General features: G+C 73.8%; 104 protein-coding genes and 1 tRNA gene (1 of these 105 only partly in view). 49 read left to right on the forward strand and 56 right to left on the reverse strand.

Going from position 1 to position 112,242, the window contains the following annotated elements; genetic code table 11:
* Both AB0O19_RS03940 and sbnA read right to left on the reverse strand, forming a co-directional pair.
* Positions 1-2,462, reverse strand: a 2,462-nt coding sequence (locus AB0O19_RS03940) for an AMP-binding protein (protein ID WP_363617631.1), incomplete at its 3' end; no start/stop codon positions are given.
* A 103-nt stretch (positions 2,463-2,565) separates the two neighbouring features.
* Complete coding sequence (sbnA, locus tag AB0O19_RS03945) at positions 2,566-3,603, reverse strand: 2,3-diaminopropionate biosynthesis protein SbnA (protein ID WP_363617633.1); 1,038 nt, start codon at positions 3,601-3,603, stop codon at positions 2,566-2,568.
* A 221-nt stretch (positions 3,604-3,824) separates the two neighbouring features.
* Between sbnA and AB0O19_RS03950 the strand changes: the two genes are divergently transcribed.
* Positions 3,825-10,994: an amino acid adenylation domain-containing protein gene (locus tag AB0O19_RS03950; RefSeq protein ID WP_363617635.1), complete on the forward strand. Its 7,170-nt coding sequence runs from the start codon at positions 3,825-3,827 to the stop codon at positions 10,992-10,994.
* Positions 10,995-11,108: 114 nt separating this feature from the next.
* On the opposite strand, the gene AB0O19_RS03955 is transcribed toward AB0O19_RS03950, so the two are convergent.
* The 13 genes from AB0O19_RS03955 to AB0O19_RS04015 all read right to left on the reverse strand — a co-directional run bounded on the left by AB0O19_RS03955 (position 11,109) and on the right by AB0O19_RS04015 (position 23,975).
* Complete coding sequence (locus AB0O19_RS03955) at positions 11,109-11,867, reverse strand: AfsR/SARP family transcriptional regulator (RefSeq protein WP_363582478.1); 759 nt, start codon at positions 11,865-11,867, stop codon at positions 11,109-11,111.
* A gap of 136 nt (positions 11,868-12,003) precedes the next feature.
* Complete coding sequence (locus tag AB0O19_RS03960; protein ID WP_107453059.1) at positions 12,004-12,294, reverse strand: helix-turn-helix transcriptional regulator; 291 nt, start codon at positions 12,292-12,294, stop codon at positions 12,004-12,006.
* 258 nt (positions 12,295-12,552) lie between these two features.
* On the reverse strand, positions 12,553-14,778 hold the full coding sequence (locus AB0O19_RS03965; protein WP_363617637.1) for an MMPL family transporter: 2,226 nt from the start codon (positions 14,776-14,778) through the stop codon (positions 12,553-12,555).
* 154 nt (positions 14,779-14,932) lie between these two features.
* Complete coding sequence (locus AB0O19_RS03970) at positions 14,933-15,508, reverse strand: 4'-phosphopantetheinyl transferase superfamily protein (RefSeq protein WP_363582474.1); 576 nt, start codon at positions 15,506-15,508, stop codon at positions 14,933-14,935.
* Positions 15,509-15,711: 203 nt separating this feature from the next.
* Positions 15,712-16,872 (reverse strand): acyl-CoA dehydrogenase family protein, encoded by a 1,161-nt coding sequence (locus AB0O19_RS03975; protein ID WP_363582472.1) that lies wholly within the window; start codon positions 16,870-16,872, stop codon positions 15,712-15,714.
* A complete protein-coding gene (locus AB0O19_RS03980) occupies positions 16,869-17,588 on the reverse strand; it encodes a hypothetical protein (RefSeq protein WP_363617639.1) in 720 nt (239 codons plus the stop codon). The genes AB0O19_RS03975 and AB0O19_RS03980 overlap by 4 nt, the downstream gene beginning before the upstream one ends.
* The gene (locus tag AB0O19_RS03985; RefSeq protein ID WP_363617641.1) at positions 17,585-18,484 is read right to left on the reverse strand and encodes a hypothetical protein; all 900 of its coding nucleotides are present in this window, start codon (positions 18,482-18,484) and stop codon (positions 17,585-17,587) included. The genes AB0O19_RS03980 and AB0O19_RS03985 overlap by 4 nt, the downstream gene beginning before the upstream one ends.
* Positions 18,485-18,486: 2 nt before the next feature.
* On the reverse strand, positions 18,487-18,759 hold the full coding sequence (locus AB0O19_RS03990) for an acyl carrier protein (protein ID WP_063348736.1): 273 nt from the start codon (positions 18,757-18,759) through the stop codon (positions 18,487-18,489).
* A gap of 47 nt (positions 18,760-18,806) precedes the next feature.
* On the reverse strand, positions 18,807-20,093 hold the full coding sequence (locus AB0O19_RS03995; protein ID WP_363617643.1) for a type III PLP-dependent enzyme: 1,287 nt from the start codon (positions 20,091-20,093) through the stop codon (positions 18,807-18,809).
* A gap of 2 nt (positions 20,094-20,095) precedes the next feature.
* Complete coding sequence (locus tag AB0O19_RS04000; RefSeq protein WP_363582464.1) at positions 20,096-21,508, reverse strand: hypothetical protein; 1,413 nt, start codon at positions 21,506-21,508, stop codon at positions 20,096-20,098.
* 121 nt (positions 21,509-21,629) lie between these two features.
* Entirely contained in the window at positions 21,630-22,562 is a 933-nt protein-coding gene (locus tag AB0O19_RS04005) for a 3-oxoacyl-[acyl-carrier-protein] synthase III C-terminal domain-containing protein (RefSeq protein WP_363617645.1), read from the reverse strand.
* A 193-nt stretch (positions 22,563-22,755) separates the two neighbouring features.
* Positions 22,756-23,334 carry a TrmH family RNA methyltransferase gene (locus AB0O19_RS04010; RefSeq protein WP_363582460.1) on the reverse strand — a complete coding sequence of 193 codons (579 nt, stop codon included), beginning with the start codon at positions 23,332-23,334 and terminating at the stop codon, positions 22,756-22,758.
* Entirely contained in the window at positions 23,331-23,975 is a 645-nt protein-coding gene (locus tag AB0O19_RS04015; RefSeq protein WP_063348741.1) for a methyltransferase, read from the reverse strand. The genes AB0O19_RS04010 and AB0O19_RS04015 overlap by 4 nt, the downstream gene beginning before the upstream one ends.
* 240 nt (positions 23,976-24,215) lie before the next feature.
* Between AB0O19_RS04015 and AB0O19_RS04020 the strand changes: the two genes are divergently transcribed.
* On the forward strand, positions 24,216-24,413 hold the full coding sequence (locus tag AB0O19_RS04020) for a hypothetical protein (RefSeq protein WP_363582458.1): 198 nt from the start codon (positions 24,216-24,218) through the stop codon (positions 24,411-24,413).
* Positions 24,414-24,462: 49 nt separating this feature from the next.
* On the opposite strand, the gene AB0O19_RS04025 is transcribed toward AB0O19_RS04020, so the two are convergent.
* Together AB0O19_RS04025 and AB0O19_RS04030 are read right to left on the reverse strand one after the other, a co-directional pair.
* Positions 24,463-27,012, reverse strand: coding sequence for a lysylphosphatidylglycerol synthase transmembrane domain-containing protein (locus AB0O19_RS04025; RefSeq protein WP_363617647.1), 2,550 nt, complete (start codon positions 27,010-27,012; stop codon positions 24,463-24,465).
* 82 nt (positions 27,013-27,094) lie between these two features.
* Entirely contained in the window at positions 27,095-27,856 is a 762-nt protein-coding gene (locus AB0O19_RS04030) for an SDR family oxidoreductase (RefSeq protein WP_063348744.1), read from the reverse strand.
* Positions 27,857-28,070: 214 nt separating this feature from the next.
* Between AB0O19_RS04030 and AB0O19_RS04035 the strand changes: the two genes are divergently transcribed.
* The 3 genes from AB0O19_RS04035 (at position 28,071) to AB0O19_RS04045 (ending at position 29,933) form a co-directional block, all read left to right on the forward strand.
* Positions 28,071-28,337 (forward strand): UBP-type zinc finger domain-containing protein, encoded by a 267-nt coding sequence (locus AB0O19_RS04035; RefSeq protein WP_363582452.1) that lies wholly within the window; start codon positions 28,071-28,073, stop codon positions 28,335-28,337.
* Positions 28,338-28,507: 170 nt separating this feature from the next.
* Positions 28,508-28,780 carry a hypothetical protein gene (locus AB0O19_RS04040; RefSeq protein WP_363617649.1) on the forward strand — a complete coding sequence of 91 codons (273 nt, stop codon included), beginning with the start codon at positions 28,508-28,510 and terminating at the stop codon, positions 28,778-28,780.
* Between the two features lie 175 nt (positions 28,781-28,955).
* Entirely contained in the window at positions 28,956-29,933 is a 978-nt protein-coding gene (locus AB0O19_RS04045) for a sigma-70 family RNA polymerase sigma factor (RefSeq protein WP_363617651.1), read from the forward strand.
* Here the strand turns inward: AB0O19_RS04045 and AB0O19_RS04050 are convergent.
* On the reverse strand, positions 29,930-30,178 hold the full coding sequence (locus AB0O19_RS04050) for an STAS domain-containing protein (protein WP_363617653.1): 249 nt from the start codon (positions 30,176-30,178) through the stop codon (positions 29,930-29,932). The genes AB0O19_RS04045 and AB0O19_RS04050 overlap by 4 nt on opposite strands.
* Before the next feature lie 190 nt (positions 30,179-30,368).
* On the opposite strand from AB0O19_RS04050, the gene AB0O19_RS04055 reads away from it, so the two are divergent.
* On the forward strand, positions 30,369-30,806 hold the full coding sequence (locus tag AB0O19_RS04055) for an SRPBCC domain-containing protein (protein WP_363617655.1): 438 nt from the start codon (positions 30,369-30,371) through the stop codon (positions 30,804-30,806).
* A gap of 69 nt (positions 30,807-30,875) precedes the next feature.
* Positions 30,876-31,367, forward strand: a complete 492-nt coding sequence (locus AB0O19_RS04060; protein ID WP_363617657.1) for an NUDIX hydrolase — start codon at positions 30,876-30,878, stop codon at positions 31,365-31,367.
* 62 nt (positions 31,368-31,429) lie between these two features.
* Here AB0O19_RS04060 and AB0O19_RS04065 read toward each other — a convergent pair whose 3' ends face one another.
* The 3 genes from AB0O19_RS04065 to AB0O19_RS04075 form a co-directional block, all read right to left on the reverse strand.
* Positions 31,430-32,179, reverse strand: a complete 750-nt coding sequence (locus AB0O19_RS04065) for a Clp protease N-terminal domain-containing protein (protein ID WP_363617659.1) — start codon at positions 32,177-32,179, stop codon at positions 31,430-31,432.
* Positions 32,180-32,375: 196 nt separating this feature from the next.
* Positions 32,376-33,116 carry a tyrosine-protein phosphatase gene (locus AB0O19_RS04070; RefSeq protein ID WP_363617661.1) on the reverse strand — a complete coding sequence of 247 codons (741 nt, stop codon included), beginning with the start codon at positions 33,114-33,116 and terminating at the stop codon, positions 32,376-32,378.
* A 174-nt stretch (positions 33,117-33,290) separates the two neighbouring features.
* Entirely contained in the window at positions 33,291-34,013 is a 723-nt protein-coding gene (locus tag AB0O19_RS04075; RefSeq protein ID WP_363617663.1) for a VC0807 family protein, read from the reverse strand.
* A 196-nt stretch (positions 34,014-34,209) separates the two neighbouring features.
* Here AB0O19_RS04075 and AB0O19_RS04080 point away from each other — a divergent pair, with 196 nt between their 5' ends.
* From AB0O19_RS04080 to AB0O19_RS04090, 3 genes are all read left to right on the forward strand, one after another.
* Positions 34,210-35,100 (forward strand): RNA polymerase sigma factor, encoded by an 891-nt coding sequence (locus tag AB0O19_RS04080; RefSeq protein ID WP_363617665.1) that lies wholly within the window; start codon positions 34,210-34,212, stop codon positions 35,098-35,100.
* Entirely contained in the window at positions 35,097-36,221 is a 1,125-nt protein-coding gene (locus tag AB0O19_RS04085; protein ID WP_363617667.1) for a hypothetical protein, read from the forward strand. Before AB0O19_RS04080 ends, AB0O19_RS04085 begins: the two co-directional genes overlap by 4 nt.
* A 408-nt stretch (positions 36,222-36,629) precedes the next feature.
* Positions 36,630-38,243, forward strand: coding sequence for a protein kinase (locus tag AB0O19_RS04090; protein ID WP_363617668.1), 1,614 nt, complete (start codon positions 36,630-36,632; stop codon positions 38,241-38,243).
* Between the two features lie 40 nt (positions 38,244-38,283).
* Here the strand turns inward: AB0O19_RS04090 and AB0O19_RS04095 are convergent, their stop codons facing one another.
* From AB0O19_RS04095 to AB0O19_RS04130, 8 genes are all read right to left on the reverse strand, one after another.
* Positions 38,284-38,910, reverse strand: a complete 627-nt coding sequence (locus AB0O19_RS04095; protein WP_363617669.1) for a glyoxalase — start codon at positions 38,908-38,910, stop codon at positions 38,284-38,286.
* Entirely contained in the window at positions 38,907-39,344 is a 438-nt protein-coding gene (locus AB0O19_RS04100; RefSeq protein WP_363617670.1) for an AraC family transcriptional regulator, read from the reverse strand. The genes AB0O19_RS04095 and AB0O19_RS04100 overlap by 4 nt, the downstream gene beginning before the upstream one ends.
* Before the next feature lie 97 nt (positions 39,345-39,441).
* Complete coding sequence (locus tag AB0O19_RS04105) at positions 39,442-39,852, reverse strand: VOC family protein (protein ID WP_363582426.1); 411 nt, start codon at positions 39,850-39,852, stop codon at positions 39,442-39,444.
* 85 nt (positions 39,853-39,937) lie between these two features.
* A complete protein-coding gene (locus AB0O19_RS04110) occupies positions 39,938-40,471 on the reverse strand; it encodes a potassium channel family protein (RefSeq protein WP_363617672.1) in 534 nt (177 codons plus the stop codon).
* A gap of 115 nt (positions 40,472-40,586) precedes the next feature.
* The gene (locus tag AB0O19_RS04115) at positions 40,587-41,969 is read right to left on the reverse strand and encodes a hypothetical protein (RefSeq protein WP_363617674.1); all 1,383 of its coding nucleotides are present in this window, start codon (positions 41,967-41,969) and stop codon (positions 40,587-40,589) included.
* A gap of 151 nt (positions 41,970-42,120) precedes the next feature.
* Positions 42,121-42,417 carry a Sec-independent protein translocase subunit TatA gene (tatA, locus tag AB0O19_RS04120; protein WP_063348755.1) on the reverse strand — a complete coding sequence of 99 codons (297 nt, stop codon included), beginning with the start codon at positions 42,415-42,417 and terminating at the stop codon, positions 42,121-42,123.
* A gap of 301 nt (positions 42,418-42,718) precedes the next feature.
* Positions 42,719-43,288, reverse strand: a complete 570-nt coding sequence (locus AB0O19_RS04125; RefSeq protein ID WP_363582420.1) for an isoprenylcysteine carboxylmethyltransferase family protein — start codon at positions 43,286-43,288, stop codon at positions 42,719-42,721.
* A gap of 515 nt (positions 43,289-43,803) precedes the next feature.
* On the reverse strand, positions 43,804-45,348 hold the full coding sequence (locus tag AB0O19_RS04130; protein ID WP_363617676.1) for an MFS transporter: 1,545 nt from the start codon (positions 45,346-45,348) through the stop codon (positions 43,804-43,806).
* 123 nt (positions 45,349-45,471) lie between these two features.
* Between AB0O19_RS04130 and AB0O19_RS04135 the strand changes: the two genes are divergently transcribed.
* Positions 45,472-46,083 (forward strand): TetR/AcrR family transcriptional regulator, encoded by a 612-nt coding sequence (locus AB0O19_RS04135; RefSeq protein WP_363617678.1) that lies wholly within the window; start codon positions 45,472-45,474, stop codon positions 46,081-46,083.
* Between the two features lie 64 nt (positions 46,084-46,147).
* Here AB0O19_RS04135 and AB0O19_RS04140 read toward each other — a convergent pair whose 3' ends face one another.
* Entirely contained in the window at positions 46,148-46,465 is a 318-nt protein-coding gene (locus tag AB0O19_RS04140; RefSeq protein ID WP_363582412.1) for a cupin, read from the reverse strand.
* 144 nt (positions 46,466-46,609) lie between these two features.
* On the opposite strand from AB0O19_RS04140, the gene AB0O19_RS04145 reads away from it, so the two are divergent.
* Positions 46,610-46,876, forward strand: a complete 267-nt coding sequence (locus AB0O19_RS04145; RefSeq protein WP_063348761.1) for a hypothetical protein — start codon at positions 46,610-46,612, stop codon at positions 46,874-46,876.
* A gap of 88 nt (positions 46,877-46,964) precedes the next feature.
* On the opposite strand, the gene AB0O19_RS04150 is transcribed toward AB0O19_RS04145, so the two are convergent.
* A complete protein-coding gene (locus AB0O19_RS04150; RefSeq protein ID WP_363617680.1) occupies positions 46,965-48,122 on the reverse strand; it encodes an acyl-CoA dehydrogenase family protein in 1,158 nt (385 codons plus the stop codon).
* 209 nt (positions 48,123-48,331) lie between these two features.
* Between AB0O19_RS04150 and AB0O19_RS04155 the strand changes: the two genes are divergently transcribed.
* Positions 48,332-49,585, forward strand: a complete 1,254-nt coding sequence (locus AB0O19_RS04155; protein WP_363617682.1) for a TetR family transcriptional regulator — start codon at positions 48,332-48,334, stop codon at positions 49,583-49,585.
* Positions 49,586-49,638: 53 nt separating this feature from the next.
* Here the strand turns inward: AB0O19_RS04155 and AB0O19_RS04160 are convergent, their stop codons facing one another.
* On the reverse strand, positions 49,639-49,959 hold the full coding sequence (locus AB0O19_RS04160; protein ID WP_363617684.1) for a hypothetical protein: 321 nt from the start codon (positions 49,957-49,959) through the stop codon (positions 49,639-49,641).
* 100 nt (positions 49,960-50,059) lie between these two features.
* On the opposite strand from AB0O19_RS04160, the gene AB0O19_RS04165 reads away from it, so the two are divergent.
* From AB0O19_RS04165 to AB0O19_RS04205, 9 genes are all read left to right on the forward strand, one after another.
* Complete coding sequence (locus AB0O19_RS04165; protein WP_363617686.1) at positions 50,060-50,221, forward strand: hypothetical protein; 162 nt, start codon at positions 50,060-50,062, stop codon at positions 50,219-50,221.
* 81 nt (positions 50,222-50,302) lie between these two features.
* The gene (locus AB0O19_RS04170; RefSeq protein ID WP_363617688.1) at positions 50,303-52,240 is read left to right on the forward strand and encodes an ATP-binding protein; all 1,938 of its coding nucleotides are present in this window, start codon (positions 50,303-50,305) and stop codon (positions 52,238-52,240) included.
* A 61-nt stretch (positions 52,241-52,301) separates the two neighbouring features.
* Entirely contained in the window at positions 52,302-54,659 is a 2,358-nt protein-coding gene (locus AB0O19_RS04175) for a hypothetical protein (RefSeq protein WP_363617690.1), read from the forward strand.
* 195 nt (positions 54,660-54,854) lie between these two features.
* Complete coding sequence (locus AB0O19_RS04180; RefSeq protein ID WP_363617692.1) at positions 54,855-55,508, forward strand: VTT domain-containing protein; 654 nt, start codon at positions 54,855-54,857, stop codon at positions 55,506-55,508.
* Positions 55,509-55,717: 209 nt separating this feature from the next.
* Positions 55,718-57,493, forward strand: a complete 1,776-nt coding sequence (locus AB0O19_RS04185; protein ID WP_363617694.1) for a threonine/serine exporter family protein — start codon at positions 55,718-55,720, stop codon at positions 57,491-57,493.
* Between the two features lie 78 nt (positions 57,494-57,571).
* Positions 57,572-58,654 carry a hypothetical protein gene (locus AB0O19_RS04190; protein WP_363617696.1) on the forward strand — a complete coding sequence of 361 codons (1,083 nt, stop codon included), beginning with the start codon at positions 57,572-57,574 and terminating at the stop codon, positions 58,652-58,654.
* A gap of 238 nt (positions 58,655-58,892) precedes the next feature.
* Complete coding sequence (locus tag AB0O19_RS04195; protein ID WP_363617698.1) at positions 58,893-60,164, forward strand: C40 family peptidase; 1,272 nt, start codon at positions 58,893-58,895, stop codon at positions 60,162-60,164.
* Between the two features lie 115 nt (positions 60,165-60,279).
* Positions 60,280-60,801, forward strand: a complete 522-nt coding sequence (locus tag AB0O19_RS04200; RefSeq protein ID WP_363617700.1) for a GNAT family N-acetyltransferase — start codon at positions 60,280-60,282, stop codon at positions 60,799-60,801.
* A 40-nt stretch (positions 60,802-60,841) separates the two neighbouring features.
* Positions 60,842-62,122 carry a GNAT family N-acetyltransferase gene (locus AB0O19_RS04205; protein ID WP_363617702.1) on the forward strand — a complete coding sequence of 427 codons (1,281 nt, stop codon included), beginning with the start codon at positions 60,842-60,844 and terminating at the stop codon, positions 62,120-62,122.
* Positions 62,123-62,197: 75 nt separating this feature from the next.
* Here the strand turns inward: AB0O19_RS04205 and AB0O19_RS04210 are convergent, their stop codons facing one another.
* Complete coding sequence (locus AB0O19_RS04210) at positions 62,198-62,974, reverse strand: TetR family transcriptional regulator (RefSeq protein WP_363582390.1); 777 nt, start codon at positions 62,972-62,974, stop codon at positions 62,198-62,200.
* Positions 62,975-63,168: 194 nt separating this feature from the next.
* On the opposite strand from AB0O19_RS04210, the gene AB0O19_RS04215 reads away from it, so the two are divergent.
* Complete coding sequence (locus AB0O19_RS04215; protein WP_363617704.1) at positions 63,169-63,741, forward strand: GNAT family N-acetyltransferase; 573 nt, start codon at positions 63,169-63,171, stop codon at positions 63,739-63,741.
* Here AB0O19_RS04215 and AB0O19_RS04220 read toward each other — a convergent pair.
* Both AB0O19_RS04220 and AB0O19_RS04225 read right to left on the reverse strand, forming a co-directional pair.
* Positions 63,726-64,205: a macro domain-containing protein gene (locus tag AB0O19_RS04220; RefSeq protein ID WP_363617705.1), complete on the reverse strand. Its 480-nt coding sequence runs from the start codon at positions 64,203-64,205 to the stop codon at positions 63,726-63,728. The two genes, AB0O19_RS04215 and AB0O19_RS04220, sit on opposite strands and share 16 nt — an antisense overlap.
* Before the next feature lie 10 nt (positions 64,206-64,215).
* Complete coding sequence (locus tag AB0O19_RS04225; RefSeq protein ID WP_363617707.1) at positions 64,216-65,475, reverse strand: MFS transporter; 1,260 nt, start codon at positions 65,473-65,475, stop codon at positions 64,216-64,218.
* A gap of 112 nt (positions 65,476-65,587) precedes the next feature.
* On the opposite strand from AB0O19_RS04225, the gene AB0O19_RS04230 reads away from it, so the two are divergent.
* Positions 65,588-66,550 carry a LysR family transcriptional regulator gene (locus AB0O19_RS04230; protein WP_363617709.1) on the forward strand — a complete coding sequence of 321 codons (963 nt, stop codon included), beginning with the start codon at positions 65,588-65,590 and terminating at the stop codon, positions 66,548-66,550.
* 141 nt (positions 66,551-66,691) lie between these two features.
* On the opposite strand, the gene AB0O19_RS04235 is transcribed toward AB0O19_RS04230, so the two are convergent.
* Positions 66,692-67,300, reverse strand: a complete 609-nt coding sequence (locus tag AB0O19_RS04235) for a YceI family protein (RefSeq protein WP_363582380.1) — start codon at positions 67,298-67,300, stop codon at positions 66,692-66,694.
* A gap of 182 nt (positions 67,301-67,482) precedes the next feature.
* On the opposite strand from AB0O19_RS04235, the gene AB0O19_RS04240 reads away from it, so the two are divergent.
* The 7 genes from AB0O19_RS04240 (at position 67,483) to AB0O19_RS04270 (ending at position 74,678) form a co-directional block, all read left to right on the forward strand.
* Complete coding sequence (locus AB0O19_RS04240; protein ID WP_363617711.1) at positions 67,483-70,710, forward strand: SNF2-related protein; 3,228 nt, start codon at positions 67,483-67,485, stop codon at positions 70,708-70,710.
* The gene (locus tag AB0O19_RS04245) at positions 70,707-70,988 is read left to right on the forward strand and encodes a hypothetical protein (protein ID WP_363617713.1); all 282 of its coding nucleotides are present in this window, start codon (positions 70,707-70,709) and stop codon (positions 70,986-70,988) included. The genes AB0O19_RS04240 and AB0O19_RS04245 overlap by 4 nt, the downstream gene beginning before the upstream one ends.
* Positions 70,989-71,031: 43 nt before the next feature.
* Complete coding sequence (locus AB0O19_RS04250; RefSeq protein WP_363617715.1) at positions 71,032-71,925, forward strand: RNA polymerase sigma-70 factor; 894 nt, start codon at positions 71,032-71,034, stop codon at positions 71,923-71,925.
* Positions 71,926-71,959: 34 nt separating this feature from the next.
* Entirely contained in the window at positions 71,960-73,075 is a 1,116-nt protein-coding gene (locus AB0O19_RS04255) for a MerR family transcriptional regulator (protein WP_363617717.1), read from the forward strand.
* A gap of 69 nt (positions 73,076-73,144) precedes the next feature.
* Entirely contained in the window at positions 73,145-73,609 is a 465-nt protein-coding gene (locus AB0O19_RS04260) for a helix-turn-helix transcriptional regulator (protein ID WP_363617719.1), read from the forward strand.
* Positions 73,610-73,611: 2 nt separating this feature from the next.
* Positions 73,612-74,205, forward strand: coding sequence for a hypothetical protein (locus tag AB0O19_RS04265; protein ID WP_363617721.1), 594 nt, complete (start codon positions 73,612-73,614; stop codon positions 74,203-74,205).
* Positions 74,206-74,327: 122 nt separating this feature from the next.
* Positions 74,328-74,678 carry a DUF2516 family protein gene (locus tag AB0O19_RS04270; RefSeq protein WP_063348783.1) on the forward strand — a complete coding sequence of 117 codons (351 nt, stop codon included), beginning with the start codon at positions 74,328-74,330 and terminating at the stop codon, positions 74,676-74,678.
* Positions 74,679-74,767: 89 nt separating this feature from the next.
* On the opposite strand, the gene AB0O19_RS04275 is transcribed toward AB0O19_RS04270, so the two are convergent.
* Both AB0O19_RS04275 and AB0O19_RS04280 read right to left on the reverse strand, forming a co-directional pair.
* A complete protein-coding gene (locus AB0O19_RS04275; RefSeq protein ID WP_363617723.1) occupies positions 74,768-76,264 on the reverse strand; it encodes a SpoIIE family protein phosphatase in 1,497 nt (498 codons plus the stop codon).
* A 454-nt stretch (positions 76,265-76,718) separates the two neighbouring features.
* A complete protein-coding gene (locus tag AB0O19_RS04280; protein ID WP_063348785.1) occupies positions 76,719-77,549 on the reverse strand; it encodes a hypothetical protein in 831 nt (276 codons plus the stop codon).
* A gap of 215 nt (positions 77,550-77,764) precedes the next feature.
* Here AB0O19_RS04280 and mshA point away from each other — a divergent pair, with 215 nt between their 5' ends.
* On the forward strand, positions 77,765-79,138 hold the full coding sequence (gene mshA, locus AB0O19_RS04285) for a D-inositol-3-phosphate glycosyltransferase (protein WP_363582362.1): 1,374 nt from the start codon (positions 77,765-77,767) through the stop codon (positions 79,136-79,138).
* Positions 79,139-79,258: 120 nt separating this feature from the next.
* Positions 79,259-79,771 (forward strand): YbjN domain-containing protein, encoded by a 513-nt coding sequence (locus AB0O19_RS04290; protein ID WP_363617725.1) that lies wholly within the window; start codon positions 79,259-79,261, stop codon positions 79,769-79,771.
* Between the two features lie 22 nt (positions 79,772-79,793).
* On the opposite strand, the gene AB0O19_RS04295 is transcribed toward AB0O19_RS04290, so the two are convergent.
* The gene (locus AB0O19_RS04295; protein WP_363617727.1) at positions 79,794-81,167 is read right to left on the reverse strand and encodes an MFS transporter; all 1,374 of its coding nucleotides are present in this window, start codon (positions 81,165-81,167) and stop codon (positions 79,794-79,796) included.
* Between the two features lie 149 nt (positions 81,168-81,316).
* Between AB0O19_RS04295 and AB0O19_RS04300 the strand changes: the two genes are divergently transcribed.
* Together AB0O19_RS04300 and AB0O19_RS04305 are read left to right on the forward strand one after the other, a co-directional pair.
* Positions 81,317-82,075 (forward strand): phosphoglyceromutase, encoded by a 759-nt coding sequence (locus AB0O19_RS04300; protein WP_063348789.1) that lies wholly within the window; start codon positions 81,317-81,319, stop codon positions 82,073-82,075.
* A gap of 282 nt (positions 82,076-82,357) precedes the next feature.
* Entirely contained in the window at positions 82,358-82,948 is a 591-nt protein-coding gene (locus AB0O19_RS04305; protein ID WP_063348790.1) for a lytic polysaccharide monooxygenase, read from the forward strand.
* Between the two features lie 114 nt (positions 82,949-83,062).
* On the opposite strand, the gene AB0O19_RS04310 is transcribed toward AB0O19_RS04305, so the two are convergent.
* Positions 83,063-83,242 (reverse strand): hypothetical protein, encoded by a 180-nt coding sequence (locus AB0O19_RS04310; protein ID WP_063348791.1) that lies wholly within the window; start codon positions 83,240-83,242, stop codon positions 83,063-83,065.
* 277 nt (positions 83,243-83,519) lie between these two features.
* Positions 83,520-84,200, reverse strand: coding sequence for a phosphate signaling complex protein PhoU (gene phoU, locus AB0O19_RS04315; protein ID WP_350878362.1), 681 nt, complete (start codon positions 84,198-84,200; stop codon positions 83,520-83,522).
* Positions 84,201-84,507: 307 nt separating this feature from the next.
* Here phoU and AB0O19_RS04320 point away from each other — a divergent pair, with 307 nt between their 5' ends.
* Positions 84,508-85,929: an ATP-binding protein gene (locus AB0O19_RS04320; RefSeq protein WP_363617730.1), complete on the forward strand. Its 1,422-nt coding sequence runs from the start codon at positions 84,508-84,510 to the stop codon at positions 85,927-85,929.
* A gap of 2 nt (positions 85,930-85,931) precedes the next feature.
* Positions 85,932-86,627, forward strand: coding sequence for a response regulator transcription factor (locus tag AB0O19_RS04325; protein ID WP_030061050.1), 696 nt, complete (start codon positions 85,932-85,934; stop codon positions 86,625-86,627).
* Between the two features lie 109 nt (positions 86,628-86,736).
* On the opposite strand, the gene AB0O19_RS04330 is transcribed toward AB0O19_RS04325, so the two are convergent.
* The gene (locus AB0O19_RS04330) at positions 86,737-87,405 is read right to left on the reverse strand and encodes a DUF461 domain-containing protein (protein WP_363617732.1); all 669 of its coding nucleotides are present in this window, start codon (positions 87,403-87,405) and stop codon (positions 86,737-86,739) included.
* 428 nt (positions 87,406-87,833) lie between these two features.
* On the opposite strand from AB0O19_RS04330, the gene AB0O19_RS04335 reads away from it, so the two are divergent.
* From AB0O19_RS04335 to AB0O19_RS04365, 7 genes are all read left to right on the forward strand, one after another.
* Positions 87,834-88,316: a CarD family transcriptional regulator gene (locus AB0O19_RS04335; protein ID WP_030244332.1), complete on the forward strand. Its 483-nt coding sequence runs from the start codon at positions 87,834-87,836 to the stop codon at positions 88,314-88,316.
* A 276-nt stretch (positions 88,317-88,592) separates the two neighbouring features.
* A complete protein-coding gene (gene ispD / locus AB0O19_RS04340) occupies positions 88,593-89,348 on the forward strand; it encodes a 2-C-methyl-D-erythritol 4-phosphate cytidylyltransferase (protein ID WP_363582488.1) in 756 nt (251 codons plus the stop codon).
* A complete protein-coding gene (gene ispF / locus AB0O19_RS04345; protein WP_363617734.1) occupies positions 89,338-89,859 on the forward strand; it encodes a 2-C-methyl-D-erythritol 2,4-cyclodiphosphate synthase in 522 nt (173 codons plus the stop codon). The genes ispD and ispF overlap by 11 nt, the downstream gene beginning before the upstream one ends.
* Before the next feature lie 146 nt (positions 89,860-90,005).
* The gene (locus AB0O19_RS04350) at positions 90,006-90,398 is read left to right on the forward strand and encodes a PPOX class F420-dependent oxidoreductase (RefSeq protein WP_063348796.1); all 393 of its coding nucleotides are present in this window, start codon (positions 90,006-90,008) and stop codon (positions 90,396-90,398) included.
* A 94-nt stretch (positions 90,399-90,492) separates the two neighbouring features.
* On the forward strand, positions 90,493-91,902 hold the full coding sequence (gene cysS / locus AB0O19_RS04355; RefSeq protein ID WP_363582347.1) for a cysteine--tRNA ligase: 1,410 nt from the start codon (positions 90,493-90,495) through the stop codon (positions 91,900-91,902).
* Positions 91,903-92,037: 135 nt separating this feature from the next.
* Entirely contained in the window at positions 92,038-93,030 is a 993-nt protein-coding gene (rlmB, locus tag AB0O19_RS04360) for a 23S rRNA (guanosine(2251)-2'-O)-methyltransferase RlmB (protein ID WP_350878370.1), read from the forward strand.
* 252 nt (positions 93,031-93,282) lie between these two features.
* Entirely contained in the window at positions 93,283-94,881 is a 1,599-nt protein-coding gene (locus AB0O19_RS04365) for a DoxX family membrane protein (RefSeq protein WP_363617736.1), read from the forward strand.
* Between the two features lie 112 nt (positions 94,882-94,993).
* Here AB0O19_RS04365 and AB0O19_RS04370 read toward each other — a convergent pair whose 3' ends face one another.
* From AB0O19_RS04370 to ugpC, 3 genes are all read right to left on the reverse strand, one after another.
* Positions 94,994-95,785 carry a nucleotidyltransferase family protein gene (locus tag AB0O19_RS04370; protein ID WP_363617738.1) on the reverse strand — a complete coding sequence of 264 codons (792 nt, stop codon included), beginning with the start codon at positions 95,783-95,785 and terminating at the stop codon, positions 94,994-94,996.
* Positions 95,786-95,893: 108 nt separating this feature from the next.
* Positions 95,894-96,343, reverse strand: a complete 450-nt coding sequence (locus AB0O19_RS04375) for a hypothetical protein (RefSeq protein WP_363582339.1) — start codon at positions 96,341-96,343, stop codon at positions 95,894-95,896.
* A gap of 195 nt (positions 96,344-96,538) precedes the next feature.
* Entirely contained in the window at positions 96,539-97,630 is a 1,092-nt protein-coding gene (gene ugpC / locus AB0O19_RS04380; protein ID WP_363582337.1) for a sn-glycerol-3-phosphate ABC transporter ATP-binding protein UgpC, read from the reverse strand.
* Between the two features lie 283 nt (positions 97,631-97,913).
* Here ugpC and AB0O19_RS04385 point away from each other — a divergent pair.
* Positions 97,914-97,987: transfer RNA gene (locus AB0O19_RS04385), tRNA-Thr, on the forward strand.
* Positions 97,988-98,033: 46 nt separating this feature from the next.
* Here the strand turns inward: AB0O19_RS04385 and AB0O19_RS04390 are convergent.
* Positions 98,034-98,471, reverse strand: coding sequence for a tyrosine-type recombinase/integrase (locus AB0O19_RS04390; protein ID WP_363617740.1), 438 nt, complete (start codon positions 98,469-98,471; stop codon positions 98,034-98,036).
* Positions 98,472-98,882: 411 nt separating this feature from the next.
* Here AB0O19_RS04390 and AB0O19_RS04395 point away from each other — a divergent pair, with 411 nt between their 5' ends.
* Positions 98,883-99,962 (forward strand): DUF3631 domain-containing protein, encoded by a 1,080-nt coding sequence (locus AB0O19_RS04395; RefSeq protein WP_363618035.1) that lies wholly within the window; start codon positions 98,883-98,885, stop codon positions 99,960-99,962.
* Positions 99,963-100,316: 354 nt separating this feature from the next.
* Here AB0O19_RS04395 and AB0O19_RS04400 read toward each other — a convergent pair whose 3' ends face one another.
* The 6 genes from AB0O19_RS04400 to AB0O19_RS04425 all read right to left on the reverse strand — a co-directional run bounded on the left by AB0O19_RS04400 (position 100,317) and on the right by AB0O19_RS04425 (position 104,184).
* Complete coding sequence (locus tag AB0O19_RS04400) at positions 100,317-100,670, reverse strand: hypothetical protein (RefSeq protein ID WP_363617742.1); 354 nt, start codon at positions 100,668-100,670, stop codon at positions 100,317-100,319.
* Positions 100,671-100,685: 15 nt separating this feature from the next.
* The gene (locus tag AB0O19_RS04405) at positions 100,686-101,273 is read right to left on the reverse strand and encodes a class IV adenylate cyclase (protein ID WP_363617744.1); all 588 of its coding nucleotides are present in this window, start codon (positions 101,271-101,273) and stop codon (positions 100,686-100,688) included.
* 28 nt (positions 101,274-101,301) lie between these two features.
* Positions 101,302-101,949, reverse strand: coding sequence for an SAM-dependent methyltransferase (locus AB0O19_RS04410; RefSeq protein ID WP_363617746.1), 648 nt, complete (start codon positions 101,947-101,949; stop codon positions 101,302-101,304).
* Positions 101,867-102,508 carry a hypothetical protein gene (locus AB0O19_RS04415; protein ID WP_363617748.1) on the reverse strand — a complete coding sequence of 214 codons (642 nt, stop codon included), beginning with the start codon at positions 102,506-102,508 and terminating at the stop codon, positions 101,867-101,869. The genes AB0O19_RS04410 and AB0O19_RS04415 overlap by 83 nt, the downstream gene beginning before the upstream one ends.
* Positions 102,501-103,403, reverse strand: coding sequence for a radical SAM protein (locus AB0O19_RS04420; protein WP_363617749.1), 903 nt, complete (start codon positions 103,401-103,403; stop codon positions 102,501-102,503). The genes AB0O19_RS04415 and AB0O19_RS04420 overlap by 8 nt, the downstream gene beginning before the upstream one ends.
* Before the next feature lie 85 nt (positions 103,404-103,488).
* Entirely contained in the window at positions 103,489-104,184 is a 696-nt protein-coding gene (locus AB0O19_RS04425) for a haloacid dehalogenase-like hydrolase (RefSeq protein ID WP_363617751.1), read from the reverse strand.
* A 96-nt stretch (positions 104,185-104,280) separates the two neighbouring features.
* Between AB0O19_RS04425 and AB0O19_RS04430 the strand changes: the two genes are divergently transcribed.
* Positions 104,281-105,054: an XRE family transcriptional regulator gene (locus AB0O19_RS04430; RefSeq protein WP_363617753.1), complete on the forward strand. Its 774-nt coding sequence runs from the start codon at positions 104,281-104,283 to the stop codon at positions 105,052-105,054.
* On the forward strand, positions 105,041-105,508 hold the full coding sequence (locus AB0O19_RS04435; protein ID WP_363617755.1) for an NUDIX domain-containing protein: 468 nt from the start codon (positions 105,041-105,043) through the stop codon (positions 105,506-105,508). Before AB0O19_RS04430 ends, AB0O19_RS04435 begins: the two co-directional genes overlap by 14 nt.
* Here the strand turns inward: AB0O19_RS04435 and AB0O19_RS04440 are convergent.
* Both AB0O19_RS04440 and AB0O19_RS04445 read right to left on the reverse strand, forming a co-directional pair.
* Complete coding sequence (locus AB0O19_RS04440) at positions 105,496-106,059, reverse strand: HD domain-containing protein (RefSeq protein WP_363617757.1); 564 nt, start codon at positions 106,057-106,059, stop codon at positions 105,496-105,498. The genes AB0O19_RS04435 and AB0O19_RS04440 overlap by 13 nt on opposite strands.
* A 729-nt stretch (positions 106,060-106,788) precedes the next feature.
* Positions 106,789-107,202 (reverse strand): CU044_2847 family protein, encoded by a 414-nt coding sequence (locus AB0O19_RS04445; protein ID WP_363617758.1) that lies wholly within the window; start codon positions 107,200-107,202, stop codon positions 106,789-106,791.
* A 124-nt stretch (positions 107,203-107,326) separates the two neighbouring features.
* Between AB0O19_RS04445 and AB0O19_RS04450 the strand changes: the two genes are divergently transcribed.
* On the forward strand, positions 107,327-108,550 hold the full coding sequence (locus AB0O19_RS04450) for a hypothetical protein (protein ID WP_363617760.1): 1,224 nt from the start codon (positions 107,327-107,329) through the stop codon (positions 108,548-108,550).
* On the opposite strand, the gene AB0O19_RS04455 is transcribed toward AB0O19_RS04450, so the two are convergent.
* On the reverse strand, positions 108,540-109,133 hold the full coding sequence (locus tag AB0O19_RS04455) for an NUDIX hydrolase (RefSeq protein ID WP_363582190.1): 594 nt from the start codon (positions 109,131-109,133) through the stop codon (positions 108,540-108,542). The two genes, AB0O19_RS04450 and AB0O19_RS04455, sit on opposite strands and share 11 nt — an antisense overlap.
* Positions 109,134-109,176: 43 nt before the next feature.
* A protein-coding gene (locus AB0O19_RS04460; RefSeq protein ID WP_363617762.1) for a trypsin-like peptidase domain-containing protein crosses the window boundary here: on the reverse strand, positions 109,177-112,242 show its 3' portion. It continues 69 nt past the right edge of the window; 3,066 of the gene's 3,135 nt are visible here — the last part of the coding sequence; its start codon lies beyond the right edge, outside the window — the gene reads right to left on this strand; it ends in the stop codon at positions 109,177-109,179.

The following is a 112,242-nucleotide window of genomic DNA, read 5'->3' on the forward strand; positions in this document are numbered from 1 at the left end:
CGGCCGACTCCGGCGCCGCCGATGTAGAGCTCGCCGGGGACGCCGACGGGGACGGGCTGGAGTTCGTCGCTGAGGACGTAGAGGCGGGTGTTGCGCACGGCGGTGCCGATGGGGACGCGGGCGGTGAGGGTGTCGCCGGCGCGGATGACGGCGTGGGTGACGTCGTCGCTGCATTCGGTGGGGCCGTAGGCGTTCATCATCGGGACGTGCGGGTGGCGGGCGTGCCAGCGGTGGCAGAGGTCGGCGGGGAGGGCCTCGCCGGTGACCATCAGCCAGCGCAGGTGGGGGAGTTCGGGGGCGGTGCCGTCGAGGTCCCAGGCGTCCAGGGCGGCACGCAGCAGGGAGGGGACGACCTCCAGGACGGCGATCTTCTCGTCCCGGGTCATGGCGAACAGGGCGGCCGGGTCGGCGGCCATGTCGGTGCCGGAGACCCGGACGGTGCCGCCGACGATGAGCGGGGCGAGCATCTGCCAGACGGAGACGTCGAAGGTGAGCGGCGCGTTCTGGACGACGCCTTCCCCGGCGGCCAGGTCGAGGTCGCCGACCTTGGCCCAGAGGTGGTTCATCATGCCGGAGCGCTGGACCATCGCGCCCTTGGGCTTGCCGGTGGAGCCGGAGGTGAACATCACGTACGCCAGGTCCAACTCACCTCCGACAGAGGTGAGTTCGGCGCCGCTGCTGGAGTCGGACGGGTCGGTCAGCGGCAGGGCGGTGGTCGCCCCGGCGGTGAGCTCGGCGGCCTGTGCCTCGTACCCGGCGCCGACCAGCAGGTGGCGGGCGCCGCCGTCCTCCAGCAGCCCGGTGTTGCGGGCGGCCGGGGCGGCCGGGTCGAGCGGCAGGTAGGCACCGCCGGCGGCCTGGACGGCCAGCACGCCGGTGACGAAGGGGACGCCGGGCTCGGCGAACATCGCGACCACCGAACCGGTGCCGACCCCGGCGGCGGTCAGCCGGGCGGCCAGGCCCGCCGCGCGGGCGACCAGTTCGCGGTAGTCGATCCGCTCGGTGCCGTCGGCCACGGCCACCGCGTCGGGCGTACCGGCCGCGACGGCGCGGACCCGCTCGACCAGGCCCTGGTCGGCGGCGGTGGCCGGATCCCAGGCGCCGAGCAGCCCGAGCGGTTCGCCGGTCGCGCCCAGGCCCACCTGGCCGAGCGGACGGTCCGCGGGCATGGTGGCGAGGGCGCCGAGGAAGGTCTCGAACCGGGCGAGGTGGGTGGCGAGTTCGGCCGGCTCGTACAGCTCGGGGTTGCCGTCGAGGTGGATCTCGACGGTGCCGTCGTCCGCGTTCAGGACCGTCATGATGAGGTCCTTGACGATGCCGGTGGACAGGTTGACCACGACCCCGCGGCAGTCGCCGAAGGCCAGCTCGGGGTCCTGGTTGAGCACGTTGATGAACGGGCCGAAGGCGCGCTGGTCGTCGATCCGCAGGCCGATGTCGCGGCGGACCCTGTCCCCGCGGTAGCGCTGGTGCTTCAGCGTGCCGGCGACCTCGACCCAGGCCGCGCGCAGCAGTTCGGTGCGGGTCATCTCCGGGCGCACCCGGACGGCCAGCGGCAGGTAGTTGGCGAGCATGCCGGGGATCTCGCGGCTGACCGCGCCGACCCGGCCGGTGACCGGCAGGGTGAGCAGCGGCGCCGGGACCCCGGTGACGCGCTGGGTGTAGGCGGCCATCGCGGCGACCATCAGGACCGGCATGGTGACCTTGCCGTCCTGGGCGAGGGCGTGCAGCGCGGCCGTGGTCGCGGGGGAGAGCCGGGCGGTCTCGCGCAGCGCGACCCGGCCGGGGGCCGGCTCCTGCTCGGAGAGCGAGACCAGCTCGGGCACCGCGCCGTGCCGGTCGGAGGTGAGGCGGTCCGTCCAGTAGGCGCGGTCCTTCTCGACCATCGACGAGTCGAGGTACTTGCGCTCGGCGTCCAGCAGCCGGTGGAAGGCCGGCATGGCGTCGGCGTCCAGCTCGGCCGGGCCCTCGCCGGCGGCCAGCCGGGTGTAGGCGCTGGACAGCTTGGGGTAGAGCAGCGAGCGGCTGAAGCCGTCCGCGAGGATGTGGTGCATGCACAGGTAGAGCAGGTGGTGCTCCGGGGCCAGCTTGATCAGCGCGCCGCGGAACAGCGGGAAGTCGGTGACCTTCATCGGGTCGGCGTGGTCGGCCCGCATCCACCGCTCGGCGACCGCCGACGGCTCCGCCTCGCCGCTGAAGTCCAGCGTCTTGAGCGGGAGCTGGGCGAGCGGGCGGATGATCTGGCCGGGGGCGCCGTCCTCCTCGACGAACTGCACCCGCAGTCCCTCGGCCTCGTGGCCGAGGCGTTGCAGCGCCCGTCCGAGCAACTCGGCGTCGAGCGGTCCGCGCAGATCGATGTAGTCCGCCATGTTGTAGGCCAGCGGCCCGGCGGCGAACTGCTCGTCGAACCAGATCTCGGCCTGTGCCGCGGTGAGCGGAAGGACAGCGTTCCGGTTTGTCGTCACTGCTTTGCTCTCCGTCATTCTCAGCCTCAGCCCCGCCTTGAAAACTCTCGACCCTCTGACCCCGCAGGCCCCGGCCCCGCAGGCCCCGACCCCACCGGTCCGGTCAGCCGGACACCGTCTGGAGCCCGGCGGCGACGCCCGCCCCGAGGCCCCGGTGCTCGACCCCGGGCAGCAGGCCCTCCTGGCCGACCGACCCGCGCACCCACTCGTCGTGGTAGACGGTGTCCATGTAGCGCTCGCCCAGGTCCGGTGAGATGGTCACGGCGGTCACCCGCTCGCGCACGCCGCCCGCGCCGTCGCCGTAGTGCTCGTTCAGCCAGCGCAGCGCGCCGCTGACGGCCGTCCCGGTGGAGCCGCCGAACAGGAAGCCGCCGCGCATCAGTTCGCGGCAGGTCCGGACGGTGTCGGTCTCCTCGACGTGGACCGCCCGCTCCACCAGCGACTCGTCCAGCAGCGCGGGCCGCACGCTGGTGCCCAGGCCCGGGATGTGCCGGGTGGCCGGCGGGGCGCCGAAGGTGACCGAGCCGACGCTGTCGACCGGGACGACCCGCACCGAGGGGCGCCGCTCGCGGAAGTACCGGGCGCAGCCCATCAGCGTCCCGGTCGTGCCCGCGCCGATGAACAGCACGTTCAGGTCCGGGAACTGGCGGGCGATGGCCGGCGCGGTGGTCCGGTAGTGCGCCATCCAGTTGCCCGGGCTCAGGTACTGGTTGAGCCAGACCCGCTTCTCGTCGGCGGCGAGCAGCGCCTTGACGTGGCGGATCCGCGCACCGAGGAAGCCCTCGGTCTCGTGCGGCTCGGTGATCAGGTGCACCTCGGCGCCGTACGACTCCATGGTGCGGCGGGTGACCTCGTTGCAACGAGAGTCGGTGACGCAGATGAACTTGTAGCCGCGGCTGGCGGCGAGCACGCTCAGGGCGACGCCCATGTTCCCGGACGAGGATTCCACCAGGGTCGAGCCGGGGCCGAGGACGCCCGCCGCCTCGGCCTGCGCGACCATTTCCCGGGCCGCTTTCAGCTTGATGGACCCGGCGAAGTTGAACCCTTCGACTTTCAGGAAGAGACGGTGCCCGAAGAACGGCTGCAGATTCACGAAGAGGTCGCTGACCTCGAATTCGTGCGACGCGGAAATGACCGGCACTGGAGACTCCTGGCCTTCGGTAACGAATTAGCCTCGGCGGCAAGCCTCCCGCCGGGCGCTGACGAGGGGCTGACGGACTGCTGACGGGGTCGGCGACCAGGGTTTCGGACCCGCCCGGAGGCGCGCGTCAGCCGTCCGTCAGTTGCCGGTCAGTTGCTCGTCAGCGCCATCGGAAAGCGTTTGTTATTCCGCACTTGCAGGCCTTCCACGAGGAGCCCGGTTTGAATCGGCCGTCCGCCATCAGTGAAGTCCTTCCGCTCTCGCCGCTGCAACAGGGACTGCTCTTTCTCTCGGAGTACGACCGTGAGGGGACGGACGTCTACACCATTCAGCTGGTCCTCGACCTGGACGAGCTGACCGACGCCGATGCCGCCGCGCTGCGCACCGCGGCGGGCCTGCTCCTGGAACGGCACCCCAACCTGAAGGCCTGCTTCCGGCACCGCAAGAACGGCGAGGCGATCCAGGTGATCCCCACGTCGGTCGAACTGCCGTGGCGCGAGGTCGCGGTGGCGGCCGGCGCGGCCGGGCCGGAGGCGGAGTTCGACCGGCTCGCCGAGGAGGACCGGCTGCGCCGCTTCGACCTCGCCCGCCCGCCGCTCCAGCGGCTCACCCTGGCCCGCGCCGAGGGCGGGCGCTGCCGGCTGGTCTGGACCGTCCACCACATCCTGGTGGACGGCTGGTCGATGGTCTCGCTGATCGGCGAACTCGCCGCGCTCGCCGAGGAGCTGAAGGCCGGCGGCGCCCCCGCCAGGCAGCCGCAGGCCGGCGCGGCCCGCTACCAGGCGCACCTGGCCTGGCTGGGCGCGCAGGACAAGGAGGCCGCCCGGCAGGCCTGGACCGCCGCCCTGGCCGGGGTCGTCGACCCGACCCGGCTGGTGCCGGCCGGCCGCGACCGGGCCGCCGGTGCGGCCGCGCTGCCGCAGGCCGTCCCGCTGGAGCTGACCCCCGAGGTCTCCGCCGCGCTGACCGGCTTCGCCCGCTCGCGCGGCCTGACCGTCAACGCGGTGGTGCAGGGCTGCTGGGCGCTGCTGCTGTCCCGGCTGACCGGCCAGGACACCGTGCTGTTCGGCGCGGTCACCTCCGGCCGGCCGGCCGAGGTCCCGGACGTCGAGCGGATGGTGGGCCTGTTCGCCAACACGCTCCCGGTCCGGGTGGACGTCGACCCGGCCCGCACCCCGGCCGAGCTCTTCGCCGACGTGCAGCGGTCGCAGACCGCGCTGCTGGCGCACGAGCACCTGACCCTGGCGGAGGTCCAGCAGCTCACCGCCGTGCGCGGTGAACTCTTCGACACCGCCCTGATGTTCCAGAACTACCCGATGGGCGGCCTGCCGCTGGCCACCGGCACCGGCCCCCGGGTGACCGGCGCCGACGTCCGCTCCGCCACCCACTTCCCGGTCACCCTCACGGTCTTCCCCGGCACCCCGTTCGGCCTGGCCGTCAACCACGTGCCCGCGCTGGTCACCCGGGCCGAGGCCGAACTGGTCGGGCGGCGCTTCGCCCGGCTGCTGGCCGCCGCCGTCGCCCGGCCCGACGAGCCGTGCGGCCGGCTGGACGTCCTGGACGAGGCCGAACGCGCCGAGATCACCGAGGCCCGCAACGCCACCGGGGCGCCGCTGCCCGGCGACTGGCTGGCCCCGCTGCTGGCCGCCCGGGCCGCCCGCACTCCGGACGCGCCCGCCGTGCGCTGCGGCGAGGAGCGCCTGACCTACCGCGAACTGCACGCCCGCGCCGACGCGCTGGCGCACGCCCTGCACGCCGCCGGGGCCGGCCCGGAGCAGGTGGTGGCGATCGCGCTGGACCGCTCCTGCGACCTGGTGGTGGCCGCCCTGGCCGTCCTCAAGTCCGGCGCGGCCTACCTGCCGCTGGACCCGGACTACCCGGCCGACCGGCTGCGCTACATGCTCGCCGACGCCGCCCCGGTGGTCACCCTCACCCACCGCCGGGTGCGCGAACTCCTCGCCGCCGAAGCCGCCGTAGCCGCCGAAGGCGAGATGAGCACCGGCGAGCTGTGGGTGCTGGACGGCCCGGACGCCGCGACCGGTGCGCCCGGGCAGCGCGTACCGGGCACGGCCCCGCGCGCCGACCACCCCGCGTACGTGATCTACACCTCGGGCTCCACCGGCCGCCCCAAGGGCGTCGTGGTGCCGCACCGGGCGCTGGTCAACCTGGTCGAGGACATGGTCGCCCGCTTCGAAGTGACCACCGAGGACCGCTTCCTCGCCGTCACCACCTTCGGCTTCGACATCGCCAACCTGGAGCTGTTCGTCCCGCTCGCCGCCGGCGCCGAACTGCTGGTCGCCGACCGCGAGACGGTCCGCGACCCGGCCGCCCTGGCGGACGCCGTCACCGGCCTGGACGCCACCCTGCTACAGGCCACCCCCAGCCTCTGGCAGTCGCTCGCCGCCGACCACGCCCCCCGGCTGGCCGGCCTGCGCGCCCTGGTCGGTGGAGAGGCGCTGCCCGAGCCGCTGGCCCGCACCCTCACCGCGCACTGCGCGTCCGTGACCAACGTGTACGGCCCGACCGAGACCACCATCTGGTCCACCGCCGCGCCGCTGACCGGCGCCGAGGCCGGGCCGCCGCCGATCGGCGGCCCGATCGCCAACACCCGGGTGTACGTCCTGGACGGCGCGCTGCGCCCCGTCCCCGACGGCACCTTCGGCGACCTCTACCTCGCCGGCACCGGCCTGGCCCGCGGCTACCTGGGCCGCCCCGGCCTGAGCGCCGAGCGCTTCGTCGCCGACCTGTACGGCCCGAGCGGCGAGCGGATGTACCGCACCGGCGACATCGTCCGCTGGGACGCCTCCGGCACCGCCCTGGAGTACGCGGGGCGCAGCGACCACCAGGTGAAGATCCGTGGCTACCGCATCGAGCTCGGCGAGATCGAGTCCGTGCTCGCGGCGCAGCCCGGAGTGACGCGGGCCGTCGTCACGGCCCGCACCGACCGGGCGGGGGACGCCCGCCTGGTCGCCTATGTCGTACCGGCAGGGATCGACCGCGACCGCTTGCGGGAGCGGGCGTCATCGGTGCTGCCCACGCACATGATCCCTGCCGTGTACGTTCCCCTGGACGACCTGCCGCTGACCCCCAACGGCAAGGTCGACCGCAAGGCCCTGCCCGCCCCGCCGGACGAGCGGGCGGGCACCGGACGCGAGCCCGCGGGGGAGCGCGAGGAACTGCTCTGCGCGGTCTTCGCCGAGGCCCTCGGGCTCGACCGGGTCGGCGCCGACGACGACTTCTTCGAACTCGGCGGCCACTCGCTGTCCGCGACCAGGGTCGCCAACCGGCTGCGTGCCGCGCTCGGCGTGGACGTCCCGGTGCGGGCCCTGTTCGACGCCCGGACGGCCGAGGCGCTGGCCCGCGCCCTCGACCCGGACGCGGCGGCGGCCGCCGAGGCGGCGGAGCCGGCCCCCCGGCGCCCCGCGCTGCGCGCCGTCCCGAACCGGCCGTCCTCGGTGCCGCTCTCGTACGCCCAGGAGCGGCTCTGGTTCCTGGACAAGATGGACGGGCCCACCGGCAGCTACAACATCCCGCTGGCGGTCCGCCTCACCGGCCCGCTGGACGCCGTCGCGCTGGCCGCCGCCGTCCGGGACGTGGTGGCCCGGCACGAGAGCCTGCGCACCGTCTTCGCCGAGGCCGACGGGCTGCCCTCGCAGCTGGTGCTCTCCGCCGAGGAGGCGGAGCGGGCCGGCGCCCCGCTGGTCGTCGTGGACCTCTCCGGGGCGGCGCCGGGCGCGCTGGAGGCGGCGCTGGCCGCCGAGGCCGTCCACCCCTTCGAGCTGTCCGCCCAGGTGCCGCTGCGGGCCCGGCTGTTCACCCTCGGCCGGGACAGCCACGCGCTGGCCCTGACGGTGCACCACATCGCCGCCGACGGCTGGTCGCTCGGCCCGCTCGCCCGCGACCTCTCCGACGCCTACCGGGCCCGGCTGGACGGCGCCGGGCCGCGCTGGGAGCCGCTGCCGGTGCAGTACGCCGACCACGCGCTCTGGCAGCGCGAACTGCTCGGCTCCAAGGACGACCCGGACAGCCTGGCCAGTGCCGAACTCGCGCACTGGCGCGAGGCGCTGGCGGGCATCCCGGAGGAGCTGGACCTGCCCACCGACTTCCCCCGCCCGGCCCGCGCAGGGCACCGCGGCGCCGAGGTCGAGTGCACGGTGCCCGCCGAGACCCACGCCCGGCTCGCCGAACTCGCCCGGCGCGGCGGCGCCAGCCTGTTCATGGCCGTCCAGGCGGGCCTGGCCGCACTGCTCACCCGGCTGGGCGCGGGCACCGACATCCCGCTCGGCAGCCCGGTGGCCGGGCGCACCGACGACGCGGTCCGCGACCTGGTCGGCTTCTTCGTCAACACCGTGGTGCTGCGCACCGACACCTCGGGCGACCCGGCGTTCACCGCCCTGCTCGGGCGGGTCCGGGAGACCGACCTGACCGCCTACGGGCACGCCGAACTGCCCTTCGAGCACCTGGTGGAGGAGCTCAACCCGGTCCGCTCGATGGGCCGGCAGCCGCTCTTCCAGGTGATCCTGGCCTTCGAGAACAGTTCCGACCCGCTGCCCGCGATGCCCGGCCTGAGCGCCGAGGTGCTGCCGATCGGCAGCACGACGGCCAAGTTCGACCTGTCCTTCCAGGTGCTGGAGCGGACCGGTCCGGACGGCGCCCCGGCCGGTCTGGACATCCGCCTGGAGTACCGCGAGGACCTGTTCACCGGGGCGACGGCGGCCCGCCTCGCCCGGGCCCTGGCCACCCTGCTCGACTCCGCCGCCCGCACCCCCGACGCGCCGCTCAGCGCCCTCGACCTGCTCACCGCCGAGGAGCGCCGCGTCCTGCTGGAGGAGTGGGCCGGCCCGACCGCCCCGTTCACCCCGGTCACCCTGACCGCCGTGTTCGAGGGCCTGGCGGCCGCCGGCCCGGACCACCCCGCGCTGATCGGCCCGGACGGCGTGCCGGCCGGCCCGGCGACGATGCGGCTGTCCTACGCGGCGCTCAACGAGCGGGCCAACCGGCTCGCCCACCTGCTGCTGGAGCGCGGGGTCGGGCCGGGCGACGTGGTCGCGCTGGCGATGCCGCGCTCCGCGCCGCTGGTGGTCGCGCTGCTGGCGGTGCTCAAGACCGGCGCCGCCTACCTGCCGGTCGACCCGCAGTACCCGGCCGAGCGGATCGCCTACATGCTCGACGACGCGGCGCCCGCCCAGGTGCTGACCGTCGAGGCGGTCGCCGACCGGATCCCGGGGCTGCCCGAGGGCGTCGTCCCGCTGGTCCTGGACTCCCTGCGCACCCGGTCCGACCTGACCGGCCGGCCCGACCGCAACCCCGTCGACGCCGACCGCACCCGGCCGCTCCTCCCGCAGGACGTCGCCTACGTGATCTACACCTCGGGCTCCACCGGCCGCCCCAAGGGCGTCGCGGTGCCGCACCTGGGGGCGGCCAACCTGGCCGCCAACCACCAGGCGCGGATGGGCGCGGGGCCGGACACCCGGGTGCTCCAGTTCGCCTCGTTCAGCTTCGACGCCACCGTCTGGGAGCTCGGCGTCTCGCTGTACTCGGGCGGCACCCTGGTGGTCGCCACCGACGAGAGCCGGGTCTCCGGCGAGGTGCTGGGCGCGCTGCTCGCCGAGCACCAGGTCAACCACGTGGTGCTGCCGCCCACCGTGGTGGCCGGCCTGCCCGAGGACGTGGTGCTGCCCGAGGGCCTGCACCTGCTGGTCGGCGGCGAGGCCTGCTCGGCCGCGCTGGTCGACCGGTTCGCCCCGCTGACCGAGTTCCGCAACGCCTACGGCCCGACCGAGGCCTCGGTCTGCGCCACCTGGAGCGACCCGCTGCGCGCCGGCGGCGGCCGCCCGCCGATCGGCCGCCCGCTGGACAACCACCGGCTGTACGTCCTGGACGACGCCCTCGCGCCCGCGCCGGTCGGCGTCACCGGCGAGCTGTACATCGCCGGCACCGGCCTGGCGCACGGCTACCTGCGCCGCCCGGTCACCACCGCCGAGCGCTTCGTCGCCGACCCGTACGGCCCGGCCGGCACCCGGATGTACCGCACCGGCGACCTGGCCCGCTGGCGGGCCGACGGCACGCTCGACTACGTCGGCCGGGTGGACCACCAGGTGAAGCTGCGCGGCTTCCGGATCGAGCTCGGCGAGATCGAGGCCGCGCTGGTGCGCCACCCCGTGGTCGTGCAGGCCGCGGTGCAGGTCGCGCCCTCGCCCACCGGCGTGCCCCAGCTGACCGGGTACGTGGTGCCGCTGCCCGGCGTCGCCGCCGTCGACGTGCCGGTGCTGCGCGCGTTCGTCGCCGAGTCGCTGCCCGCGCACATGGTGCCCGCGGCGCTGGTGACGCTGCCCGCGTTGCCGCTGACCGCGAACGGCAAGCTCGACACCCGCGCCCTGCCGGCGCCCGGTGCCGCGCCCGCCGCCGCGCAGACCCCGGTGCGGCGCCCGGGCACGCCGGCCGAGGAGGTCATCGCCGGGGTCTTCGGCGAGATCCTCGGCCTCGACCAGGTCGGCGCCGACGGGGACTTCTTCGACCTCGGCGGCGACAGCCTGCGCTCGGTGCAGATCGTCAGCCGGGCCGCGAAGGCCGGGCTCACGCTCTCGCTGGCCGACGTCTTCACCCACAAGACGGTGGCGGCCCTCGCCGCCGCCGCCCGGCCCGCCACCTCGCAGCGGCTCCCCGCGACGGTGCTGGAGCCGGTGCTGCCGATCCGGCCGGGCGGCACCGCCGAGCCGCTGTTCTGCGTGCACGGCGGGGTCGGCTTCGGCCTGCCGTACGCGGAGCTGGCCCCGCACCTCGACCCGGCCCGGCCGGTGTACGCGCTGCAGTCCGACGGTGTCGCCGCGCCCGAGGGGGAGTGGGAACGGCCGCAGGGCGTAAGGGAGCTGGCGGCCACGTACCTGGCGAGGATCCGCCGGGTGCAGCCGCACGGCCCGTACCACCTGCTGGGCTGGTCCTTCGGCGGGCTGGTCGCGCACGAGATGGCGGTGCAGCTCCAGGCGGCGGGCGAGCGGGTGGCCTTCCTGGCGGCGCTGGACGTCTTCCCGGTGCTGCCGGGCGACCACAACCCGACCGACGAGGAGATCCGCGGGGCCTTCCTCGCCCACCACGCCACCGGGACGGGCATCGACGACGGGGAGCTGCGCCGGCTGATGGCGGTGATGCGCCACCACACGGACATCGCCCGGGAGTTCACCCCCGGACGGTTCGACGGCTCGCTGCTGCTGTTCGCCGCCGCCGACGAGGTGCAGGGCGCCCCCGCCGCCGAGCTCGCCGACCGCTGGCGCGCGCACCTGACCGGCGCGCTGACGGTGCACGACGTCGCCTGCGGCCACGAGGAGATGCTCGGCCGGGAGGCGGCCGGCCGGATCGGCGCGGTGGCCGACGCCGCGCTGCGCCGGTCCTGAACGACCGGACGGCCGGGCCCGGAATCCGGGCCCGGCCGTCACGGGGCCGCCGGCGGCGCCCCAGGAGGGGAGCCGTCGGCGTGCCGGGGCGAACTGCCCTCGCCCCGACGGGACTTACAGCGAGGGGTCCTGCATCAGGATCGCCTGGTAGAGGTGGTGGAGACGACGACTCGGTTTGAGCCCCAACTCGTCGTCGAGCCACTTCCGGGTGCGGTGGAAGATGTCGACGGCCTCCGACTGCCGGCCGCACCGGTAGAGGGCGATCATCAACTGCTCGCTGAACCGCTCGCGTTCCGGGTACTGGGCGAGCAACTGCTTCAGCTCGGCCACCACCGCCCCCGCCTCGCCCGCTTGCAGCTGCGCCGAGATGAGGTCCTCCCGCGCGGTCTTGCGCTGCTCGTCCAGACGCAGCGCGACGGCCCGGCACCAGGGCCCGTCGCTCGTGTCGAGCAGGGCCGGTCCGCGCCACATCGCGAGCGACTTGCGGAGCGTGTCCATCGCTTCGTACGGCCGGTCGCTGACCAGCCCCGCGCCTTTCTCCGCCGTCCGCAGGAACCGGTACGCGTCGACCGCGTCCTCCGAGACGTTGAGCATGTAACCGTTGTCAACCGTGCGGATGAGTTCCTGGTCCGGCCCCTCCAGACCAAGTTCCGCCAACGACTTGCGCATGCGTTTGACATTGGCCTGCAAGGCGTTGCGCGCGTTCTTGAGCGGCGCTTCCCCCCACAGCTCGTCGATCAGTTCGTCGAACGCGACCACCTGGCCGGCGTTGAGCGCCAGCATGGTGAGCATCACGCGATTCTTCTTCGCCCGTAGACCTACGGTGCGCTGACCGTCGCCGATCAATAGTGGGCCTAATATGGAGATGTACACCAAATTCCCCGTCCCTAGCGGTGAACTCCAGCCACAAGCCTTTCTCCTGTGACCTCGGCCCGGCCACCGTCAACAGTGGTCGACGTGTTTGGGGTGGCCTGACAAAGGGGAAAAGCCTGGGTATCATTCGCGCTGGTCAAGTATCGGACACGCCTGGGTCGTCCGGCCATGTACCTTCGTACATGAGTTGATGAACCTGCGCCACCAACCCCACCTGAAGCCGCGACTCCACTCCCAGTTTCGCGAGGATGTTGGCGACGTGCGCCTTCACCGTGCGCTCCGTGACGTGCAGTCGGGCGGCGATGCCGCGGTTGGAGTGTCCGGCACCGATCAGGTCGAAGACCTGCCGTTCCCGTCCGGACAGCGTCCCGACCCGGGTGAGCTCGTTGCGCCAGCGCGCCGAGGCGAGGCTGCCGTCACTGTGCATGGCCACCCCCCTGACCGCCCCCTGCTTCCCCGTGGTGCGTCCGGCGGCAGTTGTGCCCCCCCGTCACCGGGAAGGTCGTTCACGTGCCGACGAACGCGCATGCGATTCTACAACTCCCGTAACAAACCACCACGGGACAGTCGGCGTCAAACCCCTTGTCACGACTGGTTGTGGCCGGTGCCTGCACGAAACGCACACGAAAAGGGCCGGGGAAGGGGCTAAGCCCTTCCCCGGCCGTCGAGTTGGACGGGTCCCGTGTTACGGGAGGGTCGTGCGCGCCGCCGAGGCCGCCGCCGCCGCGGCCACGATGGCCGGCATCCGCGGGGTCCGGGTCGTGGTCTGGCGCGCGAGCCGCGAGGGCCAGAAGGTCTTCCAGCCGAGCAGGGTGACCACGGCCGGCAGGACGACGATCCGGATCACCGTCGCGTCGAGCAGCACCGCGCAGGCCATGCCCACCCCCATCTGCTTCATCTCGATGAAGTTCAGCGAGGCCAGCAGGGCGAACACGCAGACCATCACCACCGCGGCGCTGGTCACCACGCCCGCCGTGCGGGTGATGCCCTGCTCGACCGCCTCCTTCACGGAGAGCCCGCCGCGCGCCGCCTCCCGGATCCGGCTGACCACGAAGACGTGGTAGTCCATCGACAGGCCGAGCAGGATCACGAAGAGCATCAGCGGCAGCCAGGCCACCACCCGGCCGGTGGACTCGAAGTGCAGCAGGTCCTCCGCCCAGGTGTGCTGGAAGATCAGCGCGAGCAGGCCGAAGGAGGCCGCCGCGGACAGCAGGTTGAGCACCACGGTGATCAGCGCGAGCATCACCGAGCGGAACGCGACGGTCATCACCAGGAAGGTCAGCACCAGGGCCACCCCGAGCACCCAGGGCATCTTGTGCATGACGTTCGCCCGGTAGTCGACGTCGAACGCGACGTCGCTGCCGCCGACCGCGAACTCGGCGCCCGCGACCGTGCCGAGGGTCTGCGGGGCGAGGTCCTGGCGCAGCCGGGCCAGCGAGGCGCGGGCCTGCGGGGAGCCGCTGTCGAAGTGGGTGCCGATCGCGATGGTGGCGACCGTGCCGTCGGGGGAGGTGCGGACGGTCGGCGCCGGGTTGTGCACGAAGAGGGCGTCCTGCGAGGCGCGTTCGACCAGCGCCTCCACCGCGCTGCCCAGCTCCGCCGTCCGGTCTGCCGGGACCTTCACCGCGACGGTGTGGGTGTCGGCCTGGCTCGGGAAGGAGCCGGTCAGCCGCTCGTTGGCCTGCATCGCCGGGATCGACCGGGGCAGGTCGTCGATCCCGGTGGCCTTGAGCTTCAGGCCGAGGGCGGGCAGCGCGAGGACGAGCAGCGCGCCGACCGAGAGCACCAGCGCGATCACCGGGTGGCGCAGGGCGGGCTTGAGCATGGTCGACCACAGCCGCGGCTTGACCCCGCCCTTCTGGGTGAGCCGCCACACCAGCGGGACCCGCGGCGCGTCCAGGTAGCGGCCGAACCGGGACAGCATGGCCGGCAGCACGGTCAGCGAGGAGGTGATCGCGATGGCGACCACCAGCACCGCGCCGGTGGCCATCGACTCGAAGGCGATGTGCCCGGCGAGGTAGAGCGCCCCCATCGAGATCATGACGACCACGCCGGACACCAGCACCGAGTGCCCGGAGGTGGCGGCCGCGATCTCGATGGCGTCGATGTTGTTGGCGCCCAACGCCCGCTCCTCGCGCTGGCGTTTGAGGTAGAACAGCGAGTAGTCGACCCCGATGGCCATGCCCATCAGCACGATGACGTGCGTCACCGGCCCCGGGTCGGGCACCAGTTGGGAGGCCACCCCCCACAGGCCCAGCCCGGCGAGCACCGAGGACAGGCCGAGGACGACCGGGACGCTCGCGGCGACGATCGCGCCGAAGACGAAGACCATCACGAGCAGCGTCACCGGCAGGCTCAGCACGGTCGCCTTGCCGAGGTCCTTGCTCAGCATCTCGTTGAGCCCGGCCTTGATCGAGCCGGCGCCGACGAGTTCCATCCGCAGCTCGGTGTGCGACGCGTGGGTCCTCGCCACGGTGTCGATGAGCGGCTGCACCCGGTCGGCGGAGGTCTCCGGATCGCCGTCGAGGGTCACCGGGACGAGCAGGGCCGAGCCGTCCGGTGCGGGCACCGGAGCGTCGATCGAGCTGATGCCGGGGAGGGCCTTCAGGTCGCGGGTGGCGTCCGAGGCCGCGGACTGCGCCTGGACGGGGTCGAGCCGGCCGCCGCCCCACGGGGTGATGAGGACGTTCTCCACCGCGCGCTCCTGGAGGCCGCCGCTGCGGGCGATCGCGGCCGCCCGGCCGGACTGGCCGATGGCGAGGTCGGAGGTGGTGGCCTGCCGGGTGCCCGTGACGCCGCCGACCACGAGGGCCGCCACGACGAACGCCACCCAGAGCGCGATCGCCCACCAGGGGTGGACGGCGCTCCACCGAGCGGCCCTGGTGATCACGTTCCTGCCTTCCACGATCACGTTCCCCTCCTCAAAAGAAATGCCCGGATCAAGACACGGGCCTGACTTATGAGTCCGGCCGGTGCGGTGCGGCGTTCGCCTGCATCACTGAATCTAGTGACGCTTCGACGCATGATCACGGGTACAACTTCGACGATTGGAGGGGGAGTTTCTTCTACTTGACAGCCGACCCGAGAGGGCTGCCGCCGGATTCCCCGGGCGGAATTTGATACCACATCCGCCGGGACACGTTAAAGGGCCCGTCGCCGATCAGTGCGACGGACCCCGCGTATTCCTCGGGCAGCGGCAGGTCGGTGACTCTCCACGGCCCGGGCAACGGCCCGGAGCGTGCGTACACGGTGGCTTCCGGTCCGTCGTGGGCGACCGGGATCCCCATGCCCTGGGTGAGTCTGGCGCCCGAGGCCTTCACGCACGCCTCCTTCCTGGTCCACAGCCGGGTGAAGGCGTCGGGCCCGTCCCGGGCGACCAGCTCCCGTTCGTCCGGGGGGAAGAAGCGACCGGCCAGCCGGGCGGTGTCCAGCTCGGCACGGGCCAGCTCGACGTCCACGCCGACCGGCCGTGATGCCAGGGCGAGCAGGGCGATCTCGCCCGAGTGGGACAGGTTGAAGTGCAGGCCCGGCGCGTCCTCGACGGCCGGCTTCCCCCACGGGCCGCGGCTGAAGCGCAGCCCGGCCGGGTGGCGGCCGAGGCGCTCGCCGAGGACGATCCGGGTGGCGGCGTGCGCGAGCACGAAGCGGCGCCGCAGCCCGGGCAGCTGTCCGCTCCGGGCGCGGGCCCGCTCCTGCTCGTCGAGCAGTTCCTCCAGGTGCGGCGGGTACCCGTCCGGGGCGCCCCGGACGGCCTCGCCGCCCGGCCGGTCCGGGTGCTCGCCACCGGTCAGCGGAATCTGCCAGATCTCGACCGTGTCCCGACCGACCGGTTGTTCTGTCCCGTTCAGAACCGGCCCACCTTTCCGGTGTGCAGCCCCTGGAACAGATTCAGCTTCTGGATGTTCCGTGTCCCCTCCATGAACTCCACGCCCCGTGCGTCCCGGGCGAGTTTGTCGAGGAGCGGGTGGTCCAGCCGCGCGCCGGGCCCGAAGAAACCCGGCGCGCGCATCGTGACGTCCTCGGCGAGTTCGCAGGCGCGGGCCTTCGCCGCCGAGGAGAGGTGCCCGGCGGCCGGCCTGCGGTCCACCGCGAGGGCCGCCCGGTAGGTCAACTGGCGGGCCGCGTCGATGCGCTGGCCGAGCGACTCGAACAGCTCGCGCTCCGCGCCGCGCAGTTCCCGGCGGTTCTCGGCGACGTAGTCGTGGGCGGCCCGGGCGATCCCGAGGGCGATCGCGGCCACGCTCGGGCGGAGCTGGTTGAAGACCGAGACGATGCTCCACATCCCCCGCCGGGTCGGCGGCAGGTGGGCGCCGAGCACCCGTTCGGCGGGCACGTGCACCCCGTCGAGGGTGATCCGGGTCAGCTGGACGCCGCGCAGGCCGAGGGTGGGCAGCGGCTCCGCCCGGAAGCCGGGGTCGGCGGTGTCCACCAGGACGGCCAGCACGCCGAGCCGCTCGGTGCCCGCGACCCGCGCGAACACGGCGCCCAGGTCGGCCCGGGCGGCGTTGCCGACGTAGCGCTTCTCGCCGTCCAGGACGTACGAGCCGTCGCCCACCGGGGTCAGCGTGGTGGTCATCTCGCCGATGGCCGAGCCGCGGTCGGGCTCGGTGAGGCCGAAGCAGGTCCAGCGGGGGCGTTCGGCGAGCCGGCCGTACACCCAGTCCTTCTGCGCCTGGCTGCCGAGCACGCTCAGCAGCACCCCGCACATCGAGGCGCCGGGCGCGCCCAGCATCATCCCGGCGTCGCCGCGCGCCAGTTCCTCGCTCACCAGGACCCGCTCCAGGGTGGCCAGGCCGTGCGCGGGGCCGGCACCGGCCTCGGCGGACGCCCGGTCCCACTCCGGCGGCACCTGGTGGCCGGCCAGGAAGCGCACGGCGGGCAGGTCCAGGAAGCGGTGGACGGCGTCCGGGTCCCGGTCGAGGTCGAGCGCGCCCGCCCGCAGGTCTTCGGCCCACCGCCGCACGTACCGGTGTGTGGTTTCCAGCGGGCCGGGCAGGCTGATCACACGTTCCCCTTCCGGGAGTCGACGTTCTGTGCCGTGTCCCCGGCCGGCCCCGGCCAGCCGCAGTACACGTCGGCGAGGAGCTCGGAGGCGTACGCCGCCCGGCCCGGCCCCTCGGCGGTGAAACCGTACGCCCCGAGCAGCCGCAGCAGCGCGCGGTCGGCCTGGGTGATCTGGGCCTGGAGGCGGGCGAGGGCCGGGCCGTCCAGGGGGTGGGCGGGGGCCGACGGGGAGTCGTCCGGCCCCTCGGCGAGGTCGTCGAGGACGCCCTCGATCTCCAGGTGGTCGATCAGCACGTCGGCGAGCGCGCCCTTGACCAGCTGTTGCAGCAGCAGCGAGGAACCCTCGACCTGGCGGCCGGCGAGGTAGGCCAGGCAGGCCTCCCGCAGCCGCTCGGACGCGCCGAGCCGCAGCCAGGCGAGGCCGGTGCCCCAGTCGTGGGCGTCGGGGCCGGCGGGGCCCCGGGTGGCGTCGGCGGGGCTCAGGACGGCCAGGCCGGGCACCGGGTCCAGGCCCCCGTCCCCGTCCTCGTCGTCGCCGAACTCGGCGTACTCGCCGAGGAGTTCGCGCGGGACCACGGCGTGCCCGCGCGGGCCGCGCGGTGCCACCCCGGGGGACAGCGCGCGGGAGAGCAGGGTCAGTGCGGGGACGAGGCCGTCGTTGCGCGCGCTCGTCCGGGCTTCCTGCCAGTGCTCGCGCACCTCGGCCGGAACCGTCATCGGACCCCCAACTCCCCCGTGTCGAGTGTGCAGTAGGCCAGGAATCCGCGTTCCCGGTCGTAGTCGGCCACCACCACCGGGCGGTCCCGGTCGGCGGCGGCGAGCAGGGCGGCCCAGCCGCCGGTGGCGGGCTGTCCGGCCGCCACCTTGGTCCACGGACCGCCGTGTGTCGGAAGTTCAGCACAGCCGTCGGACAGGCCGGAGCCGGTGACCAGCGCGGCCGAGGTGTCCCAGCCGGCGAACAGCCCCGGCTCCGGGAGGCCCTGGGCCGCGCCGCCCAGCGGCGCGTCGCCGCCGTCCCAGTGGATCAGCAGCGCGACCGCGGCGTCCGCGTGGACGGCGCCCTGCCCCGTCGCGGGCAGCGGGAACGGCTGGGTGCCCTGGTCCACGACCAGCAGCAGCAGCCGCGACCAGCCGCACCGCCGGGCGTACTCCACGGCGACCCGCAGCGCGCTGAACGGCGCCAGGACGCCCTGGTCGGACAGGGCGAAGGAGAGCGGCTCGCCCGGCAGCCGCCCCTTCACGCAGGAGGCGACCAGCTCGGCGTGGTCGAAGTCCGGTGCGGAGTAGGCGACCACCACCACCTCGGGGCACTCCTCGGCGGTCAGCGGGCCCAGCGCGTCGAGCGCGCCGTGGGCCAGTTCCACCGAGGTGCGCCGCCCCGAGGCGGCGAACTGCTCGCGGTCGAAGTCCGCGCCGTAGAGCGCCCCGAGCTCGCGGTAGAAGTCCTCCCGCGCGGCCTCCGGCCGGTACGGCGCGCCAGGCCCCGGCGGGGTGTGGGCGCCGGCCCGGATCAGCCGCGGCAGGACCGCCGCCGGGGTCGGGCCGGGCGTGCCGTGCGGGCCGTCCGCGCCGGCCGGGGCCGGACGCCGCACGGGCGCAGTCGCGCGGAACATGCTTAGGCGCTCGCTTCCGCGGCGACGAAGCCGGCCAGCGAGCCCACGGTCTCGAAGTGGGTCATGTCCAGCTCGTCGGCGTCGAACTGCACGTCGAGGATCTCCTCGATGGTGATGAGCAGTTCGAGCGCGCTGCTGGAGTCCAGGCCCAGCTCGTCGAAGAGGCGGACGCCCGGGTCGGCGCCGGAGACGTCCTTGTTGAGGACCTCCGACAGGCCCTTGCGGACGGCGTCGACGTACTTCACGTCGGCCACGGTGTTGGCGGTGTCGCTCATGGTGTTCTCCTCGGGCTGGTCCCGGCCGTGGGTCGGCCGGTCGGTGGTCAGTTCTGGTCGTCGCCGGGGGCCGCGTACAGCCGCTGGCGGCCGAGCATGGCCTCGACGTCGTCGCGCTCCCGGATCAGGTGCGCCCGCCCGTCCAGGACGAGCACCTCCGCCGGGTAGCCGTGGCTGAGGAAGTGCACCGGCGAGGCCGTCGGCCCGTACGCGCCGGAGCGCTGCACCCCGATCAGCTCGCCGGCCCGCAGCGCCGGCATCGGCACCTTCTTGCCGATGACGTCGTTGGGCGTGCAGAGCGGGCCGGTGATGTGCCAGGGCTCGGTGGCCGGCTCGTCCAGCCGCTCCAGCGCGGCCATCGGGAAGTTGCGCTTCACGTACGAGCCGATGCCGACGGCCGCCATGTGGTGGTTGGTGCCGCCGTCGGTGACCGCGAAGTTCTCGCCCATCGAGGTCTTGGTGTAGCGCACCCGGGTGACGTAGGTGCCGGACGCGGCGACCAGGAAGCGGCCCAGCTCCATGATCATGCGGGTGTCCGGGTGCCGGGTGCGGAAGTCCGCGATCAGCGGGTTGAGCCCGGCGGTCAGCTCGGCGACGTCGAGGTCCTTCTCGTTGTCGAAGTAGGCGATGCCGAGGCCGCCGCCGACGTCGACCGTCTCCAGCGGGAAGCCCAGCTCGGTGGAGAGGCGCTCGGCCAGCTCCAGGATCCGCCGGGTGTTCTCGACGACGGACTCCTCGATCAGGATGCGGGTGCCCAGGTACACCTGGACGCCCATCAGCCGGATGTTGGGGTAGCGGCCGGCGAGGTCCTTGCCCTCGGCCAGCAGCAGCTCCTCGTCGGTGCCGAACTGGCGCGGCTTGCCGCCCATGGTCAGGCCCGAACCCTTCACCGAGAAGCTCGGGTTGACCCGCAGCGCGACCCGGGCGGTGATCCCGCGCCCGCGGGCCACCTCGTCGATCAGGTCCAGCTCGCCGATCGACTCGCAGACGATCGCGTGGATGTCCTCGTCCAGGCAGGCCGCCACCTCGCCGCGGCTCTTGCCCGGGCCGAGGAAGATGATGTCGCGCGGCTCGACCCCGGCCCGGCGGGCGGTGACCAGCTCCGTCAGCGAGGACACCTCGGCGCGCGAGCCCAGGCTGTGCAGCAGCGCGCAGACGGAGATGTTGGGGTTCGCCTTGAGCGAGTAGAAGACCTCCAGCGCCGGGTGCAGCGCCTCGCGCAGCCCCTGGAAGCGGGTGGTGATCTCCTCGCCGTCGTACAGGTAGAGCGGGGTGCCGAACTCCTCGGCGAGCTCGGTGATCCCGAGGCCCTGCACCTCGAATGCGACGCTCACGGTCAGCTCCGTTCCGGGTAGGCCGCGAGGCGGCGGGTGATGTCGGTGTCGAGCGCCTCGATCTCCTCGTCGGAGGCACCGACGAGCACGCCGTACAGCCGGCCCTCGAAGCCGTCCGCTTCGGTGTCGGCGGCGGTGCCCGCGGCGGCGTTCACCGTGGCGTAGTTGTTCACGAACAGGCCGCGCGGGCGCGGTCCCCGCTCGGTCAGCAGCAGCCCGTCCAGCACCTCGGCCAGTTCGGCGAAGGGCAGCGGCCGGGTCAGCCGCAGCGGGAAGTGCCGGGCGACGGCGACCTCGTCGGCCCCGGCCAGGCCGCCCTCGTGCACCACGTTCTGGTACGTGGACATGTTGTTGCGGGCGTTGATCTCGATGACCGGGTACAGGCCCTCGTCCGGGTCGACCATCGCGTCGACGCCGACCACGCCGTAGTAGCCGTCGGCGGCGAGCCGCTCGCCGAGCCGCAGCGCCGTCGCCCCGATCTCGGCGACCTGCCCGTCGGTCAGCCGGGCCGGGATCCGGTGGCCCTTGTGGACGCCGCCCTCGGTCAGCAGCTCCTTGACGAAGTCGAAGTGCGTGGAGCCGTCCCGGCCCACCGTGAACTGGTAGTTGAGGTCGCAGCGCTTGGCGACCCACTCCTCGATCACCAGCGCGGTGCGCGGGGCCCCGCCCGCGGCCTTGGCGGCGCGCTCGGCCTGCTGGACCGCCATCCGGTGCAGCCGGCCCAGCCGGGCCTCGGAGTCCAGCACGACGATGCCCTTGCCGGACACGCCGAACGCGTCCTTCAGCACCACCTTGCGGCCCGCCGCCAGCAGTTCACCGGCCGCGGCCACCGCCTCGGCCAGCTCCTCCAGCGTCTCGCAGGCCCAGCCGCGGGCCTGGCGGATGCCCAGCTCGTCGGAGAGCCGGCGGCTGTACACCTTGCTGTTGACCCGCTTGCAGACCGCGGCGGTCGGCGCGCCCAGCCGCAGCCCGGTACGCTCGGCCAGCTCCTCCTCGACGGTGGAGATGCCGTGCGCGGTCAGCCGGGCGCCCTCGGCGGCGACGGCGGACAGCGCGCGCAGCAGCTCGGGGTCGGCGAGGGCGTCCTCGCTGACGGTGCGCTGCGGGTCCTGGCCGGCCACCACGTGCACGGTGGGCAGCTCCAGGCCGAGGCCCTCCAGGTAGCCGCGGTAGCCCTCGTCCAGGGCGGTCTTCAGCACGACGTGGTCGTCCTTGCCGCCGAGCAGCAGCGCGAACTCGTCCATGCGGTTCACCACCGCACTGCCCGCGTGCGAGGCGACCCGGGGCAGCGCGGGCTCGCCGAGCGCCCAGTGGTTCTCCACCTCGAAGTTGCCCAGGAACACCAGCGGGGTGTCCGCGGACCCGGTCACGGCGCGCTTGAGGCGCGCGCTGAAGCCGGAGGACGGTAGATGCATGTCGACCTCGTCATTTCTCGTGTGCGCTCGGGCGCGGTGCGGCGGGTGCGCGGGTACTGCGGTGCTGCGGTGGTGCGGGTGCGCCGGTACTGCGGGGGCCGGCCGATCCGGTGGGCGGCCGTCAGTGCTCCAGGACCATCGCGGCGAAGGTCGCCCCGAGCCCCACGCTGGTCATCAGGTAGCGGTCGCCGGGGCGCAGCCGCCCCAGCTCGGTGGCCTTCTGCAGGTTGATGAAGGGGTCGGCGCAGAAGCAGTGCCCGGTCTCGCCGACCAGGTCGAGGAAGACCTTGTCGAGCGGCAGCCCGAGCGCCTTGCAGACGCCGATCCACGACAGCCGGTTGACGTTGTGCGGCAGCACGAGCGCCAGCTCGTCGAGGCCGCAGTCGGCCTCCTCCAGGGCGGCGCCGATCACCTCGCACAGGCCGGGCCCGTACAGGTCCTGGAACTCCTTGGCGGCGGCGTCGCCCATGATGAACTCGTCGCCGAACTGGGTGTGGGTGCGCGTCGCGTAGCCGAGCATCCGGTCGGAGCCGGCACGGTCCGCGCTCACCAGGAAGGCCACGGTGCCCTCGCCCATGACGGTGACGTCCGGGATGGACTGCGTCCGGGTGGTGCACGCCTTCTCCCCGGCCAGGACCAGGGCGAGCGCGTTCGGATCCGGGTCGGCGGCCAGCAGGGTGCCCGCCAGGTCCAGCGCGAGCAGCCCGGAGGCGCAGGCGTGGTGCGAGACGACGAAGCCGGCGGCGTGCTCCAGGCCGAGCTCGACCTGGATCGGTCGGAGCGAGGTCATCGGGTACGGCAGCGGCGACGGCATCGTGCGGGCCTGGAGGACGTACTTGACGCGCTGTTCCTGCCCGCGCAGCTCCACCAGCTTGGTCGCGGCGCGCAGCAGCAGCTCGGTCTCGGTGGCCGCGGGGTCGCGGCACACCTCGGAGAGCCCGTAGAAGCGCTGGTAGCGCCGGAGCTGCACATCCGTCAGCTGGAGTTCCTGTTGGAAGCGCGCGATCGGGATGGTGTCGGGAAGACAGCTGGAGACTGCCGTGATCGACGTCATGCCAACTACAGTCGCCTGGAGCGCTGACGCTTAGCTGACGCTGCGCTGACCACCGCCGGCGGGGCCGGGGCGCGCTCCCCGCGCGGACGCCGGGGAAGTCCGGCCCGCAGGCGTGGTCGACTGTCCCGTACCGCCGGGCGGAAACGACCGGAGGGGTGGCCTTTCGGCACACCCCTCCGGATCGGATCAGGTCCTACTCGTCGTCGGCCCCGCCGAGGTCGCCGAGGTCGGTGCCGTCCGGGGTGCCGCTGATCGCGTACCCCTGGCGGCGCGCCTCGTAGCAGGCCACCGTCGCGGCCGCCGACACGTTCAGCGAGCCGACCCGGCCCAGCTGCGGCACGAACACCACCTGGTCGCAGAGCGCCAGCGCGTCGGGGGTGATCCCGCGGTCCTCGTGCCCCAGCACGAAGGCCACCGCCGGGGTCAGTTCGGCGGCGAACATCGGCACCGCCTCGTCCGCCAGCTCCAGGCCGACCACCTTGAAGCCGTCCGCCTTCGCCGCCGCGACCGCCTCCGCGACCGTCGGGAAGTGCTCCACCTTCAGGTACTTGTCGGTGCCCATCGCGGCCTTCTGCGCGCCCGAGGAGCGCACCGACGGGGTCTCCCCGGCCAGGTACAGCTTCTCGGCGCCCATCGCGGCCCCGGTCCGGACCACCGAGCCGACGTTGAACGGCGACTGCAGGTTCTCCAGGATCATCGCGAGCCGGAACTCGTTGCTGCGCCGCCACGAGCGGTGCAGTCGCTTCAGTTCGGTCCCGCGCAACTGCTTCACGACGACGTTCCCCGTCCACTCTCCGTGCCCTCGCCCGGCTCCGGGCGGGGTCGTGCTTCCAGAATCCGGAACCCGTTGACCGACGCGACCCGGGTGGTCGGGTAGCCCTGCTCGTTCAGCCACTTCTGCAGCGAGTCCGAGCCCAGGTGCTTCTGCACCACCAGGAACGCCGAGCCGTCCGGGGTCAGCCGGCCGAGCCAGTGCGTGAGCAGCCGGCGCAGCGCGGCCTTGCCGATCCGGATCGGCGGGTTGGAGTAGATGGTGGCGAACCGCACGTCCTGCGGGACGTCCTCGGGCAGCGCGGCCTGGACGTTGCCCAGCCGCAGCGCCTCGGCGTTCAGCCGCACCAGTTCCAGCGCGCGCTCGTTCACGTCCACCGCCCAGACCGGCAGCCGCCTGCGCCGGCTCGCCCAGGTCAGCGCGATCGGGCCGTAGCCGCAGCCGACGTCCAGGATCGGGCCGCGCACCCGCGGCTGCGGGGCGTGCTCCAGCAGGATCCGGGTGCCCGGGTCGAGCCGGCCGCGCGAGAACACTCCGGTGTCGGTGGTCAGTTCGAGGGTGAGGTCCGGCAGGGAGACCGTGATCGGCCGGCGCTCGCTGGCGACCTCGGGTGCACCGGTGAAGTAGTGCGAGCCGGACATGATTTCCCCGTCGTTCGTAAGGGCCTCGGGGCCACCGGGTGGGTGTGGGTAAGCCCTTGGTACGGCACCGATCGTACCCCCGGTGGCCTGCGGCGCGTTCCGTGCCGGCCGGCGGCCCGGGCGCCGCGGGGCCGCCGCGGCGCAATCGCGCCCGGCCGCCCGGCGACGGATACTGCCAGTACCGCCCCCGCGCCCGTGGGAGCCTCCGGACAGTGCCTCCGAACAGTGAGGACGGACGCCATGCCGCAGAATCACGAGGACTACCTGATCGACGAGGCCGTCGAGACCGTCGAACCCGACGACGAGGCACCCGAGGGCGACGAGTACGACGAGGTGGCCGAACGCCGGGCCGTCGGAGCCGACCCGGCCACCGATGTCGCCGACGCCGCCGAGCAGAGCCGCGTCGTCCAGCTCGACGAGGACGAGTACCGCGAGTAGCCGCCGCCGGGACCGGTCCGGGGCGCCATCCGGGGTGCTGTCCGGGGCCCTACAGCGCCCGGCGGCGCTGCAGCCAGGTCATCGCCGCCCAGCCCGGCAGCACCGGCAGGATCAGCGTCAGCAGGCGGTACGTCGCCACCGCCGCCAGCGCGCCGCCCTTCTCCATCGACGCGGTCTGCTGCAGCAGCGCGATCAGCGCCCCGTCCACCGCGCCGGCCCCGCCCGGGGTGGGCGCCACGTTGCCCGCCGCGTTGCCCACCAGGAACACCACCGCCACCGAGGCGAAGGACGGCTCCCGGCCGATCGCCCGGGTGCAGCAGTACAGGCAGCCGATCAGGCAGATCGACACCAGCAGCTGCCCGGTCAGTCCCACCGCCAGCCGGGCCGGGCTGCGCAGCAGGTCCAGCAGCCGCGGCAGCACCTCGGTGGTCAGCGGCCGCAGCCGCGCCGCCAGCCAGCGCCGGGCCGGCGGCACCGCCGACACCACCGCCAGCAGCGCCGCCGCCCCCGCCAGCCCGCCCACCACGGCGGGCAGCGCGTCCAGCTCCGAACCGCCCGGTTGCAGGTCCAGCAGGTAGACGAAGGCGCCCAGCTGGAGCAGGTGCAGCACCAGGCCGATCAACTGCCCCGCCCCGACGCTGGACAGCGCCTGCGCGGTCGGGATCCCGGCCCGCTGCAACAGCCGGGTGTTCAGCGCGATCCCGCCGACGCCCCCGGGCGACACCAGCTTCACGAACGCCCCGGCCAGCTGCGCCAGCACCGCGTTGCGGAAGTCCAGCCGCTCCGGCACGAACCCGACGAACCCCATCGCCGCCGTCACGTGGCTCAGCGTCGCCGCCAGCAGCGCCAGCGCCAGCCACGCCGGATCGGCGTCGGCCACCGCCGCGATCGGGTTGTCCTCGGCCGCGAACAGCTGCGGGATCAGCAGCCACCCGGCCACCACCCCGCCCACCACCGCCAGCAGGGTCCGCGGCCGCAGCCGCTCCAACCGCACCGGCCGCACCTCCGCCTGCGGCCTGGTCCGCAGCACCTCCGCCCGGATCTCCTCCAGCAGCCCGCCCCCGCCGGCGGCGGCCTCGTCGGGCCCTGGGTCCGCCGGGCCGTCCGTGCGGGTGGCGGCGGTCGGGCGGACGGTGTGCTTGAGGGCGTGGCGGGTGGTGCGGGCGAGCGCGATGGGCTGGAGGAGGGGGAGGGCGGCCTCGACGGTGTCGGCGCCGAGGACGGTGACGGCGGTGTGGACGGAGCGGGCCGCGCCGGCCCGCAGGGCGAGGGTGGTGAGCAGCTGGGCGATGTCGCAGCGCAGCACGAGTTCGCTGGCCGCGATGTCGCCGTCGGCGAAGTCGACCAGGTGCACCGCGCCGGTCGCGTCCACCAGCAGGGAGGACGGGACGAGCGCCCGGTGGGCGGTCTCCCGGCGCTGGAGGCGGGCGAGCTGCCGCCAGGCGTCGGCCAGCAGGTCGTCGGTGATCTCCTCGTCGGGGAGCCGGTCGAGGGTGCGTCCGGGGAGGTGCTCGTAGGCGATGAGGGCGGTGTCCTGGCCGAGGCCGGCGGTGGCGGCGATGCGGCGGGTGCGGACGCCGGCGGCGAGGGCCGCGTAGGTGACGAGCGCCTCGTGTTCGAGGCCGGCGCGGGGGGAGCGCAGGGCCCGGGGGTGGGGGGCGGTGCGCAGCCGCAGGCGGCGCCAGGCGCGCTGGACGGCGGCGGCGGTGACGGCTTGCCGGTCGAGGAGCTGGACGTCGAGGTCGGGCCGGTCGTCGGCTTGCCGGACCAGGTAGCGGTCGGGCCCGGCGGGGTGGGCCTCGGCCGGGTGCAGGCCGCTCTCGCGCAGGGCCCGGAGGATCTCGCCGGGCCTGGGCAGCGGGTCGGGGGTGCCGACGGCGTAGAGGGTGCCGTGGGCGCCGGTCCAGCCGATGAGCAGGCCGAGCAGCAGGGCGGTGGGGGTGGCGTACCCGCCGGCGAGTCCGGCGAGGCCGGAGAGGGCGAGGACGGCCCAGGGGGCCCGGTGTTCGCGGTTGCCGGAGGCGGTCATGAAGGCGAGGACGGGCGCGAGGTAGCCGTAGACGGGCTCGGTGTGGCCGAGGGCGCCGCCCGGTAGGGCCTGGGTGAGGGCCGCGAGCAGGGAGACGGGGGCGACGCCGTCGGCCCACAGGTCGAGGAGCAGGGTGGCGCCGTAGGCGAGGACGGCGGCGAGCAGGCCGTCGGAGACCTGCTGGAGGGCGCGTCGCCGGTCGGGGCCGAGGAGGCGGCGGGCGGCGAGGACGACGGGCACCAGCAGCACGGCGGCGGTGGTGAGGCCGCCGGCGAGGCCGGCGAGCGGCCGGGGCACCAGTTCGGCGGCCTCGGCCACGTCGGCGGCGATGCCGCCGGTGGTGGCCCGGGCGTAGTCGGCGAGCAGCAGGGTGAGGGCGATGGCGATGAGCCCGGTGAGCAGCCGGATCAGGGCGACGGGCTGCCGGATCCGGCCGGGTTCGGACACCGCCCGGGCCGGGCCCCGGCCGGCTCCGGCGCTCGCCGGTATGCCGGTGTCCGCCGGTGCGGGCGTGCCGGCGGTGTCGCCACCGCCGGTGTCGCCGTTCGTTCTCCCCGTCACGATCGCCACGGGTGGCATGCTCCCATGCCTCCCCTGATGGTGGAGCCGGAGCCCGGAAGCCGGCCCGGATCGGGGGAGTCCGAGGAAGGCCCTACGCCTGCCGGGTCGGCACGACGACCGTGTGGCTCAGGTTGACGTGCCGGGGGCGGCTGACGGTGTAGGCGATCAGGTCGGCGAGGTCGTCCGCGGTGAGTGCGGGGATGGCCGCGAACATGCCGCCGAGCTGTTCGCGCAGGGCGGGGTTGTCGATGTGGCCGCCGAGTTCGGTGTCGGTCAGGCCGGGCTCGATGGAGCTGACCCGGACGTCGCGGGGGCTGAGTTCGGAGCGCAGGGCGGCGGACAGCTGGGTGAGCGCGGCCTTGGTGGCGCTGTACACGGCGTAGTTGGGGAAGACGACGCGCGAGGCGATGGAGGAGACGTTGACCAGGTCGGCGGCCCGGCCGTCGGCGGCGGCCGCGGTGAGGTCGTCGGCGAAGGCGCGGATGATCCGCAGGGCGCCGGTGAGGTTGGTGTCGACCATGCGGGTCCACTCGTCGGTCCGGCCGTCGGCGAGGGGGTTGGGCAGCATCACGCCGGCGCTGTTGACCACCAGGTCGACCCGGCCGTAGGCGTCGTGGACGGCCTTGGCGGCGGCGTCGACGGAGGCCTGGTCGGTGATGTCGGCGGTGACGGCGAGGGCCTGGCCGCCGGCGGCGGTGAGCTCGGCCGCGAGGGTGTCGAGGCGGTCGGTGCGGCGGGCGAGCAGGGCGACCCGGGCGCCGTGGGCGGCGAGCAGGCGGGCGGTGGCCGCGCCCATGCCGCTGGCGGCTCCGGTGACGACGGCGGTGCGGGCGGCGAGGGCGGGGTAGCTCATCGGTGGCTCCTGGGCCTGGGAGGGTGGTGGGGCTGACGACGACAACTGTGTGCGGGCGGCGGAGGTTCGCCCAGGGCCGTGTGCGTCCCGGGTGCGGCCCTCCCGGGATCCGCGTTCCTGGGTGCGGCGGTACCACCCTGGCGCCGGGAAGGCCGACCGGGCGCGCGGCGTGTCTTGAGGCCGGGGCCGGCCGGGCCGTCACTACCCTGCGGGCATGAGTGCCTGCGAAGACCTCGCCGCGGCCCCCCAGGACATCGAGCCCCTCCCCCCGGCCGACGGCTGCGCCGACTGCCTGGCCCAGGGGCGCCGGGACTGGGTGCACCTGCGGATCTGCCTGGACTGCGGCCACATCGGCTGCTGCGACTTCTCGCCGCAGCGGCACGCCACCGCGCACTTCCACAACACCTCGCATCCGGTGATCCGCTCGTACGAGCGGGGCGAGGACTGGCGCTGGTGCTTCGTCCACGAGGTCATGGGCTGAGGCCCGGCGCGGGGCGCGTCCCGCGGATCGGGCCGCTCCGGGGAAGCCGGGGCCCGTTTCCGGTGGCATCCGGGCGCAACCCGGATAAAATCCGGACATAACGCCCGCGCGGCCCCCGGCCCCTCCGGTCGACATCCGTCCCGCCGGTGACCGCCGAAGGGAGGCCGACGATGACCAGGCGAACACCGGGCAGCACTGCCCAGCTCCGCCGGGGCACCCAGGAACTGCTGGAGCGCCGCGGCATGGCGACCGCGCCCACCCGGCTGGTGCCGATGCTGCGCGCCGACGCCATGTCCTCCGCCACCGCCGGGTACGTCGCGCCGGACGCCTTCCGGCACGGCGGCCGCGACCGGGCGGCCTCGGCGGGGCGCGCCGCCCCGTCGACGCACGCCGAGCTCAAGGGCCACCGGCACCGCGGCGCGGAGAAGCACTCCGCCCACTGAGCGGATCCGGGTCCGGGGGCGGGCACCGCGTTCCGGCGCCCGCCCCCCGAAGCGTGCTCGGGGGCGGTGTCCGGGGTGGTTCGCGGTCGGTGCGGGGGCGCGCCGGGGCGTTGTCAGTGGGCTGGAGTACCTTCGTGCCGTTCACCAGCACGGGGCGGGACGACGGGGGCGCACCATGGCCGACCTGATCACGGAGGAGCCGGTCGAGCTCCAGTTGGAGCGGTACCGGACGGAGCTGACGGGCTACTGCTACCGGATGCTCGGCTCGGTCTTCGAGGCCGAGGACGCGGTGCAGGAGACGATGGTCCGCGCCTGGCGCGGCCACCGCGGCTTCGAGGGGCGCGCCGCGCTGCGCTCCTGGCTGTACCGGATCGCCACCAACGTGTGCCTGGACGCGCTGAACGGCCGCAACAGCCGGGCCCGCCCGATGGACCTGGCCGGCCCGGTGACGGTGGCCACGGCGAGCGACACCCAGCTGCCCGAGGTGACGTGGATCGGCCCCGCGCCGGACGGCCGGGTGCTGCCCGAGACGGGTGACCCGGCCGAGGTGGCGGCCCAGCGCGAGTCGGTGAAGCTGGCCTTCGTCGCCGTGCTGCAGCGCCTCGCGCCCCGGCAGCGGGCCGTGCTGATCCTGCGCGAGGTGCTCGGCTGGAAGGCCGCCGAGGTGGCCGAACTGCTCGGCGTCACGGTGGCCTCGGTGAACAGCGCGCTGCAGCGGGCGCGCGCGGTGCTCGCCGGGGACGGCGCGGCCGCCCGCCCGGCCCCCGCGCTGGACGACGACCACCGCGCGCTGCTGGACCGCTACGTCCGCGCCTTCGAGGCGTACGACATGGACGGCCTCGCCGCGCTGCTGCACGAGGACGTCACGCTCAACATGCCGCCGTACGCGATGTGGCTGCGGGGGCGGGGCGAGATCCGGGCCTGGATGCTCGGCCCGGGCCACGGCTGCCGCGGCTCCCGGCTGGTCCCGGTGACGGCCAACGGCGCTCCGGCCTTCGCCCAGTACCGGCCGAGCCCGGCGGGCGGGCACGAGCCGTGGGCGCTGATCGTGCTGGAGGTGTCAGCGGGCCGGATCACCGGGTTCACCAGCTTCCTGGAAACCGACGTGCTCTTCCCGCTGTTCGGCCTCCCGCCCCGGCTGTCCGCCGACTAGGCCCTGTCCGGCCGCCGGAGGTCGAGGGGGTCCACGCCCCCCGGCAGCAGGGCCGCGAGCCCGCTGAACGCGAGCAGCTCCCGCAGCGGGCCGCTCGCGTTCACCAGCACCACGCCCACCCCGTGCCGCGCGGCGGCGAGCCGCAGCCGGGCGAGGGCGTCGACGACGGCCAGGTCGGGCGCGGTCAGCGCGTCCAGGTCGCAGGTCAGGGCGGGGGCGGGCGGGGGCTTCGGCGTGGTGTCCATACCGCTTGGACCGGCCCGGCGGCCCGGGCTCATCGGCTCCGGCGGAACTTCCCGGAACTTTCCGGAGCTCGGCAGAACTCCGCAGAACTTCTCGAAAGAATTTCCGCGTGGAGCGATGAGTTCCGGTCGCGCCCTCGGTCTACTCCTGTGAAAGCGCCACCGTGGCGCCGCGATCACGAAGGACGACACCATGACCGAGAACCTGGGCGAGCTGACCATCACCCGCGAGCTGCCGGCCACCCCGGACGCCGTCTTCCGCGCCTACGTCGAGCCCGAGCAGTTCGTCCGCTTCTGGGGCCCGGTCGGCACCCACGTCGAGCTGGACACCGTGACCATCGAGCCGCGGGTGGGCGGGCGCTACGACAGCACCATGACCATCGACGCGACCGGCGACGTGTACCCGATGTGCGCCGAGATCACCGAGATCCGCCCGGGCGAGCTGATCGCCCTGGTCGAGGAGAGCGTGGGCCTGCGCTCCACGATGACCTTCAAGGACCTCGGCGACGGCCGCACCGAGGTGGTCCTGCACCAGACCGAGGTGCCGGCGATGTACTGCGGTCCGGAGGCCCGGGCGGGCCTCAACTCCAGCTTCGACCGCCTGGTCGAGCACCTCGCCGCCCAGCGCTGAACTGACGGCCCCGGGCGGGTCGGTGGCAGAGTGGGCGGTGCAGAACCACCGTGCCCCAGGAGGATCGCAGTGACGGCTGAGCCCTTGAAGTCCCGCGAGGAATGGTTGGCGTCCCTGCCCAGGATCTACGCGGCGGCGGGCTGTCTGCTGCGGGACGAGTCCGGCCGGATCCTGATCGTGAAGGCCGGGTACCGCGAGTACTGGCAGTTCCCGGGCGGCACGATCGACCTCGGCGAGGGCCCGGTGGAGTGCGCCTCGCGGGAGCTGCTGGAGGAGACCGGCATCGTCAGGGCGACCGGGGAGCTACTGGCCATCTCCTGGACCCACCCCTCGTCCGAACTCGACCACCCGGCGCAGCACTTGATGTTCGACTTCGGCACCGTCCCGGACGGCACCCCCGTGACCGTCCCGGCCGGCGAACTGGACCGGCACCAGTGGGCCACCGTCGAGGAGGCGCTGGAACTCCTCGGTCCGGCCCGCTCGCTCCGGCTGCGGGCGGCGCTGGAGGCGGCCGCCGACGGCCGGGTGCGGATCGTCACCACGCCCGTCTCCGGCTTCTGAGTCCCGCCCGAGCCCAACCGACCGGCCCCGGGCGGGAGTTCCGCCCGGGGCCGGGCCCCGTCTCACGCCTGCTCGGCGTTCCGGGCGGCGATGATGGCCTTGACGGCCTCGGAGGTGAAGGTCTCCGCCTCGGACTTCTCGACGCCGAGGCCGGCGAGCACGCCCGAGCCGTTCTCCAGCTCCAGCAGGGCGAGCAGGATGTGCTCGGTGCCGACGAAGTTGTGCCCGAGCTTCAGCGCCTCACGGAAGGTCAGTTCCAGCGCCTTCTTGCCCTGCGCGTCGTACGGGATCAGCGCGGGCACCTGCTCGGCGGCGGCCGGCAGGACGGCGGCGGTCGCCGCCCGGACGGCCTCCGGGGTGACGCCCTGGGCGGCGAGCGCCTTGAGCCCGATGCCCTCCGGTTCGGCGAGCAGGCCGAGCAGGAGGTGTTCGGCGGTGATCTCGGCGTTGCCGGCCGCCCTGGCCTCCTCCTGCGAGGCCATCACGACGTTCCGGGCCCGGTCGGTGAACCGGGCGAAGCCCTGGCTGGGGTCGAGGTCGGCGGGGGTGCCCGGGTCCTTGGGGACGAACCGCTTCTGGGCGGCCTGCTTGCTGACGCCCATGCTGCGGCCGATGTCGGTCCAGGAGGCGCCGGAGCGGCGGGCCTGGTCGACGAAGTGGCCGATCAGGTGGTCGGCGAGGTCGCCGAGGTGGTCGGCGGCGATGACCGCGTCGGACAACTGGTCGAGCGCGTCGGGGTGGACCTTCTTGATCGCGGCGATCAGGTCGTCGAGGCGCAGCGGAGTGGTGTTGGGAACGACGGGATTCTCCATGCGTCAACCGTAGGTTGTCGATCCCGGGTCGTCAACCATCGGTTGACGATACGTGCGAGTAGTCTTCGGCGGCCCCTGCGGGACGGAGGCGTCCGAGCGGCGGGCCGCGGATCCCGGCCCCGCCCGAGGCCGTGCTGTCTCGCGAACTCAAGCTCCAGGTGGTCGAGTTGCAGGAGCCGGCCTGGCCCGGTGGCCGCTACGCGGCGGGCAGCAGCCGGGCCCGGACGGCGGCGACCTCGGCGGGGGTGGCCCCGGCGGCGAGCAGGTAGCCCGCCGGGTCGAGGCCCTCCAGCGCGCCCGCGAGGACGGCTTCGGCGGTGGTGCCGGCCTCGGCGAGCACCGCGTCGATCCGGTGGTACTGGTCCGGCAGGCCCAGCATCCCGTACAGCGGGCGGACGTTGGGGCCGCTGAGCTGGTAGTCCTCGACGATCGCGGCCCGTTCGACGCCGGCCAGGGCGAGCAGCAGCAGGGCCGCCAGGCCGGTGCGGTCGCGGCCGGCGCCGCAGTGCACGACCAGGCCGCCGGGGCGGGCGCCGGCGATGGCGGCGATCAGCGCGGCGGCGGCGTGCGGGCAGTGGTCCAGGTAGGGGCGGAGCGCGAGCGGGGTGCCGTCCAGCCGGCCGTAGGCCTCCCACCAGGCGGGGCCGGCGAGTTCGTCCAGCGGGACGCGGATCAGCTCGACGCCCTCGGGGAGCGGGAGGGGCGGCTTGTACTCCTCGGCGTTGCGCAGGTCGACCACGGTGCGGACACCGTGGTCGAGGAGGGCGTCCCAGCCCTCGGCGGTGAGGCGGTCCAGGTTGTCCGCCCGGACTATCGCCCCGCGGGCGGTCGGCCGGCCGGAGGCGGTGGGCAGTCCGCCCAGGTCGCGGACGTTCAGGCAGCCGTCCCACACGAGGGTGCGGTCCTCGGTGGTGGTCAGCGCGTGCGTCCGGCTCATGGGGGCCCCGTTTCCTCGACCGGGGGTCCCGTTACCCCCTCGTTATAAGGGACTCCCGGGAGATCCGGATGGTTCCGTGCTGTTCGGATCGCCGACACCCGGCGTTGGGCCCGGTTCGGGCGCCGTCCGGGGGCGGCGATGCTCCCCCGGGCGGCAGGTGGACGGCGGGCGGTGTCAGACGGCGGTCGGGGCTTCGGTCTCGGCCGCGACCAGCTTCTCCATCGGATCGGCCGCGATCCGACCGAGCATCGCGCCGGCCGCGATCGCGCCGATCATGAACACGGTGGACAGCCAGGCCATGGTCGCCACCGGCAGGGTGAAGGCGCCGACCACCCGGGCGACGCACTCGGCCAGCAGCGCGGTGCCCCAGGCACCCGCGAACACCCGCTCGTGGCGCTGGAAGGCCCGGGAGCCGGCCGCCCGGCCCTCGACCAGCCGCTGCCAGGCGGCGGCCCGGTCGCGCTTGCCCTTGGTGAGGAAGGGCATCAGCACCGGGGTCATCACCGACCGGCCGACCAGCGCCGAGAACAGGATGGCCAGCGCCACGGTGCCGCTCAGCCCGCCGTCCTTGGCGATCATCAGCCGGGCGTCGCCGGTGACGAAGGTGAGCGCCAGGCCCGCCAGGTTCACGGTCAGCATCAGCGCGGCCCACAGGTTGAGCCTGCGCTCGCGCAGCAGGCCGAGCACGGTCCGGGCGGCCGGGATGGCGCTGCTCCACGCCAGCGCGGCGAACACGCTCAGGCCGCCGGCCGAGTGCAGCAGGTAGTAGCCGGCCAGCGGGGCGACCACGTCGATGGCGAGCGGGCGGAGCCCGGAGGCCGACGGGTTCGGGGTCGTGCCGGTCTCGGCGGCGGTGGCGGCGGTGGTGGCGGCGGTGGTGGTGACGGTTCGGCTCACGGCGGGTTCCTTCCCTGCTGGTGGCCGCGGGCCGCTGCCCGCGTCGTGCCTCCAGTGTTTCCGTCCGACCCTCCGTCAGAGCAGTGCCGTCCGTTGCGGGATCCGCGTGACAGCTGTCATGGTGCGGGCCGTGACAGCCGCTCCGACCTGCGACTTCTCCCGGCTCGCGGGGTCGCGTTCGCCCGGATGGCCCATGATGTGGCGAGTGCAGAGTGCAGAGCGCCCCGGAGCGGGCACCGGCAGCCCCGTCGGCCGGTCCGGACCAGTCCCTTCCGTCGGCCCGCCAGCGGGCCGGGCCCCCGCTCCCGCCGATCTGACCGAGGCCGTCCGGGCCGCCCAGGCCGGGGACGAGGAGGCGTTCCGGCTGCTGTTCCGGACCGTCCAGCCGGGCCTGCTGCGCTACCTGCGGGTCCTGGTCGGCGGTCGCCCCGAGGACACCCAGGACGCCGAGGACATCGCCTCCGAGACCTGGCTTCAGATCGCCCGCGACCTGGGCGGCTTCTCCGGTGACGGGGACGGCTTCCGCGGCTGGGCCGCCACCGTCGCGCGCCACCGCGCGCTCGACCACCTGCGCGCCCGGCGCCGCCGCCCGGTCGCCGACCTGCCCTTCGAGTACCTGGCCGGGCTGGCCGCCGGGGACGACACCGCGGGCGCCGCGCTGGCCACCGTCGGCACCGCCGACGCGCTGGCGCTGATCTCCCGGCTGCCGCGCGACCAGGCCGAGGCCGTCCTGCTGCGGGTGGTCATGGAGCTGGACGCCGAGAGCGCCGCCCGGGTGCTCGGCAAGCGGGCCGGCAGCGTCCGGATGGCCGCCCACCGGGGGCTGCGGAAACTGGCCACGCTGCTGGAGCAGTCCTTCGCGGCCGGGGTCGGGATCCCCGCCGCGCGCGAGGCCGAACCGGCGGTGCGGCGGCCCGGCCGGACCGGCCGGCGCCGTACCGAGGACCCCGTCGAGGAACCCGCCGAGGAAACCGCGGGGAAGGCGGCCGGGAAGCCCACGGGGAAACCTGCGGGAAAGCCTGCGGGAAAAAGTTCTCCGCAAGGTGTGACAGAACGCCGGGCCGCGACGCTGAAGGACATGAGATGAGCACCAACCGATCCCGTCGGATCGACCGTGACGCTGCCGAGCATCTGCTCGGCGGTGCCGTGGGCGGCCCGCCGGCCGGGCAGGACGCCTCGCTCACCGGACCGGACGGCGGTCCCGGGCCGCTCGCCCGGATCCTCGCCGCGGCCGCCGCCCCGGCGACGGCCGACGAACTGGCCGGGGAGCAGGCCGCCCTGACGGCGTTCCGGGAGGCGCGTCTCACGCCCGACCCCGTAGTGACCACACCCGTCCGGAGACGATCGATGGCAACCGCCGCGTTGGCCAGGGCCTTCAGCACGAAGGCCACTGCCGCCGTGCTCGGCGCCACCGCGCTGTGCGGGGTCGCGGTCGCCGCCGGCACCGGCAACCTGCCGTCCCCGCTGGGCGGCGGGTCCGGCGCGCCCGAGCACGCGCTCGCCGCCGCGGGCGGGCCCTCCGGCAGTGCGCCCGGCACCGCGTCCGCCGATGCGTCGGCCGGTTCGTCCGCCACCTCGCCCGACAGTGCCGCGCCCGGAACCCCGTCCGTCCGCCCGTCCGGCGGCGGCTCCGCCTCGGGCGGTCCGCAGCTGGTCGGACCGTCCACCGCCCCGAAGCCCGGCACCCCCTCCGCCGATACCGACGGCGACGGCGACGTCGAGGGGCACGGCGCCCGGCCGCTCGCGCCCGGACTGGTCGCCCTCTGCCACGGCTTCGCCGACTGGTCTGGCCGGGGCGAGCGCTCCCCGGCCACCGAGCCGCGGTTCGGCCCGCTGGTCACGGCGGCCGGCGGGGCGGAGAAGGTGGCGGACTACTGCGCGGAGGTGCTCGGCGACGAGGACGACGACCATCCGGGTGCCGCCGCGAAGCCCCACGACCCCGGCCGGACCACCCCCGGCCCCGGTGCGGGCGCGGGCAAGGGGAACACCGAGGACGGCCGGGGCAACGGCCAGGACAAGAACAAGGACAAGGGCAACGGCCAGGACAAGGACCAGGACAAGGGCCAGGACAAGGGCAACGGCGGCAACGGGGCCAGGCCCGGCCGGTCCGGCGTGACCGTCCCGGCGCCGCCGGCCGCGCCGCCCCTGCCCGACGTCCGTCCGAGCAGGACCGACCGTTCCGACGACGGCCAGTCGGGCCGGAGGTAACCCAGGAACTCCGGGTGGGCGGCGAGCGACTCCCCCCGGGCTCGCCGCCCACCCGGACCGCACCACCCGCAGTACCCGCAGGACCGCACCACCCGCAGTACCGCTCGTCAGTACCACCCGAAGACCCCGGGTGGCCGGTCGGCTCCCCGTGCCGTCCGGCCGCCCGGCCCCGGCCGGCCCGGCAGGCGCCCACCCCGGACGCGCCGCCGGCCCGGTCGGCCTGGAACGTGCGGCCCGCCCTCCCGCAGTCAGGGCGGGTCGCACCCCCGCGCCGGCGGCCGGGGGACCGCTGCCCGGTCCCCCGACCGCCTCCCCGCCCCCGGCGGTGCGGTCCGGCGGTGCGGCTATCGTGCACAGGTGCACGAGGCGGCCCGGAACACCGGGCACGGCACGTGAGGGGAGTTCCAGGTGATCGGACGGGCGCTGAACGGGCGTTACGAACTCGTCGAGATACTCGGCGTCGGCGGCATGGCCACCGTCTGGCGCGGGCTGGACCACGTGCTGGGCCGCCAGGTGGCCGTCAAGGTCCTCAACGGGGGACTCGCCGACGACCCCCGCTTCGCCGAGCGGTTCAGCCGCGAGGCGCAGCACGCGGCCATGCTGGTGCACCCGAGGATCGTCATGGTCTTCGACTCGGGCGTCGACCAGGGCACGCCGTTCATCGTCATGGAGCTCGTCCACGGCCGTTCGCTCGCCGCCGTGCTGGTGCAGCAGCCGGGCCTGCCGGTGGAACGCGCCGTCGGCATCGCGGCGGCGGTCTGCGAGGCGCTGGCCGTCGCGCACGCGGCCGGGCTGGTCCACCGGGACATCAAACCCGGAAACATCATGATCACCGACGACGGCGGGGTGAAGGTCGTCGACTTCGGCATCGCCCGGGCCGGTTCGTCCAGCAACCTGACCCAGACGGCGAGCGTGCTCGGTACGGCCGCCTACCTGTCGCCCGAGCAGGCCACCGCCTCGCCCCTGGACGGCCGCACCGACCTCTACGCGGTCGGTTGCGTGCTCACCGAAATGCTCACCGGCGAGACCCCGTTCACCGCCGAGACCCCGGTGGCGATCGCCTTCAAGCACGTCAGCGAGCAGCCCCTGCCGCCGTCCTACCGCCGCCCCGGCCTGCCGCCCGCGCTGGACGCGGCCGTGCTGCGCCTGCTCGCCAAGAACCCCGCCGACCGGCCGGCGGACGCCGTCGCGGCGCGGGCCGAACTCCTCTCCACCATCCCCGGGTTGGCGGTCGGCGACCCGACGGCGGAACTCCTCGCCACCGCCGCCGCCACCCAACTGCTGCCGCCCGTAAGGCCGGTGAACCCCAACCAGCAGCACACCACCCTGCTCCCGCCGCAGGCCCCGGCCGCCACCTCGCTGATGGCACCCGTCCCGCAGGCCCCGCCGGCCACTTCGCTGATGGCGCCCGTCCGGCAGGGCCCGCCCGCGCCCGCCGGCCGCGGTCGCCGCCGCGGCAGGCCCCTCGTCCTCGGCGCACTGGGCGTGGCCGCACTCGCCGGCGTCACCGCCCTGGCCGTCGCCGCCCTGGACGAGCCCGCCGGCAACGCCGCCGCCCCCGCTCCCACCAAGCCGCCGGCGGCTACCGCCCCCAGCACCCCGGCTGCCGCGCCCAGCACCCAGGCCCGCGCGTCCACCCCCGCGGCGACCCCGACGCCCACCGCCGCGGCCCCCACCACCCCGGCCGGCCTCCCCACGGCCCCCAACCCGGCCGTCCCCCGCAACCAGGGGCCGGCCCTCCAGCTCAACGCCTTCCGCCAGGCCGTCGTCCAGACCCAGGTCGCGGGCAAGGAGCACGACCGCCAGGCGGAGCTGCTGCGCATCCTCGACGACGCCTCCGCCCGCCTCAACGAGGGCAATCCGGACGACGCGGCCCAGGAGCTCAAGGACGCCCAGAAGGTGATCCGCGACCTGGCCAAGAAGCACGCCATCGACGGCCCCACCAACGCCAACTGGAACGCCCGCCTCGGCGCCCTGCTGATCACCCTGCACGCCACGGCCGCCGACAACCAGGACTGGTGACCGCGGGGCCTCAGGTCCGGTCCGACGGTGGCGCGGCGGTTCAGCGCGCGGCCGCGGGCCGCTCGGCCGCCCAGGCGAACCCGTCCGGGTCGGTGAAGGTTCCGGCGGTGCCGCCGATCACGAGCCGGTGCGATCCGCTGCCGTCGGGGGAGACGCCGGCGTCCTTGGCGAGGGCCCGGCGCTTGTACAGCGCGAGCTTGACCGGGCTCGACCCGGTGGCGAACTCGACGTACACCGGCCCGAAGCTCTTCGCCACGGTGAGGCCGCGGTCGACGTAGAACCGCTTGCTCGCGGAGACGTCCGCGACTCCCAGCAGGAGCACGAGCTGGTCGATCTGCCGGGTGGCCGGGCCGGTGTCCTTCTTCGCGGAGGTCGCGATCTTCCAGATCGTCCCGTCCGGGGCCTGGACGACGCCGCCGTAGCCCCAGAGCGACTTCGCGGCGGGTTTGAGGGCGGTGGCGCCGGCGTCGAGGGCGGCGTCGACGAAGCCGTTGACGGTGGCGGGTCGGGACACCGTGAGCGACAGCGTGAACCCGCGGAAACCGGTGGTCGGCTCCTGCGAGGCCCGCAGGCGCAGCTGGGTGTCCAGGCCGAAGGCGGTGGTGTAGAAGCTGCGGGCGGCCGTGGGGTCGGCCACGTCGAGGACGAGGGAGTCGATGGAAGTCATGTCCTCCACGCTAGGTGCGGCCCGGCGGCCGGGGCTTCTCGAATTCTGACCGGTCCGGCGGCCCGTCGCGCGCGGCGCCGGTAGTCGTCGGGCGGCATGCCGACCAGTCCGGTGAAGCGGGTGCGGAAGGCGTCCGGCGAGGTGCAGCCGACCGCGCGGCGGACCGCGGTGACGCCGAGGCCGCCGCGGCGCAGGAACGCGGCCGCGCGCTCGACGCGGCGCGCCGTCAGGTAGCCGTACGGCGAGTCGCCGTAGGCCAGCCGGAACTCGCGGCTGAGCTGTCCGGCCGCCAGGCCGGCGTCGCGCGCGAGCGCCAGGACGTCCAGCGGCCGCGCGTACTCGCGGTCGATCCGGTCCCGGACGCGGCGCAGCCGCGCGAGGTCCTTCAGGCGCTGCGCCGCCGCGCGGGCGCGGGCCCACGAGGGGTGGCACACGGGAGGACTCCTCTCACCGGGCCCGACTCCGGCCGTCGCGGCCGTGGCGGCCGTCAGGGGCCGCGCGGCCCGCACGGTCGGCGCTCGGCCGGACGGCTCAGCGCAGCTCCTGGATGCGGATCAGGTTGCCGGCGGGGTCGCGGAAGGCGCAGTCGCGCATGCCGTACGGCTGCTCGGTCGGCTCCTGGACGACCTCGGCGCCGCCGGCCTGCACCGCCCGGAAGGTGCCGTCGAGGTCCCGGGTGGCCAGCAGGATCCAGCCGTAGGTGCCCTTGGCCATCATCTCGGCGATGGTGCGGCGCTCGTCCTCGGTGACCCCGGGGTCGACGGCCGGCGGTGCCAGGAGGATGGAGGTGTCGGGCCGGTCGGCGGGGCCGACGGTGATCCAGCGCATCTTGCCCTGCCCGACGTCGCCGCGGACCTCGAAGCCGAGGACGTCGCGGTAGAAGACCAGGGACGCGTCCGGGTCGTCGTGCGGGAGGACGCTGGTGTGAATGGTGATGTCCATGGCGCCGATGCTAGGTGTGGCCGCGCGGGCGTGCTTCTCGAATCCTGACCGATCGGGCGTGGCCGTCCACAGCCTGTGGACAACGTCACGGCTTGCGGTGGCTACGGGTCTCGACGTTCGCCCGGATCGTCCGCGACAGCGTCCCCGCCGCCGTGGCGAGGAAGACGAAGGTGTACCCGATCTGCAGGATCACCACGAGGCGAGGGGCCTGGCCGGCCGGGGTGATGTCGCCGTAGCCGACGGTGGCCAGGGTGACGACGGTGAAGTACAGGGCGTCGAGCCGGGTGACCAGCCCCTCGAAATCGCCCGGACGGGCGGCCATGACGTAGTAGGTCGCGGAGAAGATGGTCATCGCGAGGAAGATCAGGAACGACAGCCAGACCACCGGGCGCTTCGCGTCGCCCCGCAGCACGGCGGTGGTCTTCGCCAGCAGCAGGCCGCTCAGGCCGACCAGCGCGGCGGCGAACACGAGCCAGCTGAGGACGGGGTGCTGGTAGCCGAGCAGGCGCAGGGGGAGGGCCCAGTACGCGAGGATCAGCGCGGTGCAGGCGCTCAGCAGCCAGAGCGCGGACCGCGGGTCGACCCGGCCTTGCGGTGGTGGTGGCTGGCTTCCGGACATCGCGTCCAGCCTGCGGCCGCGCCGGGCCGGCCGCGTCCCGGGCTGGGCCGTTCGGGCCGGACCGTCCGGGGGCGTGTCGGCGGTGGCCGCAGCACCGGCCTCCGCTGACCGCCCCTCAGGCGGAGGCCGGGGCTCCTCCGTCCGGTCGGCCGGGTTCGTCCAGCAGCTCCAGCAGGGCCAGGACGGCGACCAGCGCGAGCGCCAGGCAGAGCGTCACCAGCACCGTCGGATAGCTCCACAGCACGAACGCCAGCGCCGCGCCCGCGACCGCCGCCCAGCCCAGCCAGGCCTTCCAGCGGTGGACGAACCGCCCGACCGGCCCGAGCCGCAGCCCGGCCCGTTCGGCGGTGCTCCGGGCCGCGCCGAGCCCGGCGTGCCAGCCGCTGCGCGCGGTGCGGGCCCAGCGACCGCCGCCGCTGATCCAGGCGCCGAGCGCGACGACCAGGCCGAGCGCGATCACCACCCGGACGGCGGAGCGCAGGTAGCGCACCAGCGCGTCGTACACCGCCTGGGCGGCCGCCTGGTCCACCCCGGCGGGGAGCCCGTCCAGGTACACGGCGCGGAACACGCTCAGCCCGATGCCCAGCAGCAGCGCCCCGGCGGCCATCCCCAGCGCCGCCGTGACCGCCGCCCGGCGCCGCCGGACCGCGAGCAGCACCCCGCCGACCGCGCAGACCAGCGTGAGCACCGGCATCCAGAAGCCGGCCAGGTCCAGCAGCCGCAGGCCGGTGCGGACCTTGGGGATGGCGTCGGACTGCACCAGCGTGAACGAGGTGTGGATCTCCGGGATCCTCGCGGCCGGCGCGAGCCCGTTGTCGACCAGCGCGGTCTTCACCCGGGCGATCACCGGGGCGAGGTCGAGCACCACGGTGTCGTTCCTGACCTCGACGGCGCCGCCGCCCTGCCCGGTCAGCATCCGGTCGATCGCGGTGTGCGCCTGCCGGTTGACGTCCGTCCAGAGGGTGGCGAAGGCGTCGCTGTCCACCACCCGCTGGACCTGGTCGCGGACGAAGCCGGTGAGCCCGTCGGTGAGGGCCTGGCCGATGCCGTTCAGCAGCGCGCCGAGCTTGGGCCGGTCGTCGGGGGCGATGTTGTCGAGCAGCGAGTCGACCGGGATCCGCGCCACGACCTCGTCGGTGACCCGGTTGGTGACGGCCGCCCTGACCGCCGGGTCCCGGGCCAGCGGCGCCATGGTCGCGACGTACCGGTCGGTGTCGCCGATCTCCGACCTCGCCCACACCGCGACGGCGCTCAGCGGGGTCAGCACGCAGGCCAGCAGGATCAGCAGGACGGCGACGAGGGAGCGCACCCGGTGGCGGTCCGGGCGGGTCGCCAACTGCCGGGTGAGCTGCGCCTGGTGGGCCTCGGCGGCGCTCAGGCGGGCCCGCAGGTCGGCCAGTTCGTCGGGCGACCCGGCGGGCGGTTCGCCCGGGGGTCCGCCTGGCGGTCCGGCGGGTGTTCCGGCGGGCGGCTCGTCGCCCGGCTCGTCGGTGGGCATGCCGTGACTCCGTTCCTCCGGTGGGTGCATACCAGGAGATAACGGATCAGATCGGACGGCCAGCCGGGAGGGCCGTGAGCAGCCCGGATGCAGCAGAAGCCCCCGGCACCGTCCGATGACGGTACCGGGGGCTTCCGGAGGAGAGCGGGACTCAGACGGCCGTCTCGGGCCGCTTCGTCTCGGTGGCCTTGGTCACGTTGGTCGGCGTGACGGCCGGCGGGGTCGTGGCGGCCGGCTGCGGGGCGGCGGTGCTCTGCGCGGTGCCGGCGCTCTGCGCGGCGTCCGCCGGGGCTTCGTCCTCGCGCAGCGCCTTCGTCTCCGCCTTCAGGATGCGCATCGACTTGCCGAGGCCGCGGGCCATCTCCGGCAGCTTCTTCGACCCGAACAGCAGGATGACGATCGCCAGCACCACCAGGAGGTGCCAGGGCTCAAGACCGTTCCGCAGCATCCCTGGCCACCGGTCCCTTCTTGTCTAGAGTCAAGGGTGGGCGAGCGCCCGTGCTGGCCAGTATGCCTGGCGACGACGGCGAACGGATACACCGGCCGGGAAACGCTGGCCAAAAAGCAGGTGCCGTTCGAGCGGAATGCGAGCGCCCGCGGCGGCGGCCGGAGCCGGCCCGGTCCGGCTCGCGCACCCGTGACCAGCCCGCACGGCACCGCACCGCGCAGCACCTGCCTCTCCGGCCCCTCCAGCCCCCTCGGTTCCGTCGCCGGGGTCCGCAGCCGGCAACCACCCGATCGGCGGCGGCTCAGTACACGAAGGGCACGAGTCGCTTCGACGTCCGCCGGTATTCCGCGTACTCCGGCCCGAAGGCGGCCAGCAGCAGCCGCTCCTCGGCGGTGATCCGCCAGCCGTACGCGCCGAGCAGCAGCGCGGGTACCAGCAGGGCCGCCGGCCAGCTGCCCAGGCCGAGCGCGTAGCCCGTCCAGACCAGCAGACTGCCGGCGTAGCCGGGGTGGCGGATCTGCCGGTACGGGCCGCTGCGGACGACGCGCTGGGTGTCCACGGTGCGCAGGGTGCGGGTGTAGTAGCGGCCCAGGGTGCGCATGCCCCAGGCCCGCAGGGCCAGCCCGGCGGCGATCAGCGCGATCCCGAACCAGCGGGCCCAGAGCGGCAGTTCGCCGATCCCGGCGCGGCCGAACAGCACCACGACCAGCACCGCGGCGGCGTAGCAGGCGAGCAGCAGCCGGGTCGAGCCGCGGTCGCGGCCGTCCGCGCGCCAGGTGCCGGCGGCGGAGTCCTCGCGGCGGCGCAGCATCAGCTCGTAGCCGACCCAGCAGAGCATGCCGAGGAGGGAGAGCAGGGTCGTCAGGGACATGCGGCGGCTCCCGGCGGATAGGAGATGCGGGCCAAGTACCCCTTCACGGTCCTCCCCGGGGGCCGCCGACGCACGCCCCCGGGGGTGGACGCCCCGGCCTCCACCCCCAGGTGGACCGTCCGGCCCGCCCGTTGGCGAGGCCCGTTCGTTGCCGCCTGCGATCTGCGGCCGTGCCGCCGACCCTGGCACGCCGATGGACGTACAACCGCTACCTTGACGCCATGGGCGAGCCAGTGATCGAGTCGATGGCCGAGGACGAGGGCCTCGAAGGCTCCGTCTCGCTGGAGGGGATGGCCGCCCTGCTCCGCGATCACCACGGCCGAGCCTGAGGGGCTGCTCCGTGCTCACCGGGTGCTGTACACCGTCGAGGGCGGGGTGCTGATCGTCTGGGTCGTGGCGGTCGGCAACCGTCGTGAGGTCTACCGGCACCGGTAGGGGCCGGTGGGAACGGCGGAGAGCCCCCGCCCGAGGGGGCGGGGGCTCTCGATGACTCGCGTTGGATCGGGCCGGGTGGGTCAGGCGGTGACGGCCTCGGGGGCCGGGGCGGCGGCGGGGAGGTGGCGCATCAGGCGGTAGGCCAGCAGGGCGGCGCCGAGGGCGAAGACCAGGCCGACCACCGCGGCGACGTGCAGGCCGTCGGTGAAGGCGGCCCGGGCGGTCTCCAGCAGGTCCGTGCCGATCCGGCCGGGCAGGTGGCCGGCGACGGTGACCGCGCCGCCGAGGGTGTCCTGGGCGGCCCGGGCGGCCTCGCCGTCGACGCCTGCGGGGAGGGCGCCGTCCAGCTGGTGGCGGTAGACGGCGGCGCCGGCCGCGCCGAGCAGGGCGATGCCGAGCGAGCTGCCGAGTTCGACGGCGGTCTCGGAGGTGGCGGAGGCGGCCCCGGCCTGCTCGGCGGGGGCGGCGGTGACGACCATTTCGGCGGTCATGGTCATGGTGCCGACGGTGCCGGCGGCGAGGACGCCCGCCGCGACGAGGATGAGCGCCAGCGGGGAGTGCGCGCCGACCTGGGTCATCAGCGCGAAGCCCGCCGCTCCGACCAGGAACCCGCCGCCCATCAGGGCCGCAGGGCGGACCTTGCCGGCCAGCGCGGAGCTGGTGCCGACGGCCGCGCCGACGCCGACGCTGGGCACCAGCGACCAGAGCGAGGCGGTGAGCGGGCTCATGCCCTTGACCAGTTGCAGGTACTGCGAGGTGAAGAGGGAGAAGCCCATCATCGCGAACATCGCGATGGTGTTGACGCTGATCGCGCCGCTGAAGGTGCGGATCCGGAACAGGCCGAGGTCGATCAGCGGGTCGGCGGCGGTGCGCTGGCGCCACACGAACGCGGCGGCCAGCAGCAGGCCGGCCGGGACGGCGAGGGCGGGCAGCGGGCTCCAGCCGTCCACGGCGAGGGTCTTGACGCCGTAGACCAGCGGCAGGATCGCGGCCATCGAGAGCGCGGCGCCTGGCAGGTCGAAGCGGCCGGTGCGGGCGGTGGAGCGGTACTCGGGGAGCAGGACGGGCGCGGTGAGCAGCACCAGGGCCATCACCGGGACGGCGAGCAGGAACGCGGAGCCCCACCAGAAGTGGTCGAGCAGCAGGCCGCCGGCGACCGGGCCGAGGGTGGCGCCGGTGGTGAGGACGCCGCCCCAGGCGCCGAGGGCGATCTGCCGCTGCTTGGGGTCGTGGAACATGTTGCGGACCAGCGCGAGCGTCGAGGGCATCACGGTGGCCCCGGCGACGCCGAGCAGGGCGCGGGCGGCGATCAGCTGGCCGGCGGTGTCGGCCCGGGCGGCCAGCAGCGAGGCACCGATGAAGCCGGCGGCGCCGATCATCAGCAGCCGGCGGCGGCCGATCCGGTCGCCCAGCGAGCCCATGGTGATGAGCAGCCCGGCGAGCAGGAACGAGTACACGTCCATGATCCACAGCTGCTGGGTGCCGCTGGGCGCCAGCGTGGTGGAGATGAAGGGGACGGCGAAGAAGAGCACGCCCATGTCCATGGCGAGGACGAGGGTCGGGAGCAGGAGGACGGCCAGGCCGATCCATTCGCGACGGCCTGCGCGGCCGGTGGTTGCGGTCATGGGGAAGACGGTACGGACGTGTCAGACGTCTGTCTAGTACGTATGTGTAAATCGCTCGTGCGAGACGTCAGTGCGAGACATTCGTGCAAGACATCTGTTCAGTCCTTCCGTAGGATTCGGGTCATGGGAAACCGCGAAGACCTGATGGCCGGCGCCAAGCGCTGCCTGTACGAGAAGGGGTACGGGCGCACCACCGCCCGTGACGTCGCGACCGCCTCGGGCGTCAGCCTGGCCGCGATCGGCTACCACTTCGGTTCGAAGGACGCGCTGCTCAACGCGGCGATGATCGAGGCGATCGGGGAGATGGGGGCGGCCCTGGGCGCGGTGGTGGACGCCGCCAACCGCGTGTCCGACGATCCGGAGGAGCGCTTCGCCGCGGTCTGGGACGGCCTCAGGACCGTCTTCACCGAGCACCGCGGGCTCTGGGCGGCCCAGTTCGAGGCGCTCGCCCAGGCCGCGCACGCGCCCGAGCTGGCGCACGCGTTCGCGGAGGCGCAGAAGGAGGGCCGGCTCGGTCTCGCCGCGCTGTTCCAGGGACTGCCCGAAGTGCCGGACACCGAGGAGGAGGTCGTCCGCGGCTCCTTCTACCAGACCCTGCTGGCCGGGTACGCCGCCCAGTGGCTGGCCGCCCCCGAACTGGCGCCGAACGGGCGGGACTTCCTGCGCGGGCTGCGGCTGGTCAGCGGAAGCGTGTTCGGCCCCGCGGTGCCGTCACCGCCCGCCACCGCCCGCTGACGGCGGCCGCCCGTCGCCCGCTGCCCGCTGCCGCCCGTCGCCCGCTGCCGCCCGCGCCGCCCCGCTAGGCGGTGACCACCGTCAGCAGCACCACCGAGTCGACGTGGGCCAGCAGCCCGTGCCGTTCCTGGGGCACCGGCTCCAGCCGTCCGACCGGCAGCTCCTGGTGCCGGCCGGCGATGGTCAGCGAGACCCGGCCGCGCAGCACCTGGACGCTGCCGGCGGTCGGCGGGGTGTGCTCGTCCAGCGAGGTGCCCGCGGTCAGCGCGATCACGGTCTGCCGCAGGACGCCGTCGTGGAGCACCAGGTGGGCGCTGCGCCCGTGCGGGCTCTCGGCCGCCCGGGCGGCGTGCTCCACGGCGAGCTGTTCGAGATCGGGCATCGCGTGTCCTCCTGACCCGGCGTGCCGGGCCGACCCCGGGCGCCCGGACCGGCGCCGTGTGCCCAGGTTCGCGGACGCGCTCGGCTCGCGCACCCGGAGCCCGTTCGACGTGCAGCCCCCGGCGAGTGCCCGCATCGTGGAGGCATGGCGATCAACGAGACAGTCTCCGGTGGGTTCCAGGTCAACCGCTCGCTGCTGGCCGGCGGCGCGCTGCTCACCGGTATCGGCGCCGTGCTCGGCGTGGCCGGGGCGGCGATGGTGTGCGCGGCGCTGGCCACGGCCGGCCGCAGCTGGGTGCGCAGCCTGGAGACCGCGCCGGCCGCGTTCGCCCAGCGGGCGCTGCGCGAGGCGAAGGTGGCGTCCAGCGCGGGCTGGGAGGCCTGGCGCGCGGAGCACGGTTCACCCAACTGAGCGCACCCGTCGACCTGAGCCGCACCCGCGCCCGTCCGGGTGCGGCGGGCCGCCATGGGGGTGCGGCCCGCCGCGGCTGTGGACCCGCCTACAGGCCGAGGGACTTGGCGATGATGCTGCGCATGACCTCGCTAGTGCCGCCGTAGATCCGGAACACCCGGTTGTCGGTGTAGAGCCGGGCGATCGGGTACTCCAGGATGTAGCCGTAACCGCCGTGCAGCTGAAGGCACTTGTCGATGACGGTGGAGGCCGACTCGGTGCAGAACAGCTTCGCGGCGGCCGCGTCGGCGACGGTCAGCTCCCCCTGCTGGTACAGCTCCAGCGCGCGGTCCACCATCGACTGCTGCGCCACCACCTGGGCCTCGCAGTCGGCCAGGGTGAACTTGGTGTTCTGGAACTCGGCCACCGCCTTGCCGAACACCTTGCGGTCCTTGACGTACTGGAGCGCGAACCGCACCGCCGCGGCCGCCGACGCGTACGCGCTGACGGCGATCGCCAGCCGCTCCTGCACCAGGTTGTGGGTCAGGTAGGAGAAGGCCCGGCCCTCCTCGCCGAGCAGGTTCTCCACCGGCACCCTGACGTCGCTGAACGCCAGCTCGGCGGTGTCCGAGGTGCGCAGGCCGATCTTCTGCAGCTTGCGGCCGACCGTGTAGCCGGGGGACGTGGTGTCCACGCAGAGGATGGACAGGCCGGCCCGGCGGTTGTCCGGGTCGTACGGGGCGGTGCGGCAGACCACCAGGACGAGGTCGGCCAGCACGCCGCCGGTGATGAAGGTCTTGGCGCCGTTCAGGACGTAGTGGGTGCCGTCCTCGGAGAGCTTCGCGGTGGTGGCGATGCCCGCGAGGTCGGAGCCGGCGCCCGGCTCGGTCATCGCGATGGCGGTCATGATGTCGCCGGAGACGAAGCCGGGCAGCCAGCGCCGCTTCTGCTCCTCGGTGGCGTACTCCAGCAGGTAGGGCAGGACCAGCGCGGTGTGCACGCCCGAGGAGCCGAAGCTCACGCCCGCCCGGGCGGTCTCCTCGGTGATCACCGTCTGGTACTTGAAGCCGCTCTCGCCCGCGCCGCCGTACTCCTCCGGCACCTCGATGCCGTAGACGCCGAGCGCGCCGAGCTGCCGGTAGAAGTCTCGCGGCGGGTGGCCGTCGGCCTCCCAGCTCTCGTAGACCGGGACGACCTCGTTGGCGATGAAGTCCCGGATGGTCTCCCGGAAGGCCTCGTGGTCCTCGTTGAACACGGTGCGGCGCACGGCGGCGCTCCCTTCGGTGGTGACCGGCTGCGGGCGCCGGCGGGGGCTGAACGTGCCAGGTGATGGCCTCACAAGTTAATCCCGGGTAGCTTCGGCTGTCCAGGGTCGACGGCGCCGGAAAAGGCCGGTGGCCACCGGCGGTCGGCGCCCTCAAGTGAATCCTTGCTAGCCTTCGGGCGGCAGTCCGGAGCGCGGGAGGGAGGCTCGCCATGGTGGTCCGACGACCTCCCGGGCGGCGCGCCCAGATCCTCGCCGTGGCGGCCGACCGGTTCCACCGCAGCGGCTACCACCAGGTCTCCATGACCGAGGTCGCCGCCGGGGTCGGCATCACCGCGCCCGCCCTCTACCGGCACTTCCGGGGCAAGCCCGAACTGCTCGACCGCGCCGTCCGGCTGGGGCTGGACGCGCTGGCCTGCGGGCTGCGCGGGGCCCGCACCACCGGCGACCTCGGCGCCGCGCTGGCCGCCGTCGCGGTCGGACACCGCCCGCTCGGCACCCTGGTGCAGCGTGACGCCAGGCTGCTGCCGCCGGCCCGGCGGGCGGCGCTGCGCCGCGAACTGCGCGCCGACGTCGCGCTGATGACCGCCGTGCTGCGCGCCGGACGGCCGGAACTTCCGCTGCCGGACGCCGAGTTTCTCTGCTGGTCGGCGCTCTCGGCCTGCACCGGGCTCTCCTACCAGTCGGCCGCGCCGCAGCCGCGCCGCGCCGAGGCGGTGCTGCGCGAACTCGTCGCCACCGTCCTCGCGGCCTCTCCGAGCGGCGCCGCCGCCCACCCGGATCCCGCTGTCCACCCAGGTCCCGCTGCCGTCCCCGCCACCGTCCCCGCCACCGTCCCCGCCGCCGGTCCCGTCGCCCCGGGGTCGCCGGAGCCCAGGCCGCTGGCGCGCCGCGAGGAACTGCTCGCGGCGGCCGTCCGGCTCTTCCACCAGCGCGGCTTCGACAACGTCAGCACCGACCAGCTCGGCGCCGCCGTCGGCATCTCCGGCCCCAGTGTCTACCGGCACTTCGACAGCAAGGCCCAGTTGCTCGCCGCCTCGCTGGTGCGCAGCCGCGAACGGCTCTGGCAGGAGGTGGACGGCGCGTTCGCGGCCGCCGCCGGGCCGGAGGCGGCGCTGGCGGCCGGTCTGGGTGCGTACGTCGGCTTCGCGCTGCGCAACGGCGACTACCTGGGCGCGATGCTCAGCGAGACGGAGCGGCTGGCCCCGCCGGACCGCCGGGTCGCGGTGGACTTCCGGCGCGACTTCCTGCGCACCTGGGTCGGCCTGCTGCGGCGGGTCCGGCCCGAGTACGACGCGGTCGAGGCCCGGATCCGGGTCCACGCCCTGTTCGCGCTGGTCAACGACGGGGTGCGGAACCGCCCGCACAGCGCCCGCCCGGACCTCGGGAACTGCCTGCTGCACCTCGGCCGGGCCGTCCTCGGACTGCCCGGAACGGACGGCGGCCGGGTGCCCGCCCCGCGTTGACGGGGTGGGCACCCGGCCCGGAGGGTGTGGCTGCGCCCGGGGCCGGACAGGACCTAGCCGACGGCGCCCGGGAAGAAGGCCCGGGCGTCGAGGTTGCCGTTGCCCTGCAGAGCGCCGATGTTGCCGCCGTTGCCGGTCGAGGCGAGGCCGTTGTTCTGGTTGCTCGCGCCCGAGCCGGTGGCCGTCTGCTGGGTGACGACCACGTTGCCGTGGACGTTGCCGATGACGTTGGCGGAGCCGGTGTTGCTCACGACGCTGCTGTTGGAGTGGTCGATGGCACCGGCGCCGTTGTCGGCGTGGGCGCCGGCGGCGCCGAAGCCGACGAGGAGGAACGCCCCGAGGGCGGTGGCGGCGGCTGCGCGGATACGGGACACGGTGGTCTCCCTGAGCTGGGGTGCGAAATGTGGCGCGATCCGGAGTGGCCGCTCCGTGGCGCCGTTGCCTGACGTCGCACGTTCAGCATTCACCAGCAGCGTGGACGAACTCCACCAAACAGGTGGCAATTCCCCCGATGGTGTCATGGTGACGCCGTATCCGGAGATGGCCCGACGGTTGCGACGGCGGCATCTCCACTCCTCAAAACTGCTGGTGGAGATCGAAGTTGACGTGCAAGGCGGCAAGGCCGGACAACCCTGAGCTGTCAACACGGAGTTGACCGAGTTTTCTCAGGGAGAAAGAAATGGTGGCCGGATAGTCGCACTGGCACACTGGGGACCCATGTCTGAAGGTGCCCCGCCCGAGCCCGCCCCCGCCGAGGATCTGCGTACGACCGAGGTCGATCTCGGCGGACTGGTGAACGTCCTCGCCACCCACCTCTACTCCACCCCGCTGGTCGCTCTGCGCGAACTCGTCCAGAACGCCCACGACTCGCACACCCGCCGACTCCTGGAGGACCCGGACGGCGACCACCGCCCGCTGATCCGGGTGCGCGGCGACGCCGCCCGGCGGACCGTCTCCATCGAGGACACCGGCGCCGGCCTCACCGAGCCGGAGATCCACGCCTACCTCGCCACCGTCGGCACCGGCTACACCCGGATGCTGCGCGACCTCACCGGCAACCAGGAGCTGATCGGCGCCTTCGGCCTCGGCTTCCTCTCCGCCTTCTCGGTGGCCGACGAGGTCGCCGTCACCACCACCTCGCACCGCGAACCGCACCTCGGCCACCGCTACCGCAGCCGGGGCGGCGAGCAGTACCAGGTCGACCCGGTGCCCGCCCGGCCCCGCCCCGGCACGGTCGTCGAGCTGACCCTCAAGGCCGAACACGCCCACCTCGCCGACGAGGACGCGCTGCGCGACGTGCTCGGCCGGTACTGCGTGCTGCTGCCGATCCCGGTCCACGTCGGCGACGACGAGCAGCCCGTCAACAACGTCGAGGTGCCCTGGCGCCACAGCGTGCCGGGTGACCAGCACGCCGCCCGGATGCGCTTCGCCACCGCCTTCGGCCGCCGCTTCGAGCCGCTCACCGCCTTCCCCGTCCACCCGGCCGAGGGCGGCACCGGGGGAGGGGCCGCGGGCGGCACCGACGCGATCGGCCTGCTCTGGGTCCAGGACGGCGGCACCTACGGCAGCAGCGACAACCGCGACCTCGCCGTCTACCTGCGCGGCATGCTGCTCGCCGAGGACGCCCGCGACCTGCTGCCCAGCTGGGCCGGGTTCATCGGCGGCGTGGTCGAGTCCAGCAGGCTCACCCCCACCGCCAGCCGCGAGGACCTCCAGCGCGACGACCACTACCGCGCACTCCAGCGCGCCCTCACCGACGCCATCGTCGACGGCCTGTACGAGACCGCCCGGCTGCGGCCCGCCGCCTGGCGCCGCATCCTCACCCGGCACGGCCAGGACCTGCTCGGCGCCGCGCTCTGCGACGAGCGGCTGTTCACCCTGCTCGCCGACGACGTCCCCGTCCCCACCTCCCAGGGCGACCTCACCGCCGGCGCGCTGCGGGCCGCGGGCGGGGGCGCGGTGCACGTCGCGCTCGGCAGCGGCGGCGGCTTCGAGGAGATGCTGTACCGGGCGATGCGGGTGCCGATCGCCCGCGGCGACCGCTACGCCGTCCTGCCCTTCCTGCGCCGCTACGCCCAGCTGCGCGGCTGCCGCCTGGTCGAGCTGGGCAGCGAGCACGGCGACCGCGAGCTGTTCCGCGACCCGGAGCGCCCGCTGCCGGCCGGCGAGGCGGCCTGGCTGGCCGGCGCCCTCGCCGACGAGGGCGAGCAGCTCGTCCCGGCCCGGTTCGACCCGCCCGGCCTGCCGCTGGTCCTGGTGCCGGACCGCGAGGCCGAGCTGAAGGCCCGGATCGAGGACGACCAGGCCGACGCCCGGATCCCGTCCGCGGCGCTGCGGCTGGCCCGGGCGTTCACCGCCCGCACCGACGGAGAGGTCAGGGCCCGCCTCTACCTCAACCTGTCCTGCCCGGCCGTGCTGGACCTGCTCGCCGCCTACCGCGCCGGGCACACCGGCAGCGCCACGGCGGCGGGGCTGCTCCGCTCGCTCAAGGTGATCATGGCGGCCGCCTCGGCGGGCCCGGCCGGCTCGCCCGGAGGCGACCTCACCGCCGCGCTGTCCGGCATCGGCACCGCGGTCTCGGCGCTGACCGCCGCCGTCCCGGCCGGCCTGCCGGGTGTCCCGGACACCCTCGGCGCCCTCCCGGACGAGGCGTGACGGACGGATTGTCAGCGGTTCGCGGTAGACATCACATCAGCACCACGCAGGGGGAGACCACATGAGTACCGACATCTGGGCCTGGGTCCACGACGCCCACCGCCAGCTGGCCGAGGCCGGCCACCGGCGGCTGGCCGAGGCCATCTACGAGCTGCCCGGCCACGCCAACGAGGGCCGCAACGACCAGGTGGACGCCGTCTACCCGGAGGCGCTGGCCGCCTCCCGGGCGCTCGGCCTGCCCTGGGTCGAGGTCTACCTGCGGCACTGGCGGATGCAGAACCTGCTGAACAAGCGCCACCAGGGCGAGCAGGCCCTGCCCGAGGCGGTCGACCTGCTGGAGTTCGCCCACCGCGAGGAGACGGCGGGCTGCCCGCAGTCCGTCTGCGTGGTGCAGGACTTCGCGATCTGCCACGCCCGGGTCGACGGCCCCGGCTACGTGCCGGAGCGGCTGGCGGTGCTCGGCGAGACGCTGGAGCGGATCGAGCCCGGCCGCGCCTGCTTCGACTGCCTCTCCCGCGAGTACTCCGACGCGCTGGAGGACGACGGCCGCCACACCGAGGCGCTCGCCCACCTGGACACCGCCGCCACCCGGATCCAGGCGGCCGGCGAGCGGCTCTCGCTGCACTTCCACCACGCCCGGGCCGGCACCCTGCACCGGCTCGGCCGGCACCAGGAGGTGCTCGCGCTGCTCGACACCGCCGAGCAGGCCGAGCGCTCCCGCGGCCACGAGATCGACGAGAGCGACCGGCTCTGGGGCGGCCTGCTGCGGGCCCGCGCGCTGGCCTCGCTCGGCCGGACGGAGGAGGCGCTGGCGCTGCTGCCCGACCGGGAGGCCGCCGAGCGCCACGCCGACCTGCGGGACGGCTGGACGCACACGGTCGAGCTGCTGGTCGCGGCCGGCGCCTGGGAGAACGACGCCGAGCTGGGCGCCGCCGTGGCCGGCTGGGTCGGCTACCTGGACGGCACCGGCTCGCACCGCCCGTGCGTGGACCTGCTGCTGGCGGCGGGTCGGCTCGCCCTCGCCCGCGGCGCCCGGACGGTGGCGCTGACCCTCGCCGCGACCGGGGAGCGCAAGCTCGCCCAGCTGCGCCGCACCGACGGCGTGGCCGCGGAGGTCGCCGCGCTGCGGGCGGCCGCCGAGACGCTGCCGGAGCCCGAGCTGCCCGTCCCGCCCGGCGAGCTGGCGGCGCACCTGGCCGAGGTCGGTGTGCCCTACGAGACCGGCGCCGACCTGCTCTCCGTCGCCCTGGACCGGTACCGGGGCGAGCCGGCCGGCGCCACCGAACTGGCCGTCAACCTGGCCGCGGTGCTCGGCGGCCTCGGCCACGCCCGGGCCGCCGGCGACCTGCTCTGGCACTGGCTCGACACCGCCCCGACCGACGAGGTGCTGATCGGCATGCTCGGCTCCGCCCTGATCGACGCGGGGGACGGCGAGGGCGTCCGCCGCCTCGCCGACCGGCTGGCCGACGACAGCCCGGAGGACGGGCACTGGATACGCGCCCGCTGGGCCGCCGCCGAGGGCCGCTGGGCCGAGGTGCTGGAGCAGTGCGAGGCGATCCTGGGCCTGGACGCCGGCCGGATCAACACCCGCCGGCTGGCCGCCGGCGCCGCCACCGAGCTGGGCGACCACGCCACCGCGCAGCGGCTGTACCAGGAGCTCCTGGAGCACGCGCTGCCCGCCGAGGCCGCCCCGGAGGAGGAGCGCCACCGCACCGTCCAGGAGTCCGACCTCTGGCACCTGATCACGGCGGCCACCGCCAACCGGGACTGGGCCGCGGTCCGTTCCGCGGGCGCGCTGCTCGGCATCGAGTTCGACGAGCCCGAGGGGCCGGTGGACGAGGAGTGGCAGCTGGTCACCGTCCGGGCCACCCGCACCAACGGCGCCACCGCCGACCTGCCCGCCGTCCGCACCGGTCCGGCCACCGCCCGGATCCTGCCGGTGCTCGGCGAAGACCTGACGCTCAACCACGGCGACGTGGTGGTCTTCGCCCCGGCGCTGCTGGAGCCGCCGCCGGCCGAGGACGCCCCCGAGGAGGAGCGGCGCGGCTGGCGTCCGGTGTTCGAGCTGCTCACCCTGCTCGACCCGGCGGGGTACACCACGTACTGGATCGACGGCGGCTGGCCAGGCGACGAGCCGTGGGCGGCGCTGCGCGAGAGCCTCCAGCAGGCCGGCTACGCGGTCTGGGCGTACAGCGGGGAGCAGTACCGCATCACCGACCCGGCCGACGAGGACGGCACGCTGCCCGGCGTGTACGCCGCCCTCGGGGTGCCGCCGACGGCCTCCGCCGCCGAGGCCGACGCGCTGCTGCACCGGCTCACCGGCGACTGGGCGCACCCGCTCGCCTGGCTCGACCTGGCCAAGGCGGCGGGCGCGGACGCCGCCCGGCACGAGGAGGTCGTCGAGCGCTACGGCCTCTGACCCGGTCCGGCTCCGGCCGCCGGCCGCCGGCCCCGGTCCGGTCCGGCCCCGGCCCGGTCCGGGCACGCGCGCCACGGGGGCGGGGCGCGCGTGCCCGGACCAGACCGGGGCCGGGAACCATCCCGGGATCTGTCGAGTCTTGGTAAATGCTTTACCATTTCATTGCCAAGACTCGACCCCCAGGAGTGTCCGCCCGTGACCAGCCTCGCCCTCGGCCCGTCCTGGCTCGATCCGACCAACCTGATCTCCGCCTTCGGCCTGATCGGCATCCTGGCCATCGTCTTCGCCGAGTCCGGCCTGCTGATCGGCTTCTTCCTGCCGGGGGACTCGCTGCTGTTCACCACCGGCCTGCTGGTGGCCGGCGGCACCTACCTGCACCAGCCGCTCTGGCTGGTCTGCGCGCTGATCGTGGCCGCCGCGGTGGCGGGGGACCAGGTCGGCTACCTGTTCGGCCGCAAGGTCGGGCCGAGCCTGTTCCGCCGCGCCGACTCCCGGCTCTTCAAGCAGGAGAACGTGGAGAAGGCCGCCGCCTTCTTCGACCGGCACGGTCCCAAGGCGATCGTGCTGGCCCGCTTCGTCCCGATCGTGCGCACCTTCACCCCGATCGTCGCCGGGGTGAGCAGGATGAACTACCGCACCTTCGTGGTCTTCAACCTCGTCGGCGGCGTGCTGTGGGGCGCCGGCGTCACCGTGCTCGGCTACTTCCTGGGCCGGATCCCGTTCGTCCGGGAGAACATCGAGGCGATCCTGGTCGGCATCGTGCTGGTCTCGGTGGTCCCGGTGGCGGTCGAACTGCTGCGGGCCCGCCGTTCCGGCGCGGCGTCCGCCGACCGCCACCGCGCCGGGTAGGCGTCCGCGGCCCCCGCCGGGGTACGCCACGTACATGTGCGTCCAGCAGTTCGATCAGGCAAGGTGTAACCCGAGATCGAACGGTGGCCGACGGCCACCAGGGGCGGCAAGGAGCGGAAGTGCCTAAGCGGGGCCGACCGGGCGCAGGCAAGCGGGCGAGGGGAGGCCGGGCGGTCCGTCAGACCCGGCGGACGCCGCCGGTACGGCCGGTGAACCCCGCCGAGGCGCCGCCCACCGAGGGCCTGCTGGGCCATCCGGCCCCGACCGTCGAGCCCGCCACCGTCGTCCCCTTCGTCCCGCCGATCACGGAGACCAGGGGCCTGCTGTCCCCGGAGCCGGAGCGGGAGCCGGCCCCCGAGTCCGGCGCGCCCGCCGAGTCCGGGCCGCACCCCGCGCTCGGACCGCACCCCGCGCCCGGGCAGGCGCCCGGCCCGGAGGACGCGCGCCCGGCCCGCCGCCGATCGGTCGCCGAGGACACCCTCACCCCCGAGGAGTGGCGGGCCGCCGGCTACACCCCGCCGATGGGCATCCCGGTCCCGGAGCTGACCGCCGGCGCCCCCGGCGAGGCGCCCTGGCCGGACCGGATGCGCACCCTGCTGCGCATGCCGATGTCCGAGCGCCCCGCCTTCGAGCGGACCGCCCGCGAGCTGCACCCCTCCGCGGGTGCGACCCGCAACGTCCCCCGCATCCTCGACCTGACGCTGCGCATCGGCGAGCTGCTGCTCGCCAGCGGCGAGGCCGCCGAGGACGTCGAGGCGGCGATGCTCGGCATCGCGCACGCCTACCGGCTGGACCGCTGCGAGCCGCAGGTGACCTTCACCCTGATCGGCATCTCGCACCAGCCCTCGCTGGTCGAGCCGCCGATCACCGCCGACCGGGTGGTGCGCCGCCGCACCTCCGACTACACCCGGCTGAACGCGGTCTACGAGCTGGTCGCGGACATCACCGCGGAGAAGGTCACGGTCAACGACGCCTACCGCCGGCTCGCCCTGATCCGCCGCAACCGGCACCCGTACCCGGGCTGGATGCTCGCGCTGACCACGGGTCTGCTGGCCGGCGCGGCCACCTTCCTGGTCGGCGGGCGGATCGACGACAAGGCCTGGCTGGTGTTCGCCAGCGCCTTCGTCGCGGCCGTCCTCGGCGACCGGCTGGCCTCCACGCTGGCCCGGCGCCGGCTGCCGGAGTTCTACCAGTTCGTGGCGGCCGCGATGCCGGCCGCCGCCTCCGGGATCATCCTGTCCTTCAACGACTGGGGCCTGCGCGGCTCGGTGGTGATCACCGGTGGCCTGTTCGCGCTGCTGCCCGGCCGGGCGCTGGTCGCCGCCGTCCAGGACGGCCTGACCGGCTTCTACATCACCGCCGCGGCCCGCCTGCTGGAGGTGATCTACCTGGTCGCGGGCATCGTGATCGGCGTGATGCTGATCCTCTACCTGGGGGTCGGCTTCGAGGCGAAGCTGCGGCCGGACGAGAGCCTGGCGGGCGTCACCTACCCGCCGGTCCAGATGATCGCCGCGATGCTGCTGACCCTGGCCTTCGCCACGCTGCTGCAGACCGACCGCCGCTCGCTCGCGCTGGTCACCCTGAACAGCGGCATCGGCTGGGCCAGCTACGGCGTGCTGGCGTACAACGCGGGCATCTCCCCGATCGTGGCGACGGGGGTGGCGGCCGGCCTGGTCGGCCTGTTCGGCCAGCTGATGGCGCGCTACCGCAACGGCTCCGCGCTGCCGTACGTGACCGCCGCGATCGGCCCGCTGATGCCCGGTTCGGCGCTCTACCTGGGGATGCTGTCCTTCGCCCAGGGCCATGCCAGCGCGGGCCTGGTGTCCGTCTCCCGGGCGGCGGCGATCGCGATGGCGCTGGCGATCGGGGTGAACCTCGGCGGTGAGATCGCCCGGATGTTCATGAAGCTGCCGGTCGGCGGCGAGCGCCCGTCGCTGTACCCGGTCGTGCCGCGCCGGGCGGCCAAACGCACCCGCGGGTTCTGACCGCGCGTTGGACCGGTGTTGGGCTCCGGGCCATGTCACGGCAGGCCGCACGCAGGACCAGGAACGAAGGTAAGACGCATGACCACACTGCTGGACGGCTACCGCGAGCACATCGTCGCCGCGCACAAACAGCCGCTGTTCCTGCTGCTGGTCGGCTTCATCACCTCCTTCGTGTGCATCCGGTTCAGCGTCCGGATGATCCGCGCCGAGGTGCGGTGGTGGTTCGGCAACGTCACCCCCGGCGGCCTGCACATCCATCACATGGTGTTCGGCCTGGGCTTCCTGCTGGTCGGCGGCGTCGGGGTGTTCGCCACGTACGGCGGGCACCCGTGGATCGACTGGTTCGGGCTGGTCTTCGGCATCGGCTGCGGCCTGGTGCTGGACGAGTTCGCGCTGATCCTGCACCTGGACGACGTGTACTGGAGCGAGCAGGGCCGCAAGTCGGTGGACGCGGTGATCTTCGGGATCCTGTTCACCGCCCTCCTGCTGGTCGGGTACGTGCCGCTCGGCGTAGTGCCCAGCCAGGAGACCAGGTGGGGCCTGATCACGGTGATCTCGGTGAACGCCCTGGCCTCGGTGATCACCCTGATCAAGGGCAAGATGTGGACCGGCCTGCTCGGCATCATGGTCCCCGGCCTGTCCTGGATCGGGGCGATCCGGCTGGCCCGCCCGAGCAGCCCGTGGGCCCGCTGGCGGTACGCCACGCGCCCGCGCCGCCGGGCGCGTGCGCTCCGGCGCGAGCGCCTGCTGCACCGGCGTGCGGACCGGGCCCGTACCTGGCTTTTCGACCTGATCGCCGGCGCCCCCGACAAGGTGCCCGCGAACCACCCCGCCGCCCACCGGGTGGCCGAGCGGATGTCCGCCCGGGCCACCGCCCACCTCGACGCGCACGCCGCCCGGGCGCTGGCCCGGCGTCAGGCGCGGCTGGCGGACCGCCGCTCGGCGGCCGCTGCCGGGGCCGGGGCGGCGAACTCCCCGGCGGCGGGTGGGCCGTACGGCGCGGGCGGCCCCGGCGCGGGCCCGTCCCTCGGGGCGCAGCAGCGCCGTCGCGCGATCCGGGCGGGGCGCAATCGGACGTACGCGGTTCGTCCGACCGGGGTGGAGCACCGGCCCGGGCGACACCCCCACCTGCGGCCGCACACCCGCCGGATCCACCGGTAGTTCGCAGACCCTGTGCGCCCGGCTGAAGGTGACTCGTGGTCAGATCATCTGATGGTCACCCGCCCGGCGGAGTGCGTCCGAGGTGTGAAAAGCGCCGGAGTTGAGAACATGATCGGCGAGTGACCGTTCTGTCATGTGATGGGATGATTCGTCGGACCTGCTCCGCCCGGCCGCCCCGCCCGAGCGCCGCGGACCGTCCGCCGCCGTCCCCTCCGGACCCGTGAGAAGGGGATGTCTCGTGGCGCGCAGGCTCCTGCCGACCCTCCTGTTGTCCCTCACCGCCCTGCTCGGGCTGCTCCCCGCAGCCCAGGCGGCCCCGGCGGACCCCGAACCGGCCGCCGGCCCCGCCCGGACGGAGGACCCGTACCCGACCACCGGGGAGATCGACCGGGCCCGTGCCGAGGCCGACCGCACCGCCGCCTCCGTCACCGCCATCGAAGCCGGCCTCGCCGCCGCCCGGACCGAACTCGACCAGGCCGGCCGCAGCGCCGAACAGGCCGTCGAGGCCTACAACGGCGCCCAGCTCGCCCTCGTCCGGGCCCGCGCCGACGAGACCGCCGCCGCCCGGAGCGCCACCGCCGCCGAGGCCGACCGCACCGCGGCCGCCGAGGACGCCGCCCAGCTCGCCGCCGAAACGTACCGCCAGGGCGCGGGCGCCGCACTCTCCGCCCTCAACGCCCTGCTCGGCGCCCACGGCCCGCGCGAAGCCGGCGACCGCGCCGCCGTGATCGGCGTCGCCAGCGAGCGCACCCGGCAGATCCTCGACGCCGCCACCTCCACCGCCGCCGCCGCGACCCGCGCCTCCGCCGCCGCCCGCGCCGCCACCGAGACCGCCGAGAAGGCCGCCGCCGAGGTCGGCGCCGCCAAGGCCAGGGCCGAGGCCAGGCTCGCGGCCCAGCAGGAGGCGGTCACCGCCGCCGACCGCCGCCGCGAACAACTGCTCACCGACCTGGCCGCCGCCCGGCACACCACCGTCGATCTGGAACGCCGGCGCAGCGAGGCCCTGGAGGCGATCGCCGCCCGCGAGGCCGAGGCCGCCGCCCGCGCCGCCGCCGAGAAGGCCGCCGCCGAAGCGGCCGCCGCGGCCGAGGCCGCCGCCAAGGCCACCCCGGCCGCACCTCCCGCCGCCGGCGGCCCGTGGTCCGCCGAGGGCGCCGCCGCCGCCATCGCCTTCGCCCGCTCCAAGATCGGCCTGCCCTACATCTGGGGCGGCGAGGGCCCGGCCGGCTACGACTGCTCCGGGCTCACCATGATGGCCTGGCGCGAGGGCGGCAAACAGCTCAACCACTTCGCCGCCGACCAGTACGCCCAGAGCACCCCGGTCAGCTACCGCCAGCTGCGCCCCGGCGACCTCGTGTTCTGGACGGACACCGGCCGCGCCGTCGACATCCACCACGTCGGCCTCTACATCGGCGACGACCAGATGATCGAGGCCCCCCGCGTCGGCATGCCGGTCAAACAGGCCAGCCTCTGGATCATGGGCACCCCCGACTTCTACGCCCGCCCGTAGCGGCCGGCCCGCTTCCGCGCCCGCCCGCAGGGCCCGATGTGCGCGCCCGGCTCGCGCCGGTGCTGTCGGCTGCGGGCGCTAGCGTGGCCGCGTCGATCACTCGGGAGGAGACGCGATGAGGCTGCGGGACGTCGAGGCGGGGGACGTCGGGGCGTACGTCCGGATGCGGTGCGACGCGGTGATGATGGCCGAGCTGGGCGGGCCGCTGCCGGAGGAGCGGGTGCGGGAGCGGCTGCGCAAGGACGTCGTGGAGGTCGCCGAGGACCGTTCGTGGATCAAGGTGATCGTCCCGGACGGCGCCGGGCCGGAGGTGGTGGCCGGCTCCGTCACGCTCTGGTCGCACGAGGAGGACGGCGCCGCCGTGGCCGAGATCGGCTGGATGGTGCTGCCCGAGTTCCAAGGGCGCGGCCTCGCCAAGGCGGCCGTCCGGGAACTGCTGGACGCGGCCGCCCGGGACGGCCGGTGGGGCCCGGTGCACGCCTTCCCGGCGACGGCCAACGGCCCGTCCAACGGGATCTGCCGGGCGCTCGGCTTCCGGCTGCTCGGCGAGCTGGACGTCGACTTCGCCGACCGAGTCCTGCACTGCAACCACTGGGTGGTGGTGCCGGGGGAGCACCACGCATCGGACACGGAATAAATGGGATGCCGCCCGAAAGCGGCGCCCGTACGGTGGCCCGATGGGCAACACAACCGATGACGGGGCCGTCGACATCGTGAACGGCCTCCAGATCCGCGCGATCGCCGAGAGCGAGGTGGCCGCGTGGGACCGGGCGCTCGCTCTGGGCTTCCTGCGCTCGCACGCGGAGAGCACGGCCGACTTCCGCCGCCTGCAGTGGGAGCCGGGCCGGATGCTGGCCGGCTTCGACGGCGACCGCTGCATCGCCACCTTCCGCAGCTTCGACGTCGAGCTGACCGTCCCGGGCGGGGCCACCGTCCGGGCCGACGCCGTCACCGCCGTGACGGTCAGCACCACCCACCGCCGCCGCGGCCTGCTCGGCACGTTGATGCGCCGCGACCTCGCGGCCGCCGCCGAGCGGGGTTCGGCGGTCGCCATCCTGATCGCCGCCGAGTACAACATCTACGGCCGCTACGGCTTCGGCCCGGCCACCCGCGGCCACGGCTGGAACATCGACCTGCACCGCACCCGCGGTCTGCGCGACGGCCTGCCCACCGTGCCCGGCGGGCGGATCGACTTCGTGACCATGGCGCAGGCCCGCGAGCTGGGCCCCGACCTGCACGAGCGCTGGCGGCGCACCCAGCCGGGCGCGATCGCCCGCGACGAGCTGTGGTGGAAGCGGAACACCGGCGAACTCAAGGTGCCGGGGAACGAGTTCAAGGAGCCGTTCGCGGCCGTCCACCGGGACGCCGACGGTACGGTCACCGGCCTGGTGGCCTACCGGGTCGACGACACCTGGGACGGCAGCTACCCGAACTGCACCCTGACCGTGGCCGACTTCCTCGCCCTCGACCGGGCGACCGCCGCCGAACTGTGGCGCTTCGTCCTCTCCGTCGACTGGGTGCGCAAGGTCGTCGCGGAGAACATCGGCCCGGACGACCCGCTGCCGCTGCTGCTCCAGGACCCGCGCGCCGCCACCCCGTACGTGGACAACGCCGACTTCACCTGGCTGCGGGTGCTGGACGTGGCGGCCGCGTTCGACGCCCGGACGTACGGCGCGCCCGGCCGGGTGGTCCTGGAGGTCGAGGACCGGCTCGGCCACGCCTCCGGCCGCTGGGCGATCGAGGTCGCCGCGGACGGCACCGGCCGCTGCACCCGGACCACGGACGACGCCGACCTCGCCCTGGACGCCTCCGAGCTGGCGTCGCTCTACCTGGGCGGCGAGACGGCGCCCCGGCTGCTCGCGGCCGGCCTGCTCACCGAACTGCGCCCCGGCGCGGCGGCCGCCGCCGACCTGCTGCTGCGCACGCCGCTGCAGCCCTGGAACCCGGACGGCTTCTGAGCGGCCGCCACGCCGAGGGCCGGATCGCACCGCTGCGGTCCGGCCCTCGACGCGTCCGAGCTGCCCTCGGGCGGGTTACTTGACGGCGGTTTTCCCGATGGTGGGCAGGATGAAGTCCTGAATGAGGCCCTTGGCATCGCGGACGATCGGGCGGAACACCCGATAACGCGAGAGGTTGATCACCCGGGCCGCCATGGGAGTGGACCGGCGGACGAATTCCCGCGTCCGCTCGGTGTCCTCGGTCCGGTCGAAGACCCAGTAGAGCACCACGACCATCAGGTGCAGCCAGAGCACGTCGGGCAGCAGCTCGCCCAGTTCGGCGTCCAGCTTGGGGGCCAGCTCCGATCCCTGCAACACGTCGCGGAACAGTTCCACGGCGGTCGCTCGCGCCGGGTGGGACTCGTTGGAGAACGGGCTCAGCGAGCTGGTGGGGTCGGCGGCCGTGCGGAAGAACTGCGCGGCGAACTCGTGGTACGGCGCGGCCGTGTCGAGCCAGGAGGTCAGCGCGATTTCCAGCCGTTCGGCAAAGTTCCGCGTATGGGCCATGCGGTTCCTGGCATCCGCCGCATGGTCGTACGTCATTCGGTCATAGAACCCTTGAATCAGGAATTCCTTCGCCGAGAAATAGTAGTAAGCATTGCCGACCGAGACGCCCGCCTCGGTGGCGATCGCGCGCATGGTGGTCTTCTCGTAGCCGCGCTCCTGGAAGAGCCGCATCGCGGTCTCCAGGATCAGTGCCCGGGTCTGCTCGCTCTTGTCGGTCTTCGGCTGCGCCCGGCCGCCGGGCATGGGCCCGCTGTCGGCCGCACCGCTCGTGCCGTCCGTTCGGTTCGTCGCTGCCAGGTCGTCCACGGGCACGAGCCTAACCGGAGACGAAGCTCCGACCCGTGTCGGTGGACGCGGCACCGGGCGTCCCCTCCGTGCTCGGTGCCACATCCACCACCCCCGCCATTTCGAACGCGTTCAAAATGATGTGAGCACTGTAGAGGTTTCGCTTGAACATGTTCAACTCCAATCTGTGGGAGGCTCGTCACATGATCAGTCCCGTGCAGACCACCATCCGGCGCGGCGGAGCGCAGGACGCCGCGGCCGTCGCCGACCTGCACGCCCGCAGCTGGAGCACCGCCTACCGCGGGATCGTCCCCGCGGCCGCACTCGGCGACGGGCTGCCCGTCCAGCGGCGCGAGCTGTGGGAGCTGCGGCTGACCGTCGACTACGGCGATCCGGCCGCCGAGCCCGAACTGCTGATCGCCGAACAGGCCAGGGAGACGGTCGGGTTCATCTACCTCGTCCCGCAGCCGGACGGCCGGGTACTGGTCGACAACCTGCACGTCCGCCCCGGGCGGACCGGCGGCGGCATCGGCCGCGCGCTGTTCGCCGCGGCCCGCGCCCACGTCGCCGAACGGCACCCCGGAGCCGAGCTGTACCTGGAGGTGCTGCGCGACAACATCCGCGCGATCGCCTTCTACGAGCGCGAGGGCGGCGTGCGGACGCGGGTGCAGGAGGGTGTGTTCCCGGGCGGGTACGTACTGCCCGAGTGCGTGTACAGCTGGCCCGCCGAGAGCCTCGCGGCGCAGGCGGTGTCAGCGCAGGCGGCGCCGGCTCAGCCGACGTCGTAGACCGTCACCGGCACCCCTCGCTCCACCAGCCGCGCGGACACCAGCGGCTCGACCCGCTCCCAGCGCCCGCCGGCCAGCCCGCAGCCGATCCGCGGCATGTGGACGGAGGCGCCGAGCTCCCGCGCGTGGTCGCCCAGCGCGGCCAGCGCGGTGTCGATCGCCTCGTACCGGACCGGCACCCCGGTGGAGCGCCCCGTCCGGATGCCGCGCTGGCCGACCAGGTTGGCCACCCAGACGTACGGCTCGACCTGCACCAGCTGTACGGCGCCGAGCCCGAAGTCGTTCCCCGCCCGCTCCCGGTGCCAGCGCCGGAACGCGGCCTCGGGCTCGGGCCAGCGTCCGGACAGCGCGAGCACGAAGCCCTTGCCCCAGCCGCCGAGGTCGTTGCAGACGTGCGCGATCACCTTCACGCCCTTGCCCTGCGGCGCGGTGGCATCGCCCCGGACATAGGTGATTTCCGCCATGCCCCGAAGGCTAGACCGAGGCACTGACAACCCGCTCGGCACCTTCCACCGGGGTGCGCCGTGACTGCCCCAGGTGCCGCCGCCCGGCCAGGGCGATCAGCAGGGCGAGCGCGGCGGCGCAGGCCGGCAGCGCGTAGCCGGTGCCGGGGGCGGCGTGCTCGGCGACCGCGCCGGCGAGCGCCGCGCCGCCCGAGATGCCGACCACGATGCCGGACACCGCGACCGCCATCCCCTCGTTGAACTGCCGCCCCGGCAGCAGCTCCTGGACCAGCGTCATCCCGGTCACCATGGTCGGCGCGGTGGCCGTGCCGGCCGCGAACAGCGCGACCCCGAGCAGGCCGAGCCCGGCCCCGCCCAGTCCGGCGGCGAGCGGCAGCAGCAGCACCCCGGCCATCGCCGCGGCCCCGGACAGGAAGCGCACCCCGGTCGCCCGACGCGGCGTCAGCAGCCCGAACAGCAGCCCGGCCAGGCAGGATCCGCCCGCGACCAGGGCCAGCAGCGCGCCCGCCGCCGCCTTGTGCCCGAGCGCGTCGGCGTACGCGACGGTGGTGATCTCGGTCGAGCCGAAGACGACGCCGGTGGCGAGGAAGGCGAGCAGCAGCACCCGCAGCCCGGGCACCCGCAGCGGCGAGCCGTGGCGGTCGCCCTCCGAGCGGGCGGGCAACGGTGGTTCGGTGCGCCGCTGGGCCGCGAACAGGAGGGCGCCGGTGGTGCCGAGCGCCCCGGCGGCGAGCAGTCCGGCCTCCGGGGCGACCGCCGTGCAGAGCGTCATGGCGAGGACGGGCCCGGCCATGAAGCAGAGTTCGTCCAGGGCCTGTTCGAGGGAGTTGGCCAGGTGCCGGGCGGCCGGGTCGGCCCGGTACAGGTGTGCCCAGCGGGCCCGGGCCATGCCGCCGAGGTTGGGCGCGGCCGCGCCGGCCGCCCAGCAGGCGTAGAGCGTCCAGTCGGGTGCGCCGAGCCGGAGGCAGAGCAGCAGGGCGGCGAGCGGGGCGGCGTTGTAGAGCGCGGCCGGTACGGTCACCCGCGCCTGCCCGTACCGGTCCACCAGCCGACCGAGCAGCGGCATCCCGAGCGCGCCGGTGATCAGCCCGGCCGCCGAGACGGTGCCGGCCAGCGCGTAGGAGCCGCGCCGTTCGGCGAGCAGCACGACCAGCGAGACGCCGTTCATCGACAGCGCGAGCCGGCCGAGCAGCCCGGCGAGGGTGAAGGCGGCCGCGCCGGGGGCCGCGAACAGCCGCCGGTAGGAGGTGAGGAGGGCGCGCGAGGGCATCGGGCTCCTGGGGAGAGTGAGGGGGGTGCCCATCAGCCTCCCGCCGGTGCCCGGCGGCGGTCCAACACCTGTTCCGTCGCATTCACAGCAGGTTGTTGTTAATCTGCCGCCCATGCCCCGTGACCTGCACCCCCGACTGCTCCGCGGCTTCGTCGCGACCGCCGAGAGCCTGCACTTCGGCCGGGCCGCCGGGCGGCTGCACGTCGCCCAGCAGGCGCTCAGCCGGGACGTCCGGACCTTGGAAGGGCTGCTCGGCGACGCGCTGTTCACCCGCACCACCCGCAGCGTCGAACTCACCCCGGCCGGGCAGCGGTTGCTGCCCCGGGCGCGCCGGCTCCTCGCCCTGCACGACGAGATCCTGGCGGGCGCGGCGGCCCGGCCGCTGCTGCTGGACCTCAACAGCGACGTCACCGGCCCGGACCTCACCGCCGACCGGGTGCTCGAACGCGCCCGCGCCGCCTGGCCGGAGGGCGAACTGCTGGCCCGCTTCCACGGCGGCCTCGCCGCGGCCGCCGCCGAACTGCTGGCCCACCGGCTGGACGTGTCCTTCGGCCGGTTCGCCGGACTGCCCGCCCCGCTGCGCGACCAACTCGCCCAGCGGCCGGTCCGGTTGGAGCGGATCTCGGTGATGATGGCGGACACCCACCCGCTGGCCGGCCGCCCGGTGCTGCGGGTCGCCGAGCTGACCGGGAACCCCGTCGACGTCTGCGCCGGCAACCCGGCCACCACCGAGTGGGCCGATCTCGGCGTCCGCCTGCTGCGCGAGCACGGCCTGACGCCGGCCGCGCCGTACGTGCCGCCGGTGGGCGTGGACGAGACGGCTCGCTACCTGGCCCGGCACGGCGATCCGATGCTGACCACCGTCGGCGGGCCGAGGATTCCGGGGGCGGTGAACGTGCCGCTGGTGGAGCCGGTGCCGCTGAGCCTGGTCAGCCTGGTGCACCGGCCCGGCGAGCGCCACCCGGGGCTGGCCGCACTGGGCGCCGCAGCTGCCGGGCTCGGTGCGGCCGAGGGCTGGCTGCGGCGGCCGGCGGGAAGCTGGCTGCCGGCGGCGGACGCGGCGCTGCTCGGGTGAGACCGGGCCGTCGGGACGGGCCGCCGGAAACCCTGGGACGCGACACCGCCCCTGCCGTCGGGGGTCGGCAGGGGCGGCGGGTGGGCGGACCGGGCCGCGCGGCGGGTCCGGTGGCCCGGGTGGCGGTCGTGGACGGCCGGGTCAGGCCGCCTTGACGGCGGAGATGTCGAAGCTGAGCTTGACCTTCTCGCTGATCAGCACGCCGCCGGTCTCCAGGGCCGCGTTGTAGGTCAGGCCGAACTCGGTGCGGTCGAGGACGGCGCTGCCCTCGAAGCCGACCCGCTCGGCGCCGTAGGCGTCGGTGGCGCTGCCGGTGTACTCCAGGTCCAGGACCACCGGACGGGTGGTGTCCTTGATGGTCAGCTCGCCGCTCATCCGGTACGTGTCGCCGCGCAGCCGCTCGGCCGAGGTGCTGCGGAAGCGGATCTCCGGGTAGGTGTCGGCGGCGAAGAAGTCGCCGGTGCGCAGGTGCTCGTCGCGCTGGGCCTGGTTGGTGTCGATGCTGGCGACCTTGATCACCAGGTCGGCGGAGGAGTTGCCCGGGGTGCTGCCGTCCAGGTGCAGCTTGCCGTCGTACTCGGTGAAGCGGCCCTTGACGTTCGTCACCATGGCGTGGCGCACCGAGAAGGCGACCTCGCTGTGCGTGGTGTCGATGGTCCAGTCGCCGGTCAGGTGGGCGAGGTCCGGGCCGGTCGGGGTCTCGGCGACGGCGGTGGGGGTGGCGGTCTTGGTGCGGTTGAACAGGCCCATGGCTCCTCCTCGGGTCCGAAGCCATTTGTTTAGGCTTCAACTTGTTGGCTTCAGCGTAAGCTGCTTTCGTTCAAATTTCAACCACAGCGCTCGGCGTTTCGCGAAAGACTTGACGGAGCGGCACTGTCGGACCGCCCGGTTAGGCTGCGAAGGACGGTTCCGCCGACCGGAAGGCCTCCCGCATGTTCGTCCTGCACGCGCTCTGGCGGGCGGGCGGACGGCTGGCCCTGTGGGCCGAGGACGCCCGCGCCCATCCGGGCGCCGCCGAGCCCCGCCCCGGCCGGGCGGCCCCGCGCGCCCACCCCTACGCCTGCCCGGCCGGCGAACTCGCCGCCGTCCTCGGCGGCATCGGGCCCGGCCTCGACTGGCTCGCCGGCCAGGCCCCCGAGCGCTGGGCCACCCTGCTGCTGCCCACCACCGGCGCCCTGCCCGCGCCCTCGCCGGACCTGCCGGTCACCCCGGTCCGGGGCGCGGCGGTCCTGGCGCCCTGGCGCGTCCCCGCGCTGCTCTTCGACACCGGCGCGGCCGCCCAACTGCTCGGCGAGGTCTTCGACCCGCACTGGGCCGTCACCAGCACCGATCTGCCCGGCACCGGGCGCGTCGAGGTCGTCCAGGGCCCCTCGCTGCGCTGGTTGACCGGCGTGCACGACCTCGCCTGGCGAACGGTCGGCCGGGGCCGGGTGCTGCCGCTGCCCGTCCTGGCGGACGGCCGCCCGCAGGCCCGTTGGCGGCCCGATCCCACTCCGGCGGGCCGCCGGGAGGCCGCCGCACTGGCGGACGGCTGCCCGCCCGTCCTGCTGGGGGAGTGGCCGGCCGGCGGCGCCGGCACCGGCGAGGCCCTGCTGGACGCCGCGCTGGGCGCGCTGGTGGACGCCGAGGCCCGGGCCGCCCTGGCCGGCACGCCCCCGTTGGGCCCGGGCGGTGCCCGGACCGGCGACGCCCGAACCGGTGGCGTTCCGGCCGACGCCACGACGGCCGCCGCGGTGGGAGCCGACGCCACGACGGCCGCCGCGGTGGGGGCCGCCGCCGAACGCTGGCTGCACGCCCTGACCACCCCGGACGGCGGCCTCACGAACGTCCAGTCCGAGGGCTTCGCCGAACTGCGCCGCCGGCTCGCCGCCTGGTACGCCGCCGCCGAGCCCACCGCGCCCGCGCTCCGGCTCTGCTTCCGCCTGCTGGAGCCGCTCGGTCCCGACCCGGACGACCCCGAGGGCCGGCCCTCCGACGACGCCTGGCAACTGGAGTTCCTGCTCCAGGCCGTCGACGAGCCCTCCCTGCTGGTCCGCGCCGCCGACCTGCACGAAGGCGGCGCCGCCCACGCCGCGCTGGCCCGCAAGGCGCCGGACCCGGCCGACGTCCTGGTCACCGAGCTCGCCCGCGCCGCCCACCGCTGGCCGGCCCTGGACGGCCTGCGGCACCGCTCCCGCCCGGCCGCCCTGCCGCTCGACCGGGCCGGCGCGCTGGACTTCCTGCGCACCGCCGCGCCCGCCCTCGCCGAGGGCGGCTTCGGCGTGCTGCTGCCCGCCTGGTGGCGCCGCCGGCCCAGGCTCGGGCTCGCCCTGCGGGCCACCACCCCGCCCGCGCCGGGCTCGCTCGCCGTCGCCTCCCAGGTGGACCGGGACGCCGTGGTCGCCTTCCGCTGGCAGGCCGCGCTCGGCCCGGAGGGGGCGCCGCTGACCGAGCAGGAACTGGCCGAACTCGCCGCTGCCAAGCAGGGGTTGGTCCGGGTCCGCGGCACCTGGCTGGAGGCCGACCCGGAGCAGATCGCCGCCGCGCTCGCCTTCCTCGCCGACCGGCGCGACGGCGTGCTGGCCACCGCCGACCTGCTGCGGCTGGCCCTCGATCCGGAGGCGACCGTCGCCGGGCTGCCCGTCACCGCCGTCCGCGCGGACGGCCTGCTCGGCGACCTGCTGGCCGGGCGTGCCGCCCCGGCCCCCGCCCCCGTGCTGCCGCCCGACTTCCGGGCCACCCTGCGCCCCTACCAGGAGCGCGGCCTGGCCTGGCTGCGGGCGATGGCCGGGCTCGGCCTCGGGGCCGTGCTGGCCGACGACATGGGCCTCGGCAAGACCGTCCAGACCCTCGCCCTGCTGGCCACCGAGCAGGCCGAGGGGGCGGCCGGCCCCACCCTGCTGGTCTGCCCGATGTCCCTGGTCGGCAACTGGCAGCGCGAGGCCGAGCGCTTCGCCCCCGCGCTGCGGCGCCACGTCCACCACGGCTCCGGCCGCCTCGGCGCCGACCGACTCGCCGAAGCCGTACGGGGTGCGGACCTCGTCATCACCACCTACGGGCTGGTCCAGCGCGACCTCGCCGCGCTGCGGGCGATCCGCTGGCGCCGGGTGGTCGCCGACGAGGCGCAGTACGTCAAGAACGCCGGCACCGCCCAGTCCCGGGCCGTCCGCGCGCTGCCCGTCACCCGCCACCGGATCGCCCTGACCGGCACCCCGGTGGAGAACCGGCTCGCCGAACTGCACGCCGTCCTGGACTTCGCCAATCCCGGGCTGCTCGGCCCTGCCGAGCGCTTCAAGGAGCGCTACGCGATCCCGGTCGAACTGCACCGCAGCCCCGAGCGCACCGCCGAACTCCAGCGCCGTACCGCCCCGTTCGTGCTGCGCCGGCTCAAGTCCGACCCGGCGGTGGCCGCCGAGCTGCCGGCCAAGCAGGAGATGACCGTCTGGTGCAGCCTCACCGCCGAGCAGGCGGGCCTCTACCAGGCCGTGGTGGCCGACCTGCTGCAGCGGGTCGAGGGGATCCGGGGCGTGGAGCGGCGCGGCACCGTGCTGGCCGCGATCGGCAAGCTCAAGCAGGTGTGCAACCACCCGGCCCAACTGCTGCACGACGGCTCGGCGTTGGGCGATCGCTCGGGAAAGGTGGCCCGGCTGGCGGAACTGCTGGAGGAGGCGCTGGCCGAGGGCGACCGGACGCTGGTCTTCACCCAGTACGCCGAGTTCGGCACGATGCTCCGCCCCTACCTGGCCCGCCGGCTCGGGGAGGAGGTGCTCTACCTGCACGGCGGCGTCCCCCGGGCCCGCCGCGAGGAGATGGTCGAGCGCTTCCAGTCCTCGGACGGGCCAAAGGTGTTCCTGCTCTCGCTGCGGGCCGGCGGCACCGGCCTCAACCTGACCGCCGCCAACCAGGTGATCCACCTGGACCGCTGGTGGAACCCGGCGGTCGAGGAGCAGGCCACGGACCGCGCGTTCCGGATCGGCCAGCGCCGTGACGTCCAGGTCCGCCGACTGGTCTGCGTCGGCACCGTCGAGGAGCGGATCGACGAACTCCTCGCCGCCAAGCGCTCGCTGGCCGCAGCGGTGGTGGGGGAGGGGGAGCGCTGGCTCACCGACCTGCCGGTCGAGGCGCTGCGTGAACTGGTCGCGCTCACCCGTGAGGACGCCGTCGCCGAGGAGGACGCATGACACCCGACCACCCCGCCCCCGTCCCACCCGGAAACACCCCCGCCGGGAACGCCCAACCCGGGAACGCCCAACCCGGGAACACCCCCGCCGTGAACGCCGCCGCCGTGAACGTCGCCGCCTACTGGGGCGGCGGCTTCACCCTGCGCCCGGCCCCGCCCGGGCCCGAGGAGGAGCCCGACGAGCCCTCGCTGCGCAGTCTCGGCCGCTCCGGCGTCACCGTGCGCGGCCGCGACCTCGCCACCCTGCTCGCCCCCGCGTACGAGGCGTTCCGCGGCTGACGAGGCCTCGGCTCGCCGCGGCCCGTGCGGTAGCGTCGGAGCGGTGACGGACACCCTCACCGATCCCGCCCTCGACGACTTCGAGCGGCACCGCCGGATGATCTTCGGTATCGCCTACCGGATGCTCGGCAGCGTCGCCGACGCCGAGGACCTGGTCCAGGACACCTGGCTGCGCTGGAGCGGGGTCACCGGCCCGGTCGCCAACCCGGGCGGCTACCTGGCCCGGACGGTCACCAACCTCGCGCTCAACCGGCTCGACTCGGCCGCCGTCCGCCGCGAGGCCTACGTCGGCCCCTGGCTGCCCGAGCCGCTGGTCGCCGAGCCGGACGCGACCGCCGACGTCGAGCGTGCCGAGACGGTCTCGTTCGCCCTGCTGGTGGTGCTGGAGAGCCTGTCCCCGCTGGAGCGGGCCGTCTTCGTCCTCAACGAGGCCTTCGGCTTCTCCTACCGGGAGATCGCCGAGGCGCTGGAGCGCACCGAGGCCGCCTGCCGGCAGGTCGGCAGCCGGGCCAAGGCGCACGTCAGGGCCCGCCGGCCGCGCTACGACGCCCCGCCGGAGCTGCGCCGCCGCGCCACCGACGAGTTCCTCGCGGCGTGCGTCGGCGGCGACCTCAACCGGATGCTGGACCTGCTCGCCCCCGACGTCACCTCCTGGACCGACGGCGGCGGCGTGGTCCGTGCCGCGCTGCGCCCGGTCACCGGTGCCGGCAACGTCGCCCGCTTCCTGCTCGGGGTGCTCGGCCAGCTGGGCGAGGGCGTCGAGCTCCGGCCGGTCCTGGTCAACGGCCAGCCCGGGCTGCTGGTCACCCAGGACGGCGCGATCGACGCCGTCTCGGTGTTCGACTTCGCCGAGGGGCCCGACGGTCGGCCCCGGATCGCCGAGCTGCGCATCGTCCGCAACCCGTCGAAGCTCGCCCACCTCGCCGGCCGGGCTTGACCCTCGACCTGGTCGAGCCCGCAGAGTCACCGGCATGGAGAGCGAGCTGCACAGCATCGGCGAGCTGGCCCGCGCCAGCGGCCTGGGCGTCGGCACCCTGCGCTACTACGACGGCGCCGAGGTGCTCACCCCCGCCTGGGTCGACCCGCAGACGGGCTACCGCTGGTACCGGCCCGGGCAACTCGCCGACGCCCGCCTGCTGGCCCGGCTGCGCCGGGTCGGCCTGCCGCTGGCCGGCATCCGCGCCGTGCTCGGCGCGGCGCCCTGCTCGGGCGCGGCCGCGCGGGTGCTCGACGCGCACCTGCGCCGGCTGGAGGACGGCCTCGCCGACGCCCGCCGCGAGCTCTCCCTGATCCGCGTGATGATCGACCAGAGGGAGCAACCGATGAGCACCACCCCCGCCGAAGTCCGCTTCACCGTCCCCGCCGAGGAACTGGCCGCCGCACTGGACGCGGTCCGCTTCGCCGTCGGCGGCGACCCCGGAACCCCGGCGCTCGCCGGGGTGCTGTTCGAACCGGACGGCCCGGTGCTGCGCCTGGTCGCCACCGACCGCTACCGGATGGCGCTCGCCGAGGTGCCCGTCACCACGGCGCCCGCCCGGCCGGACGGCGGCACGATCGTCCCCACCGCCCTGGTCGACGCCCTGCGCGCGCTGCTCGGCGCGGGCGCGGGCGCGGCCGAGGTCGCGGTGACCCTCGGCGGCGGCCTGGTCCGGGCCGAGACCGGCGCCCACCGGATCGAGGGCGCCGCCCTGGACTTCGACTACCCCGACCACCGGGTGCTGACCCGGCTCGAACCGGAGCACCGGATCGACCTGTCCGCCGCCGAACTGCGCGGCGCCGTCGAGACCGGCGCCACCCGCACCCTGCCCTCCGGCCCGAACGGCGCGGACTGCGCGGTCACCGTCCTCACCCTCACGGCGGACGGCCGCCTGGCGGTGGCCGGTGCCGAGCCCGGCCCCGAATCCGCGTCCGGAGACCTGAGGGTGGCGGTCAACCGCGACTTCCTGCTGGACGCCCTGCGGGTCGGCCGGCCCGAGCAACTCGTGCTCGAACTCGGCGGTCCGATCGCCCCCTTGGCGATCCGCACGCCGGGCCGGGAGGGCACCTTCTCGCTCCTGATGCCGGTCCACGTCCCCGACCTCGGCTGAGCCCGCCCGCCGTTTGCTGTTGTTAGCATCCTGCTTGCATCTGCAAGCAGGATGTTGCAGTCTGCTGGCATGGCCTCACTGAACGTCGGCTCGCTGGGCGAGTACATCCGCGAGCAGCGCCGGAACGCGCAGTACTCCCTGCGCCAGCTGGCGGAGGCCGCAGGCGTGTCGAACCCGTACCTCAGCCAGATCGAGCGCGGGTTGCGCAAGCCGAGCGCGGAGATCCTGCAGCAGATCGCGAAGGCGCTGCGGATCTCGGCGGAGACGCTGTACGTCCAGGCCGGGATCCTGGAGGAGCGGCGTGGTGAGGGCCTGGAGCTGCGGGCCTCGATCCTGGCCGATCCGCTGGTCAACGAGCAGCAGAAGCAGGCGTTGCTCGCGGTCTACGACGCCTTCCTGAAGGAGAACGCCGTCCAGCGGGGCGCGGTGGCCGAGCGGTCGCCCGCGGTCGGCACCGGCACCGGCGTTCCACCAGCCTCCGGCCCGACGACCGACGGCTCAGTCACCCAGAACATCCACCGGGAGGACCGGTAAGCATGCCGATCACCGACGAGATCAAGAAGACCCTGAGCGACCCGACCCCGCTGTACGCCATCGCCGGCGCCGGGGATCTCGCGTACGAGAAGCTGCGCGAGGTGCCGGGCCGGGTGGAGGCGCTCACCGCGGACCGCAAGGGCGCGCAGGAGAAGGCCACCGCCCGGTTCCAGGAGGCGCAGACGAAGCTGGCCGAGGCGCAGGCCAAGGTCACCGAGACCGTCACGACGCTCCCCGTCGACCTGCGGACCCTCCAGGAGCGGGCGCAGGGCTTCGCCCTCCAGCAGGTCGGCCGCGCGGTCGAGCTGGCGGTGAAGGCCAAGGAGGCGTACGACGAGCTGGCCGAGCGCGGCAAGGTCGTGGTGGATCGGGCCCGCCCGGGCGCGCCCGCCGAGCCGGGGCAGCCGGCCGGGGAATCGGAGCTCGCCCGGGCGTCCGAGCCGGTCGAGGCCGAGCTGGTCGAGGACGACACCGACACCCCGGCAGCCGACACCCCGGCAGCCGACACCCCGACCGCCGACACCCCGGCCGCCGACGCCCGGCCCGCCCCGAAGAAGGCCGCCCGCGCCCGGAAGGCCACCGACCGCGCGGAGTGAGGGTAGGGCCGCCGGACGGGCACATCCGGTGACCGCAGGACGTTGACAGGAGAGCGGACGGTCGACCGTGCCAGGATGGGCGGTGGCCGGAGCGCCGGAGGCGAGAGACAGAGGAGAGCGTGATGGGCGGAGTGGCCCAGATCCTGGACTTGGCCTATCTGAACCCGATCTGGTGGCTGTCCGTCGCCATCCTGGGCTTCAAGCTGTTCGCCCTGGGCGACGCGGTCACCCGCCGTGAGGACGCCTACCGGGCGGCGGACAAGAAGACCAAGCCGTTCTGGCTGGCGATCCTGGCGATCGCCTTCGGCTGGGACCTGCTGTTCGGGGTGAACTTCTTCACCGGCATCGGGACGCTCGCCGGGCTGGTCGCGTCGATCGTCTACATGGTGGACGTGCGTCCGGCGATCCGGGAGCTGACCGGTGGTGGCGGCCGTGGCGGCCGCAGCAACACCGGTCCGTACGGCCCCTGGTAGGCCGAACGATAGGGCGACGACCAGACAACGGCGAGGCCCGGGCGGGGAGTTCACCCGCCCGGGCCTCGCCGTACCCGGCTCCGGCCGGCTCAGCCGAGGATCAGCTGCACCGGGTTGCGTTCCAGCAGCAGCACCGCGACGTCGTCCGTCAGCGCGCCGCCGTTCAGCTCCTCGACCTCGGCGATGGCGCTGTCGACGAGCCGGCCCCGGGTGAGCCCGGCGGACTGGTGGTCGCCGATGAGGTCGGCCAGCCCGTCCTGGCCGAGGCGGCGGGAGCCGGCCCCGACCCGGCCCTCGATCAGCCCGTCGGTGTAGAGCAACAGCCGCCAGCCGGGCTGGAGTTCGAGCTGGTGGGCGGGCCACGCGGCCTGCCCGTCGTGGCACGGCAGCAGGCCGAGCGCCGGACCGGCGAGGTCGGCGGGCAGGGTGACCGGCTGGTGGTCGCGGCCGAGCAGCAGCGGCGCCGGGTGCCCGGCGAGGTAGAGCCGGGCAGGCTCGCCGGCGCCGAGCGAGTCGAGGCCGCCGCTGGCGCCGCCCGGCTCGATGACGAGCATGCAGAGCGTCGCGAAGATCTCGTCGCTGCGCCGCTCGTGTTCCAGCACGTGCTGGAGGGTGGTCAGCAGGGCCTCGCCGGTGAGGCCCGCGAAGACGAGGGTGCGCCACGCTATCCGGAGGGCGACGCCGAGCGCGGCCTCGTCCGGGCCGTGGCCGCAGACGTCGCCGATCACGACGTGGACGGTGCCGTCGTCGGTGCGGACGGCGTCGTAGAAGTCGCCGCCGAGCAGGGCGCGGCGGCGGCCCGGGCGGTAGCGCCGGGTGAAGGAGAGGCCCGCGCCGTCGAGCAGCGGGGTGGGCAGCAGGTGGCGTTGGAGCCGGGCGTTCTCCTGGCCGCGCAGTTCGGCCTCGACGAGGCGGCGCTGCGACTCGTCGGCGCGCTTGCGCTCGACGGCGTAGCGCAGGGCGCGGCCCAGCAGCGGGCCGTCCGTCGCGTGCTTGATCAGGAAGTCCTGGGCGCCCGCGGCGACGGCGGCCGCGCCCAGTTCGGCGCCGGCCGCGTCGGTGAGCACCACGACCGCGGTGTGCGGGGCGCGGCGGAGCAGTTCGTGCAGGCCTTCGAGGCCGTCGGAGTCGTCGGACGGGTGCGGCAGGTCGGCGGGGGCGGCGAGGTCGAGCAGCACGCAGCTGAACTCGCTGCCGCGGGAGCGCCCGCGCCGGGTGCCGGACGGGGACACGGCGAGCAGTTCGGTGGCCTGTTCCAGCCCGCGGGCCCAGTGGATCTCGATCGAGGTGCCGCTGTCGGCGACCGCCGCCTTGATCAGCTGGGCGTCGGAGGCGTCGTCCTCGATCACCAGCAGTTTGAGCGGAGCGGTGCTGCTGGCGGCCACCGCGGCGGGGGCGTCGGCGGGGGCCGAGGTGTGTCCGGTCTGGTGCCGGGGGTGCGGTATCGGGGGAGCGGCCGTCACCGGGCCGGCCGACGTCGGGCCGGTCAGGGCCGGGCGGTTGCGGGCATGGTCAACGGGGGCGCCGGCCTGGGCGCCCGACAGGCTCGTGGCACCAGGTGCCCGCCCGTCTCCCGTTGCGGGCATCGGTGGTTCCTCCCTTTCCCCGAGTGCGTAACGGTCAACGCCCGTCCGCAGTGCCCGCCTGGCACCGTGCGCCGGGGAACTTCTCGCGACCATAACGTGATCTCCGGGGATTTCTCTGGCGGACCGGCGCCGTTGTGGTTTTTGCCACGCCGGTGGCGGTGCGGTGATCTGACTCGGACGACGGCTGGGATCCCCGCGTCGGCGGGGAAGGAAGGGGGGCGGGCGAGGGTGACGCGGATCACCCTGGTCGAGGGTGACGTCGGGGGCCGCAGGTGGACGCCGTGGCGCCGGGCGGCGACGGCGCACGGGCGGGTCGTCCGGCGGCGTCCATCGTGACGTGATGGGGCGTCAACACGCCAGTGGTATTCGATAACTCGTTCGAGTGAATGCGGCGAGTCGCTCACCCGCACCGGCCCCGGTCCGTGCCGGGCCGGCGGCTCCGGCCGCGCGACCGCTACGGCGCGAGCGCGCTCCAGGGCACCGTGACCTCGCCCTGCCGCCACCGCCCGCGCGCGTCCACCAGCGGCCAGTCGCCCGCCAGCGCCGTGCAGGCCGCCACCCAGCGCTGCCGCGCCCCGAACGCCCCGTACGGCGCGGCCGCCGCCCAGGCCCGGTCGAAGTCGGCCAGGAAGGCGTGCACCGGTCGGCCCGGCACGTTGTGGTGGATCAGCGCCTTCGGCAGCCGTTCGGCCAGGTCGGAGGGCTGGCCGAGGCCGCCCAGCCGGGCCGCGAAGGTCACCGTCCGGGGCCCCTCCGGGCCGAGCGCGACCCAGACGTGCCGCCGTCCGATCTCGTCGCAGGTGCCCTCCACCAGCAGCCCGTCCGGGGCCAGCCGGGCGCAGAGCCGCTCCCAGACCCCGGCCACCGCCGACTCGTCGTACTGCCGCAGCACGTTGGCGGCCCGGATCAGCTGGGCCGGCGCGCCGCCGTCCAGCGGAACCTCGAAGCCGCCGCGCCGGAAGGTCAGCAGTGGCGGTTCGGCGTACGGCAGCGCGGCCGCGACCCGCTCCGGCTCGATCTCGATCCCGACCACCCGGACGTCCGGGCGCACCGTGCGCAGCCGCCCGGCCAGTTCGACGGCCGTCCACGGCGCGGCGCCGTAGCCGAGGTCGACCGCCACCGGCGGGCGGCCACCGGCGCGCAGCGTGCGGCCGAGGGTGTGGGCGATCCAGCGGTCCATCCGCCGCAGCCGATTGGTGTTGGTGGTGCCCCGGGTGACCGTCCCCACCGGCCGTCCGGTCCGCCCACGGGCGGGTGCGGTCGCGGAGTCGAAGGAGGCAGCCATGCCTGGAAGGGTAGTCGGGTCCGCGTCGGCACCGCTGTGACCTGGGGCGTCACCCCGTCCGGCATCTCGTCCGCCGGACCGGGAATGCCGGACGCGGGCCGGGTGGTTGGCAGTCTGGTGGTGATGTGTGCCCGGGACGGGGCAGCGCACACCGGACAGCGGGCGGCCCGTGCGCGGGCCGTCGAGACGGGCCGCACAGAGGAGGCTTCAGCCAGGTGATCCAGCACCCCGTCCGTTCGGTACGCCGTGCCCAGCCCGCCGCGCCCGCGCGGGGCCGGCTCCAGTCGCTCGTCCCGGGCCGCCGCCGCCCGCGCCGGATAGCGATGCTGAGTGTCCACACCTCGCCGCTGCACCAGCCCGGCACGGGGGACGCCGGCGGGATGAACGTCTACATCGTCGAGCTGGCCAAGCGCCTGGCCGCGCTCAACATCGAGGTCGAGGTGTTCACCCGGGCGATCTGCTCGGACGACGCCCCCACCGTCGAGCTGGCCCCCGGCGTGCTGGTCCGGCACGTCACCGCCGGCCCGTACGAGGGCCTGCTGAAGGAGGACCTGCCCGCCCAGCTGTGCGCCTTCACCCACGGGGTGCTGCGGACGGAGGCGGGCCACCGCCCCGGCCACTACGACCTGGTGCACTCGCACTACTGGCTCTCCGGGCAGGTCGGCTGGCTGGCCGCGCAGCGCTGGGGGGTGCCGCTGGTGCACACCATGCACACCATGGCGAAGGTGAAGAACGCCGCGCTGGCCGAGGGTGACACGCCCGAGCCCGCGGCCCGGGTGATCGGCGAGACCCAGGTGGTCGAGGCGGCCGACCGGCTGATCGCCAACACCACCGAGGAGGCCGCCGAGCTGGCGCTGCACTACGCCGCCCGGCCGGACCAGCTGGCCGTCGTCCACCCCGGCGTCAACCTGGACGTCTTCCGCCCCGGCGGGGCGTCGGCGCGGGCCGCCGCCCGGGCCCGGCTGGGCCTGCCGCAGGACGCCGCGGTGCTGCTCTTCGCGGGCCGGATCCAGCCGCTGAAGGCCCCGGACGTGCTGCTGCGGGCGGTCGCCGAGCTGCTGGCGCGCCGCCCGGGGCTGCGCGAGCACCTGCTGGTGCCGGTGGTCGGCGGTCCGTCCGGCACCGGACTAGCCCGGCCGGAGAGCCTGCACAAGCTCGCCGCCCAGCTGGGCATCGGCGACGTGGTGCGGTTCCACCCGCCGGTCGGCCAGGCCGAGCTCGCGCAGTGGTACCACGCGGCGACGGCGCTGGTGATGCCCTCGTACAGCGAGTCCTTCGGGCTGGTCGCGCTGGAGGCGCAGGCCTGCGGCACCCCGGTGGTGGCGGCCTCGGTCGGCGGCCTGCCGGTCGCGGTGCGGGACGGCGAGACGGGCACGCTGGTGCACGGCCACGACCCGGCGGCCTGGGCGCACGCGCTGGAGCCGTACGTCACCGACCGGGGCCTGGTCGCCCGGCGCGGCGCGGCGGCGGCCCGGCACGCGGCCGGCTTCGGCTGGGACACCGCCGCGGCCGGCACCGCCGAGGTGTACGCCGGCAGCCTGGCCCGCCCGGCCGGCCGCTTGGCCGCCGCCCGGCGGCGGCTGGCCTGACCGCGGCCTGACCGCGGCCGGACCGCTTCCTGACCACGAGCCGACTGCGGCCCGACTGCGGCGGCCGGGGGCACGCACCGCTGGTGCGCGCCCCCGGTACCGCCGAGTAACGTCACCCCCATGGCAATCCGCACCAAGGACGAGGCCCTGACCCTCCTGCGCACCGCCCTGGACGACGCCGGAGCGGCCTGGGAGCCCGCCGCCACCGACCCGTACACGCTGGTGGTGGCGCTCCCGGGCACCCGCAAGCTGAGCACCGCCTGCGCGCTGCGGGTCGGCGACCACACCCTGTCGGTGAACGCCTTCGTGATCCGCCGACCGGACGAGAACCACGAGGCCGTCTACCGCTGGCTGCTGGAGCGCAACACCCGGCTGTACGGCGTCGCGTACGCGATCGACCCGCTCGGCGACGTCTACCTGGCCGGCCGCCTGCCCCTGGAGGCGCTCACCCCGGACGCCGTGGACCGGCTGCTCGGGACGGTGCTGGAGAACGCCGACGAGCCGTTCAACACCCTGCTGGAGCTGGGCTTCGCCTCGGCGATCCGGCGCGAGTGGGAGTGGCGGACCAAGCGCGGGGAGTCCACCCGCAACCTGGCCGCCTTCGCCCACCTGGCCGCCCCGGCGGCCGACTGACCCGGCAGCGGGGCCGGCGCCCTCAGATGCCCGCCGGAGCCTTCTTCTCCGCGGCGGGCTCCGTCACCTCGGGCCCCGGCACCTCGGCCCCCGGCACCTCCGTCACCGGGACCTCCGTCACCGGCACCTCCGTCACCGCGACCTCCGGCACCGCCCCGGCGCGGCCCGCCGTCGCGTCCGTGCGCCGCCCGAGCACCACGTGCCCGGCCGCCGCGACCGTGCCGCAGACCCCGCACACGATCCAGAGCACCGCGGAGCCGGCGTGCTGCAGCAGCAGACCGCCGATCGCCGGGCCGAGGAACGAGGCGAGCGACCAGGAGAGCGAGTAGACGCCCTGGTAGCGGCCGCGCGCGTGGGTCGGCGCCAGTTCGGCGACCAGTCCCATGATGGTCGGCGCGTTCAGGACCTCGCCGACCGTCCAGACCGCCACCGAGAGGGCGAACAGCCACGCGGACGACCCGGCCAGCGCCGCCAGCCCGAAGCCCCAGCCCGTGATCAGGCAGCTGGCTATCAGCATGGCGGTCCGGGAGCGGGCCTCCATCCACCGGGTGAGCGGGATCTGGAGCACCACGATCAGCAGCCCGTTCAGGCCGATGACCAGCCCGTACTCGGTGGAGCTGATGCCCGCGGCACCCATGTCGACGGCCAGGGTGGTGCTGCCCTGCTGGAGGATCAGGGCGAGCAGCAGGTTGAGCCCGACGACGGCCATGAACCGCCCGTCCCGGAACACCGCGCCGAGGCCGACCGTCGCTTCGTCCGTCCCCTTCCCGTGCTGCGGCGAGTCCTGCGGCTTGGTCTCGGGGATCCGGATGAAGATCACCACCGCGCACACCAGCGTGGAGAGCGCGTCGAGCAGGAAGAGCGTGAGGTAGCCGTGGGTGGCGATCAGGCCGGCCACGGCGGCGGAGAGGCCGAAGCCGATGTTGATCGCCCAGTAGTTCAGCGAGTACGCGCGGACCCGGTCCTCGGCCGGGACGAGGTCGGCGATGATCGCCGAGGTCGCGGGCCGGGTGGCGTTGTTGCAGAGGCCGACCAGGAAGGCCACCGTGGCGATCGCCACCTGGCCGTCCGTGAAGCCGAGTACGGCGGTGAACAGTGCGGTGCCGAGCTGGGCGGCGACCAGGGTCGGGCGCCGGCCGATCCGGTCGGTCAGCACGCCGGCGCCGATCGCGGCGACCGCCGAGCCGAGGCCGTAGAGGGAGGCCACCAGGCCCGCGTAGGAGGCCGAGTACCCCCGGTTGGTGGTCAGGTAGAGCGCGAGGAAGGTGAGCACGAAAGCGCCCAGCTTGTTCACCAGCGTGCTCACCCAGAGCCACCAGAACTCCCGTGGCAGCCCGCCCACCGTCTCCTGTATCAGCTTTCGGATCCGGGGGTTGGTGAACAGGGCGACGGGCATGTGGGGGGCTCCCGGGGCAGGCGTCCGCCGAGCGGCACGGGCAGGTCCGGTCAGCCGACGTATGTAAGTGTCAGATAGGCGGTGCACACATTACACATCTGTCGTAGGTCCGGACCAGCGCTTTTCCTGCCTCCACTAAGCTGGGGGCCATGGCTGACACGACGTACCGACTCATCCTGCTCCGCCACGGCGAGAGCCAGTGGAACCAGAAGAACCTGTTCACCGGTTGGGTCGACGTCGACCTCAACGAGAAGGGCGAGAAGGAGGCCGCGCGCGGTGGCGAGCTCCTGGCCGCCGAGGGCCTGTTCCCGGACGTGCTGCACACCTCGCTGCTCCGCCGTGCGATCCGCACCTCGCAGATCGCCCTGGACAAGGCCGACCGCCACTGGATCCCGGTCAGCCGCAGCTGGCGCCTGAACGAGCGACACTACGGTGCGCTCCAGGGCAAGGACAAGGCCCAGACCCTGGCCGAGTTCGGCGAGGAGCAGTTCCAGCTGTGGCGCCGCTCGTACGACACCCCGCCGCCGGTGCTGGCCGATGACGCCGAGTACTCGCAGGCCGGTGACGCCCGCTACGCGGACATCCCGAGCGAGCTGCGTCCGCGCACCGAGTGCCTGAAGGACGTCGTCGACCGGATGCTCCCGTACTGGTACGACGCCATCGTCCCGGACCTCGCCGCCGGCAAGACCGTCCTGGTCACCGCCCACGGCAACAGCCTGCGCGCGCTGGTCAAGCACCTCGACGGCATCTCCGACGAGGCCATCGCGGGCCTGAACATCCCGACCGGCATCCCGCTCGTGTACGAGCTCGACGCCGACTTCAAGCCCGTCACCAAGGGCGGCCGCTACCTCGACGCCGACGCTGCCGCCGCGGCCATCGAGGCGGTCAAGAACCAGGGCAAGAAGTAACCCGCCTGGCGAAACGGCCCCGCCTCCCGGTTCGCCGGGGGCGGGGCCTTCGTCGTTCAACCGGCCTGTGCGGAAGTCGAGTTGAGTCCGGATTCGGCGGCCGGATCCGGGCTCGTCCCAATAGTGGTTCAGACCATTGACGGGTGGCGGAGTCCGCTCCTACGGTGAGGGCGCCGGACTGCCGCAGGCATGCCAAGGATCTCCCCGTCCCGGCCGCCGCACCCCCACGCGCGCGCGTCTGCGTCCCGGCGCACTCTCCATCCACCCCCACGGAGGAGCATCATGCGCACACGTCACATCGTCGGGGCGGTGGTCGCCGCCCTCGCGGTGCCGCTCACCCTCGCCGTCCCGGCGCAGTCCCACGGGTACATCTCGACGCCGCCCAGCAGGGCCGCGCTCTGCGGAGCGGGCGGGGTGTCGTGGGACTGCGGCGACATCCAGTGGGAGCCGCAGAGCGTCGAGGGCCCCAAGGGCTTCCCGAACGCCGGGCCCGCCGACGGCACCATCTGCGCCGGCGGCAACTCCCGCTTCGCCGAGCTGGACGACCCGCACGGCGGCGCCTGGCCGACCACCGCGGTGACGGCGGGGCAACAGCTCACCTTCACCTGGACGTTCACCGCCCGGCACGCGACCACCGACTTCCGCTACTACCTGACCAAGCCGGGCTACGACGCGAGCCAGCCGGTCACCCGGGACAGCCTGGACCTGACGCCCTTCCTGATCGCCCCGTACGGCGGGAAGCAGGTGCCCAGCACGCTCAGCCACACCGCGACCGTCCCGAGCGGGCGCACCGGCCACCAGGTCGTGGTCGCGGTCTGGACGATCGCCGACACCGGGAACGCCTTCTACTCCTGCACCGACGTCCAGTTCTGACGCCCGGGGCGGCACGGTGACGCCGTGCCGCGGACGCGCGGCACCAGGACGCGCAACGAGGTGCACGGCCGACGGAAGGCCGTGCACCTCGGGAACTCCTCGGCGGCGGACCGCTCAGTGGCCGCCGCAGCAGCCGCCGTCCGCGCCGCCGCACTGGCAGGGCGCGCCGGACTGGCAGCCGCAGCCGCAGCCGGGGCCGCAGCCGCAGCCGGCCGCGAGGACGGGCAGGAGCTTCGGGGTGGGCGGCTCGACGGTTTCGTGGGCGCGTGCCGGTCGGGTGGGGTTGGCCTTCATCGAGCTGTTCCCTCCTAGTGACGGGCACAGTCCTGTGCCCCCAACGTCGAGTGAAGCCGCCGATCGGAGGGAGCGTCAACAGGCGCGCAGTGGTGGGATGTACGGGGCGTCGTGCGCCCCCACCACCCCTGTCGCAGGTTTACTCACCCCGCGGGGGGAGCGGCCGCCCCTTGAAGCCCCGAGCCCCGAGCCCCGAGCCCCGAGCCCCGAGCCCCGAGCTTGAGCCTGAGCCCCGAGACGCCGAGCCCCGAGGCGGCCGCACCGCACCCGCACGAGGTCACTCCGCCGCCGCGGCCTCCGAGGCGGCCACGAACTCGGCCACGTGCTCGCCCGTCACCAGGTACACCACGCGCTTGGCGACCGACACCGCGTGGTCCGCGAAGCGCTCGTAGTAGCGGCCGACCAGGGTGATGTCGACGGCGGTCTCGATGCCGTGGTGCCAGCGGTCGTCGATCAGGTGCGACAGCAGCTCGCGGTGCAGGGAGTCGATGGCGTCGTCGTCCTGCTCCAGCTCCAGGGCCTTGTCGACGTCCTTGGTGGCGATCACCAGGCCGGTCTTGGCCACCAGGCGCTGGGCGAGCTGGCCCATCTCCAGGACGGTGGAGTGCAGGTCGCCGGGCACGGCGGAGTCGGGGTAGCGCATCCGCGCGACCTTGGCGACGTGCCGGGCGAGGTCGCCGCAGCGCTCCAGGTCGGAGCTCATCCGCAGCGAGGTGACGACGATGCGCAGGTCGGTGGCGACCGGCTGCTGGCGGGCGAGCAGGTCGATCGCGCGGTTCTCCAGCTCGTGGTGGAGGTCGTTGATCTTCTCGTCGGCGGCGATCACGCTCTCCGCCAGCGCCAGGTCCGCGTCCAGGAGTGCGGTGGTGGCCCGGCCCAGGGCCGAGCCGACCAGTCGGGCCATCTCGACCAGGCTGTCGCCGATCGCATCGAGTTCCTCGTGGTACGCGTCGCGCATGCTCTCTCCTCAGTAGCTGTGTCGGTGGCGGTGCCGACCGGCCGGCCCGTCCGACGATCGTCTTGTCGTCCGGGTGACCGCTGCTGGTGGCGCGAATCGTACGCGCACACCTGAGACGGCGGCCGGTGGTTCGGCCCGCCGCCCACTCCCACACGGGCTGCATGGCCAACTCTGGGCCGTCCGGGCGACGATGCACGGCCGGTGTGGTGAATCAGCGGCCACGTGAAGGTGAATTCTCGGCAACGCGTGGCCGATGCCTTGATCGGGCCCTTGGGGAGTGGCCTGGCCGTGCGCTTACGCTGGCCACATGGACGTGAACGTGGCCGCCGCCGCTGCCTGCGCCATAGCCGGGCTCGGCGTCGGCCTCACGGCCTCCATCGCCTTCCGTTGGAGCGAGCGCGAGCAGGCCAGGGGCAGGTACGGCGGCACCAGCAGCAGACACCACGGTCGGCACCAGGGCTTGGGCGCCGGCACCCCGGAGCCCCCGCTGCCGCCGGGGGTGGACACCGTCCTCTCCGTCCTCCGCTCCTGCGCGATCGTGCTGGGCGAGGGCGACGAGGTGGTCAAGGCCAGCTCCGCGGCGTACGCGATGGGACTGGTGCGCGGCGGCGCGGTCGCCGTGGACCAGATGCTCTCGCTGGCGCGTGCCACCCGCCGGGACGGCGAGATCCGCCAGGTCGAGCTGGAGGTGCCCCGCCCCGGCGTGGCCCGTGCGGGCGAGCCGCTCGCGGTCTCCGTCCGGGTCGCCCCGCTGGGCTCCCGGCTGGTGCTGGTGCTGGTCGAGGACCAGACCGAGCGCCGCCGGGTGGAGGCGGTCCGCCGGGACTTCGTGGCCAACGTCAGCCACGAGCTGAAGACCCCGGTGGGCGCCCTGTCGCTGCTCTCCGAGGCGGTCGCCGACGCGTCCGACGACCCGGAGGCGGTGCAGCGCTTCGCCGGCCGGATGCAGATCGAGGCGACCAGGCTGGCCAGCCTGGTCCAGGAGATCATCGACCTCTCCCGGGTGCAGGACGACCGGCTGATGGTGGATCCGGAGCCCGTCGCGGTGGACGAGCTGATCGCCGAGGCGATCGACCGCTGCCGCCAGCAGGCCGCCGCCAAGCAGATCCTGATCACGGCCGGCGGCATCGCCGGGCTCTACCTGCACGGCAACCGCGGCCAGCTCGCCGCGGCGCTCGGCAACCTGGTCGAGAACGCCGTCAACTACAGTCCTCCCCGTACCCGGGTGGCGATCGCCACCCGCCGGATCTCCAGCGCCGCGGCGCTCGGGGAGGCGGACGGCGAGCTGATCGAGATCTCGGTCACCGACCAGGGCATCGGCATCTCGGAGAAGGACCGCGAGCGGGTCTTCGAGCGCTTCTACCGGGTCGATCCGGCCCGCTCCCGGGCGACCGGCGGAACCGGCCTCGGCCTGTCCATCGTCAAGCACGTCGCCGCCTCGCACGGCGGCACGGTCTCGGTGTGGAGCGTCGAGGGCCAGGGTTCGACCTTCACCATCCGCCTGCCCGCCGGGCAGGCGCCCGAGGCCGAGGACGGCGACGACCTCGACGACACCGGCGACCTCGGCACCCGCGGTGCCACCGGCGGCCGTGGCGCCGCCGCCTCGCCCACCAGAACCCTCACCACGGACCGGACGGCCACCACAGGCCGCACGGACCGTCCGCTCCCCACGGGGGAGCGGGAACACCCCCTGTCAGACGCAACCCCCCAGCTTGCCCCGGAGGCCTGATCGTGACCCGAGTACTGGTGGTCGAGGACGAGGAGTCGTTCAGCGACGCCCTGTCGTACATGCTCCGCAAGGAGGGCTTCGAGGTGGCCGTCGCCGCCACCGGCCCCGACGCCCTGGAGCAGTTCGAGCGCAACGGCGCCGACCTCGTCCTGCTCGACCTGATGCTGCCGGGCCTGCCGGGCACCGAGGTCTGCCGTCAGCTGCGGGTGCGTTCCAACGTGCCGGTGATCATGGTCACCGCCAAGGACAGCGAGATCGACAAGGTGGTCGGTCTGGAAATAGGTGCGGACGACTACGTCACCAAGCCCTACTCCACCCGTGAGCTGGTCGCCCGGATCCGGGCGGTGCTGCGCCGCCGCGGCGAGGACGGCGGTGCCGGCGAGAACGGCGGCGGCCCGGGCGCCCTGGAGGCGGGCCCGGTCCGGATGGACGTCGACCGGCACGTGGTGACCGTGGACGGCGCCAAGGTCGACCTCCCGCTGAAGGAGTTCGACCTGCTGGAGATGCTGCTGCGCAACGCGGGCCGGGTGCTCACCCGCATGCAGCTGATCGACCGGGTGTGGGGCGCGGACTACGTCGGCGACACCAAGACCCTGGACGTCCACGTGAAGCGCCTGCGGGCCAAGATCGAGCCGGACCCGGGCGCCCCGCGCTACCTGGTCACGGTCCGCGGCCTGGGCTACAAGTTCGAGCCGTAAACCGCGGGCGCGGACAGACGCGGAAGGCCCCCGCCGGCAGTCGCCGGAGGGGGCCTTCGCGTTGGTGTCCGGCAGGCCCGGGAGGGCCCGCCGGACACCATGTGGTGCGTCAGTGGGCGCCGGCGGACTGGGTGGCACCCGGGGTGGCGGCACCGGACGGCGTGGCCGCACCGGTGGTGGCCGGGGCGGCCGGGGTGGTGGTGCCGGCGGCCGGGGTGGTCGCGGCGGCGGTGGCGCCCTTGGTGGGCACGGCCGCCGGGGCCGACGTCGGGCCGAAGCCCTTGTAGAGGCCCTTGTTCGGGCTCACGCCGGCCTGGGCGTCGACCTTCTGGCCGTCCTTGAAGGTGAACGAGGTGGGGACGAAGCCGCCGACCTGGACGCCGACCGAGGCGACCTTGGCGGACGGGTTGCCCTCGCCACCGATCGCCACGGCGCCGCCGGCCGGGACGACGATGGTGGACAGCGGGGCGCCCGCGGCGTCGGAGAACGCGGCGGTGGCACCGTTGCCGACGGTGACGGACTGCAGCTCCGCCGGGGTGCTGCCCGTGTTGGCGATGTTGACGGTCACGTTGGCGGGACCGTTGTGCTCGCCCGAGGACTCGTCCCCGGTGACGACCACGATGTTGTTCAGCCGAAGGTTCGTTCCGAGGGTTGCCGCCGCGTTGTCGGGCTTGACCTGCAGCGTGTCCGGCGTGTTGCCGGCGGCGCAGGACGACAGCGAGGCGATGGCGATGGCGGCGATGGCGGCGATGCTGCCGCGTCGAAGGCTGCGGCTCACGGCGGCGGCTTCTCCTAAGTCAACGTGTCGATAGGTCAGGTCTCAGATTATCGACCTCACTTATGCGCTCCTCACGGGGTGGTCCCCGTGTCGCACTCCCGGGGTTCGCGGGGCGGCCGTCCGGCCGCACTTGTGGCGTGTCCGGGTCACTCTCGGGACAAGCTTCGACCAAGATCGAATAACGATGCGGATACGGCCCGATAAACGGTGAAAACCCAAGATCCAATCATGGTTTCCAGGGTGTTGCGCAAGGTTTCGCCGAACGCCGGAACCGCCTCCGACCTGCGGGAAGCCTCCCTCGAACACCGGTCGCAGCACGTCATGGGGGTCCTTGTCAAGCCCCGAGACCGGCCCTGACCTGCGAAAACGCCCTTCGGGTGCGCTGAAAAGCGTGTTATTCTGGAAAGCCACGGAAGGGGTCCTGTCACATGACGTTCAAGGTTGGCGACACGGTGGTCTACCCCCATCACGGGGCCGCGCTGATCGAGGCCATCGAAATTCGCCAGATCAAAGGTGTGGACAAGACCTACCTGGTGCTCAAGGTGCAGCAGGGAGACCTGACGCTCCGCGTGCCCGCTGAGAACGCGGAGTTCGTCGGCGTGCGCGATGTAGTCGGCCAGGAGGGTCTGGACCGGGTCTTCGAGGTGCTGCGCGCACCGTACACCGAAGAGCCGACCAACTGGTCCCGTCGCTACAAGGCGAACCTGGAGAAGCTCGCCTCTGGTGACGTTATCAAGGTCGCCGAGGTTGTGCGCGACCTCTGGCGCCGTGAGCGCGAGCGCGGCCTCTCGGCCGGCGAGAAGCGGATGCTCGCGAAGGCGCGCCAGATCCTCGTCAGCGAGCTCGCGCTGGCGGAGAACACCAACGAGGACAAGGCGGAGACGCTGCTCGACGAGGTGCTGGCCTCGTAGCGCAGTCGGGCTGCCGCCCACCGCTCACAGCGCCCGGTGTCGGCGCGCCGCTCCCAGGACGAAGCGTCCCGGGGTGGTGCAGTGGCACTTCGGGCGCTGAGGCGTGTCCGGACGACGCCCCCGAGCCGGTCCAGGCCCGGCAAGACCGTTTTCCGTCCTGCAAGACCGATTCTGCGGGATTGTGCGGCGGACGGTTGGACCGTAATTCTTCGGAAGGGGCCCGTAGCGCCCGCCGGGCACGCCAAGGCCATACCCACTTCTCCGAAGGAGTGAAACCTGAACGCCTCAGCAGCAGTCGCAGCAGCAGTGGTGCCCGCCGCCGGACGCGGTGAGCGGCTGGGACCCGGTGCCCCGAAGGCCCTGCGGGAACTGGGCGGCGTGCCGCTCCTGGTGCACGCCGTGCGGGCGCTGGCCCGCAGTCGGGCGGTCGGCCTGGTCGTGGTCGCCGCGCCCGCCGACGGGGTGGCCGAGGTGGTCGCCCTGCTGGACAGCCACGGGCTGGACGGCAAGGACATCCGGGTGGTCGCCGGCGGCGCCACCCGCCAGGAGTCGGTCCGGCTCGGCCTGGCCGCGATCCCGGCCGAGGTGGAGATCGTCCTGGTGCACGACGCGGCCCGCCCGCTCGTCCCGGTCGAGGTGGTGGACGCGGTGGCGGCCGCCGTCCGGGCCGGGGCCGGGGCGGTGGTGCCCGCGGTGCCGCTGGCCGACACGGTGAAGCGGGTCGAGCCGAGCCCGGGCCGCCCCGAGCCGGTGCTCGACACGCCCGACCGGGCCACCCTGCGCGCGGTCCAGACCCCGCAGGGCTTCGACCGGGCCACTCTGGTCGGGGTGCACGCCAAGGCGCTGGCCGAGGAGGCCGCGGGCGCCGACGGCGCGCCGCCGGTCACCGACGACGCGGGCCTGGTGGAGCGCTACGGCGGCCAGGTCGTCGTGGTGCCCGGCCACGAGGAGGCGTTCAAGGTCACCCGTCCACTGGACCTCGTGCTCGCCGAGGCCGTACTCGCCCGCCGGAGGGCCGCCGATGCCTACTGACCCGCTGACGCCCGCCGACCAGGCCCCGGCCCCCGTGCTGCCGCGCGTGGGCATCGGCACCGACGTGCACGCCTTCGAGGCCGGCCGCCCGCTCTGGGTGGCCGGACTGGAGTGGCCGGACGCCGGGGTCGGGCTCTCCGGGCACTCGGACGCCGACGTCGCCGCGCACGCGGCCTGCGACGCGCTGTTCTCGGCCGCCGGGATCGGCGACCTGGGCGCGCACTTCGGCACCGACCGGCCGGAGTGGGCCGGCGCCTCCGGGGTGAAGCTGCTCGGTGAGGCGGCCCGGCTGGTGCGCGCGGAGGGCTTCGAGATCGGCAACATCGCGGTCCAGGTGGTCGGCGTCCGGCCGAAGATCGGCAAGCGGCGGGCCGAGGCGCAGGCCGCGCTGTCGGCCGCGGCCGGTGCGCCGGTGTCGGTGTCCGGCACCACCACGGACGGCCTGGGCCTGACCGGCCGGGCCGAGGGGCTGGCCGCGATCGCCACGGCCCTGGTGTACGAACGGCGTTGAGCCGGGCGCGGTCAGCAGGGCCGGAATAGACGGGCCCTGACGAGTGTTCACCCGGCGTGGCGGTGGATCGGTCGGTAGTGTGCGGTTCCGGGCCCGGGCGGGGCTTCCCCTCGGGCCGTACCGCCGACGATGAGAAGAGGTTCTCGATGGGCGTCGAACTCTCTGGCCCCGCCAAGGAATTGCTCGACCGCAAGAGTTTCGCCGTGGTGTCCACGATCCAGCCCGACGGCAGCCCCCAGTCCTCGGTCGTCTGGGTCACGCGGGACGGCGACGACATCCTGTTCTCCACCGTCCAGGGCCGCCGCAAGCACCTCAATCTGGTGCGGGACCCGCGCATCTCGCTCGTGGTCAACCCGCCGGAGAACCCGTACGAGTACGTCGAGGTGCGCGGCTCGGCGACGATGACCACCGAGGGCGGCCGGGAGCTGATCAACGAACTGTCCCGCAAGTACCGCGGCGAGGAGTACGGGTTCGACGGCCCGGACGACGTCCGGGTGGTCGTCCGGCTCAGCCCGCGCAAGGTGGTCGGCAACATCTGACCGGCCCGCGCGGCCCGTGGTTCCCCGGGAGTGGGGCATATCATTCCCGGGGAATGTCGCGGGGCACCCCCTCCTGCCCACTACGCTTGACGCTGTGAGCATTCGCCTGTACGACACCAGCACCCGCCAGGTACGCGACTTCGTCCCGCTTGTACCGGGTTGTGTCTCGATCTACCTGTGCGGCGCTACCGTCCAGTCGGCGCCTCATATCGGGCACATCCGGTCCGGTCTCAACTTCGACATCATGCAGCGGTGGTTCGCCTACCGCGGCTACCAGGTCACCTTCGCCCGGAACGTCACCGACATCGACGACAAGGTGATCGCCAAGGAGCGCGAGTTCGGCATCCCGTGGTGGCAGATCGCCTACGAGAACGAGCGGGCGTTCAACGACGGTTACACCGCGCTCGGCTGCCTGCCGCCGACCGTCGAGCCGCGGGCCACCGGGCACATCCCCGAGATGGTCGAGATGATGCGGGGGCTCATCGAGAAGGGCCACGCCTACGCGGCCGACGGCAACGTCTACTTCGACGTGAAGTCGTACCCGGACTACCTCGCGCTCTCCAACCAGAAGCTGGCCGACCTGCGCCAGCCCGAGGGCGAGGGCGAGACCGGCAAGCGGGACCAGCGCGACTTCGCGATGTGGAAGGCCGCCAAGCCGGGCGAGCCGAGCTGGGAGACCCCGTGGGGCCGTGGCCGGCCGGGCTGGCACCTGGAGTGCTCGGCGATGGTCCACAAGTACCTCGGCCCGGCCTTCGACATCCACGGCGGCGGGCTGGACCTGATCTTCCCGCACCACGAGAACGAGATCGCCCAGTCCAAGGCCTACGGCGACGCCTTCGCCAGCTTCTGGGTGCACAACGCCTGGGTCACCATGGCCGGCGAGAAGATGAGCAAGTCGCTGGGCAACTCGGTGCTGGTCTCCGAGATGGTCCAGCGCTGGCGTCCGATCGTGCTCCGCTACTACCTCGGCACCCCGCACTACCGCTCGATGATCGAGTACAGCGAGGACGCCCTGCGCGAGGCCGAGGCCGGGTTCGGCCGGATCGAGGGCTTCATCCAGCGCACCGTCGAGCGCTGCGGGGCGGTCGACGCCGCCCCCGAGGTGCCGCCGGCCTTCGCCGAGGCGATGGACGACGACCTGGGCGTTCCGCAGGCGCTCGCCGTCGTGCACACCGCCGTCCGCCAGGGCAACAGCGCCCTGAACGCGGACGACAAGGAGAACGCGGTGGCGCGTCTGGCCGAGGTCCGTGCGATGCTCGGAGTGCTGGGTCTCGACCCGCTCGCCCCGCAGTGGGCAGGGTCGGAGCGCGGCGAGCCTGGGACAATGAAGAGCATGCACGGTGTGGTCGACTCGCTGGTCCGCCTGGTCCTGGACCAGCGGCAGGCGGCGCGTCAGCGCAAGGACTTCGCCACCGCGGACGCCATCCGCGACCAGCTCGGCCTGGCCGGGCTGGTGATCGAGGACACCCCGTCCGGCCCGCGCTGGACGATCAACAGCCAGTAACCCCATCTGACGATCGGGGTGAGGGTGGGCCGTACCGGACCGGTGCGGCCCTCCCGCATGACGTAGCGCATGCAGTCGGCCGCCGCCGGACAGAACGGGGCGGCCGGGCATGCCGGACAGACAGGAAGTACAGCCATGGCCGGCAACAGCCAGCGCAGGAACCGCCGCAACCCCGGGTCGAAGAAGGGCGCGTCTGTCGGTACCGGCGGCCACAGCCGGAAGGCGCTCCAGGGCAAGGGCCCGACCCCGCCCGGAGCGGAGCGCAAGGGCCACCCGAAGCAGCGCGCCGCCAACGCCGCGGTCAAGCGCGAGCGGGACGCCAAGGCCCGCGCCGGCATGCGCCGCGCCGGCGGCGCCGGTCGCGGCGGCCGGGGCGGCGCGGGCAGCGCCGAGCTCGTCTTCGGCCGCAACTCGGTCGTCGAGGCCCTTCAGGGCGGCGTCCCGGCCACCGCGCTGTACGTCCAGCAGTTCGTCGACACCGACGACCGCGTCCGCGAGGCCTTCCAGGCCGCCAACGACCGCGGCATCCCGCTGATGGAGGCCCCGCGCCCGCAGCTGGACCAGATGACCGGCGGGCTCAACCACCAGGGCCTCGTGCTCCAGGTGCCGCCGTACGAGTACGCGCACCCCGACGACCTGCTGGTTGAGGCCTCCGACTCGGGCCAGGACGCGCTGATCATCGCGCTGGACGGCGTCACCGACTCGCGCAACCTCGGCGCCGTGGTCCGCTCCGCCGCCGCCTTCGGCGCGCACGGCGTGGTCATCCCCGAGCGCCGCGCGGCCGGTATGACCGCCGGCGCCTGGAAGACCTCCTCCGGCGCCGCCGCCCGTCTGCCCGTCGCCCGGGCCACCAACCTCACCCGCACCCTGGAGGCCTACCAGAAGGCCGGTCTCATGGTGGTCGGCCTGGCCGCCGACGGCGAGGCCGAGCTGGGCGACCTGGAGCTGCTGACCGGCCCGGTGGTGATCGTCGCGGGCAGCGAGGGCAAGGGTCTGTCCCGGCTGGTCTCGGAGACCTGCGACATGCGGGTGCGGATCCCGATGTCCGGGCTGACCGAGTCGCTGAACGCCGGTGTCGCGGCGGGCATCGTGCTCTACGAGGCCGCGCGACTGCGCGCCAAGCGCTGAGCACAGCCGGTGTGCGGGGCGCAGGGGAACTTCTGAATTCTCCGCAATCCGAGTGAAAAGCGATCGGGCCCGACCAGGCCCGATCGCTTTTCTCATGATCATTTCAAGTATGCGCCGGACATCCACTCGGGAGAGTGTCCTAAGCGGTGGTCACCCGGTTAGACGGGCGTGGACACCAGAACACCTCGGCGCCCCCTGTTCGGCGGCGGCAGCACCGGGATAGACGCGGGCCCCGGCCTTGACACGGTCAAGGTGCCGTCCGACCCCGCGCGCCTCAGCATCACCCAGGCGAGCTTCCGGCTCCGGCTCGGCGCCCCGGTGGCGCCGCTGATCGAGGCCCCGGCCGGACTGCTGTCCACCGGCGCCGCGTTCGGCGACCCGTACGCCAACCAGGGCCTGATCCGCCGTCCGCTGGTCACCCCGCAGGTCGTGGTGCCCGCCTCCGCCGTCCCGGCGCTCGCGGGGGCCGCCGGGGGCGGTGCGCCGCGCCGCAAGGGCCGGGTCACCGCCGTCACCTGGACCGGGCAGGCGCCCCCCGGGGACCTCGCGGCCACCCAGCTGCTGGACGCCGTCCGGCTCACCGGCTCCGGACCCGACGGCGGCGGCCCGGGCGTGTCGGACACCCGGGTGATCCCGTCCTACTCGGGCGCCCGGACCGTCCCGCGCCAGCCCCGGGAGGGTGCCGGCACCGCCACCGACGCGGGCATCGGCCCGGTCGGCGCACCGCAGGGCTGGACCCCGAGCGGCGAGCTCCCCGAGGTCTCCGCGACGGCCGCCGAGGGCAAGCAGCCCTGGTACCCCGGCCGCCGGGTCGACCTCGGCCTGGTCCTGCTGCCGCTGCGCGCCGTCCTCGGCTCGCTGTCCGTCTACGCCGGGTTCAGCAAGCTCTGCGACCCGGTCTACTTCGACGGCGGCGAGCGCGGCTCGATGATGCGCTGGCTCGCCTCGCTGCACCCCTGGAAGGTCGCCGAACCGCTGCTGGCCTTCGCCATGGCGCACCCGGTCGGTGCCGGCCTGGTGGTGTCGTTCACCCAGGTCGTGGTCGGCGTGCTGACCCTCCTCGGCCTCTGGCAGCGGCTCGCGGCCGGGGCGGCGATGCTCCTCTCCGCCGCGCTGCTGTTCACCGTCAGCTGGCGGGCCGTGCCGGTCTACGACACCCCCGACCTGATCTTCCTGGCGGCCTGGAGCCCGCTGCTGATCGCCGGAGCGCCGTTCGCCTCCCTGGACGGGCGGCTCAACCTGGAGGCCTGGCGGCGCTACGGCGCCGACGCGCCCGCCGCGCTGCGCCGCCGGGTGCTGCGCCGCGGCACGGTGGTCACCACGGTCGTGGTCGGGGCGACCCTGCTGCTCGGCTCGATGCTCGGCGCGGCGGTGCGGACCGGGGCCCGGACGCACCAGGCACCGGCCCGTCCGGCCACCGACTACGGCACGCCGGTCTGGCCCAGCGGCGCCCCGACCGGCACCCCGGGCGGCCAGGGCTCGTCCACCTCGCCCTCGCCCGCCCCGCGCCCGGCCACCCCCACGCCGAGCCCGACCACCCCGCCCTCCTCCGCCCCGGCAACCCGCCCGGGCAGCCCGACGCCGAGCGGCAAGGGGCACTCCACCAAGGCGGAGACCGGGGCCGGCACGACCCCGACCCCCGCCGCGCCGTCCGCCGCCGCGCCGTCGGCCGGTTCCTCGCCCGCCCAGCGCAGCACCCCGGCCCCCGCCGGCTCGGGGGCGGCGTCCAAGCCCAGCCCGAGCTCGGGGGCGAGCCCCGGGCTGCTCGGCGGGGTGCTGGGCAGCGGCCCGCTCGCCGACCTGTCCGGCGGCGCCCGCTCCTCCCACCCGGGGGCGCCCACGTCCACCTGACGGCCCGTGGACGCGATCGGCCGGGTGCTCCTTGGCGGAGCACCCGGCCGATCGTCGTGCGCAGGGGGCCGAGGTGCTGGGGCGCGGGTGCTGGGGCGCCCGGGGGCGGCGGTTACTGCGGTGTGCGGCCGGCCCCGGAGGCGAGCTCCTTGGCCGCCTCGGTGAGGTCCTTCGCGGTGTCGATGGCGCGCCAGTACACGCCCTGCGGCAGCTGGTAGCCCGCCAGCCGCTTGCTGCGCGCCAGCTGCGGGAACGTGGTGCGCTCGTGGTCGCCCACGTCCGGCAGCAGCTCGGCGAACTCCGGGCTGAACACGTACAGCCCGGCGTTGATCAGGAACGGCGAGGGCGGCGCCTCGATGAAGTCCAGCACGTTGCCGAACTGGTCGGTCTCCACCGCCCCCCACGGGATCCGCGGCCGGGCCAGCGCGAGCGTCGCGACGGCGTCCCGCTCGTGGTGGAAGGCGGCCATGTCGCGCAGGCTGAACCGGGTCCAGATGTCGCCGTTGGTGGCGTACCAGGGCTCGTCTGGGCGGGGCAGCGCCTTGGCCGCGTACTTGAGGCCGCCGCCGCGTCCGAGCGGCTCCTCCTCGACCACCGTGCGCACGCGCAGCGGCAGATCCGCCTTGTCGAGCCACTCCTCCAGCACGGCGGCGAGGTGCCCGCAGGAGACCACCGCGTCGGTGACGCCCTCGGAGGCCAGCCAGGCCAGCTGGTGGCCGAGGATCGGCGTGCCCGTCCCGGGGATCTCGACCAGCGGCTTCGGGCGGTCGTCCGTGTAGGGCCGCAGCCGCGAGCCCTGGCCGCCGGCCAGGATCACGGCCTGGGTGACGGGCGTCGTGGTCGGCCGGGACGGGTGGGTCGGCGGGGACGCGAGGTCGGCGGTGGGGCCGGAGTCAGCGGTCATGCCTGAAGAATAGGGCGCCCACCGGGGGTGGGAACCCGAGGCCGCGGGCGCCGTCGGCCCGCGGCTGCCGGTGGGCCCGACGGCCTCGTCGGCCCGCGGCCGAGGGGGTCAGCCGGCGATGCCCGCCGCGAACGATCCGTCGCAGACCGGGCGGGCGAAGGACCGGGCCCGCTGGACGTCGCCCTGGTACTTGCGCACCGCCGCCTTGCCCAGCTCTCCGGCGAGCGAGGTGCAGTACGGCGTCAGCGACGGCTGTTCGCGCATCGAGCGCTCCAGCAGGTCCAGCGCGGCGGACGGGTTCTTGGCCCGCAGCTCGTCCAGCAGCACCACCCGCAGCGACTCCTGCGGGGCGAGCCCGTCCGGGGACGTGCCCGCGGTGGCGGTGGCGGAACGCCCGATCCCGGTGCCGTCACCACTGGACGCCGCCACGACCTGCTGGTCGAGGTTGGTCGGCGGGGCCCATGGCACCCGGGTCACGGCGAGGGTGCCGGTGGTCACCAGGACGACCGGCAGGGTCAGGGCGACGGTCTGGCCGATACGGCGTACAAGCTGCTTCACCCTCAGGAGAGTAGCGGTGGGTACGGGTCGAATCGCCCTCCGTGACACCATCGAGTGACACCGTGTCCGGGTTCGTCCCCCCACCGTGTTGACGCGGGGGTGTACGGACGGAGCCCGCCGGACCAGGAATGGTCCGACGGGCTCCGTCGTGCCGGCTTGCCCTGCCGGTCGACCGACCGGCAGGGCGCGCCGTGCTCAGCTGCTCAGACGGGCGCCCGAGCTGGTCGAGAACACGTGGGTCTCGTTGGCGATCGGCACGACGTGGATCGTCTCGCCACGGGCCGGGATCTGCCGGCCGTGCACGCGGACGACCAGCTCCTTGTCCTCGCCGCCGATCTTGGTGGTGCCGTACACGAAGCCGTCGGAGCCGAGCTCCTCGACGACGTTCACCGTCACCGCGACACCCTCGATGCCGCCCGCCGGGACGATCTCGAAGTGCTCCGGGCGGATGCCGACCGTCACCGACTTGTCGGTGCCGGCGCCGGCCAGGTCGTCGCGCGAGACGTTGACCACCGAGCCGCCGAACTTCACGCCGCCGTCCACCAGCGGGACCTCGACCAGGTTCATCGCGGGCGAGCCGATGAAGCCGGCCACGAACAGGTTGGAGGGCCGGTCGTACATGTTGCGCGGGGTGTCGACCTGCTGGAGCACGCCGCCCTTGAGCACCGCGACCCGGTCGCCCATGGTGAGCGCCTCGGTCTGGTCGTGGGTGACGTACACCGTCGTGATGCCCAGGCGGCGCTGGAGGCCGGCGATCTGGGTACGGGTCGAGACGCGCAGCTTCGCGTCCAGGTTCGACAGCGGCTCGTCCATCAGGAAGACCTGCGGCTGGCGCACGATCGCGCGGCCCATCGCGACACGCTGCCGCTGACCACCCGACAGCGCCTTCGGCTTGCGGTCCAGGTACTCCGTCAGGTCGAGGATCTTCGCGGCCTCCTCGACCTTGGTGCGGATCTCCGCCTTGTTCACGCCGGCGATCTTGAGCGCGAAGCCCATGTTCTCGGCGACGGTCATGTGCGGGTACAGCGCGTAGTTCTGGAACACCATGGCGATGTCCCGGTCCTTCGGCGGCAGGTGCGTGACGTCCCGGTCACCGATCCGGATGGAGCCGCTGTTGACGTCCTCCAGACCGGCCAGCATGCGCAGGCTGGTCGACTTGCCGCAGCCCGAGGGGCCGACCAGCACGAGGAACTCGCCGTCCGCGATCTCCAGGTCCAGCGCGTCCACCGAGGGCTTGTCCGCCCCGGGGTAGACGCGGGTCGCCTGGTCGTACGTGACAGAAGCCATGGTTGTTCTCTCCTTCACCGGCAGGAACGTGCCGGACGATCCGAGTAAAGGGGCGTTCGTTCGCCTCCGTCAGCCCGCCCAGTGGTCTGAACCACCTCACGAACCGACTCCGGGCGACGCTACCTGCGCCTCCGCCGCTTGTCAGCCCCCAGCCCGCCCGATTTCGGCATCGGTTCCATCACGCCCACCCAGCCCGCCAACCCCCGGATATCCCCCCACCCCACCTGCCGGGCCCGGTAGACTGCCCCCGGTGCCGCCGTGATCCCTCGCGGACGGTCACCGTGCCTCCTTAGCTCAGCTGGCCAGAGCACCGCTCTTGTAAAGCGGGGGTCGTCGGTTCGAACCCGACAGGGGGCTCTGGGTTCCACCCTGGATGAGCTGCAGGTTTGGCCTTCTGGGCGCTTTATCGCCGGCCTCGGACTTCTCGTCCGAGGCCGTTTGCGTGAGCGAGGCTCGCCGCGCCGTGGCGGAGGTCGTGCAGGCGGATCGGCGGGAGGCCGGCCGCGTTGGCCAACTCACGGAATCGGTCGGTGACTGCGGTCGGGTGCAGCCACTCGCCGTTCCCCTTGGTGAAGACCCGCCGGGTCTCGACCCAAGCGGTGCCCCACTGCTCCCGATCGGCCCGCTGCCGGTCTCGGTGCGCCTCCAGGACGGCCACCGTCTCGGAGTCGAGAGCGATGGTGCGGGCGCCCGCGTCCGTCTTGGGGTCGTCCTCGTAGACCGCCCAGCCGTCCACTACGAGCTGCTTGGCGACTGTGAGGAGCCCGGACTTCAGATTGGTGTCAGCCCACCGCTGGCCGCACGCCTCGCCGCGTCGCCCGCCGGTCGCAAACCGGCGCAACGCACTCCATTCGCCTGCGAGTTGGGACCAATCGGCTCATCGGTTTGGCAGGCGGGAACGCGACGGCCCTCGGTGCTACCAACACCGAGGGCCGGACGAAGTCCCCAGATCAGCGAATCAGTTCAACCGGTGGCAGCGCGACAGTCGAGGTCGTGCGCACCAGCGAGGAGCTTCACCGTGAACTCTACTTCTCCGCACCCCACACCGGGAGGCCAGGCGCAGGGCTGGCCTCCTGTAGCCGTCCCGGGTCAGCCCGGTCACTTCCGACCGGAGGTCGGTAAAAATGACGTACTGACCGACGGGAGTTACCGGGGCACCGTTTCTCTGACCGGTGAGGTCACCTCCGAGGCGGTCAATTACCGGGTCGCCGAGGACGCCCCGGTCAGCTCGCCCACCCCAGGCGCCGAGCTTCTGTCCGAACTGCGGTCAGCCATCGCCCGGTTCGTCATCTTGCCGTCCGCCCACGCGCTGGACGCGGTGACCCTGTGGGTGGCCGCGACCCACTTGCAGCCCGCGTGGCAGCACGCACCGCGCTTGGCGGTGATCGGACCGGCCAAGCGGTGCGGGAAGTCGCGGCTGCTCGACGTGATCACCGAGACGGTCCACGACCCGCTGATCACGGTCAACGCCACCCCGGCCGCCATCTTCCGGTCGATCACCGACCAGCCGCCGACCATGTTGGTGGACGAGGCGGACACCCTGTTCGGCACCATCAAGGTCGCGGAGAAGAACGAGGACCTGCGGGGCCTGCTCAACGCCGGTCACCAGCGGAACCGGCCCACGCTGCGGGTGTCCGGACCCGACCACAAGCCGATGAAATTCCCTACCTTCGCCACGGCGGCCCTGGCCGGTATCGGCGACCTCCCGGACACGATCACGGATCGGTCAGTCGTCATCCGCATGCGCCGCCGGGCATCGGGTGAGTACGTCGCTTCGTTCCGCTCCAAGCGGGACACTCCGGCCCTGCACCACCTCCGCGACGGCCTTCGCGCCCGGCTCATACCCCTGACCGATACGGCTGCCGACCTGGAGCCGCCGATGCCGGTCGAGGACCGGGCAGTCGATACCTGGGAGCCCTCGGTGGCGGCCGCTGACCTCGCCGGAGGCGAGTGGCCCGCCCGCGCCCGAGCGGCGTGCCAAGCCATGACCGCCCACGAGTCCGGGCAGGACGAGGACGGCGGCCTGAAGACCAGGATCCTGGCCGACATCCGGCGGGTCTTCGTCGCAGGCGGTAATCCGGACGCCCTGTCCACCGAGCACCTCCTGACCGCCCTGAAGGCTGACAGCGAGGCACCCTGGGCCGATCACGGCACCAACGGCCTGACTGCACGCGGCCTGCGACTCTTGCTTAAGGACTACGGCATCGGTTCGGCGAACATCCGCTTCGATCGGGACACCCAGCGCAAGGGATTCACCCGCAACAGCTTCCTCGACCCCTGGCACCGCTACTGCCCGGAACCCGTGGAGCAGCCCGCCGCCATCGGCATCTGACCCTCACCACTCGTACCACCCGTCCCCGCCCAGCTCGTGCTGGGGACGGGCTGCTTCCCCGCTACGAGTCCAACCGCCCCTGGACCGTCACTCGTACCACTGCGACCAGCCATGCAACGAGTGGGACGACTGCGACGCCGGCATGGCGTCCAGGAGCACCGCGACGGACAGGCCACCCGGGTGGCCGAACTGATTCCGCACGCGGAGCAAGTTGTGGGGTAAGTCATCCTTACCCCGGCCCGCGCCCCTTGAGGGCGGAGCAAGCTGCCGCCTGCGACGGCCCTATGGCCAGCGCTCGGCTCTCAGCCGGGGGGCCGAGCGCCGAGCGTCATTCAGGCCAGTGGGCTCGGAGTGCTACACAGTCTGCTCGCGGTCTCCAGCATGCTGGCTGTCCGTCGCCTCCGGACTGGCTGGCCCCGCGACCACCGTGGCCCGCCACGGTGCGTCGTTGAGGAGAATCGAGTGCCAGACCCGGTCATGGAGTTCCTGGATGCAGGATCCGCAGGCGTACATCGATGCCTGGGCGCCGGCCACACTCACCGGGCCGATCCACAGGACTCGGGTCCGCTGCTGGCCGCAGAACAGCCAGCAGAAGCCGTCTACCCACTGGTTGCCGTCATTGGTGGCCGCCGGGGCGGGCGGACCTCCTTGGGTGAATTCGTAGATCCCGGGTATCACCCCTGCGCGGCAGTGCAGGTCTGTCGGCACGGCTCAGCTCCGGGCTCAGTGGTTCTCGACCGCCATGGGCGCCGACCCGGTCTTGCCGGTGTCGGCGAACAGGAGGGTGGACTCGGCGAGGATGTCGCGGCCGGCCTCGCTCTTGTAGATCTCGTCCACGCTGCCGAACCGGGCCTCGGAGTAGTCGAGATCGAGCAGGGCCGCCGCCTGACGGACCGACGTCTCGTCGGGACCCTCGATCTCGACGAAGGTCGGGAGGTCGGGCCAGGTGTCGAAGTCGAAGGCGACCTCGCCCAGACACCACTCCTCGCGGTAGTTCTCCTGGTAGCGGACCTCGCGCAGGCCAACCCGGCGGAGGATCTCGGCCATGGCGTGAAGGTCCGCGACCTCGGTCTCGATCTCAGTGGTGCCATCGATCGTGGTCGCGTCGGTGACCTGCTTGAGGGTGAGGGTCGAGCGGGTGCCCTCGTCGCGCAGCCGGATCCACTGGTTGCCGTCGAGGGCGTCGTTCTCGAAGATCTTGCGGGTAAGGAGGGTTCGCGGGAACGACCGAACGGCACCCAACGCGGTCAGCTTTGCCTGGAGGTCGGCGACATCGACGGACAGGAACTTGGCCTCGTACTCGTGCTTCATGATTCCCCTTCTCGGCTTACTGATTGGGTTACTTGGGAGTGCGGGCCGCCAGGAGCAGGCCCATGCGGTGGGTGTGGTCCTGGAGCTGGCCGACGTGGGCCCGCTCGGTGAACTCGCCGGTCCTCAGCGTCAGTAGAACGGTCCAGGCGCTGGTGAAGTGGCGGCTGAGCTTCTCGGGGGAGGTGTAGTGCTCGATGTGGTGGTGGCGCTGGTCGACCGGCATCATGAACTCCGCGCCGAACAGGCCGTTGGGACGCACGAGGAGCTGCATGCGGGCGACGAACTCAGCGAGCGGGCGATGGTGGTTGGCACTGTAGTGCCACGAGCAGCTCGTCCAGACCGCGTCGCAGAGGGTGCCGAGCGGGTCGGCATCGAGGAAGTCCTGGTCGACCACCCGCACCCGGTCGTAGAGCTCTTCGAGTCTGAGCCGGTCGATCAGCCCCATCGCGTGGGCGTTGACGTCACCTGGAAGGCGGACCTCGCCGCCGTGGAGGGCCTGTGGGTCGCGTTCGAAGGCGATGACCCGGTAGCCGGCGGCGGCCAGCGGCAGGACCAGTCTGCCGTCGGCGGCCCCGATGACCGCGACCGTGCCCTCAGGGGCGACGCGTTCCTTCAGGGCGGCGAGGAACTGGGGGAAGAAGGTGAGCGTGTGCTCCCACAGGCTCTGTGTCTGCACGGTGGTGGGTTCCTTGGGTGGCGGTGGCGAGGATGGCCTCGACGACCTGGTCCGGTTCGCGGCCCGTAGTGTCGACCTGGTGCATCGGGAACCGGGCGTAGGCGGCGGTGATCCGTTCGACGACGTCCTCGCCGAGCGCGTCCCAGCGGGATACGGGCTTCTGCCGTGCGGCCAGGCGGTGTTGGCGTTCGTTCTCTGCGCAGACCAGCTGGTAGGTGACCGGCTGGGGCAGGCCGTGCGGCAGGGCGATGCCCAGGCGGGTACCGAAGGCTCGGTGGTTGGCCAGGCATCGGGCGAAGTAGCTCTCCACCACGACCGGGATGCCCGCGTCCAACCAGCTCTGGATCTCGTCGATGGCCGTGAACAGCGCGGAGAGGTAGAAGCACATCCGTGCCTCGGTGTTCTCCCGCCGGTCGATCTCCGGTCGGAGCGGCTGGTAGAGGAGCGGGACGGTGGGAACCAAGACGGCACCGCGGGCTGCGGCGAGCAGCGGCGCGATGGTCGACTTGCCGGTACCGCGCAGCCCTTCGAGACATTCGAATAGAGGGTGGTCAGACACGGCCGTACACCACGTCCGGTACGGCGAGCGTGAGTTCGTCGGTGGCGGAGGGTCGGTGGATGACGCGGTTGGCGAGCTTGTCGTACCAGAAGGCGTGGGAGTCCTTGCCGACCGCCTTGCAGGACATGGTGAGCGCTCCGCGCGGGTCGGCCTCGATCCGCTCGATCTCGCGTGGGCCGTTGGAGGTAGCGCAGATCTCCGGGGCGCCGTCGGCGGACAGGTCCTCATCGACGACGACCTCGATGGCCAGGTCGGCGTCCTGGAGCTGCTCGCGCAGGCGGGTGTAGGCCGTGGGATCGGTGACGAGGAGATCAGGGTGATCGGCGGCGTTGCCGACCGCCCGCAGGCAGTGGAGCTTCAACTGCCGTGCACCGAAGTCCTGGAGAGTACGGGCGAGCGGCAGCACCTCGTCGATGTTGCGGGAGGTGACCGTCATGGTGGCCCCGGTGTGGACCCCGAGTTCCCGCGCGAGGTCGAGGGCGCTGAGCGCGCCCTGGTAGCTGCCGAGCTTGCGGATCTGGTCGTTGGTCGAGCCCATTCCCTCCAGCGAGATCCGCAGGAAGTCGAGGTACGGGGCGATCTCGGTGAGTCGGCGCTCGATCCGGTAGCCGTTGGTGCAGATCTCGACCGGGATGCCCAACTGCTGCTTGGCGTACCGGACCACCTGCGTCAGGTCCTTGTAGACGAAGGGCTCGCCTCCGAGCAGCGTGACGGCCTCGGTGCCGTAGCGGTGGTGCATGAGGGTGAGGAGGTTGATCGCCTCCTGGAGGCTGAAGGCGTCGGCGTGCTTGAGACGCTCGCCATGGAAGCAGTGCAGGCACTCGAAGTTGCAGCGGTACAGCAGCTGCAGGTACAGCATCCGGATCCTGCGGATGCCGGTGACTTCCCCGATCATGTGGGACCTCCCTCGGCCGATTGGCTGGTGGAGACCCGATGGTTGCGGAGAGTGCGGGGACTGCATCACCGCGTACTTGGACGGCTCAGGGACGTCCTGGGACGTTCTCCAGTAGTGCGAGAAGACCGGCCGTGTCCGACAGATCAGGCAGCACCACCGGAGCGCCGGCCGCCTTGAGCTCGGCCTCGCCGTGGATGCCGGTGGCGACTGCGATGATCCCGGAACCGGTGGCGAGGGCTGCCTCGACGTCCCGTGGCGTGTCGCCTACCAGGACGACCGGGATGTCAGCGGGCAGTCCGCAGTGGCGATGGACACGCTGACGGGCGACGGCGACTAGGTCGCGACGTTGCTCCGCGTCGGCGCCGAAGGCCCCGACGGCCAGGTCCAGCAGCGGATCCAGGTCGAACGCCGCCAGCTTTACGCGGGCGTTCGCCGCGATGTTGCCGGTCAGCACCGATGACACCCAACCAGCCTGGACGGACGTCGCCTTGAGGACATCGAGCACGCCCGGAAGCGCCCTCCCGCGCTGACGCAGTTCGCCGGAGCGCTCCTCACCGGCCCGGGCGAGAGCGGCATCAACGATCGGCCAGTGAGGCTCCGGGAGATCGTGCCGGCGGAACATGTCGCGCATGATCAAGCGATCGGTGCGGCCCTCCGTCGATGCCGGCACGGCTGGTGGGGCGCCGGTCAGCGCGGTGAATGCGGCGGCGTAGATCTCCTTGCTCACCCCGGCGTTCTCGATGAGCGTGTGGTCGATGTCCCACAGGACGATGAGCTGCATATCGCCAGCGTAAGTACCTTGTCGGGCCGTCAGCTCCAGCCGAACGTCCCACAACGTCCTTGCACATCCACGCCCGGCTCGGCTTGTATGGTCTCCGTGAACGAGCGACTTCACTCCGTACTCGCTCAGCGGGGCATAGAGCCCGAGGCGCTCGCCGAAGCCTGCGAAGTGGACCCCAAGACCGTCGGCCGCTGGCTCGGCGGGCGCGTACCCCACCCGAGGCACCGCTTCCGCGCCGCTCGGTTCCTGCGGGTCGAGGAGATCTTCCTCTGGCCCGACCCGCAGCCCCGTGCAGGCCGGCAGACCGGCGGGTTAGGCACCGAACTCCTCGGCACCTACCAGAACCGGGCCAGCGTGCCCCGCGAGACCTGGCTGACCCTGCTGCAGGAGGCCCGCCAGCAGATCGACGTGCTCGTCTTCTCCGGGACGTTCTTCGCCCAGTCCAACCCGCGCGTCGCCAAGATGCTCGCCGAGCGAGCGGCCGACGGCGTCCAGGTGCGGTTGTGCTTCGGCGACCCGAGCGGGCACTCCGTCGCTGTCCGAGGTCGCGAGGAGGGCATCGGCGACACCCTCGCCGCCAAAATTCGCGCCTCTCTTACCTACTACCGTCCTCTGCTCCCGGAAGAGGGCTGCGAGGTGAGGCTCCACGACACCACGCTCTACAACTCCCTCTTCCGCTACGACGACAACCTGCTGGTCAACCCGCATATCTTCGGCCAGCCGGCCAGCGCCAACCCCCTGCTCCACCTCAAGCGAGTGGACACCACCGGCTGGTTCGACAACTACGCTCAGAGCTTCGAAGCAGCCTGGGCCCACGCACGGCCCTGGACGCCCGACCAGGAGGGGACCGCCGCACATGGGCAGGACTGAGTACTACAACGACTCCAACGCCCCCAAAGCCAACACCCTCATCCCTGCAAGCAACCTGCTCGTCGTCGACGACCAGGGCGCGATCCTGCTGCAGCGCCGCCGCGACACCGGCCAGTGGGCGCTGCCCGGCGGAGCGCAGGACATCGGTGAGACCGCCGCCGAGTGCGCGGTGCGCGAATGCTTGGAGGAGACCGGCATCCAGGCAGAGATCACCGGTTTCCTCGGCGTCTACACCAACCCGAACCACATCGTCGCCTACACCGACGGCGAGATCCGCCAGCAGTACGAGAACACCTATATCGGTCGCCCCGTCGGCGGCGAGCCCACGATCAACGACGAGGCCGACGGCGTCCGCTTCATCCAGCCCGCCGACTTCGACCAGTACGACATCCACCGCAGCATGCGCCAGCAGATCGGCGACTACCTCGCCGGTACCTACCCCTACTTGGGCTGAGCCGCCAGCGCCGCTTCCACTCGAGCGACGGCCGCGAAGATCTCCGGCGACGCCCGACGGATGAACCGCCCCACCACACTCTCCGCCCCGTAGCGGCCAACGATCTCCGCCACCCGCGCCTCAGCCGTCGTCGGCTCACCGTGGGGCGTCGTCGTCATGTCACACCACACCAATGCATCCACCAGCCGCTGATCCTCTAGCAGCGGGAACTCGGCCTCCAGTACCACTCGCAGCCCGCGCTCCTCGGCCTCCAGCAACGCGAACGAGTGGTTCGCCACCAGCCGCACGAGGCGCTCGTCTGCACCGTGAACGTCCCGGAGAAACCGGGCACCATCAAGCGGATGGAAGCCGGTGACCGCCAGCACCGGCGCGTACCCGACATCGTGCAAGACGGCAGCCGCGATGAGCAGGTCGGCGTTATCGCCGAGAACCGGTTCGAGACCCACGGCCCGGAGCGACACACCTTGGGAATGCGTCCACCGTCGGGGAAGTGGACCAGCAAGTTCAGCTTCAGCAATCAGATGCGCCCACGCTGTGAGTCCTCGATCCATGGGCTGATCATGCCCACACACGGCTGAGTCAGCCGCTCCCAAGTTCACCTGAGTTCGCCGAAAGTGGCACCTCTGTCGTCAGAGGCAGCCTGCCCCTGTCACCCGCATCTCCAGTAACTTGCCCTGCGAGATGGGGTTCGGGTGTCGAATCCAGCCAGAAAACTGTCATTTCGGGCATACGCGTCGAATTGAGGTCAGGGAGCTTGCGGATGCCTGGATAGGGAGCAGCCTCCCTGAGCGTCCTATATTTGGAGCCGAGTGTTCCGAATTTGGCGGCGCTTGACCGTGCCTGGTGCGCCCTGCTCTCGAAAGTTACTGACAAGTCGCAAAGGGGTTCCTCGGGCTTTCGTTGGAGTGTGCGTGACGGTGCGAAAATCATCGAGTTTTGGAAGGCTGACGGCCGCGAGAAGCTCCGGGGCGCGTCGCTTATCTTCGCTGAACGCTGGAACTGACCTTCCGCTAGCTGCCTGGTTGCGTGCGCGATGCGTGAGCGGACAGGCGGGCAGGAGCCACCAGTATCTGGATCACGCAACCTGCCGCGTGGCGCTGAACTGCAGGTTCAGCGCCACGCGGCATCAAGTGTCACCCGCCGTCATGATCCGTGTGGGGCTTGTAAAGCGGGGGTCGTCGGTTCGAACCCGACAGGGGGCTCGCGTAGGAAGCAATGCGACCGGCCCTTCGTCGTTGCCGGGGCGTGTCGCAGGCCGTGGGGTGGTGCGTGGCGGTCGATCAGGTGGGTTCGGGTGCGGATTCGGCCGGTTCGCCGGGTTCGGCGGGTTCGTTCGAGTCGTCGGACTCCTCCGATTCCTCCGGTTCGTTCGGCGGGCCGGAAAGGGCGGTCTCGCCGCTTTTCCGCCAGGTCGCCGTCACCTTCAGGCTGGCCTTTCCGTCGACTCCCGTCACCGCGCTCACGAGGACTCCCGTCTTGACGGAGAGCTCGATTCCGAATTCGAGCGTGAATTCGTCGGGGGCGGCCGCCCGCAGGCCGGATCGCACGTTGCCGACCACGGTCTGGAGGGTGCTCGCGAGGTCGTCCAGCTGGTAGCTGGGGCGGCGCAGGGCGACGTCCCTGGGCCCGCGCTGCTCCTCGATGCGGGCCCAGAATGTCCCCTCGGGCGTCACTACTTGGACAAGCTCCGACATTTCTCCTCCAAGGGGTGCCGTTGCCGGGGTCGAATTGCCGGAAAACCGGTGACCGGCCCGGGCCGTGGGCCTATCCTTCTTCTTCGCGAGGGGAACTGTATCGGGCGCCGAGGGGTGGCAGGCCATGGATATGGGACAGCGGGCGGCGGGTACCGAACGCATCTACCTCTCCGATGTGGAGCCGCACGCGGCGGCGCCGATCGACCGGGCCTCAGACCTGCGGTCGCGGGTCCTGCTGCATGTCCTCTTCGCCGACACCCTGCTGATCGGCGACTCGCAGGGCCTCAACAACAGGTACTTCCGAGCGCTCGTCGACGTCGAGGAGGCGCGGAAGGTCCGCTGGTCCCCGGGTACGGCGGCGCTCTCGGACTTCGGCGCCCTCCTGGAGGCAGGCCGGCTGCGGGTCGCGCTGCGGGCGGGTGGGACCCTGCACCGGATCAGCGACGGCCACCGGGCCGAGGGCGTGGAGAACGCGCCCGACGTCACCTACGTGGAGCGGCTGACCGGGGTGTCGTCCGCGCACACGGTGCCGTACGACGGGTCGGCCGTCGCCGCCGCGTTCAAGTCCGGTGTCCTGACGCGGATCGAGGCCGCCGAGCGGGACTTCGCCGGGAGCGCGCGGGAGGCCCTCGAAGCCGCGCGCGCCTGGGTCTCCGAGCAGGATCCGCTGCTCTACAAGCAACTCCGGGACTGGCTGGCCGGCTACCGGAGCGCGCGCCCGGGGGGCAGCGCCGAACTCGTCCTCGTGCTCCAGTCGGTGGACGACTGGGCCGGCGAGTCCTACCGGCGGGCGCTGCCGCAGGCCCTGGGCGTCGGCATGGCCGGCCCGCGCGACGGCGAGGGCACCATCCCGGTCTTCCGGAGCCGGCGACTCGTCGAGTACGCGGGGTTCCCGGCGGTGATGCTCGACAACCTGCTGCTGTCCCAACTCCCGGTGGAGGTGGTGTTCGAGGCGATCGAGCAGCCCTCCCGGGTGGCCCTGGTCGCGGAGTTGGGGCGGCTGCGCCGGGGGATCCAGCCGGACACGGCGGTGCTGCGTTCGGCGGTCGACGAGTTCAGCTCGTGGACGCTGGAGGCGTTCGAGCGCACCTTCCGCCGTGTCGGGGGTCTGGCGTGGGAGCACTTGCGGGGCGAGGTCCGGCTGATGCGCTTCGGGCTGGACGAGGACCCTGTCGCCGGTCGGCTGGGGGCCGGCCTGGAGGTGGTCTCCCCGGCGACCGACGGCGTTCGCGACCTGTCGCTCCACGTGGTGAACGGCCCGGGTGCCGCGGGTCCGGAACCGCAGCGCCGGGCACAGCCGCGGCCGTTGCGCGAGCTCGATCCCTTCGAGCGGGTGGTCACCCTCTGACGGTCCCGGTCTGCGGGTCGGGGTGGGCCTGGAGGAGGGCGAAGGCGGCCAGGGTGACGCCGCAGGTGATCCGGCCCTGCCGCAGCCAGCGCGCCATCAGGTCGGGGGAGACCCAGACCGGGTCGGTCACCGATTCCATGGCCTCCGGACGGGCGGTGGCGGTGCCCCCGGGGAGCACGGTGGCGCGGCAGACGTGGATGCCGTTCTCGATCAGGCCGGTGTCCGCGTGGATCAGGCCGAGGCTCTCCACGGTGGAGGCGATGAGGCCGGTCTCCTCCCTGAGCTCGCGCGCGGCGGCCTCCTCCGGGGGTTCGCCGGGCTCGCAGCCGCCGCGCGGGAACTCCAGCGAGGCGGCGCCGACCGGGTAGCGGTAGGAGGGCACCAGCGCGATGCCGTCGGGGCCGGTCGCCACCACGACGACGCCGGTCTGCGACCACTGCCACCGGAGGTAGTTGCCGGCCGTGCCGCCCGGGGCGACGACCTCGTCGTTGTAGAGCCGGCCGAAGCGGTTCCCGAAGACCTCGACGGCCTGGCGGCGTCGGATCGGGGCGGGCGCGGCGAGGTCCTGAGAGTCCGTGGGCATCATGCTCCTACCTGCCGTCGTAGGGCCGCAGGTGGCGACGGCCTCACCTGCCATGATTGCCCATGGTCGCCAGCTGCTCCACCCAGTGTGCGCGCTCGTCGGTGAACTCGGTTATCTCCGAGGAGAGTTGGACCAGCATTCGGAGCGAGGACCGTTGTGCGGCGAGCCGTTGCCGGTCGCCGGGCGGAAGGGCGGCGCGCAGCTGTGCGGCTTCCCGCAGCGCGCGGTACGCCTCGTCGTCCCGTCCGGCCCGGACGAGGCCGATCGCCTGCCGGTGCAACGCCTCCGGGAGCCTGGCCAGGTAGCGGCCGGGCTGCTGGTCGGCGAGCTCGCGCAGCAGCGCGAGCGCCCGGTAGCCGGCCGCCACCGCCTCGACGGGCCGGCCGGCCAGTTGCCCGCACCGGGCGAGGAGTTGGAGGCAGGTCAGCAGGGTGTCGTCCTGCCGGGCTCCCGGTTCGGCCTCCTCGCACAGCTCGACGCCGTGTGCGGCCGCGTCGAGGGCGGCGCTCACCTGGCCGTCCTCCATCCGCACCAGGGCCAGGGTGCTCAGCGCCGTCGCGGTGTCCAGGAGGTACGTCTGGCGCAGGGTGTCGTCCCCGTCCGCCCCGGCGAGGAGTTCCTCGTAGTGGGCGACGGCCGACCTGGCGTGTTCGAGCGCCGGTTCGGTCCGGTGGGCGCGGTGCAGCAGGAGGCTCACGTTGTGGAGCGCCCTCGCGTACTCGGGGAGGTGGCGTCCGGTCTGTCGGACGAGGTCCCGGCTGAGGCGGACGGCCTGCTGGGCGGCGGTCAGCGCCGAGTCGCCGGGGCGGACGCCGTCCGCGCCGAGTCCGCCGGGGGCGGGTCCGTCCACGGCGGGCCCGTCCACGGCGGGTCCGCCCGGGGCCGGTCCGCCCGGGGCCGGTCCGTCCGCGGCGGTCTCGTCGAGCCGGAGGCTGTAGCTGATGAGGCGGCGCAGCCTGCGCAGCTGGTCCTCCTCGCCGAATTCGGGGTCCGGCTGGTCCAGCAGGCGCTTCAGGACCAGCGCCGCCACCGGCGACATGCTGGAGGGGTAGCCGGGCAGCCGGCTCTCGACGGCGGCGAGGACGTCCGGTCCGCACGCCCGCACGGCGGGCAGCATGAGGGCCGCCAGCGGTTCGGCGTGCGGCAGTACGGCGCCGTTGGCGGCCAGGGCCGGCAGGAGCGCGTCGGGCCGCTCGGCGATGCTCCGGGCCAGTGCGGCGTCCAGGGCCGGGTGGGCGGGGTGGTCCACGACCCGCCCCACCCCGGTGCAGCCGCGGGCGCGGGCGAGGATCTCCACGGTCTCGGTGGCCGCCGCGATCCGCTGCTGCGGCGAGGCGGGGTGCGGCGGGTCCAGCAGGGCGAGCAGGTACTCCTCTGAGCGTCCCGAGCTCTCCGGCGTACTCAGCACCCGCCGGACCAGGATCTCGCCGATCCGGCTCGGGCCGACGGGGGCGACCAGGCCGTCCTCGGCCGGGTAGAGCATGCGCAGGAGGGCGTTGACGACGTTCATGTTGAGGGGCGGACGGTGGGGGAACGCCTCGGCCCGGACCCGCTCCAGCAGGGCGATCAGCCGGTCCGAGCGTCGCCCGGGGGCGAGGACCGGGACGAGGAGGAGCCCTTCCGCCAGGAGCCGGCCGGCCTCGCCGGCCAGGGCCGGCTCCGCGGGCAGCCACGCCGTGAGCTGCGCGTGCCAGACCCGGACCTCGTGGTCGCAGAGCCGTTCGAGCGGATCTCCGTGCCCGGACCAGCTGCTTCCCCGGGCGAGGGTGAGGACGGCGTCCAGCGCGAGTGCCAGCACGCCGAGCAGCGAGTCCTCCCGCCCGGCGCGCGACGGAAGGCTCCTCGGTACGGGCAGGCGGTCGTGGCCGAGTCGTCGGGCGAAGACCTCGAAGGCCGAGACGACCAGCGCGGCGGGCGAGGCGTCCCCGGCGGAGGCGGAGGCGGTGGCGGCGGAGGGGACGGAGGGGATCGTCCTGGGGAGTTCCACGACGCTGGCGTCGGCCAGTGCCCAGTCGTCGACGCCGCTCTGCAGCGCCCGCCAGAAGGGCTCGGCCGTGCGGGCGAGCAGCAGCAGGCGCAGCCGGGGCTGCTCGGGCCCGAACCGCGAGACGTGGTCCACCAGGGTGCGGATGTCCTCCAGCCGGGCCTGGGCATAGTCGAAGACGGCGAGGACCGCCAGACCGTCGTCGAGGGCGGTGGTCAGCTCGTCCAGCCACCCCGCCCCCGCGAGGCTGCTGCGCTGCACGAAGCCCGCGAGCCAGCCGTCCTCGGCCATCAGCCGGCACAGCTCGGCGGCGAGCCTGGTCTTGCCGGAGCCGCCCGGCGCGTGGAGCAGGCGCAGCAGCAGCGGGGTCCCGTCGGCGCACCAGGCCCGCAGTTCGGCGAGTTCCGGGCGGTCCACGAAGGGCATCGCGCCCTGCGTCAGCAGCTGGGCGGGGGTCGGCCGGGGCGTCTGGCGGGGCCGGTGGTGTCCGTACGCCCCGAAGAGCCGGACCTGGCGCCCGGCCCGGTCCATCGCCAGGTCGTACCAGGCCGTGCCGGGCCGGTGGCCGAGTCCGTTGCGCCGGGCCAGTTCGGGGAAGCAGGTCCGCACCGCGTCGACGGGGACCATCCAGCCGCCCAGGACGGCCGTCTCGTCGCGGGAGGTCTTGAGCACTCCGCACACCCGCCCGGTGGCGGGGTCGAGCACGAGGCCGCCGCTGAACCCCTGGACGACCTGGTCGCTCTTGAGCCGGACGAAGTGGCCCGCTTCGCCGGAGCGGCCGACGACGGAGAGGTACAGGGTGTCCCGGTGGGTGCCGGCGTCCAGGGTCGCGTCGCTGAATCCGTGGACGATCACGTCCGAGCCGCCGGGGGGCACCTGGTCGGCGAGCCAGACGCCCGCGGTGTCCAGTGGTTCGGGGAGCCGGAGCACCGCGAGGTCCGGGTACGCGTAGATGCCGCCGTCCGGGTCCTGCCGCGGTTCCCGGGCGACCACCTCGGCCCGGAGCGTGCGCCCGTGCACCGTCACCGCCGGGTGCGGGTCGGAGCGGACGACGTGGGCGCAGGTCAGCACGGTGTCGGGGGCGACCAGGAAGCCGGTGCCGGAGCTCTCCGCGGTCTCGATCAG

Origin of the sequence: Kitasatospora sp. NPDC091276 (assembly GCF_040684355.1) — a bacterium.
Taxonomy (GTDB): domain Bacteria; phylum Actinomycetota; class Actinomycetes; order Streptomycetales; family Streptomycetaceae; genus Kitasatospora.

Excerpts from the sequence above, each read along its gene's own strand:
- tatA (WP_063348755.1), bottom strand. The coding sequence starts at position 42,417 with ATGCTGCGGAACGGTCTTGAGCCCTGGCACCTCCTGGTGGTGCTGGCG.
- AB0O19_RS04020 (WP_363582458.1), top strand. The coding sequence starts at position 24,216 with ATGCCGCAGAATCACGAGGACTACCTGATCGACGAGGCCGTCGAGACC.
- AB0O19_RS04225 (WP_363617707.1), bottom strand. The coding sequence starts at position 65,475 with ATGCCCTCGCGCGCCCTCCTCACCTCCTACCGGCGGCTGTTCGCGGCC.
- AB0O19_RS04070 (WP_363617661.1), bottom strand. The coding sequence starts at position 33,116 with ATGAGCCGGACGCACGCGCTGACCACCACCGAGGACCGCACCCTCGTG.
- AB0O19_RS04055 (WP_363617655.1), top strand. The coding sequence starts at position 30,369 with ATGACCGAGAACCTGGGCGAGCTGACCATCACCCGCGAGCTGCCGGCC.
- AB0O19_RS03985 (WP_363617641.1), bottom strand. The coding sequence starts at position 18,484 with ATGTTCCGCGCGACTGCGCCCGTGCGGCGTCCGGCCCCGGCCGGCGCG.
- phoU (WP_350878362.1), bottom strand. The coding sequence starts at position 84,200 with ATGCGCGACGCGTACCACGAGGAACTCGATGCGATCGGCGACAGCCTG.
- AB0O19_RS04275 (WP_363617723.1), bottom strand. The coding sequence starts at position 76,264 with ATGCCCGCAACGGGAGACGGGCGGGCACCTGGTGCCACGAGCCTGTCG.
- AB0O19_RS04110 (WP_363617672.1), bottom strand. The coding sequence starts at position 40,471 with ATGTCCGGAAGCCAGCCACCACCACCGCAAGGCCGGGTCGACCCGCGG.
- AB0O19_RS04440 (WP_363617757.1), bottom strand. The coding sequence starts at position 106,059 with ATGGATCGAGGACTCACAGCGTGGGCGCATCTGATTGCTGAAGCTGAA.
- AB0O19_RS04405 (WP_363617744.1), bottom strand. The coding sequence starts at position 101,273 with ATGAAGCACGAGTACGAGGCCAAGTTCCTGTCCGTCGATGTCGCCGAC.
- AB0O19_RS04005 (WP_363617645.1), bottom strand. The coding sequence starts at position 22,562 with ATGACGTCGATCACGGCAGTCTCCAGCTGTCTTCCCGACACCATCCCG.
- AB0O19_RS04095 (WP_363617669.1), bottom strand. The coding sequence starts at position 38,910 with ATGACTTCCATCGACTCCCTCGTCCTCGACGTGGCCGACCCCACGGCC.
- AB0O19_RS04260 (WP_363617719.1), top strand. The coding sequence starts at position 73,145 with ATGGCCTCACTGAACGTCGGCTCGCTGGGCGAGTACATCCGCGAGCAG.
- AB0O19_RS04080 (WP_363617665.1), top strand. The coding sequence starts at position 34,210 with ATGTGGCGAGTGCAGAGTGCAGAGCGCCCCGGAGCGGGCACCGGCAGC.
- AB0O19_RS04280 (WP_063348785.1), bottom strand. The coding sequence starts at position 77,549 with ATGGCTGCCTCCTTCGACTCCGCGACCGCACCCGCCCGTGGGCGGACC.
- AB0O19_RS04190 (WP_363617696.1), top strand. The coding sequence starts at position 57,572 with ATGACCACACTGCTGGACGGCTACCGCGAGCACATCGTCGCCGCGCAC.
- AB0O19_RS04140 (WP_363582412.1), bottom strand. The coding sequence starts at position 46,465 with ATGCCCGATCTCGAACAGCTCGCCGTGGAGCACGCCGCCCGGGCGGCC.
- AB0O19_RS04050 (WP_363617653.1), bottom strand. The coding sequence starts at position 30,178 with ATGGACACCACGCCGAAGCCCCCGCCCGCCCCCGCCCTGACCTGCGAC.
- AB0O19_RS04240 (WP_363617711.1), top strand. The coding sequence starts at position 67,483 with ATGTTCGTCCTGCACGCGCTCTGGCGGGCGGGCGGACGGCTGGCCCTG.
- AB0O19_RS04370 (WP_363617738.1), bottom strand. The coding sequence starts at position 95,785 with ATGACCGCTGACTCCGGCCCCACCGCCGACCTCGCGTCCCCGCCGACC.
- AB0O19_RS04305 (WP_063348790.1), top strand. The coding sequence starts at position 82,358 with ATGCGCACACGTCACATCGTCGGGGCGGTGGTCGCCGCCCTCGCGGTG.
- AB0O19_RS03990 (WP_063348736.1), bottom strand. The coding sequence starts at position 18,759 with ATGAGCGACACCGCCAACACCGTGGCCGACGTGAAGTACGTCGACGCC.
- AB0O19_RS04230 (WP_363617709.1), top strand. The coding sequence starts at position 65,588 with ATGCCCCGTGACCTGCACCCCCGACTGCTCCGCGGCTTCGTCGCGACC.
- AB0O19_RS04335 (WP_030244332.1), top strand. The coding sequence starts at position 87,834 with ATGACGTTCAAGGTTGGCGACACGGTGGTCTACCCCCATCACGGGGCC.
- AB0O19_RS04030 (WP_063348744.1), bottom strand. The coding sequence starts at position 27,856 with ATGAGCTACCCCGCCCTCGCCGCCCGCACCGCCGTCGTCACCGGAGCC.
- AB0O19_RS04450 (WP_363617760.1), top strand. The coding sequence starts at position 107,327 with ATGGATATGGGACAGCGGGCGGCGGGTACCGAACGCATCTACCTCTCC.
- AB0O19_RS04015 (WP_063348741.1), bottom strand. The coding sequence starts at position 23,975 with ATGTCCGGCTCGCACTACTTCACCGGTGCACCCGAGGTCGCCAGCGAG.
- AB0O19_RS04420 (WP_363617749.1), bottom strand. The coding sequence starts at position 103,403 with ATGATCGGGGAAGTCACCGGCATCCGCAGGATCCGGATGCTGTACCTG.
- AB0O19_RS04065 (WP_363617659.1), bottom strand. The coding sequence starts at position 32,179 with ATGGAGAATCCCGTCGTTCCCAACACCACTCCGCTGCGCCTCGACGAC.
- AB0O19_RS04045 (WP_363617651.1), top strand. The coding sequence starts at position 28,956 with ATGGCCGACCTGATCACGGAGGAGCCGGTCGAGCTCCAGTTGGAGCGG.
- AB0O19_RS04155 (WP_363617682.1), top strand. The coding sequence starts at position 48,332 with ATGGTGGTCCGACGACCTCCCGGGCGGCGCGCCCAGATCCTCGCCGTG.
- AB0O19_RS04220 (WP_363617705.1), bottom strand. The coding sequence starts at position 64,205 with ATGGCGGAAATCACCTATGTCCGGGGCGATGCCACCGCGCCGCAGGGC.
- AB0O19_RS04350 (WP_063348796.1), top strand. The coding sequence starts at position 90,006 with ATGGGCGTCGAACTCTCTGGCCCCGCCAAGGAATTGCTCGACCGCAAG.
- AB0O19_RS04265 (WP_363617721.1), top strand. The coding sequence starts at position 73,612 with ATGCCGATCACCGACGAGATCAAGAAGACCCTGAGCGACCCGACCCCG.
- ispF (WP_363617734.1), top strand. The coding sequence starts at position 89,338 with ATGCCTACTGACCCGCTGACGCCCGCCGACCAGGCCCCGGCCCCCGTG.
- AB0O19_RS04300 (WP_063348789.1), top strand. The coding sequence starts at position 81,317 with ATGGCTGACACGACGTACCGACTCATCCTGCTCCGCCACGGCGAGAGC.
- AB0O19_RS04125 (WP_363582420.1), bottom strand. The coding sequence starts at position 43,288 with ATGTCCCTGACGACCCTGCTCTCCCTCCTCGGCATGCTCTGCTGGGTC.
- ugpC (WP_363582337.1), bottom strand. The coding sequence starts at position 97,630 with ATGGCTTCTGTCACGTACGACCAGGCGACCCGCGTCTACCCCGGGGCG.
- AB0O19_RS04290 (WP_363617725.1), top strand. The coding sequence starts at position 79,259 with ATGGCAATCCGCACCAAGGACGAGGCCCTGACCCTCCTGCGCACCGCC.
- AB0O19_RS04115 (WP_363617674.1), bottom strand. The coding sequence starts at position 41,969 with ATGCCCACCGACGAGCCGGGCGACGAGCCGCCCGCCGGAACACCCGCC.
- AB0O19_RS04235 (WP_363582380.1), bottom strand. The coding sequence starts at position 67,300 with ATGGGCCTGTTCAACCGCACCAAGACCGCCACCCCCACCGCCGTCGCC.
- AB0O19_RS03960 (WP_107453059.1), bottom strand. The coding sequence starts at position 12,294 with ATGCACAGTGACGGCAGCCTCGCCTCGGCGCGCTGGCGCAACGAGCTC.
- AB0O19_RS04270 (WP_063348783.1), top strand. The coding sequence starts at position 74,328 with ATGGGCGGAGTGGCCCAGATCCTGGACTTGGCCTATCTGAACCCGATC.
- AB0O19_RS04200 (WP_363617700.1), top strand. The coding sequence starts at position 60,280 with ATGAGGCTGCGGGACGTCGAGGCGGGGGACGTCGGGGCGTACGTCCGG.
- AB0O19_RS04040 (WP_363617649.1), top strand. The coding sequence starts at position 28,508 with ATGACCAGGCGAACACCGGGCAGCACTGCCCAGCTCCGCCGGGGCACC.
- AB0O19_RS04295 (WP_363617727.1), bottom strand. The coding sequence starts at position 81,167 with ATGCCCGTCGCCCTGTTCACCAACCCCCGGATCCGAAAGCTGATACAG.
- AB0O19_RS04175 (WP_363617690.1), top strand. The coding sequence starts at position 52,302 with ATGAGTACCGACATCTGGGCCTGGGTCCACGACGCCCACCGCCAGCTG.
- AB0O19_RS04310 (WP_063348791.1), bottom strand. The coding sequence starts at position 83,242 with ATGAAGGCCAACCCCACCCGACCGGCACGCGCCCACGAAACCGTCGAG.
- AB0O19_RS04085 (WP_363617667.1), top strand. The coding sequence starts at position 35,097 with ATGAGCACCAACCGATCCCGTCGGATCGACCGTGACGCTGCCGAGCAT.
- AB0O19_RS04035 (WP_363582452.1), top strand. The coding sequence starts at position 28,071 with ATGAGTGCCTGCGAAGACCTCGCCGCGGCCCCCCAGGACATCGAGCCC.
- AB0O19_RS04245 (WP_363617713.1), top strand. The coding sequence starts at position 70,707 with ATGACACCCGACCACCCCGCCCCCGTCCCACCCGGAAACACCCCCGCC.
- AB0O19_RS04435 (WP_363617755.1), top strand. The coding sequence starts at position 105,041 with ATGGGCAGGACTGAGTACTACAACGACTCCAACGCCCCCAAAGCCAAC.
- AB0O19_RS04170 (WP_363617688.1), top strand. The coding sequence starts at position 50,303 with ATGTCTGAAGGTGCCCCGCCCGAGCCCGCCCCCGCCGAGGATCTGCGT.
- AB0O19_RS03980 (WP_363617639.1), bottom strand. The coding sequence starts at position 17,588 with ATGACGGTTCCGGCCGAGGTGCGCGAGCACTGGCAGGAAGCCCGGACG.
- AB0O19_RS04135 (WP_363617678.1), top strand. The coding sequence starts at position 45,472 with ATGGGAAACCGCGAAGACCTGATGGCCGGCGCCAAGCGCTGCCTGTAC.
- AB0O19_RS04205 (WP_363617702.1), top strand. The coding sequence starts at position 60,842 with ATGGGCAACACAACCGATGACGGGGCCGTCGACATCGTGAACGGCCTC.
- AB0O19_RS04425 (WP_363617751.1), bottom strand. The coding sequence starts at position 104,184 with ATGCAGCTCATCGTCCTGTGGGACATCGACCACACGCTCATCGAGAAC.
- AB0O19_RS04000 (WP_363582464.1), bottom strand. The coding sequence starts at position 21,508 with ATGCATCTACCGTCCTCCGGCTTCAGCGCGCGCCTCAAGCGCGCCGTG.
- AB0O19_RS04105 (WP_363582426.1), bottom strand. The coding sequence starts at position 39,852 with ATGGACATCACCATTCACACCAGCGTCCTCCCGCACGACGACCCGGAC.
- AB0O19_RS04145 (WP_063348761.1), top strand. The coding sequence starts at position 46,610 with ATGGCGATCAACGAGACAGTCTCCGGTGGGTTCCAGGTCAACCGCTCG.
- AB0O19_RS04445 (WP_363617758.1), bottom strand. The coding sequence starts at position 107,202 with ATGTCGGAGCTTGTCCAAGTAGTGACGCCCGAGGGGACATTCTGGGCC.
- AB0O19_RS04455 (WP_363582190.1), bottom strand. The coding sequence starts at position 109,133 with ATGCCCACGGACTCTCAGGACCTCGCCGCGCCCGCCCCGATCCGACGC.
- rlmB (WP_350878370.1), top strand. The coding sequence starts at position 92,038 with ATGGCCGGCAACAGCCAGCGCAGGAACCGCCGCAACCCCGGGTCGAAG.
- AB0O19_RS04130 (WP_363617676.1), bottom strand. The coding sequence starts at position 45,348 with ATGACCGCAACCACCGGCCGCGCAGGCCGTCGCGAATGGATCGGCCTG.
- AB0O19_RS04255 (WP_363617717.1), top strand. The coding sequence starts at position 71,960 with ATGGAGAGCGAGCTGCACAGCATCGGCGAGCTGGCCCGCGCCAGCGGC.
- AB0O19_RS04320 (WP_363617730.1), top strand. The coding sequence starts at position 84,508 with ATGGACGTGAACGTGGCCGCCGCCGCTGCCTGCGCCATAGCCGGGCTC.